The organism is Brenneria izbisi, assembly GCF_025840185.1.
Lineage (GTDB): Bacteria > Pseudomonadota > Gammaproteobacteria > Enterobacterales > Enterobacteriaceae > Brenneria > Brenneria izbisi.
In genome coordinates, this window is record NZ_JAMPJU010000002.1 from 288,357 (window position 1) to 403,699 (window position 115,343).

Below are 115,343 nucleotides of genomic sequence, written 5' to 3' on the forward strand. Positions count from 1 at the left end.
CAGTATGCCAACGGCATCGTGGATTTTCAGTCCGAGCACTGTATCGGCTGCGGCTATTGCATCGCGGGCTGTCCGTTCAATATTCCGCGTCTGAATAAAGACGATAATCGTGTTTACAAATGCACGTTGTGCGTCGATCGGGTCAGCGTCGGGCAAGAGCCCGCCTGTGTGAAAACCTGTCCGACCGGCGCGATTCATTTCGGCACCAAGGAAGAAATGAAACATCTGGCGGAACAACGCCTTGTCGATCTGAAAAAACGCGGCTACAACCATGCCGGTCTTTACGATCCGCAAGGCGTCGGCGGCACGCACGTGATGTATGTTCTGCATCATGCCGACCGGCCATCGCTGTATCACAACCTGCCTGACAATCCACAAATTTCCACGCCGGTCAACCTGTGGAAAGGCATTCTGAAACCGTTATCCGCGCTGGGGTTTGTCGCCACATTTGCCGGGTTGATGTTCCATTATGTCGGTATTGGCCCTAACACCGAAGAAATGGCGCACGAAAATGAGGGAGAAGACAAACATGAGTAAGCAGAAAATGATTGTTCGCACCAAATTCATTGACCGTATCTGTCATTGGATTGTAGTGATCAGCTTTTTCCTGGTCGCCTTGTCTGGCATCGCTCTGTTTTTCCCGACCTTGCAGTGGCTGACGCAGACCTTCGGTACGCCGCAAATGGGGCGCATTATGCACCCTTTTTTCGGCGTGTTGATTGTCATCTGCCTGATCCCGATGTTTATCCGTTTCGTCGGTCATAACATCCCGAAATTGCGCGATCTGCCGTGGTTCCTGAATATCATTGAGGTGCTGAAAGGCAATGAGCATGAAGTCGCGGACGTGGGCAAATACAACCCAGGTCAGAAGATGATGTTCTGGAGCATTATGGGGCTGACGTTGGTGCTGCTGATTACCGGCATCATCATGTGGCGGCCCTATTTCGCCCATCTGTTTCCGATTGATATCGTGCGTTACGCTATTCTGATTCATGCCGTGGCCGCTATCGTGTTGATCCACGCCATCCTGATCCACATGTATATGGCATTCTGGGTCAGGGGCTCCATCAAAGGCATGATTGAAGGCAAAGTCTCCGAACAATGGGCGCAGAAACACCATCCGCGCTGGGCACGCAGCCTGAAAGAAGGCAAAAAAACGCAGAAGTAATTCATTATCCTCTGCCATTATTTTCCACTGTGCCCACGTTGTGTAACGCGGGCATTTTCCAGCTTCACATCCCCTGCAAACCAAACGTTATAACTTAAACCCAAAAGTCATAACGCCCCCCATTCCGCCATGCGCGCTTAGCCGTTATGATGCATTGTTATTTTTGAATAGACATCCAGACATAAAGATAGCTATAAAGTCGTTAAACACTGACGGCACAGAATTCAATTTTTTCGAAATATCACCTATTTTTGAACATCATGGAGCAAACAAATGAAAAAATTTCCCCCCGCGCTGTTCGCGCTGAGCCTGGTTGCCGCCCTGCCGGTCTTCGCCAATCAGAGCGCCGCCATTGCACCGATTCCAACCGCGCTGGCGCAGCACGAGGGGCCGGTACGAATCGCGATCATTCGTAATCTGGGTTCTGACGACAACACCACACAGTTTGTCTCAGGAGTAATTGAAGAAGGCAAAAAACTGGGCTTCAAAGTCAGTACGTTTCTGAGTAATGGCGACGACGCGCGTTTTCAGGATTTCGTTAATCAGGCTATCAGTCAGAAATATGACGGCATCATTCTTTCTCAGGGGCGCGATCCCTACTCCACCGACCTGATCAAACGTATCGTTGCCAGCGGCATTGCGGTATCGGTGTTTGATACCGCCGTCAAAGGCGATATTCCCGGCGTGACGGTCACCCAGCAAGATGACGCCTCGCTAACCAATGAATCGCTCGGCCAACTGGTGAAAGATTTCAACGGTCAAGCCAATATCATCAAACTGTGGGTCGCCGGTTTCCCGCCGATGGAGCGTCGTCAGACCGCCTATCAGCAAATTCTGAAAGCCAACCCCGGCATCAGGGAGTTGGAATCCATCGGCGCGGTGTCTTCCGATGTGCAGGGCGATACCGCCAATAAAGTCGGCGCGGTGCTGGCCAAGTATCCGAAAGGAAAAATCGATGCCATCTGGAGTTCATGGGACGCATTCAGTCAGGGAGCTTATAAAGCGCTGAAAGAAAATGGTCGTACCGAGGTCAAACTCTACAGCATCGATATTTCCAATCAGGATCTGCAACTGATGAGGGAAGCCAATAGCCCGTGGAAAGTCAGCGTCGCGGTGGACCCCAAGCTGATCGGAAAAATAAACCTGCGTTTAATCGCTAACAAAATTGCCGGCGAGCCGACGCCCGCGACTTACGAGTTCCGGGCCGCCGCCATTCCGCAAGCCTTGCTAGCCAGTCAGCCTGGCCCGGTGAACGTTGCCAGCCTGAGCAAAATCATTCCTGGCTGGGGCCAGACAGATGACTTTATTGCGCCCTGGTTTGCTACACTGGCAGCGAAACAGGCTGAATAACAGGAGTTAACTTATGGCGTCAAGTCCCCTGCCAACCCCTGATTACAGCCGCAATATGCGGCTGATTGGACATAGCGATCAGGGCGGCAGACCCGATGGCGTACAGGTGATGGTTCACCGTGGCTATGCGTATATCGGGCATATGGTTTCACAAGGCGTATCGATTGTTGACGTGCGCGATCCCAAAAACCCAAAACCCGCCGGGTTTATCGCCGCACCGCCCGGAACCTGGAGCATACATTTGCAAACGCACGACGACCTGCTGTTGGTCGTTAATGCCAGAGACTTGTTTGCCGATGCCAGCTTCGCCGAAGAAAAAGTGTATTACACCCGCTCTGTCGCGGAAACGGTGAGCACCAAAGCACAGAACAGAAGCTGGAGCGCCGGGCTGCGTATTTTTGATATTTCCATACCGGACAAACCGCGTGAAATCAGTTTCCTGTCGCTGGACGGCATCGGCATTCACCGCATCTGGTATGTCGGTGGTCGCTGGGCCTATGTTTCAGCGCTACTGGACGGCTACAGCGATTATATTTTTCTGACCATTGATCTGGCTGATCCGCAACATCCGCAGGTTGCCGGACGCTATTGGCTACCCGGCATGCATACTGCCGGCGGGGAAAAAGCCAACTGGCCGGAAGGAAAACGCTACGCGCTTCACCATGCCATCATTAACGGCGATATCGCCTACGGTAGCTGGCGTGATGGCGGGCTGACGCTGTTGGATGTCAGCGATCGCAGCCAGCCCCGACTTCTCAGTCACCGTAACTGGAGCCCGCCTTTTGGCGGCGGAACCCATACCGCGTTGCCGCTCCCTGACCGGGATTTGCTGATCGTGCTCGATGAGGCTGTGTTGGATAATCAGGAAGATGGGGAAAAATTGATCTGGGTATTCGATATTCGCGAGCCGCGTAATCCGGTCAGTATTTCGACGTTCCCGCAGCCTGATGAAATCGATTATGTGCAAAAAGGCGCGCATTTCGGCCCGCACAATCTGCACGAGAACCGTCCCGGCAGCTTTATCAGTTCATCACTGATTTTCGCCACCTACCAAAACGCCGGTGTCCGGGTTTACGATATCAGCAATCCTTATCAGCCGAAAGAGACTGGCGCGCTGGTGCCTGCTGCGCCGCAAAAAATGGTGGATAAGCGCCCCGGCAGACCGCGGATTATTCAGTCCTGCGATGTTTTTGTGGATGCGCAAGGTATCATCTACAGCACCGATTACAACGCGGGCCTGTCGATCATTGAGTATCGCGGTTAAAACACATCTTCAGCCCCGCACCCGTGGCGGGGCTGACATTGAACGCTTAATCCAACGCCAAAACACTCACCCACATCGGCCCTTGTCCAACGGCATAACGCGCCAACGGTTGCAGCGCGCCTTTGGCACCATCAATACGATACACTTCGATGTGCTGTGATTTCTGTCCGGCGGCGATCAGGAACGCGCCATTATGGTCGATATTGAAGCCACGCGGTTGTGTTTCCGTGGGTTGATGGCCGGTTAAAGACAAGGTGCCGCCATCTGTGGAAAGCTGGAAAATACTCAGCAGACTGGCCGTGCGATCACAGGTATACAGAAAACGGCCATCAGGCGTGATGTGGATGTCCGCCGACCAACACGTATCGGCAAAATCGGCTGGCATCGCCCCAACGGTCTGGATTTTCTGCAATTGACCGTCCGCCGCGTCGAGTTGATAAACGTCCACTGAACTGTCCAGTTCATTAATGCAATAGGCGTAACGCTGGTTGGGATGGAATACCATATGGCGCGGCCCCGCACCCGCCGCCGTGGTTATTTCCGGCTGAGCGTGTTCGCTCAGTTCGCCGGTGGCCCCCAAATCATATAAACGAATGCGATCTTCTTTCAGGCAAGGCGCCCAGACCACCGTATTGGCCGGATCGATATTGGTTGAGTGGCAGCCTTCCAATCCATGCAACTGCTGGATCGGCTCACCGACGATGCCATCCTTGCCAATGGGACTCACGCTGACGCAAGCGCCGCTATAGGACGCGCTGAACAGGAAACGACCATCAAGATCGGTGGAAAGATGCGTCGGACTCCCCGGCAATGTTGCAACGCCAGCGTCAGTCAACAGACCTTGCTCATCAATACGGTAACTGATAACCCGAAACTCAGGACGAACCCCCACGTACAGATGGCGTTTATCCGGCGCAATGGTCATCGGCTGCACCTGTCCAGGCACATCCACAACCTGCAATAAGGTCAAATTCCCGTCCACGCCGAGTTGCCATACGTGAATTTGCTGACTTTCCGGGCTGGCGACATAAACCACTTGCTGCATCGTGCTCTCCTTAATTCATGCGAATTTTACTGCTCAGGGATACGCTAATGATAGAGAATCGTCTCTGTCAGTCACATTTTGCGCAACCTGACTTACGATGTACCATAACCAGCAATCACTTTATGCTACAGACACGTAGCGAAGCTACTATTCATTTACCACGGCAGTCTCGTCTTATCTCATCTGCCATTAACCATACTGATTCTGAGTTATGACAACACTTGAAGCGCTGTTTTTACGGCTGTCACGCTCCCGCTTCCGCCAGCGTTTTCATCTGGGCGCCAAAGAGCGCGACTACTGCTTTAATAAAGGCAAGGAATGTATTGCGTCGCACGCCGCCGACTTCGTCGCCCGCAGACTGGCCCCGGCAGAGCCCGCCAACGACGGCAAACAGACGCCCATGCGCGGCCATCCGGTCTTCATCGCTCAGCATGCGACCGCCACCTGCTGTCGGGGATGTCTGGAAAAATGGCACGACATCCACCAGCATCGTCCGCTGAACGATGACGAACAGCGTTATATCGTTAGCGTTATTCTGCATTGGATCGAAAACGATTTGCTGAATTCACGGCAATAATGGCGCTCAGCAAGCTATCCATAGGAAACGACGAAATGACAAGAGCGTCGTAAAAGAGAAAGATTTAGTGAAGCGGCGGAAGGTTCGCTATTTATCTCCATGTCATTTATCGTAATGGTAATTGATAATGGCCTTTATTATTTGCGAGACGACTATGACCTACCGTGTAATTGCGCTTGACCTTGATGGAACGCTGCTGACCCAACAAAAAAAAATCCTGCCTGAATCGCTTACCGCGCTGGCGCTGGCGCGTCAGCAAGGCATAAAAGTAGTGATAGTGACCGGACGTCACCACTCCGCCATCCATCCGTTTTATCAGGCGTTGCAACTGGATACCCCGGCAATCTGCTGTAACGGCACCTATGTTTACGATTATCTGACCGGGAAAACCTCTCACGCCAATCCGTTATCTGTCGATCAGGCTAAAAGTGTGCTCAACATGCTGCAAACATTTGATATCCACGGTCTGATGTACGCCGATGACGCCATGTATTACCAATATCCCACCGGGCATGTGATACGTACTCAAGCCTGGGCGTCAACTTTGCCCGCGTTGCAGCGTCCCTCATTCCAACAGGTCGCCGATTTGATGCGACAAACCGATGAATCCGTCGCGATCTGGAAATTCGCCACATCCCATGCCGATATTCCTACCCTGAACGATTTCGCCGGCGCGGTAGAAACGCAACTCGGCCTCGCCTGCGAGTGGTCGTGGCAGGATCAGGTCGATATCGCTCAAACAGGCAACAGCAAAGGGAAATTACTGCAACAGTGGTTGTCGGAACAAGGCATCAGCATGAAAGAGGTGGTCGCCTTTGGCGATAACTTCAACGACATCAGCATGCTTGAAGGCGCCGGATTAGGCGTTGCGATGGGCAACAGCGCAGATGAGATCAAAGCCCGCGCCGATCTGGTTATCGGCGACAATGAAGGGCCTGGCATCGCCGAGGTGATTCGTACCCGCGTGCTGGCATAGCCGCGAATCGTTCAGTCAGCAAACGCCCGGCGCTTGCTGACTGACTCGCGGACAACGTACCGCCCCCGGCAAGTCTTAAAGCGTTTTTCCCAGCGATTGCCTGAGATACGCGCCCGCGCCCAACAGTCCCGGTTGCTCGTGGGTGATCAGATACACCGGGATCTCCCGCACATAATCCTTGAATCGCCCTTTGTCCTCGAATGCCGCGCGAAAACCTGACGCTTTGAAAAATTCCAGGAAACGCGGCACCATGCCTCCGGCGATATACACACCGCCAAAGGTGCCTAGCGTGAGCGCCAGATTGCCGCCGAAACGACCTAACATCACACAGAACAGCGACAATGCCCGCCGGCAATCCACATCGCTGTTTTCCAATGCGCGCCGGGTGACATCTTTCGGCTCCAGCGCTGCCGGGGTTCTTTCATCAGACAAGACTATCGCACGATAAATATTCACCAGACCTTGCCCTGAAAGCAGGCGCTCCGCTGAAACATGTCCCCACGCCTTGCGCATGATGGACAGAATCGTCTCTTCTTCATCGCTGTTTGGCGCGAAATCCACATGCCCGCCCTCACCCGATAAACTTATCCAGCGCTCAGCCGCATAAACCAGATGGGCGACCCCCAGCCCGGTGCCTGCGCCATAGACCGCGATCGGCTTACCCGGCACGGGGTCACCCCCACCGAGTTGCAGCAAATGCGCGTTATCCATCACCGGCACCGCCATGGATACCGCGGTAAAATCATTAATCACTTCAAAATGCCGCAGACCAAGACTGGTCCTCATTTCCTCAATGGAAAAAGCCCAACTGTGGTTGGTCATGGCAACCCAATCGCCAGTGATCGGGCAGGCGATGGCGATACAGGCATCCTGAACCGATACCGCCAGTTTGCCGAGATAATCACGGATAGCCGCCTCCAGCGAAGGGAAATTCAACCCAGAATAGGTTGTCGTTTGCGATAATTCGCCCGTTGTCCTATCACACAACGCCAGACGAGTATTGGTGCCGCCAACATCGCCAACTAACACATAATGCGCCATGACTTTCTCCAGATTAAAATCAGATTTTCAGATCATCGCTGTAAAATACCACCTACCGCCACCCCCAAATAACTTTCTAGTGATGAGGATCTCATTTATTACTAAAAGCAGCGGTTAAGCCAAAAGTAATCGATTACATTTATAAAGCACAGATTGTAATCGATTACTTTTAAAAGGGATACCTTATGGTTTCTTCATCTGAAAATACCTCATCCAAATCGTTACAGCCCACATTCGTCGTACCCAGACTATCGCTCATGATGTTTTTGGAATTCTTTATCTGGGGTTCATGGTCGGTAACGCTAGGTCTGGTTATGACGCAACATAACCTGGCATCCATGATTGGCGACGCCTTCTCCGCCGCGCCGATCGCCTCAATCCTTTCGCCTTTCGTACTGGGTATGGTAGTTGACCGCTTCTTTCCCTCGCAAAAAGTCATGGCGCTATTGCATTTGGTGGGCGCGGTGATCCTGTGGTTCGTACCCGGCGCGTTGACCAGCGAGAACGGATCGCAACTGCTGATACTGCTCTTCGCCTATACGTTGTGCTTTATGCCCACGCTGGCGTTAACCAACAATATTGCGTTCCATAATCTGACCAATAGCGAAAAGAGTTTTCCTGTGGTGCGCGTATTCGGTACGATTGGCTGGATTATTGCCGGGGTTTGCATCGGCATGGCGGGGATCTCGGCGAGCGTCTCCATCTTCTATGTTGCCGCCGTTTTCTCTGCGATCCTTGCCGTTTATAGCCTGACGCTGCCGCATACTCCCGCCCCGGCCAAAGGCCAACCGCTGGCGGTGCGCGATCTGTTTTGCGCCGACGCTTTCGCCCTGCTCAAACAGAGCCATTTTCTGGTGTTCGCCATCTGCGCGATGCTGATTTCCATTCCGCTGGGGACTTACTATGCCTACACCGCATCGTTTCTGAACGACGTCGGTATCAATAACGTCAGCACAGCCATGTCATTCGGCCAGATGTCTGAAATTTTCTTTATGTTGATCATCCCGCTGTTGTTCAAAAGGCTGGGTGTGAAGTACATGCTGTTTATCGGTATGTTGGCCTGGTTTGTACGCTATGCCCTTTTCGCGCTAGGCGTGAACGAGGAAGCGCGCTGGCTGCTCTATATCGGTATTCTGCTGCACGGCGTTTGTTACGATTTCTTCTTTGTTATCGGTTTTATCTACACCGATCGTATCGCCGGAGAGAAAATCAAAGGCCAAGCGCAAAGTATGGTCGTGCTGTTCACCTATGGCGTCGGTATGCTGCTGGGCTCTCAGGTTTCGGGCGTGATCTATAACCGTCTGTTCGACAACGGCACGCTCAATGCGCCGGCAATATGGGCGACGTTCTGGTGGATCCCGGCGATTGCGGCCGCAATTATTGCTGTCATCTTCTTATTCTCTTTTAAATATAAAGAGCGGGCATAACTGCCGATATTTTGCCACAGGAGGTATGAATGAAAACGTTAAAAGGGCCGGGCATTTTTCTCGCCCAATATATTGGCGAACAGGCTCCCTTTAACACGCTGGAAAATCTGGCGGGCTGGGCGGCGGGATTAGGGTTTAAGGCGCTGCAAATACCGTGCAATCACCCGCATATCTTTGATTTGGCGACGGCGGCAACCAGTCAAACCTATTGCGATGAGGTCACAGGGGTGTTGGCGCAACACGGGCTGGCCATCAGCGAATTGTCTACCCATCTGGAAGGACAGTTGGTTGCGGTACACCCGGCGTATCACGATGCGTTTGATGATTTTGCGCCGCCGCCCTATCGTTGTAATCCGCAGGCGCGGCAACAATGGGCCATCGCTTCTATCAAGCAGGCGGCGGCGGCCTCTTCCCGGCTGGGGCTGAACGCCCACGCCACCTTTTCCGGGGCGCTGGCCTGGCCCTACTTTTATCCCTGGCCGCCACGTAAAGAGAGTCTGATTCAGGAAGCCTTTCAGGAACTGGGCCGACTCTGGACGCCGATTCTCGATAGCTTTGACGAATACGGCGTAGATGTTTGTTACGAGCTTCACCCCGGAGAAGATTTACATGATGGCGCCAGTTTCGAGCGTTTTCTCGATGCCGTAAATCATCATCCGCGTGCCAATATCCTCTATGATCCCAGCCATATGCTGTTGCAGCAGATGGATTACCTCGACTTTATCGATCTCTATCACCAACGGATTAAGGCATTCCATGTAAAAGATGCCGAATTCAGGTCATCCGGGAAAAGCGGCGTTTATGGCGGCTATCAAACCTGGTCGGAACGGGCCGGACGATTTCGCTCGCCGGGTGACGGACAAATCGATTTCGGCGCCATCTTCAGCAAACTCGCCCAATACGATTACGGCGGCTGGGCGGTGCTCGAATGGGAATGTTGTCTGAAGGATAGCGAATATGGCGCCAAAGAGGGCGCCGAGTTTATCAACCGATATATCATTCCCGTTTCGCAGCGCGCCTTTGATGATTTCGCCGCCACCAACGATGACAGAGGTCTGGTGAGAAAAATGCTCGGACTGCCAGAGGAGAAAGTAGAATGATCCGTGTAGGAATTATTGGTTCCGGTTTTATCGGGCCGGCGCATATTGAAGCGATTCGGCGGCTGGGCTTTGTGGAAGTGGTCGCGCTGGCGGAAAACTCACTGGAGCTCGCCCAACAGAAAGCTCGCCTGCTCAACATTCCGCACGCCTATGGCAACATTGACGATCTGCTGAATCACCCTGATATCGCGGTGATCCATAACTGCACGCCTAATCATCTGCATGCCGCCATCAACAAGCAGATTATTCAGGCGGGCAAACACGTGTTTTCCGAAAAGCCGCTGTGCATGACCAGCGATGAAGCCCGCGAACTGGTGTCATTGGCGCAAGCGCAGCGTGTCATTCATGGCGTCAGCTTCGTCTATCGACAATTCGGCATGGTGCAACAGGTCGCCAGCATGATCAGACAGCAGGAAATTGGCCGCATTTTCGCTGTCCACGGTGGCTATCTGCAAGACTGGATGCTGTATGAAACCGATTATAACTGGCGCGTTGAACCAGAATATGGCGGTGTATCGCGTGCGGTGGCGGATATCGGTTCACACTGGTGCGATACGGTGCAGTTCATCACCGGACGGAAAATCGCCGCGGTGTTCGCCGACCTGGTGATCGTTCACCCCACGCGCAAATCAAGCCGTCAGGGAAGCGCGACCTTCTCATCGTCGAATGCCGTGACAGAGTACGACGACAAACCCGTCAGTACGGAAGATTACGCTACCGTTCTGTTACGGTTCGATGACGGCAGCCGGGGATCGTTTACCGTTTCGCAAGTCAGCGCGGGCAGAAAGAATCGTCTGACGTTTGAAGTCAACGGTAGTGAGAAATCGCTCGCCTGGGATCAGGAAACGCCGCAGAAGCTGTGGATTGGCAACCGTGATAAACCCAATCAACTGCTTTGCGATGATCCCACCCTGATGAATCCCGACGCCGCCGCGTCCGTTCATTTCCCGGGCGGACATATCGAAGGCTGGCCGGATGCTTTTAAAAACATGATGGAGAAATTTTATCGCTATCTGCGCGACGGCAAACAGCCGGGCGTCGATCCGGTTGATTTTGCGACATTCCACGATGGCGCCGACATCATGTTTATTCTCGATGCCATCCTACAGAGCCATCAACAGCAAAAATGGGTTAACGTCGATTATAAGTAATTCTCTCCGTCTCTGGCAGCCGCTGTCAGAGGCGCTTTCTTTTCAGCACCTTGGTATCATGTACGATAATTCAGCCCCCGCCAGGTTTATGATAATCTGCCTGACCAAATATAAGTAAGCGCGAGCGCCTTCTGAATATATGTCGATTCAAAAAATAGCACGCATCGCCGGTGTATCGGTGGCAACCGTTTCACGAGTGCTGAATAACGTCAACACCGTTAAACCCCAAAATCGGGAACGCGTATTAAACGCAATAAAAACCAGCAACTACCAGCCCAACCTGTTAGCTCGCCAGTTGCGCACCGCGCGTAGCAATATGTTGCTGGTCATGGTTTCCAATATCGCCAACCCCTTCTGCGCCGATGTGGTCAAAGGCATTGAAGCGGAGGCGGAAGAGAACGGTTATCGTATTCTTCTGTGCAATTCGGGGTCCGATACCATCCGTGCGCAATCCAGCCTGCAACTGCTGTCAGGCAAGATGGTCGATGGCGTGATCACCATGGATGCGATCTCCACGTTGTCGGAACTTCAAGCCATTATCGGCAACGCGCCCTGGGTGCAGTGCGCCGAGCATGATGATAACTCCTCCATTTCGTCCGTCGGTATTGATGACGTTGAAGCCTCGCGTTTCGTGATTAATAATTTTCTTGGCAAAGGCCGCCGCCGTATCGCGATGATTAACCACGATATGAATTATCTCTATGCGCAACTGCGGGAGAAAGGCTACCGCGAGGTCATCACTGAAAATCAACTCGGCTATTGTATGGTCGAATACGCCAATACATTGAGCTATGAGGGAGGAAAAACCGCTATGTCGGCGCTGCTTAATCAAGAGGCGCAACCTGATGCGATATTCGCGGTATCCGATACCCTGGCCGCTGGCGCGCTCTCCGCCATAAATGACGCCGGATTACGGGTGCCGGAGGATATCGCGGTGATCGGCTTTGACGGCACGGAGCTTGGCTATATTACCTCTCCTCAACTCAGTACCGTGCAACAACCTTCGGCCAATATTGGCCGACAGGCGGTAAAACTGTTATTGACGCAGATTGACCAACCCGGTAGCAAAACAGAAAAGCGCGTGCTTGAATGGAAATTTATTGAGCGGACTTCCGGCTAACGCAACTATCAACCATATCAAGGCGACTCGCTTGTTCATTCACTTGCGGGCATCCGCCCGCAAGCAAGATTTCGGGTAAATCGGAGATACTTAAGCGCCCGACTTACCTTTGACTACGCTCAGTTTTTCAGACAGAAACCGATAGGCTGCGGAAATAACCGCTTGCGGATCTTTCGGCAGATCGTGTTCGACGACAAACCATTTCGCACCAGATTTCACGGCTGCCGGAATAATCTCATCCCATGCCAATAATCCTTCGCCTGGCGGCGCAAAATTCCGTTCGTCATCGCCAATACCAACTGGCGTATTATCTTTGGCATGAATGGAAAATATCCGTCCGTGGTACTTGGTCAATAATCTCGCCGGATTTTGTCCGCCACGGGAAGCCCAGGCGACATCAAGCTCCATAACCAGATTCTCTGGCTTCGCGGCATCAAACAAAAGTTCCAGCCCGGTTTTGCCGCGATACGTTTTCATTTCATAGTTATGATTGTGATAACCAAGCTGCATACCGCGCTTTTTCAGATCAGCGCCGATATCATTTAGTTGCTTGCCGAGTTGTTGCCAGGTCGCCGGCGTGTTGGGCAGCCTCGTTACATCCAGCGACGGTACGATAATGACACGGTTGCCTATCGCTTTGTTAAACGCGATCACCTCTTCTGGATTGCTTTTTAATTCAGCCAGTTGCACATGCGCGGCGATAGCTTTTAACTTATGTTTCACCAGCAACGCCTTCATCTCTGGTGCGCTAACGCCTTGTGTTCCAACTAATTCAACCGCTTTATAGCCCGCTTTGCGCGCCAGCGTGAATTGCTCATCAAGCGTCCCCATATTACGTAAGGTGTACATCTGCAAGGCGATCTGCTGGTTACCCGTTGGTTTTTCCGCAACAGCAAAACCGGATGAGAGCATAAATACGAAAGGAATCACGAAACGGCGTAATAACGTCATACAGCGCATAGTTTTCTCCTGTCTTTATCATCGAAGTATTCGCATAACCTTAAAAAGTAATCGATTACTTTTTACAGCAAACAAAAAAGCGCTAACACGTAAAACAAGCTATATGACTTTATTAATCAGGCATAGGAAAAAGATATTAAAAATCAATCGCAATACTGCTTTTGTAATGCTGTTCACATTAATGATAAAAAGAAAACAAACAGGAAATGGAAAGGCAAAGCCGGATCATTCCCCTATGATCTATGGCCGCATTTTTTATGCCGTGAGCGATACGCTTTTTATCTGAGCATACAGCGTTTGTCCGGGATGTAGCGCCAGATCGTCGCGCGCCCAGGGGGTAATTCTGGCCCACAAAATCTGGTTATCAATCACCAGCTTCACTTCTACCTGCTCATCGACATCAATAAACTCAACCACCGTGGCAGACAGAATGTTACGGATGCTGCTCACCGCTGGCGGCTGCGGCACCAGCGAAACATCGACGGCATTGATGCGAAGACGCAAAGCGGAATCTATCGGCGCCTCCACCTTTCCTACCCACAGTTGTTGTTCCCCTAACGATAACGCCGTCATCGCATAGCGCTCATGATGCGCCAGTAATCTGACATTCAGAATGCTGCTCTGTTCATCACGCGGCAACCAGGGGCGTAATGCGCTGCTGGCCCAAACGTCCTCCAGCATTCCCTGTGCTTTGACCTTGCCTTTATCCAACACCAGCACGTTATCCGCCAGCCGGACAATTTCTTCCATACTGTGGGTGACATACAGAATGGGGACATGCACTTCTTTCGCCAGTTGCTCCAGATAGGGCAACAGTTCACGTTTTCTGGGTAAATCCAGCGAGGCCAGCGGCTCATCCATCAACAACAGTTCCGGCGCCGTGAGTAACGCCCGCCCAATCGCCACACGCTGTTTCTCACCGCCGGACAACGTCATCGGATAGCGATTCAACAACGGCCCAATTCCGAGCAGCTCCACCAGATCATCAAACTGGGATTTCATTACAGCCGATATGCCATAACATAAATTACCGCGCACGCGATAATGGGGAAACAGACGCGCATCCTGAAAAACATAGCCGATGTGTCGTTTTTCCGGCGGCAAAAAAATAGATTTATCGGTATCGACCAGTACGCGATCATTCAACACAATGCGTCCAGCATCAGGCCGCGTCAGGCCAACCACAGCATTAATCAGCGATGTTTTGCCCGCGCCGGATACGCCAAAGATCGCGGTAATGCCATGAGCGGGTAAATCGGCTTTAACGCTGAGGGAAAGCTCGCCAAGCTGCTGGTTAAAATCAAGTTGTAGCATTATCCCCCCAACCGCTTACGACTCCATGTCGTCAGCCATTCCGATATCAGCAGCGATACCAGCGACAAAACAATCGCGATAATGCACAACCGCGCCGCAGCGGTTTCCGCTCCCGGCGTTTCGATCAGCGTATACATCGCCAGCGGTATCGTCCGGGTTTCACCAGGAATGTTGGAGACAAAGGTAATCGTCGCCCCGAACTCCCCTAAAGAGCGAGCAAACGCCAGCACCGTGCCAACCACAATGCCGGGAAAGGAAAGCGGCAATGTGATAGTAAAAAAGACCCGCCAGGGCGTGGCGCCCAGCGTTCTTGCGGCCTGTTCAAGCTGCCTGTCCACCGCATCAAGCGATAAACGGATGGCCCGCACCATCAAGGGGAATGCGACAATGGCGGACGCCAGCGCCGCGCCGCGCCAGCTAAAGCTGAAACTGAACCCGAACCATTCATAAAGCCATGCGCCGATGACCCCACGTCGGCCCATGCCGATCAACAGCAGATAACCAATCACCACTGGCGGCAACACCAGCGGCAAATGGATAATGCTATCAAGCAGCGATTTGCCGGGAAACCGGCAACGCACCAGGATCCAGGCCGTCAGTATTCCAAAAGGCAGGCTGCACACCACCGCCACCATGGAAACTTTAAGGCTCAGTTCAATCGCCAGCCATTCATAGTCGCTGAGCATCATTACCGGGGAGTAAATCCGTAGCGTTTAAAGACCACGGCAGCCTCCGGCGTTTTCAGATAATCATAGAAACCGCGGACAACCGCATTTTTATGATCTTTTACGATCGCCATCGGATACTCTACCGGCTTATGGCTGTTTTCCGGGAAAAGGCCGATAACCTTGACTTTATCGCTGGCCACCGCATCCGAACCATAGACGATACCCAACGGCGCTTCCTCACGCTCAACCAGCGCCATCGCCGCCCGCACGTTATTGGCGCGCGCCATGATCGGCGAAAGTTCATCCCAGGCTTGCAGATTTTGCAGCGCTTCCTTGGCATAGATCCCCACCGGCACGTGATCGGGATCGCCAACGGCCAGATGTCCGCCTTTCAGCAGGCTTTTCCAATCCGTTTTCTCATCAATAACGATCTCTTTCTGCGCACTGGATTTCGGCGCGATCACCACCAGTTCGTTGCCCAACAGCGTATATCGGCTGTCATTCTCCATCAGCTTTTTATCTTGCGCGTAGTCCATCCATTGCTGATCAGCCGAAATAAACATGTCGGCGGGCGCTCCCTGCTCAATCTGGCGTGCCAGCGTCGAAGATGATGCAAACGAAGCCACAATCTCGACCTGTTTTTCTTTCTGATACTGGGCCGCGATTTCCTGTAAGGCATTGGTCAGAGAAGCCGCGGCAAATACCGTTACCTTCTCTTGCGCGGCCATCGCCGGCAACACCATCCCCGCGCTGATTGCCAGCGCTGCAAACCATTTCAACCATTGCTGTGTCATTCTTATCTCCCGCCCTTTATCATCGTTATGTAAAACATACTATAACGATGAATCGCGCAATGTCATACAGTTTATCAGTGACATAAGGAAATACTGGGAAGGTATGTCCGGCGCCGCGCCGGACATCAAAACAAGCGGGGAAGAAGACTCGCTTAATGCGATTTTTTCGCCGTCCGCTCGTCGGCGTGACCAATTTTGGAAAGGATGTTAAATACTTCTCCCAGGCCATAAATAGCGCCCAGAATGATAGCCATCATTACCGGCACCATGGCTATTGCAAACAACAGGCTCTTTAATAACTCCAACATGCTTACCTCACTTATCGCAACCGTTACCGCGACCTCTGTCGCTCAGCTAACGTACAGTTTCACCGTAAGCTAGCATAGTCATTCGCACATCCCAATAGTTTACCGTAACGAAAGAAAATTATACGGCCATTTGTGCGATTTGCGCCTGATGAAAAAAATGGCGACAATACAAATCATTAAACTCTTCACCCTGGGATTTCCCTATGCAGGCTGAAATTCTCCTTACCTTAAAACTCCAACAACGTCTATTTGCCGATCCGCGACGTATCGAACTATTAAAACAGATTCGCCACACCGGTTCTATCAGCCAGGGCGCTAAACTGGCCAGAATCAGCTATAAAAGCGCGTGGGATGCCATTAATGAGATGAACCAACTGGCTGAACAAACGGTAGTAGAACGTATGACCGGCGGCAAAGGAGGCGGCGGCGCGCAGATCACCCGTTATGGCGAACGCTTGCTCCAGCTTTACGATCTGCTGGCGCAGATTCAGCAGAAAGCCTTCGATGTGCTCAAGCAAGAAGATTTGCCGCTGGATAGCCTGCTGGCGGCCATCGCGCGTTTCTCACTGCAAACCAGCGCCCGCAATCAGTTTTTTGGCACCGTACTCGCATGCGGCGATCAAGCCGTTCAACAACAGCTGGATATTTTGCTCGCCGATGGTAAAACGACAGTCAGCGCCCTGATTACCCGTCAAAGCGCCGACCGTTTACGTCTGCAAACAGACAAAGAGGTATTGGTGCTGATTAAAGCGCCCTGGGTGGATGTTTACGCCGCCGATGCGTCGATGCCCCCCGCCGATAACATCCTTAGCGGACAGATAAGCAGCCTGGAAACAGGGCCTGAAAGCAGCGAGGTGTTGATTGCGCTGGCGGGAAGTGAAACGCTGTGCGCAACTGTGCCGAATGACATTGTCGCAGTGCGACAGTTACAGCCGGGTATTGAGGTCAGCGCATCGTTTAATGCCGACCAGGTGATCGTGGCGACGCTCTGCTAAATGATCGAATGCGTGACATAAGGATAAAACATGCCGCTGTTGAAAATATCGCAAGGGTTATTCCGCTTAAATGACACTCGCATGCTACGGCTGCATGATCTGGTGCTTGAACAGGATCAATGCTGGGCGTTTGTGGGTGCGAACGGTAGCGGAAAATCTTCGCTGGCTCGCGCATTATCGGGCGAACTCCCCATACTGAGCGGCGAACGATTATGCGATTTTCAACGTATTATCCGGTTGTCATTCGAGCAATTGCAAAAGCTGGTTTGCGAAGAGTGGCAACGCAATAACACCGACATGCTGAGCGCCGATGAGGACGACACCGGGCGCACCACGGCCGATATCATTCAGGATAACGTCAGGGATCGAAATCGCTGTCAGCGGCTTGCTGAACAATTTGGTATCGTCTCCCTTCTGGATCGCCGATTCAAATATCTTTCCACCGGCGAAACGCGCAAGACAATGTTATGTCAGGCGCTGATGCCGCAGCCAGATCTGCTGATCCTCGACGAACCGTTTGACGGATTAGATGTTGCCTCACGCCGACAACTTGCCGAACAACTGGCGCAACTCGCCAGCCACGGCTGTACGCTGGTACTGATCCTGAACCGGTTTGATGATATCCCGCCGTTTATCAATCATGTAGGCATTGTCGCCGACTGCACCTTAACCCGCGTTGGTGAGCGTAAAGACGTCCTCGCGGAAACGTTGATTGCCCAATTAGCCTACAGCGAAAAGTTAGCGGCAAGTACGATCCCCGAACCGGAAGATCCGCACAAACATCCCCGGCTGCCAGCCGATCTTCCCCGCATTACGCTGCGTAATGGCATCGTCAGCTATCATGACCGTCCGGTCCTGCATGGATTGGACTGGCAAGTGCTGCCCGGCCAGCATTGGCAGATTGTCGGCCCGAATGGGGCGGGTAAATCTACACTGCTGAGCTTGATTACCGGCGATCATCCGCAAGGCTACAGCAACGATCTCACGCTGTTTGGCCGTCGGCGCGGCAGTGGAGAAACCATTTGGGACATCAAGCGGCACATCGGCTATGTCAGCGGCAGCCTGCATCTGGATTACCGGGTCAGCGTCAGCATACGCAACGTCATTTTATCGGGATTCTTAGATTCCATCGGCATCTATCAGGCGGTTTCCGACCGCCAGCGTCAACTCACCGACCAGTGGCTGGCTTTGCTGGGTCTTGATGGCGCTATCGCGGAGAGCCGCTTCCAATCGTTATCCTGGGGCCAACAGCGTCTGGTGTTAGTCGCCAGAGCATTGGTAAAACATCCGGCTCTGCTAATTCTGGATGAACCCCTGCAAGGTCTCGATCCCCTTAACCGCCAATTGGTTCGCCGCTGGCTGGATATTCTAATCAGTGAAGGCGATACGCAACTGTTATTTGTTTCTCACCACGCCGAGGATGCGCCGCAATGCATTACACACCGGCTTACCTTTGTCGCTGAAAGCGATAGCTATCGCTATCAGATTGAGGACATTATGGAAGATAAGAGCATCAAACGTGACGGATAACGCGACCAAATAATAGCTTCAGCCGCGGCAAACGGCAGGCGTTTGAACATGTTTTACGCATCGTCACGAAACTAACTTGTTAAAAAAATTGTCAATAGCAGAAATTATTTTCTGCTGAGGGTCACCTTCTTCAGTATCAGAACCTGTTATTTTTCGCTTAATCGTCACAATAGAGGTCAACATGAATGTTTTGGTCACCGGTGGAAGCGGTTACATAGGAAGCCATACCTGTGTGCAATTACTGGCAGCAGGACACCAGCCCGTCATTCTCGATAACTTATGCAACAGCAAAGCCAGCGTGGTTAAAACCATTGCGCAATTAACCGGTAAAACGCCTGATTTTTATCAAGGTGATATCCGTGACGCCTCGCTGTTGAACGACATTTTCTCCCGCCATGCGATTGATGCCGTTATTCATTTTGCTGGCTTAAAAGCGGTCGGCGAATCAGTCCGCGAGCCAGTCAGCTATTATGATAATAACGTCTACGGCACGCTGACGCTGGTTGAGGCCATGAAAAAAGCGCATGTAAAGAACCTGATTTTCAGTTCCTCCGCCACCGTTTATGGCGATCAACCTCAAATCCCTTATCAGGAAAATTTTCCCACCGGTCATCCGGCCAGTCCTTATGGCCGCAGTAAGTTGATGGTTGAGCAAATCCTCCAGGATTTGCAGCATGCGGAACCGGACTGGAGCATCACGCTGCTGCGCTACTTCAACCCGGTTGGCGCGCATCCATCAGGGGAGATGGGGGAAGATCCGCAAGGCATTCCCAATAACCTGATGCCTTATATCGCGCAGGTGGCGGTTGGCCGCCGGGAATCGCTGGCTGTTTTCGGGAACGATTACCCAACAGAAGACGGAACAGGCGTGCGCGATTACATCCACGTCGTCGATCTGGCCGACGGGCATATCGCGGCCATGAACGCCCTGCAAAATCGACCGGGCGTGCATATCTACAATCTGGGCGCCGGCGTGGGCTATAGCGTATTGCAAGTGGTTGAGGCGTTCAGCAAAGCCTGCGGCAAGCCGTTGGCCTATCACTTCGCGCCGCGTCGTCAGGGTGATCTGGCGGCTTATTGGGCCGACGCTGAAAAAGCGGCGCGGGATCTCCATTGGCGGGTCAGTCGTTCACTGGAAGAGATGGCGCAGGATACCTGGCGTTGGCAATCCGCGCACCCTGAAGGTTACCCAGACTAAAACACGTTCCGGCGGCAAGCCGGTTTTGCCGGACATCCACAGGAGAAGATCATGCTGCATGAAAAAACCGTTGCGCTGGCGCCTGATGGTCAACCGTTTCAGTTAACTACCTTACAAAACCTGGCCGGCATGCGTGTTTGTCTGATGGACTGGGGCGCAACCTGGCTTTCCTGCGAGCTGCCCCTGTCGCAAGGCGAAATCCGGCAAGTGCTGTTGGGCTGCGCGTCGCCGGAGCAATATCCCAGGCAAAGCGCCTATCTCGGCGCGTCCATTGGCCGCTACGCCAACCGTATCGCCAATGCCAGGTTGCGCCATGGCGATGAAACATACCATTTGCTCGCCAATCAGAGCGCTCATCAGCTACATGGCGGCCCGCACGGGTTTCACGCCCGGCGCTGGACGATCCTCAGCCGGGATGCCTCGCAAGTGACCTATCAACTGTACTCACCGGATGGCGATCAGGGCTATCCGGGCCAACTCAATGTTCAGGTCCGCTACCGTCTGAGTGAACACCATTCGCTGGAAATAATCTATCAGGCGGTCGCGGAGAAAGCCTGTCCGGTGTGCCTGACCAATCATGCCTATTTCAATCTTGACGGCAGCCCGACAGATGTACGCCAACACCGGTTGCAACTATTTGCCGATTATTATTTACCGGTAAACAGCGAGGGTATTCCCCACTCGCATCTTAAGCAGGTTAACGAGACAGGAATGGATTTCCGCCAGCCAAAAACGCTGGCGCAGGATTTCCTGCGGGACGACGATCAGGTTACCGTCTGCGGTTACGATCACGCTTATCTGTTGCACAGCACCTGTGGTTCAGGTGAAAGCCCCGCGGCCAATTTATGGTCATCAGACGAACGGGTGATGATGAGCGTCTTTACCAGCGCACCGGCGCTGCAACTCTACAGCGGCAATTTTCTATCTGGCACGCCATCAAGAGAAGGCGGTTACTATGAAAACCACGCCGGCGTCGCGCTGGAAAGCGAATTTATGCCAGACAGTCCCAACCATCCCGACTGGCCGCAACCAGACTGTTGGTTAAAACCGGGCAAGAGGTATCGCTCGGAAACGACGTATCAGTTTTTTACGCAGTAATCATTGATATCCGCCATTTGTCTGTCGCCGTTTTTCGCTTTATCTCCCGCAGAGCAGATTAAAATTTTCTGCCTAATATTAACTCATTGATAACAGGGCCGGACATCGCCGCGCTTATTTACAAATCTCTTCAATTCCCTGCTTGCCCATGTCAGATCTCGGCGTTTACACTGCCATTACTCTTTGTAAGGATACGTTATGTCAGCATCGTACTTATCGCCATCCATCATTCATCATCTGCGTACCAAAGGCAGATGGGGATGGTTATTGGCGTTATGCTGGCTATTACTGAATGCGCAACTGGCGATTGCCGCTCACCAATGTGATCTGACGCTCAACCCGACGTCGACATTCATGCAGCATCAGTCTCATCTGCAACCTGACCCATCTCATGAGATGCAGAATGCTGGCGCCATGCCGTCGCAAATGGCTGAACAGCAGACGCCGCTGTGCGAAAAACATTGTGTTCCCGACACCATCAAACAGGATAATGCCAACCTGACCCTGCTGGCTATTCCGCCCAGCAGTGAACTGGCTCTCGCCAGTCAGCCTCCTTCCGTCGATTGCGCCAGCGATGTCTGGTTTTCCCCACCGGCATCAGGCCCGCCAACCGAAATCCGCTTCTGCCGCTTCAGGGAATAGCCCGAACGATTAATGACTTTCGCAACGCCTAACCGGGCGTATTCACTGTTATTTATCGTTTTTATGGAGCTATGACTATGCGCGCTATTTATGTCGCCCTGACGAGCGTTTTACTGTTCTCTTCTTCTCCCCTGTGGGCCAATGAACACCAACATCACGCGATGATGCCTCCCGATATGGCTTCCACCGTCACAACCACTGTGCATCAGGCCACCGGAACGGTGAAGCAATGGAACGCAGACAGCGTCACCATCGCCCACAATCCAGTTGCCACTTTGCGTTGGCCAGCCATGACCATGGCGTTCAAATTGCCCTCAGGAAGCACGTTTATCGCGCTGGCGGCAAATACGCCGGTTGCATTCAGTTTTGAACAGCAGAACAGCGGCTACGTACTGACCAGCATTACGCCACAGCAAAAATAAACGAGGATAGAACCATGCACCTGTCCAAGCATCGCGCCTCAGGCGTGTGTCTGGCGATGTTGCTGTGGCTACCTGCCGCATCCTTTGCGGCGGATCTGGATCTTGATCAGGCGTTACTGGCAGCGGAACGTTATTCCGCCGAACTGTCCGCCAATCAACATCAGATTAACGCGCTGCAAAACATGGCCGACTCAGCAACACAGCTTCCCGATCCACAGCTTCGGTTCGGCATTGAGAATCTGCCTTTGGGCGGAAGTAACGGCAGTCGACTGACGCGTGAAGAGATGACCATGCAACGTATCGGGGTTATGCAAACCTATGTCAGCAGCAGCAAACGCGAAAGCAAGGCGCAAACTTTCCGGGTGGAAGCCGCCAGCCTGCGCAGCAACAGTGAAAGCCTGCGCGCCCGCCTGCAACGGGAGACCGCGCAAGCCTGGCTTGAACTGGCTTTGTCACAAAAATCCCTGCAAGAGTTGAAATTGCTGGTTGCCGAAAGCCAACGGCAAATCGTCTTGCAGAAAGCGAGCGTCGCCGCTGGCAGTGAAGCCAGCAGCGTGCTGGATGCCCGATTGACGCTGACCGCCATGCAGGATCGTCTGGCCGATGCCGAACGGGATGTGCGGATTGCCCGCGCCCGCATCACACGGCTTACCGGCCTGTCTGATGTCAACGTGCGGGGCGAGCTCCCGCGTTTCGAGCGGCTGCCAGCCTCACAGGAAGAACTGAAAAACAACCTGCATCAGCACCCGGAAATGCAGCAAGCACAGCATGAAGCTGAACTGGCCAAAGCGCGTTCAGCGCAATCCGCCGTCGCCGCCATCCCTGATGTGGGCGTGGAGGTTTACTACGCCAAGCGGGGTAACGACTATGACGACATGGCGGGCGTCATGGTGACGGTCGATCTGCCGTTGTTTAAATCCAAACGGCAAGACAAAGACTACGCCGCGGATGTGGCCCGGACGCAGGAAGCGCGGGACAACGTATTGCTGGCCGCCAGAGAACATCAGGTACAGCTTGATACCTTAATCGCGCAATATCAGGCGGCGCAATCACGCTGGCAACGGCAAAAACAGGACGTTCTGCCTCTGCAACAGCAGCGTAGCAAACTGATTCAGGCGCAATATCAATCCGGCAGCAGTGACCTGGCCGCCGTACTGGAAGCCAGACGCGCACTGCTGGAAAGCAATATTGCCGCGCAAGACGCCGCAAGGGAGATGGCGCAGATTTGGGCCGCTATTCGTTATCTGATACCACAGGGAAAACCACTGCAATGAAAAAATCCTTTGCTCTTAGCTTGACGGCGCTGGCGATCGTCAGCGCCATTGGCGCCGGTTATTTCTGGGGACGACATCAGGCGGCGCCATCCCTCGCGACGACCTCATCGGCGCAAACGGAACGTCCTGTGCTGTACTGGTACGATCCCATGATGCCTGATAAACGTTTTGATCAGCCGGGCAAATCCCCTTTTATGGATATGCCGCTGGTGCCGCGTTATGCCGATGAGGTTCAGGATGACGGCGGCGTTACCATCAGCGCCCGTCAACAACAAAATCTCGGCGTTCGCACGGCGCGCGCGGAGATCCGCACCGTGAATTCGCAGACTGCCGGCTATGGCACTGTCACAATCAACGAACGGGGATTACGCACGCTGGTCGCTCCCAGTGGCGGTATCGTCGAACAACTCTATGTCAGCGCATTGCAACAACAGGTTAAAAAAGGCGAAGCACTGGCGACGTTGTGGAATCCGGCATGGGCTGCGGCGCAGCAAGAATATCTGGCGGTGCGACAACTGGGTGATGATTCACTGACTCAGGCGGCCCGCCGCAAGCTTTCCTTGCTGTTTATGCCGGACGCGGTGATCCGTCAGGTCGAACGCAGCGGCCAGCCGCAGGCCAGAATGACGATCGCCGCGCCAGAAACCGGTTACGTCAATAAACTTGAAGTCCGGGTCGGGATGCAATTGACGCCGGCGCAACCGTTATTTGAACTGGCAAGTCTGGATCCGGTCTGGGTCGAGGTGGATTACCCGCAGGCGCAAGCGGCGCGGTTGAGTATCGGCAGTGAGATAACCGCCAGCAGCAACGCCTGGCCGGGACAAACATTTCACGGAAAAATCAGTGAATTGCTGCCGCTGATGGACAGCGACACTCGCACCTTGAAAGCCCGCGTCATACTGGAAAATCCCCAACAGCGCTTAAAACCAGGGATGTACCTGTCCGTTCAGCTTGCCAGCCCACATTCGCAACCGATGCTGATGATCCCGCAACAAGCCCTGCTGGTCAGCGGCAGTCAAAATCGCGTGTTGATCAATGAGGGCAATGGTCACTTCACGCCGCGCGTGGTGAGCGTGGGAACGACACAGGATGGTTGGGCTGAGATCGTCAGCGGTTTGCAGGCAGGCGACAACGTGGTGACATCGGGCCAATTTCTGATTGATTCCGAAGCCAGCCTGCGCAGTTCGTTGTCGCAATTTGGCGAAGCCAATCAAGGGCAAGCGCCCTCAGCAGCGGAAACAACCGCTGAAATTTATCAAACGCAAGGGACGATCACCGCCATCAACGGCAACCAACTCACCATTGCGCATGATGCGGTTCCCGCCTTGAACTGGTCGCCCATGACGATGGATTTTACCCAGCCGGAAAGCGGCCTGCCACAAGGCATCACGCTCAACAGTCAAGTCCGTTTCAGTTTCAGCATGGATGACAACGGCATGCGGATTCGGGAGATCTCCGTGCTTGACGCGTCCCAGGCAGAACATGGAGGCCACCCATGATTGCTTATATCATTCGCTGGTCATTGCAAAACCGGCTGTTGGTGCTGCTGGCGGCATTGTTGATGGCGGCCTGGGGGATCGCCTCATTGCAGAAAACCCCGCTGGATGCCCTGCCTGACCTCTCTGATGTGCAGGTGATTATTCGCGTCAGCTATCCGGGCAAAGCGCCGCAGGTTGTCGAAAATCAGGTCACCTATCCGTTGACCACCACCATGCTGTCCGTACCGGGCGCCAAAACGGTACGCGGGTTCTCCATGTTTGGCGACGCCTATGTTTATGTGCTGTTTGAGGACGGCACCGATCCTTATTGGGCGCGCTCCCGCGTGCTGGAATATCTCAGCCAGGTACAGTCCAGCTTGCCGACGGATGCCAAAACATCGCTGGGACCGGACGCCACCGGCGTCGGCTGGATCTACGAATATGCGTTGGTCGATCGCAGCGGCAGGCATAGTCTGGCCGATCTGCGCGGCATACAGGACTGGCTGCTGAAGTTCGAGTTGAAAACCATTCCCAATGTGGCGGAAGTCGCCAGCCTCGGCGGTATGGTGAAACAGTATCAGGTAGTGGTCGATCCTGAGAGGATGCGCACGCAAAACATTACCCACCAGCAGATTATTAACGCCATACAGACCGCCAATCAGGAGAGCGGCGGTTCAGTGCTGGAACTGGGTGAAGCGGAATATATGGTACGCACCGCCGGCTACCTGAAAAGCGCGCAGGACTTCAATCATGTCATTATTACCCTGCGTAACGGCATTCCGGTATTTTTGCAAGATGTCGCCACCCTGCGCGAAGGACCGGAGATGCGCCGCGGTATCGCCGAACTGAATGGCGAGGGCGAAGTCGCTGGCGGCATTATTGTGCTGCGCTCAGGCAAAAACGCGCTGGACACCCTGCATGCGGTGAAAGCCCGTTTACAGGAGATTCAAAAAAGCCTGCCCGACGGGGTGGAAATCGTCCCGACTTACGATCGCTCTCAGTTAATTGAACACGCCATCGAAACGCTCAGCTATAAATTACTGGAAGAGTTTGTCGTCGTGGCCATTATCTGCGCCCTGTTCCTGTTTCATTTTCGCTCGGCGTTGGTGGCGATCATCAGTTTGCCGCTGGGAATTCTGGGGGCTTTTATCATCATGCGCTATCAAGGCGTCAACGCCAATATCATGTCGCTGGGCGGCATCGCTATCGCGATTGGCGCAATGGTCGATGCGGCGATCGTGATGATAGAGAACATGCACAAAGTGGTTGAACAGTGGCGTCACGACAACCCTGGCAAAGAACCGCAAGAACCGGATTGGTGGCGTCTGGCGGAACGAGCCGCCGTCGAAGTGGGGCCGGCGCTGTTTTGCAGCTTGTTGATTATCACCCTCTCCTTTGTGCCGGTGTTCTCGCTGGAAGCGCAGGAAGGGCGCATGTTTTCACCGCTGGCGTTTACCAAAACCTACGCCATGGCGGTGGCCGCCGGGCTCGGTATCACGTTGGTTCCGGTGCTAATGGGATATTTCGTGCGCGGCAAAATCCCCGATGAACAGTCTAATCCTCTCAATCGCTGGCTGATCAACGCCTATCATCCCATCCTGCAACGCGTGCTCAGTTACCCTAAAACCACACTGCTGATTTCGGGCCTGCTGCTGCTCCTTACCTTGTTCCCGCTTGGGCGTCTTGGCAGCGAATTCATGCCGCCGCTGGATGAAGGCGATCTGCTGTACATGCCTTCGACGTTACCTGGTATTTCCGCCCGAGAAGCCGCCCGTCTGTTGCAACAAACCGATCGGCTGATCAAAACCGTGCCGGAAGTCGAGTCCGTTTTCGGCAAGGCTGGTCGGGCTGAAACCGCCACCGATCCGGCGCCGCTGACTATGCTGGAAAGTACTATCCGGCTGAAACCTCGTGATCAGTGGCGTCCGGGCATGACCATGGACAAACTGGTCGCCGAGTTGGATCAAACCGTCAACCTGCCTGGCATCGCCAACGTGTGGGTGCCGCCGATCCGTAATCGTCTGGATATGCTGGCGACCGGCATTAAAAGCCCGATCGGTATCAAGGTGAACGGCAATAATTTACCGGATATCGAGCGCATTGCCGCCCAGATCGAACAGGTAGTAAAGAATATTCCCGGCGTAACGTCGGCGCTGGCTGAGCGGTTGGCGGGCGGGCGCTATATCGACATTGATATCGATCGCCAACGGGCCGCTCGCTATGGCGTTTCCGTCGATGAATTACAGTCGATGGTGTCAACCTTGATCGGCGGACAGAATATCGGAGAAACCATAGAAGGCCGCCAGCGCTACCCCATCAATCTTCGCTACCCACGCGAGTTGCGGGACTCGCTGGAAAAACTGCGTGAATTGCCGGTTATTACGGAGAGCGGCGCGCGCGTCACGCTGTCGGATCTGGCGGATATTAACGTCAGCGAAGGACCGCCAATGCTGAAAAGCGAAAACGGTCGCCTGTCTGACTGGATCTATGTGGATCTACGTGGTCGCGATCTGAAATCCGCCGTCGAAGAGATGCAACAAGCCGTGGCGCAGCAGGTCACACTGCCGGAAGGGGTATCGCTCAGTTGGTCCGGGCAGTTTGAATATCTCGAACGCGCGACGGAGAAAATGAAAATCGTGGTGCCTTTCACGCTGCTGATTATTTTCGTGCTGCTGTACGTGACGTTCAAACGAGTGAAAGATGCGCTGCTGATTATGGCCACCCTGCCCTTTGCCCTGATCGGCGGCGTCTGGTTATTGTACCTGCTTGGCTATAATCTTTCGGTGGCGGGCGCGGTCGGTTTTATCGCGCTGGCGGGCGTCTCAGCCGAATTTGGCGTCATTATGTTGTTGTATCTCAATCATGCGGTGGAAAAACACCGCATCGACGGACAGCCGTTGTCCCGCCAGCAATTGATGGAGGCCATTCACGAAGGCGCGGTGCTGCGTGTTCGCCCCAAAATGATGACCGTCGCCACCATCATGGCAGGCTTGCTGCCCATCATGTGGGGCGGCGGCAGCGGCTCGGAGATTATGCAACGGATCGCCGCGCCGATGATCGGCGGTATGGTCAGCGCGCCGTTGCTCTCCATGCTGGTCATTCCGGCGGTTTATTTGTTATTGCACCGGGATGATTCAAATAAGCTGAAACGATAAAGCCAGAGCGTGATTTTGAGCAAGTATCGTGCGGATAAATCACGCGGCCCCTCGACTATCGATTGCCGATAACCGTTCTCCGCCCCTATAATGAGACGAGTTATCACAGAAATCTTAGGATATGAAGGAGTTTAGCTATGGCTGTAACTAAGCTGGTACTGGTAAGACACGGTGAAAGCCAGTGGAACAACGAAAATCGCTTCACAGGCTGGTACGATGTTGATCTGTCCGATAAAGGTCGCACAGAAGCCAAAGCCGCCGGTAAGTTGCTTAAAGAAGAAGGTTTTGCCTTTGACTTTGCTTATACCTCTGTGCTGAAACGCGCCATTCATACACTGTGGAATATACTGGACGAACTGGATCAAGCCTGGCTGCCGGTAGAAAAATGCTGGAAACTGAATGAGCGTCACTATGGCGCCTTGCAAGGTCTGAACAAAGCCGAAACCGCTGAAAAATACGGTGATGATCAAGTAAAACAATGGCGTCGTGGTTTCGCGGTTACGCCGCCGGAACTGACGCGTGATGATGAGCGTTTCCCAGGACACGACCCACGTTACGCTTCATTGCGCGATGATGAACTGCCGTTGACCGAAAGCCTGGCGCTGACCATTGAACGTGTCGTGCCTTACTGGAATGAAACCATTCTGCCCCGCATCAAAAGCGGTGAGCGCGTGATCATCGCCGCTCACGGCAACTCGCTGCGCGCCCTGGTTAAATACCTGGACAACATGGGCGAAGATGAAATTCTCGAACTGAACATCCCGACGGGCGTGCCGTTGGTTTATGAATTCGATGAAAATTTCAAACCGATCAAACACTACTATCTGGGCAACGCGGATGAAATCGCAGCTAAAGCCGCAGCGGTAGCGAATCAGGGTAAAGCCAAGTAATCCGGCTGTGCTGATGCAGATAACTAATAAGTAAAACCGGCTGATTAGCCGGTTTTTTATGGATGCAACCCAGTGCTTACTGACTACGGCGCTCACGCACCGCCGCAGCCAACTGATGTAACAACGCGTCGGTATCTTCCCAACCGATGCAGGCATCGGTTACGCTCTGACCGTATGCCAGAGGTTGACCGCTTTCCAGACTCTGATTGCCCTCTACCAGATGGCTTTCCACCATCACTCCGATAATCGCTTTTTCGCCTTGGGCAATCTGAGCGCTCACGTTCTGACAGACTTCCATCTGCTTTTTGAATTGCTTGCTGCTGTTGGCGTGGCTGAAATCGATCATCACCTGCGGCGCCAGGCCCGCTTTTTCCAGACCGATCTTCACGCCGCTGACATGCTCAGCGCTATAGTTCGGTGCTTTACCACCGCGCAAAATAATATGGCAATCCTGATTGCCGCTAGTGTTAACAATCGCGGAGTGACCCCATTTGGTGACAGAAAGGAAGCAATGCGGCGCGCGGGCGGCATTGATGGCATCGATAGCCACCTTGATCGTACCATCAGTGCCGTTCTTGAAGCCAACCGGACAAGACAGACCTGACGCCAATTCGCGGTGTACCTGAGACTCGGTGGTACGCGCGCCAATCGCGCCCCAACTCATCAGATCCGCCAGATACTGTGGCGTGATCATATCCAGAAATTCACCGGCGGCGGGCAGCCCGATATCATTGATTTCCAGCAGCAGTTGACGCGCAATACGCAGGCCGTCGTTAATCTGGTAGCTGTTATCCATGTGCGGATCGTTAATTAATCCTTTCCAGCCTACCGTGGTGCGCGGTTTTTCAAAATAAACTCGCATGACCACTTCCAGATCATCGCTCAACGCCTGACGCAACTTAAGCAAACGCGCAGCATACTCTTTCGCGGCTTTCGGATCGTGAATAGAGCAAGGCCCGATGACAACCAGCAAACGATCATCATTACCGTTAAGAATTTTATGAATGGCTGTGCGCGCGAATGATACCGTTTCTGCGGCCTTATCCGTGGCGGGAAATTTTTCCAGCAGCGCTACTGGTGGCAAAAGCTCCTTAATATCTTTGATCCTTAAATCATCATTTTGGTAGTTCATAATAATTCCATCGATTTTCGAACGGTATGGTTAATTCACACCCAATGCACGCCATCCATCATGCAAGATAGCTGATAGCCTGAGAAGCAGGGTTGTTCATATTGTTGATGGACTATTATATGTCAATCAGGCGCTGAATTCGTTCGTATTTATTCATGCAAACGCTTTCAGCGGTGAAATATCCCGGTTTGTCGTCTCACAGAAGGATATTTTTTCCCGGCGGGTTACAGTAGAGTGAAAGCAACGTCTGATAAATCAGCAACACAGGATAAACGATGGCACACGACCACAATCATACGGACGCCGGCAACAGTAAACGTTTACTGGCGGCATTCATCATAACGGCGACCTTTATGGTGGCGGAAGTCGTTGGCGGATTGCTTTCAGGCTCGCTGGCGCTACTCGCGGATGCCGGTCATATGCTGACTGATGCGGCGGCGTTGTTCGTTGCATTGATGGCCGTCAGCTTTGCTCGGAAGAAGCCGAATGCCCGCCATACTTTTGGTTATTTGCGTTTCACCACGCTTGCCGCGTTTGTCAATGCGCTGACGCTGTTAGTCATTACCGCATTCATTGTCTGGGAGGCGATCCGCCGCTTCTACGAACCTCAACCGGTGGCGGGCGTTCCTATGCTAGCGGTTGCTATCGGCGGCCTGCTGGCGAATATTGTCGCCTTTTGGCTGCTACATCGCGGCAGTGAAGAGAAAAACATCAATGTGCGGGCCGCCGCTTTGCATGTGCTGGGGGATTTACTCGGTTCAGTCGGTGCGATCATCGCGGCGTTAATCATTCTGTTCACCAACTGGACGCCGATCGATCCCATTTTGTCGATTTTAGTCTCCTGTCTGGTGTTGCGCAGCGCCTGGTCACTGATGAAAGAGAGTATTCATGAACTGCTGGAAGGCACGCCAAGTAAGATAAGCATTGAGGCGCTGAAAAAAGATCTGACGGTGAACATCCCCGAAGTGAGAAATATCCATCATGTACACATCTGGCAGATAGGCGAAAAACCCATGATCACGCTGCACGCACAGATCATTCCGCCTTATGACCATGATGCGTTACTGAAACAGATTCAGGCCTATTTGCTGAAAAATTATCAGATTGATCACGCCACAATCCAGATGGAGTACCAAAATTGTGATGATGACCACTGCGATTTCCCTGCGCCAGAAGGCCATCATCACTCTCATTAATGTAACAATTAAGCTTGCCGCGCCAGTGGAACGGAATGATTCACCCGCGCGCTTTTCATCCACAACCAGGAACCGTTCAGGGCGATCAACGTCAGAATAGCGTATTCCACCGCCATGGCGTAAACGCCCTGATAGGCGAAAATCACAACGCTGATAATGTCGATAACCACCCACAACAGCCAGTTTTCCACATATTTACGCGTCATCAGCAACATCGCCACGATGGATAACACCATCATGGTTGAATCCCAGAACGGGAAAGCGTCGGGTTGCAAATCCGGCATCTGTACATCGCTCCCGAACATTTGCATTCCCGCTACCGCCACGCGCGTCAGCACCGCAAAAACCGGATCGATATAGACCGTCATCAACCCGATAGCCACCACACTCGCGGCAGTCCAGCCCATCAGTTTCGGCAAGGGCAACCAGCGCACCTTGAGCGCCACATCATCCGCCGCTGTCTTGCGTGTCCAGGCATACCAGCCGTAAATATTGGCGGCGAAAAAGAAAATCTGCAACAGCAGACTGGCATAAAGTTGAATCTGGAAAAAAATCACCGCGAACAAAGTGACGTTAATCAAACCAAACAAATAGTTAATGGTTTTCTCCAGACTCGCCAGCCAGATGCATAACAGACCGAACAATGTACCCACCGCTTCTATCCAGGACAGATCATAACCACCGGCCCCTAAAGGAATATGAATTAATAGGTTACTGGTACTGAAAAAATCCATCTCGCCCATCCTGTCTTAATGTTTAACTGCAAATTTATAATCTTTTTCAGTAGCGGCTCATAAAGAGCGATACAACTATCAGGCATTCCCGCGCACGCGGAGTTTCAATGTCGCCGCAAAATCGAGCATCCGATTCAACGGAAGTAGCGCTCCGGCACGTAACGCCGCATCAACATGGATTTCATGAATCCCGCCCCCGTGCTCCAGACCGTTGGCAATCGCTTCAAGACCATTCATCGCCATCCAGGGACAGTGTGCGCAACTACGGCAGGTTGCGCCCGCCCCCGCGGTAGGCGCTTCCAACAAGATCTTATCCGGGCACGCCTGCTGCATTTTGTAAAAAATACCGCGATCGGTTGCCACAATCAGTTCACGCTGCGGCAAGGTTTTCGCCGCCTGAATCAACTGGCTGGTTGACCCCACGGCATCAGCCATCTCAACCACACTCTGCGGGGATTCCGGGTGCACCAGAATCGCCGCGTTGGGGTAAAGCGCCTTCATTCGCTTCAATGCCTGAGTTTTAAACTCATCATGCACGATACAAGCGCCTTGCCAACACAATACATCAGCCCCGGTCTGCTTTTGTACGTAACTCCCCAGATGACGATCGGGAGCCCAGATGATTTTTTCCCCCAGACTATCGAGATGCTCAATCAATTCGACCGCGATACTGGATGTGACGACCCAATCGGCACGCGCTTTGACGGCGGCTGACGTGTTGGCATACACCACCACGGTACGTTCGGGATGACTATCGCAAAACTGACTGAATGTTTCGACAGGACAGCCGAGATCAAGCGAGCATTCCGCTTCCAGCGTCGGCATCAGCACGGTTTTTTCCGGGTTAAGTATTTTTGCCGTTTCGCCCATGAAACGAACGCCCGCCACCAACAGCGTCGAGGCGGCATGTGTGCTGCCGAAACGCGCCATTTCCAGCGAATCCGCCACACAGCCGCCGGTTTCTTCCGCCAGCGCCTGAATTTCCGGGTCGGTATAGTAATGAGCGACAATGACCGCATTTTTCTGCCGCAGTAATGTTTTTATTCTGCTACGGTAATGCTGCTTTTCGTCGCCAGACAATAGCCGGGGCTTCGGCGGGAAGGGATAGATCGTTTCATTGCTATCAAAAAGGATGCTCATGATGGATTTCCATGATCACAACGTTAGGAACTGAGCGAGTTGTCGTTCAGGTTCTGGTGTTTTTTATCCTAAACAAAATACCGAAAAAACCGCCTGACGTCGCGCTGTTTTTTCGGGAAAACGGGTATATTGTTTAATCTACGTAAAACATCAACCAAAGATTTTGTGCCAATAAAGAGATATCGGGATAATCAGCACCAACGCCGGCAGGAAATTGACGACCGCAAAAAGTTTAATCTGGGCAATCCGCAATCCGACAGCAACCATAATGATGCCGCCACAGGCGGAAAAATCCCCCATGGTGATCGCCGTCATGAACGGCATGATCAGCTTGGCGGAGAAAAACAATAATGTCTGGATAATCAACTGCGGGATAGCAATCGACATTACCGCGAAGCCCAAGGTGACAGAGAAAATGAGCGCAGTAAACACATCCAGCGCCGATTTGATAATCAGCAACTGATAGTCACCGGTCAAGCCCTCGGTTAACGCGCCAACCACCCCGGTTCCGCTGGCGCAGAACAACACGATCAACGCCGTGAAATTCTGGGTATACACATCCTGCGGTAATCGGTGTTCGGGCATTGGCAATAGGCGACTCAGCGCTTTTTGAATAAAATTTCCGGCTTGCTGAACGCCATATTCCATACGTAAAAGCTCGCCCACAGCGACGCCTATAATAATCGCCAATGCGACCGCCGGTAATTGCTGAACCTTAACGATCAGGGTTATCCCCATCGCAATAGACACCATGGCAAACGCAGGCGGTAATCCATCCTGCAAACGTTGTGGAATAAAACGCCGTAACGCAATACCCATACCGCCACCGATCAGGATAGCGGCGCCATTAATCAAAGGACCGACCATAAAAGCTCCCTAACCACAGCGCCACACGATTTTCCGTGACGACTGCTCACCCAAAACCCGGGATTTGATGGCGGGCTATCTCTGCCCCCCATATTGACCCCATTTTCATATTGAGGCTCAAATCTGCTTGTAGACGCTGAGGTATGGAACACTAAAGTGTCTTTACTACCATTCCAAACGCAGCCAGCATCATAATGAATCCAGCTGACCGAAAAAGGAATCGTTGCGCTTTCGCACTAGTGAGGAAGTGGCGTATTCTGAGCGCTGCGAGAATAAAGACTGCTCCAACAGTCAGAAGGACGAACACGGTAAGCGGCACCAGCATTCCCCCCCATATCTGTAATGATACATTATCCAGAGAGATAACAAGAGGCAGTATCGCCAGATAGAAGGCGATGGTTTTAGGATTTCCAAGTGTTATGGTCAGCCCTGAAAACCAGGCAGACGCCAGTTCACGTTTTGTCGCTTTTTGGTCAATGTTTATTGCATGAGGCTGGTGACACCAGAACTGCCATGCCAGTATGCATAAATAGAGTGAGGCAGCCCAGTTAATCAGCGTGAAGACGGATGTATAAGTATGAGCGATCACCGCCAGACCAAATACCGCCATAGATAAATAAATCAAGTCTCCGAGAATGAGTCCGGCCAGCATCGTAAAACCAGTTACTGCTCCACCACTTACGCTACGAGCAACTAATGCGGTCATTCCCGGACCTGGAATTGCGGCAGCCAAACCGAGCGCAGCAATGTAAGATATGATTTGAGCAGTTCCTAACATGATTATTCCTTTAAAAATGAAATGTGGGGAGGGTCGTGATTTAAAATTGTTGTCCATCGATGTTTAAGTCTGAGCAACGACGTTGCGGGCAAAGACAAGATCCTGAATGGCAAGCCCAACGGATTTGAATAGGGTTCTCTGTGGCTTAAGTGCTGTCGGGTGAACATCTGTCGTGATCAATTTCCCTATTTCAGTACATCTTCAAACGTATCACCTATTGAATGAAGCTCACTTGGCCCCATTCCCCCCACAATATGATTTGAACCATACTGTTCAAATATATTCCGGCAATAAATAATAAGAGGTATATTATTATGAATTAAATCAATTTCATTGCGAGGGCAAGGTGTCGATTTCCCCGTTGCACCGGTTGCTTCGTAATAAATCCAACTTTGGTTAAGTGGTGCGGATGCTAATGATGCGCCATGATTTCTCTGGTCATCTTTGATCGTAAATGGAAGATCGTTCATTCTGTTTGTTGTCAATGCTTCAATATCAGCAGAGGCCAAGCCTTTTAAAGGTTCACGATAGACTGGGGTGTTTTTAGCGGCATACTTAACGATATCCCTTATTTTATTATTCTGGTGAGTATAAAGCTGTTCTAAACCGATATTACCTGCATTAAAGTCATAGTGCTGATGATAAAATTTTTTCGCTTGCTCGATTATTCTTTCTTTAAAAATAGCATACATATTATCTTCCTCTGCCAAGAAAAGTTTCGAGTAAAATATTCATGCATTCGGAGACGCGATCAGCAATATATCCACTACTGACTTAGTGACTATTTACGGTAGATCATTTGTAGAGTGGAAGATTTCCTGTCATTTTTGTCACTTTCTTTTTAGGGCCAATGACTCCAATTGCTACTAACTCAATATTATCACTTTTTACTGAGGATATTTTTTCGCCATACTCTTCATACGTTTTGCATGACTGAGCCAGTACACTAAATGGCATAATATAAATGTCATCATCACTTTCTGTATTAATCTGTATTTCACGGAGATATTCACCTGACGCCAGCAGAATAGGAAGCGGACTGTAAATCACGCCAGGATAATTTACATCGTCAAGGCTTTGCATATCTGGACCAACGAGATTTTCAACCGTGCGTCCAAAACTAATTCCAATGACGCTTGCCGCATTCATAGCAAGACCGGCTGGAAGATCTTTATCAACAATAATCGTACAGCGATGTTGGCTTGCATCAAATTTCATCTTTAATCCTCAATTCTATAGGAATTATTTCAACGGGCATTGGGAAGGTCATTTAATACAAAGAGCAAACCACAGTTCAGTGTAAAATCACTGGGTAGCTTAATATCAACAACGTTCCAGTCTGCGATAGATTTCCCTTTTGCAATACCTTTTTGGTGGTCAGGATGGATAAGATAGGAATTAAGATCTTCACGGTTCTCAAACAGGCCAATCACCACGAAATCTGCTGCAATATCTCGCTTTGTGGTATTTCTACCGCAGTTCCATCCTTTTATTTCATTAATGCGATTTGGGTGTATACGCGTCGCTCTTTCTGCATCAATGGCTTCCAGGCATGACCAGTTCCATTTGTTCTGGAACGTAAACATGACGATATGCATTAACATATGATTCAGTTCTTCCCTCATGCTGTTTTTAATAACTCATTGAAAATGTAAATGTATTATGCAGTAGCTAAATGGAAAATTGTTACCTATATCGCTTACTTGTCACGGATTTTTAGGTGATAATTACCTGTTTGTGTTAAAAAAAAGAAAGGAGTTGTCCTTTATGGCGCTTGGTCCGACGGATATGAAAATCCTTAAACTTTTACAAGATGATGCGCGTGTAACTAACCAGATACTGGCCGAAAAAATAGGTATGTCCGCGTCTCCTTGCTGGCGCAAAGTACGCAAGCTTGAAGAAGATAAAGTGATTCAGGGCTACCGGGCTGTCCTTGACCGTAAAAAGATTGGTCTAGGGGTGATGGTTTTCATTCGTGTAGCCATTGATAGCCACAGTGAAGCTGAGGCCAAAAAATTTGAAGAAGAAGTGACCGCGTTAGAAGATGTGGTTGCCTGCTATAGCATTGGTGGGGATGCCGACTTTCTGTTGCAAGTAGTGGCATCTGATCTGGACTACTATGCTGATTTCGCAATGTCAGTTGTACGCAGGCTACCGGGAATTAAAGAAATGCAGAGTATGTTTGTTCTTAAGGAAATCAAACCACTGATTAACTACCCAATAAAAAAGCTGTTTTAACAGGCCATGGCCTACCGGATGGTCAGGAACTGCGGGATCTTCCAGGTTCATAGCTGTTTTTTCTGACATGTCACCAACAATGGAAAGTGGCCCACCCACCAGTTGAAAATGGATCCAAGAGTTAATCTGCTCCTCTTAATACAGGGACACAACGCTCGGTTATACTGGGGCAGATTTTTCTCCCGTGTGTTTTTCGTCCCTGCATTCGCTTCCGGTTAATCGTTTCCCGTATACAACTCGTCCCGCAAGGGTGAAATACACGCATGCCGCCCCCTTGCAAGCTGGAACGATGCCTGGAAAGCAAACCGTCAGACGATTCGAAGGCGAACATCACATCACGGATGGAGAAAAACCATGACGATAACCCTGCATAACCAGACTACAGCCCCTAACGTCGCAGCGGCGACTAACGTATCTCCGCAGAACCCGTCAGCCCCCTCAAAAATGAAAAGGGAGAAAGCCCGGACTGACATTTACCAGACCGTGACAGATAACATCATTGCTTCTCTGGAAGCAGGTATGAAACTACGGCCCTGCCCGCGGTAGCATGTACCGGTTATGTCCGGCCTGCCAGTCAACCATGCAACGGACGCAGCCTACAATGGAATGCTATAACAAACGCATTTTGAGTTTGCGATGGAAACTTCTGTTACATCCCTTTCACTGTGGCAGAGGCATCGCTGACTTTCTGTCCCCACCGGTCGATCATTTCAATACGCTGTGCCATATAATTGGCTCGGTTATATGCAGCGTGGGTGGGGTTAGGGTCAATATGCGCCAATGCCGCCTCAACCACATCCGGCGGGAAACCGGCTTCATTCAGCGCGGTGCTACCCAGCGCCCGGAATCCGTGGGATACCCGTTCACCACCGTACCCCATGCGCCATAACGCTTTGTTCACTGTTTCGCTGTACATCGGCTGGCTGTGTTTTACCCCTACCGGGGAATACAAACGGCGTGTGTTCACTTATAGGCTTAAGCTGTTCCAGAACAAACGCCTGCGGCGACAGCGCTACCTGATGCTCGCGTTCTATCTTCATATGCTCAGCCGGGATGCTCCAGAGACATTTCTCCATCCCTATTCACACCACATGGCTCCGGCGGCCTCAGCAGGGCGTACAAGAGTCAGAAGCCACCACAACAGCAACAGGCGCGTTGGGGGACAGATTGGTCGTATAAACCCGCTGCATCAGTTCTGGCAAACGCTCAGGGCGGATGGTCGGCATATGTCGCTTCTTCGGCTTCACAAATGTCTCATCAATGGTTGATGCCGGGGTAATATCCAGCAAGCCGATATTAATGGCGAATTTTATCACTTCGTTAATCCGCTGCGTCAGGCGATGCAAGGTTTCCAGTGCGCCACGCCGTCTTACCGACGCCAGAGCGGCGATAAGCGTATATGCTTTCAGTTCCGTCACCGGCGTGTTTCCGATAACAGGAAACACGTTAAGCGCCAGCGAACGCCAGATGTCGTCCGCATAGTCTGCTGAAATCTGGGTTTTCTTCACGGCGAACCACCGGGTCGCCACGTTGATAAACAGGCTGTCCACCGCCAGTCGCTCCCGTTCAGCTTCTTCCTGTTCCAGTTTCTTCGGGTCTATGCCTTTTACCAGTAACGAAAGGTGTTCAGCATGGATAGCCCGGGCGCTGGCGAGCGACATGGCAGGGTCGTACCCAAAGGTAATGGTAGTCCAGGCAGTCGAACCGGGGCGTTTGTGACGAAAGCGCCAGATTTTTTACCGTTGGTTCTGATGAACAGGGTCAGTCCCTGCCCGTCGAACAGTTCGTAATTGTTATTAGCGGGTTTTGCCTTCTGAATGTCAGAGGCAAACAAAGGACGGGTAAGTACAGCCATAAAATCACGCCTTATGTGTCAGTGGAAAATGACAGTGATGGAGTCATGCAATAATCTGTTTTCAGAGGTGTTTTTTAGCAAAAAACTCAAAATGGGCCAACAAGATTTTCACCGCCAGAGTCGTAGGCCCATTTGCTTCGGCTACCCCAACATACGGAAGGTCACATACAGACAAAAAAACCATATCCTGTTGACAGTGATACGGCTTTCTTACTTCCCTGGACTCTATAAGACATCCCTGGAAAATATGATGGTGGGTCGTGCAGGATTCGAACCTGCGACCAATTGATTAAAAGTCAACTGCTCTACCAACTGAGCTAACGACCCGCAATGCGGAACAACTTAGGGATATTTGAAATTGGTGGGTCGTGCAGGATTCGAACCTGCGACCAATTGATTAAAAGTCAACTGCTCTACCAACTGAGCTAACGACCCAAATTTCATGCTGCTTTAGCGTTTCGTTCTTGCCTTGGCAACGGCGGCATATATTACTAATTTAAATTTCCAGCGCAACCTATTTTCTATAAAAACGATTTGACTGCTTATTCTTAAGACATTCAGGCACAAAAATTGCGCATAACGCGCAACTTTTGTGTTGGTAGGAAACAATCACGAAGTGGATAAGCGTTTTTGAGCTTGCTTTGCACTTTCCGTATTGGGATACATTTTTACCACTTGCTGGTAAACGGCTTTAGCTTTATCCGTCTGCCCTTTATCCTGCATAATCACCCCAACTTTAAATAACGCTTCGGCGCTCTTCGGCGATTTAGGGTAATTTTTAACCACGTTGGCAAAATAGTAGGCGGCATCGTCTTTTTTGCCCTTGTTATAATTCAACTGCCCCAGCCAGTAGTTGGCATTGGGTTGATAAGTTGAATCCGGGTATTGTTTGACGAAAGCCTGAAATGCGCTGATTGCCTGATCGTACTGTTTTTTCTCCAGTACCAGCGCCACCGCCTCATTGTAATCCCGATTCACATCACCGGTGGTCGCGGCAGGCGCCGCATTGTTTGCGGCTCCAGTGTCCGCACCTGTAGCGGGCGCACTGTCTGTTGAGGCTGCGGCGGGTGACGATGAGCTCAATCCATCAATCTGCTGATAGATCTGTTTTTGACGTTCAACAACCTGATTCAGTTGATACTGACTTTCCTGAATCTGCCCGCGCAGGTTATCGATATCACGCTGCGTATCAGAAAGTTGTTGCTGAAGTTGGGTTAAAAGCTGACCGTGAGCGTTGGAAATACGCTCTAACTGAGTGACTCGATCTTCTACCGAGCCTGATCCGGCATTACTGATTGGCGCTTGGGCGGTAGCGGCCCAGGGAACCGCTACGCCAACCAGTAACGACAGACCCAACAAGCGACGTCTGAAGTTACTGTTCATGCGATACTCTTAATATACCAGAACGGCACGACGGTTTTTGGCATATGCCGCTTCGTCGTGGCCCAGAACGGCTGGTTTTTCTTTACCGTAAGATACGATAGAGATTTGATCGGAGGAAACGCCTTTACCTTGCAGATACATTTGAACTGCGTTGGCGCGACGCTCACCCAGAGCGATGTTGTACTCAGGCGTACCACGTTCGTCCGCATGACCTTCGATAGTCACTTTGTAAGACGGGTTGCTACGCAGGAATGCGGCATGAGCGTCCAGCATTTGGGCGAAATCAGAGCGAATATCGTATTTATCCAGATCGAAATATACGATGTTGTTACGCTGTAATTCTTGCATTTGCAGACGAGCCTGCTCAGAAGAAGACGCGTTGCCGCCGTCCATCATGCCGTTGCTGCCGGCACCCATGGAAGATTGGTCATTGTCCGCATTCTTATTGGAGCTACATGCGGCCACTGCCAGTACCGGCAGAGCCAACATCAGGCCTTTCAGCACTTTATTGAATTGCATCTCGTTATGTCCTTTGACTAGTTTATTGTACATTTATGCACTTATAGATACGGCGACCAGGCAGGAAATTTGACCTGTCCATCAGTTGCCGGAAGACGCGCTTTGAAACGCCCATCAGTCGAAACCAGTTGTAACACGGAACCTAAGCCTTGTTTAGAGCTATAGATAACCATGGTGCCATTCGGCGCGATACTCGGCGTTTCGTCCAGGAACGTGTCCGTTAATACTTGCACGGCGCCCGTTTCCAGATCCTGTTTGGCGATGTGCTGAACTCCGCTATTGGATGCCACCATCACCAGAGATTTACCATCGGCGCTCACTTCAGAGTCCTGATTCTGGGCGCCTTCCCAAGTCAGACGCTGCGGCGAACCACCGTTGACATTAATTTTATAAACCTGAGGACGTCCGGCCTGATCGGAAGTATAGGCCAGCGTTTGATTATCCGGGAACCAGCTTGGCTCGGTATTATTGCTGCGTCCATCGGTCACCTGACTGATCTGGCCGGAGCTCAGATTCATCACATACAGGTTCAGACTACCGCTTTTAGACAAGGCAAATGCCAGTTTGCTGCCATCGGGAGAGAAAGAGGGCGCCCCATTATGGCGAGGGAATGACGCAACCTGTCGGATCGCGCCGTTTGCCAGCGTCTGGATCACCAGCGCAGAGCGACCGCTTTCAAACGAGACATAAGCAAGCTTGCTGCCATCGGGAGACCAGGCCGGCGACATCAATGGTTCTGGCGAACGATGTACGACAAATTGGTTATAGCCATCGTAATCCGCAACCCGCAGTTCGTAAGGGAACTGACCGCCATTAGTCTGCACAACATAAGCGATACGGGTGCGGAACGCGCCTTTGATGCCGCTCAATTTCTCAAACACTTCATCACTGGCGGTATGCGCGGCATAACGTAACCATTGTTTGGTCACTTTGAACTGATTCTGCGCCAATACGCTACCTGGATTGCCGGAGGTATCAACCAGTTGGTAAGAGATAACATAGCTGCCGTCAGCGCTAGGTTGAACTTGTCCGACAACAACGGCATCAATACCCAGCGCAGTCCAGGCCGCTGGCGTGACTTCAGATGCCGTAGACGGTTGCTGAGGCATACGGTTGGCGTCAATCGGATTGAACTTGCCGCTGTTACGCAAGTCAGCGCCTACGATGCCACCGATATCCTCTGGCGCGGCCCCCGGCCCCGCCCATTTGAACGGCACGACGCCAATCGGACGAGCGGAGTCTACCCCCTGGGTAATCTCTATACGTACTTCCGCATGCACCGCTGCGGCAAACAGCATTAAAAAGCTTAATGCAACTTTCAGTACCTGCTTCATTTCATCTCCCTTATCCAGACTAAGAAGTCTGCGATAAATTAGCAGAATTTTAACAAAAACAAACCAATGTCAACAAAACACCTTAACCTGGTTTGCTTACCATAGTAATAATCTTAAATCTATATAGGTAAACAGCCTGGGTTACTGTGGTTTAAAGTCTATCGGCGCATTTTTGAAAGCCTCATAAACCTCTGCACTTGGTGGCTTGGGAATTCTCGCTTGTTTCGCGGCGGCAATCGCCGCCTGACACAAGGCAGCATCGCCCCCTTCCGCATTCACATCGATCAGCAGACCGTCAGGAGCCAGTTTGATACGTAATTTACAGGTTCGGCCTTTATACAGTTGCCAGTCATAAAACTTGCTCTGAATTGCGGTCCGAACCTGACTACCGTAACTATCGAGCGCAGCGCCTGACGCGCCGCTCTTCTTGTTGTTCCCTACCCCGGCTGGCGCGCCGCCGCCAGATTGAGGCGCGTTTTTCGATGACGCCAGGCCACCCAGCAAATCATCAACCGAACTTTCCTGCTTAGCCGCTTCCGCGGCGGCTTTCTTTTTCTCTTCCGCCGCTTTCTTGGCTGCGGCGGCCGCTTGCGCTTTCTTCGCTGCCTCAGCTTCGGCTTTTTGCTTAGCGGCTTCCGCTCTGGCCGTTTCAGCGGCTTTCTGCCTGGCGTCTTCGGCTGCCTTGGCTCTGGCTTCTTCTTCCGCCTGTTTCTTCGCCGCCGCAGCAGCGGCTTGTTTCCTGGCTTCTTCTTCCGCTTGCTTTTTGGCGTCCGCCGCCGCTTTCGCCTGTCGCTCCGCGTCTTCTTTTGCCTTCGCAGCCGCGGCTTCAGCCTGCCGTTGCTGCTCTCTGGCTTGCTGAGCGGCCTCTTCCGCCTGTTTACGCTGTTGAGCTTGTTCCTCAGCCTGCTTTTTGGCCTCTTCCTGAGCCTGCAAACGCTCTTTTTCCAGTTCCTTCAACCGCTGTTGCTCGGCAGCCTGCTTCTGCTGCAATTCCTCAGCCTGTTGCTCGGCTTGTTTTTTTCGTAATTCCTCAGAACGCTTTGCATCGGTTTGCTGTTGCTGTTGCCGGTTGTATTGCTCAACGACAGCGCTGGGATCAACCATCACAGCATCAATGGATGAACCACCGCCGCCACCGCCGCTGGCATCCATTGTTTGCGTCAACGAACTCCAGAGCAGCAAAGCAATCAGTATGATGTGCAGAACAGCCGAAATAATAACGGCGCGTTTCAGCTTATCGTTTTGTTCGGTTGCCTTTAGCACAAGCGATTCCCAAAAACAGTGTTGCCAGAAATATGCCTTACGATCATTACGGTGATGATCTCACTTAAATCGGTTGCGTCATCAAACCAACAGAATTGACCCCGGCCTGATGCAGCAGGTTTAACGCCTTGATGATCTCATCATAAGGAACATCCTTCGCACCGCCAATTAAAAAGACGGTTTTAGGATTGGCCACCAGACGTGATTGAGCTTCCGCTACCACCTGTTCAGCCGGCAACTGTTCCATTCTATTCTGCTCGACAACCAGGCTGTACTGTCCGACGCCTGACACCTCGACGATGACCGGCGGATTATCATTACTGGAAACGGTTTTCGAATCCGTCGCTTCCGGCAAATCCACTTCAACGCTCTGCGTGATAATCGGTGCGGTGGCCATAAAAATCAGCAGCAAAACCAACAATACGTCCAGCAACGGAACGATGTTGATCTCCGACTTCAGTTCACGACGTCCTCTGCGTACTCGTGCCATGCTGCCTCCTGATTATTTGCTGCTATCGCTGGAGAACGCTTGACGGTGCAGGATGGCGATGAACTCTTCCATAAAATTGTCATAGTTCTGCTCCAGCTTATTGACCCGCTGATTAAGACGGTTGTACGCCATCACAGCCGGAATAGCCGCAAACAGACCGATGGCCGTTGCAATCAAGGCTTCTGCAATACCCGGCGCCACCATTTGTAAAGTTGCCTGCTTCACCGAACCCAACGCGATAAATGCATGCATAATCCCCCAAACCGTACCAAACAGACCGATATACGGACTGATTGAACCGACCGTGCCTAAGAATGGAATATGGGTTTCCAACGCTTCCAGTTCACGGTTCATGGAAATACGCATCGCGCGCGACGCCCCTTCCACCACCGCTTCCGGCGCATGGCTGTTGGCGCGATGCAAACGTGCAAATTCTTTGAAACCTGAATAGAATATTTGTTCCGTCCCCGTCAGACTGTCGCGTCGCGTCTGACTCTCCTGATACAGACGGGATAGCTCAATACCAGACCAGAACTTATCCTCAAACGCTTCCGCATCACGCGTCGCCGCATTCAGAATACGTGTGCGCTGAATGATAATCGCCCAGGAAGCGATGGAAAAACAGATTAAAATCAGCATGATTAGTTTGACCAGAAGGCTTGCCTTCAGGAACAAATCAAGAATGTTCATGTCAGTCACTGCTTAAACTCCGCGACAATAGACTTAGGAAGCGCAATTGGCTTCATGTGATGTGGATCGATACATGCGATCAAAACTTCAGCATGGCTCAATAACGCGCCATGTGAATTGAGAATGCGCTGTGCGAAAGTCAGAGAAGCGCCGCGTATCGACACGATCTCGCATTGCACTTCCAACATATCGTCAAGGCGCGCCGGCGCAAGGTACTCCACCGTCATCCGGCGAACAGCAAAAGCAATATGCTCGCTCAGTAGCGTATGCTGGTGAAAATTGTGCTCACGCAACATCTCTGTCCTCGCCCGTTCATAAAAGGCGACATAACGTGCATGGTAGACAACCCCACCTGCATCAGTGTCTTCAAAGTAGACCCTAACAGGCCAGCGGAACAACGTATTACTCACTCTATATCCCGGTAACGCATTAGACATCGCTACTATACGCAAGAGAAATGAGGTTTGGAATGGATTGTGACAGCGGAAATAAAATAATTATGGGTTGCGCCGCAACCCATAACAAAATGGAATAGAGCGCTATTCTAACTAAAGAAGTAATACAAACCTGCGCACAGGATCACAAAGGCGAGAAGCGGCGAGAAAAACGCACGCCAGCGCAGTCGCTGTGGACGAAAACCGACGCCATGAACCACACCCGCGCACACCGCCCAAATCAGCAAAAGCCCCTGCCATACGGATAATGCGCTAGTGCGGGCGGCAAAACGCGCCGGGTCCCAAAAAACACAGCCAGCCACCACAAGGGCCATGATCAGGGAAAGAGCCCTTATCGGGCTCTTATCCATCAGGCGGTAAACTTTATCGACCAAATCACTCATTGAGTTTTATCTTCAGCCGCTTTGCTTGCCTCACTTTGCTCAAGCGCCAGGGCGGTGATAATCCCCAGAGAACAAGCAAGCAGCGTTCCGAGTATCCAGGCAAAATACCACATAAATTAAGCTCCTTACTTAGTACAGAGAGTGAGTGTTTTGCTCAATATGTTCTTTGGTGATGCGTCCGAACATTTTGTAGTAACACCAGGCGGTATAAGACAGCACAATCGGCACGAAAATGATCGCCACGACCGTCATCACTTTCAGGGTCAACAGGCTGGAAGTCGCATCCCACATGGTGAGGCTGACATCCGGCACGGTTATCGATGGCATGATGAACGGGAACATGGCAACGCCCGCCGTCAGAATCACGCAAGCGATGGTCAGCGAAGAGAACAGGAAAGCCCACGCGCCTTTTTCCATTCTGGCTGTTGCGGTAGTCAGTAACGGTAACACCACGCCCAACACCGGAATCGCCCACAGAACCGGATAATTGTTGAAGTTAATCAACCAGGCGCCGGCCTGATGCGCCACTTCTTTGTGCAGCGGGTTGGATTCCGCCGCCGTGTTAATCACGGAGGTGACGACATAGCCGTCGATACCGTAAATCACCCAGACACCGGCCAGCGCGAACGTTACCATCATTATCAGCGCGGAAATCTGCGAAACCGACTTGGCGCGTACATGCAAGTCGCCCGTCGTGCGCATCATCAGATAGGTTGCCCCCTGCGTCAGAATCATGGTCAGGCTGACAATACCCGCTAACAACCCGAACGGATTGAGAAGCTGGAAGAAATTGCCGGTGTAGTACAGACGTAAGTACTCATCCACATGGAACGGCACACCCTGCAACAGGTTGCCGAAAGCCACACCGATCACCACCGGCGGCACGAAGCTGCCGATGAAAATGCCCCAGTCCCACATATTACGCCAGCGTGGATCTTCGATTTTTGAACGATAGTCAAAACCGACCGGGCGGAAGAACAATGACGCCAGCACCAGAATCATGGCGATATAGAAGCCGGAAAAGGCCGCCGCATAGACCATCGGCCAGGCGGCGAACAACGCGCCGCCCGCGGTGATCAGCCATACCTGATTGCCGTCCCAGTGCGGAGCGATGCTGTTGATCATTATGCGGCGCTCGGTATCTCCACGCCCCATCAGACGAACCAGCATGCCGACGCCCATGTCAAAACCATCGGTGATGGCGAAACCAATCAGCAGGATGCCGATCAACAGCCACCAGATAAAACGTAAAACTTCATATTCAAACATAGTGGACTCCTGTTTACCGTGCTTCCGACGCCGCCGCTATGGGTTGTTCAAAGTGGTAACGTCCCGTTTTCAGGCTGCTTGGGCCAAGACGTGCGTATTTGAACATCAGATACATCTCTGCGATCAGGAATAGCGTATACAGACCACAAATCAGCGCCATAGAGAACAGGATATCGCCCACAGTCAGTGATGAGGTTGCCACCGCAGTCGGCAATATTTCACCGATAGCCCAGGGCTGACGACCGTATTCCGCAACAAACCAGCCCGCTTCAACTGCAATCCACGGCAACGGAATACCGTACAGCGCGGCGCGGTGCAGCCATTTTTTCTGACCAATCTTGCCGCGCAGCACCGTCCAGAAAGACAGACCGATGATCAGCAACATCAGGACGCCGCAAGCCACCATGATGCGGAAAGAGAAGTACAACGGCGCAACGCGTGGAATAGAGTCTTTGGTTGCCTGTTGAATTTGCGCTTCCGTCGCATCCGATACTTTTGGCGTATAGCGTTTCAGCAACATTCCGTAGCCCAGATCCTGTTTGGATTGGTTAAAGGCTTCTTTAACGGCGGGATCGGTGTTGCCCGCGCGCAGTTCCTCCAGCAACTGGTAAGCCTTCATGCCATTGCGGATACGAACCTGATGCTGTTCCATCAAGTCTTTCAGACCGAGCACTTCTTTATCCGTCGAGCGCGTCACAATCAGGCCCAGAAGATATGGCACCTGAATGGCATATTTGTTTTCCTGACTGTCCTGATCAGGAATACCGAACAGCGTAAAGCTTGCAGGCGCCGGCTGCGTTTCCCACTCGGCTTCAATCGCCGCCAGTTTGGTTTTCTGCACGTCGCCCATTTCATAACCGGACTCATCGCCCAGCACGATAACGGAGAGAACGGCAGCCAGACCGAAACTCGCTGCAATGGCGAAGGAACGCTTGGCGAAGGCAATATCGCGGCCTTTCAGCAGGTAGTAGGAACTGATCCCCAGAACGAACATGGCGCCGGTGGTATAGCCCGCCGCCACAGTGTGAACGAATTTCACCTGTGCAACCGGGTTCAACACCAGATCGGCGAAGCTCACCATTTCCATACGCATGGTTTCAAAATTGAAATCCGAGGCGATAGGATTCTGCATCCAGCCGTTGGCGACCAGGATCCACAACGCGGAAAAGTTTGAGCCCAGCGCGACCAGCCAGGTCACCGCCATATGTTGTACTTTTCCCAGACGGTCCCAGCCGAAGAAGAACAAACCAACAAATGTAGATTCAAGGAAGAACGCCATCAACCCTTCAATGGCCAGCGGCGCGCCAAAAATGTCCCCGACATAATGCGAGAAATATGACCAGTTGGTACCAAACTGAAACTCCATGGTCAGCCCGGTGGCGACGCCCAGAGCAAAGTTAATGGCGAATAACTTGCCCCAGAATTTGGTCATATCTTTATAGATTTGTTTGCCAGACAACACATAGACCGTTTCCATAATCGCCAGCAAAAACGCCATCCCCAGCGTCAGCGGTACGAATAGAAAGTGGTACATTGCAGTTAAGGCAAACTGTAAGCGTGACAGTTCGACTATATCAAACATCTTGACTCCTTGCCCCTCGCAGGAAGATTTTAGCTTGCACAAGCTGACAAGCCGCTAAAAACCCAGCCGTAAACACCCAAAAAGAACACAACAAAAAATTGCTTCAGCACAGGCTTAGCATACGCCAATCAAATTAATCAGCGAATCAACAGTAAGCCTAAGAAAGATCATAAATATGACAAATATTCTACCCCAGGACGGGTAGCCGTATATTACGCCTGTAATCCCATACAATAAATAGGTTTTTACGTGATGCAGATTGGGTTTTTGGTTTCAAATCAACTTCCTCACCAAAAAGCGCATCAGGCGATAATTGATCTGACGCAATTTAAGCGTATTTCAAAGAATATATCCAGAGATAGATTTTGATTTGCCTCAATTTAGCTTGTGTTTGTTAATTATAGGTTTTTATTAATTTCATGCTTGCTTTTGTTGTTAAATATATGTGATTTTTTGGGTGAAATAAAAATTAATTCGGTAATATATTTTTTACTTTTCTGATGATTATTAATTTCTGAAATGACGCACTTACCTGTTTTCAGGCTTTATCTTTTTCTTTTAGCATTGATTATATTCACGTATTTATTTTGTTGCTGCATTGTTATTTTTAATTAACAATTATGATTCAGAGAGAAACGTTTTAACCTGAACGTTTATTGCGCAAAAAAGGCCACGCAAGGTGGCCAAACATGTCGAATGTTAACAATGTAATACGGTATTGGCCCGATTAATTAGCGGTTCAACGGGAAAGCGTCGCTTTAACCGCTTCACCGATATCCGCCAGACTGCGCACCGTTTTCACCCCTGCGGCTTCCAGCGCCATAAATTTATCATCGGCAGTCCCTTTGCCCCCAGCGATAATCGCCCCCGCGTGGCCCATGCGCTTACCTTTCGGCGCCGTCACGCCAGCAATGTAGCCGACCACCGGTTTGGTTATATGATCTTTAATGTATGCCGCGGCTTCTTCTTCCGCCGTCCCGCCGATCTCGCCAATCATCACGATGGCTTCAGTTTGCGGGTCCTGCTCAAACAGTTGCAGGATATCAATAAAGTTGGAGCCGGGGATGGGATCGCCGCCAATCCCGACACAGCTTGACTGTCCCAGACCGGCGTCCGTCGTCTGTTTCACCGCCTCATAAGTCAACGTGCCGGAACGGGAGACGATACCCACTTTGCCCGGCAAGTGAATGTGGCCCGGCATGATACCGATCTTACATTCGCCCGGCGTAATCACGCCCGGACAATTCGGACCAATCATCCGAACGCCGCTTTGTTCCAGCTTAACCTTCACCGTCAGCATATCCAGCGTCGGGATGCCTTCCGTGATACAAATGATAAGCTCAATACCCGCATCAATCGCTTCCAGAATCGAATCTTTGCAGAATGGCGCGGGAACATAAATGACAGAGACGGTCGCGCCTGTGGCTTCAATCGCTTCACGCACAGTATTAAAAACCGGCAGGCCCAGATGTTCTGTACCGCCTTTGCCTGGCGTGACGCCGCCCACCATCTGCGTACCGTAAGCAAGCGCTTGCTCAGAGTGGAACGTCCCCTGACTGCCGGTAAAACCCTGGCAGATGACTTTGGTATTTTTATCGATCAGAATGGACATTATTTACCCCCTACTGCCGCTACAACCTGCTGAGCAGCGTCCGTCAGGCTGGTCGCCGCAATGATATTCAGGCCGCTCTCGGCTAATTTCCGGGCCCCCAGTTCCGCATTGTTCCCTTCCAGACGAACAACAACCGGTACGCTAACGCCCACTTCAGCGACCGCGCCGATGATGCCGTCAGCAATCAAATCGCAACGCACGATCCCGCCAAAAATATTAACCAGCACGGCCTGCACGTTGTCATCGGACAGAATGATCTTGAACGCTTCCGTCACGCGCTCTTTAGTCGCGCCGCCGCCCACATCCAGGAAGTTGGCCGGTTCACCGCCGTGCAGCTTAACGATGTCCATCGTTCCCATCGCCAGACCAGCGCCGTTGACCATGCAACCAATATTGCCGTCCAGCGCCACATAGTTCAGTTCCCACTGGGTAGCTTGCGCTTCACGGGCATCTTCCTGGCTGGGATCGCGCATTTCACGTAGTTCAGGCTGACGAAACAGCGCATTGCCGTCCGCGCCCAGTTTGCCATCCAGACAAATCAGATCGCCCGCTTTGGTGATCACCAACGGATTAATTTCCACCAGCGCCAAATCACGTTCCAGAAACATCGTCGCCAGCCCCATGAAGATTTTGGTGAACTGGGCGACTTGTTTGCCGCTTAATCCAAGTTTAAAGGCTAACTCGCGGCCCTGATACGGTTGCGGCCCCGTCAGCGGGTCCAGCGCCGCTTTATGGATCCGTTCCGGCGTTTCTTCCGCGACTTTTTCAATCTCGACGCCGCCTTCGGTTGATGCCATGAACACCACGCGACGCGAGCCGCGATCGACCACCGCCCCCAGATAAAGCTCTTTATCAATGTCGGTGGCCGCTTCAACCAGAATCTGATGAACCGGCTGTCCGTTTGCGTCAGTCTGATAAGTCACCAGATTTTTACCCAGCCAGTTTTCAGCAAACGCACGAATATCTTCTTTGTTGCCGACGACTTTAACGCCGCCCGCTTTACCACGGCCCCCCGCGTGAACCTGACATTTAACCACCCATGGGCCCGCGCCGATCTTTGATGCGGCTTCTTCCGCTTCACGCGGTGTGGCGCAGGCATAGCCGATCGGAGCCGGTAAGCCATATCGAGCAAAAAGCTGTTTTGCCTGATATTCATGTAAATTCATGATGTTCTATCCATTTAGATTTAAAGATACGTCGCCGGACTTATGCGTTATCAGTCAAGATCATTACCGGAGCGAACCCCGATGAGGATAACATTCGCCATGCCTCCCGCTGTTAAACCCAGATCATATTGATTTGACGAACATTTGTCTTCGGACTCTCTGATATTTTTGGATAAAGCCGCTGACAAAAACGGCCTACATAGCACATTTATTCAGGCGGTAACCGGTTACTGACTTACCGCCCGGTTTACTTAGACATCCAGCAACAGACGTGTAGGGTCTTCTAACATTTCTTTCACTGTTACCAGGAAGCCAACCGACTCTCGTCCATCGACCAGGCGATGATCGTAGGACAGAGCCAGATACATCATCGGCAGGATAACCACCTGACCATCCACCGCCATCGGGCGATCTTTAATCGCATGCATACCAAGAATCGCACTTTGCGGCGGGTTGATGATCGGCGTAGACATCAGAGAACCGAACACGCCGCCGTTGGTAATGGTGAAGTTACCGCCGGTCAGTTCTTCAACCGTCAATTTGCCATCACGACCTTTTACCGCCAACTCTTTGATTCTTTTTTCAATATCAGCCATACCCAAGGCATCGACATCACGCAGAACCGGGGTAACCAGGCCACGCGGCGTTGATACGGCGATGCTGATATCAAAATAGTTGTGGTAAACCACGTCTTCGCCATCAATGGAGGCGTTAACTTCTGGATAACGCTTCAGGGCTTCAAGCACGGCTTTAATGTAGAAAGACATAAAGCCCAGACGCACGTCATGACGTTTCTCGAAAGCATCGCCATACTGTTTGCGCAAATCCATGATCGGCTTCATGTTGACCTCATTGAATGTCGTCAACATTGCGGTGTTGTTCTTTGCCTCCAGCAAACGTTCGGCAACGCGTTTACGCAGACGCGTCATCGGCACACGTTTTTCGCTGCGGCCACCAAGCGCCGGCGCGGAAGGCGCGGCTGGCTTCTCTTCTTTAGAAGCCGCTTTCTGCTGCTCGGCCAGATGTTTTTCAACGTCTTCGCGGGTAATACGTCCGCCGACGCCGCTGCCTTTAATCGTCGCCGCATCGAGGTCATGCTCCGCAATCAGACGGCGGATCGCCGGACTGAGCGCATCATTGTGCTCTTCCTCCAACGCCGCGGTATGACGCTGCGCCGGGGTGGATTCCTTGACCTGTGCTTTCTCGCTGGTTTCTTTACCGGAACTGTCGCCGGCGCGAAGGCGGCCCAACACCTGACGGGACGTCACCGTGGCGCCCCCATCTTCCAGTATGGCTTCCAGAATGCCGGCTTCAGAAGCAGGTACTTCCAGAACAACTTTATCCGTCTCAATTTCCACCAGCACTTCGTCACGCTGGACGCTATCGCCTGGTTTTTTATGCCAGGTAGCAACAGTGGCGTCGGCGACCGATTCAGGTAAGTCAGGGACGAGAATATCTACGCTACTCATTATCTATCCTTTTATTTAATCAACATTCAGCGCGTCATCAACCAGAGCTTGTTGTTGTTTCTGGTGTACGGACAAATAGCCGACAGCAGGCGAAGCCGATGCCGGGCGTCCGGCGTAACGTAAAGAAGCCCCGAATGGAACTACTTCGCGGAAATGATGCTGACTGCAATACCAGGCCCCTTGATTGAGCGGTTCTTCCTGACACCACACAAAATCATGCACATGAGAGAATGGCTCAAGCGCCGTCTGAACGGCCTGATGCGGGAACGGATAAAGCTGTTCAATACGTACAATGGCCACATTTTTCTGTTCGTTCTTACGACGCTGTTCCACCAGATCATAATAAACTTTACCGGAACAAAGAACGACGCGTTTGATTGCCTTGGGATCGAGGTCATCAACTTCGCCAATCGCTGGCTGGAACTGGCCGTTCGCCAACTCATCCAGAGACGAAATTGCCAGAGGATGACGCAGCAGTGATTTTGGCGACATGACAATCAACGGGCGGCGCATACCGCGCAGCGCCTGGCGTCGCAGCATGTGATAAACCTGCGCGGGCGTTGACGGAATACAAACCTGCATGTTCTGTTCGGCGCACAATTGCAGATAGCGCTCCAGTCTGGCTGATGAGTGTTCCGGGCCCTGCCCTTCATATCCGTGCGGCAGCAACATGACCAGACCGCACATCCGCCCCCATTTCTGTTCGCCAGAGCTGATGAATTGGTCGATCACCACCTGAGCGCCATTGGCGAAATCACCGAACTGCGCCTCCCAGATGGTCAGGGTGCGAGGTTCCGCCGTGGCGTAACCGTACTCGAATGCCAGTACCGCTTCTTCGGACAACACCGAGTCCCAGACATTGAACGTGCCTTGTGAATTATGCACATGGTTTAATGGGGTATAGCTGGAGCCGTTTTTCTGATTGTGAACCACGGCATGGCGATGAAAGAACGTTCCACGCCCGGTATCCTCGCCCGACAGACGAATAGGAATGCCATCATCCACCAGTGTGGCGTAAGCCAGATTTTCAGCGCCGCCCCAGTCAAAAGGTTTGTTGCCGAGCGCCATCTCAGCGCGATCGGCATATACCTTGGCGACGCGAGGATGAATCTCGATGCCTTCCGGCACTTCGCTGATGCGTTTAGCCAGTTCCTGCAAACGTTTCATCTCGACGTTATGCGGATATGGCTCATCCCATTCGTGATTCAGATAAGGCGTCCAGGTAAAGGATTGCATATCCATCTGACGCCATTCCTCCACCACGCACTCGCCGGCATCCAATGCATCACGGTACAGGTTGACCATCTCGGTCGCGTCTTCCAGCGTAATGGCTTTCTCCTGCTCCAGACGATCGGCGTATACCTTACGCGGCGTCGGGTGTTTTTTGATCTTCTGATACATCATCGGCTGCGTGGCGCTTGGCTCATCCGCTTCGTTATGACCGTGACGGCGATAACAAATCAAATCGATAAACACATCGCGTTTGAAGGTATTACGGTAATCGAGCGCCAGATGGGTTACAAACGCCACCGCTTCAGGATCGTCGGCGTTGACATGGAAAATCGGCGCCTGAACCATCTTGCCGATATCAGTACAGTATTCCGTCGAGCGGATATCCAGCGGGTTCGAGGTGGTAAATCCAATGCGGTTGTTGATGACAATACGTACCGTGCCGCCAACTTCGTAGCCACGCACCGCCGACATATTCAGCAATTCCTGCACCACCCCCTGGCCGCTGATCGCCGCATCGCCGTGAATAGTGATTGGCAAAACACGCGGGCCGCTCTCGCTCCCCAGACGATCGAGACGCGCACGCACCGAACCGGTCACCACCGGACTGACGATCTCCAGATGCGAAGGGTTGAACGCCAACGCCAGATGAACCAGCCCGCCATCGGTTGCAATATCGGAAGAGAAGCCCTGATGATATTTCACGTCCCCCGTACCCAGATGCTCTTTGTGCTTACCGGCGAATTCATCGAACAGATCCTGCGGTTTTTTCCCGATTACGTTAACCAGAACATTCAGACGGCCACGGTGCGCCATCCCTAACACGGCTTCGCGGGTGCCGTTGTTGCCGGCATGTCGGATCAGTTCTTTCAGCATCGGCACCAGAGCATCGCCGCCTTCCAGCGAGAAACGTTTGGCGCCGGGATATTTGGCGCCCAGATAACGCTCCAGCCCTTCAGCAGCCGTTAACTCCTTTAGAAAGCGGCGTTTTTCCGCTACCGAAAATGACGGTTGTCCCATTACCGATTCGATACGCTGTTGGATCCAGCGTTTCTCTTCCGTACTGGTAATGTGCATGTATTCAGCGCCGATGGAGCCGCAATAGGTGCGTTTCAGCGCGTCGTACAGATCCGCCAGCTTCATGGTGTCTTTACCAATCGCAAAAGATCCCACGTTGAAACTTTCCTGTAGATCTTCCGGCGTCAGGTTATGGTAATCCAGATCCAGTTCCGCAACCGGTATCTGCGGGCGCAGGGAAATCGGGTCCAGGTTAGCCTGTTGGTGTCCACGGAAACGAAAAGCGTTGATCAACTGCAACACCTTGACCTGCTTGGCATCCATGTCAGGATCGGTAATCGAGGAGGCGAAGCGTGACGAATCTTTCGCCAAACGACGGAAATATTCGCGCGTTTTGGAATGGAGTTGATCGGGCTTGACCCCAGTGGTGGGCAGTTGCTGGAAGATCGAACGCCAGCTGAGATCAATAGAATCCGGATCGGTTAAAAAATCTTCATAGAGTTGTTCTATGTAGGACTGGTTTGCGCCCGCCAGATAGGAGGAATCCAGCCAGGCCTTCATTGCGCCGTTCTGCATCATGATCCCTTAAGCTAATAAGCTTCAGTTTTCGCTGTGGTTAACATTTCATGCGTGCCGTAAAAATCGGTTGCCTGTCGTACTTCAGTACGCGCATTCAGGGTATCCATTTACCCTTTTAAGGAACCTTTAAAAACCGGTTCTGGCGCGTAAGCCGGTTTTTAAAGGTTTCCTGCGGCTCCCCGGCAATACGGCGGCCAGGGAGCAACCTGTTTACTTCTTACTTCCTGTGCTGACTAACCGCCGCCATGTCTATGCGCTGCGTTGCAGCAACATCGACTTGATATGACCAATGGCCCGCGTCGGGTTAAGCCCTTTCGGACAAACGTTGACGCAGTTCATGATGCTGTGACAGCGGAAAACACTGAACGCATCGTCCAGATTGTCCAGTCTCGGCCTGGTTTCCGTATCACGGCTGTCAATCAGAAAACGGTAGGCCGCCAGCAACCCCGCAGGCCCGACAAACTTATCCGGGTTCCACCAGAACGACGGACAAGACGTTGAGCAGCAGGCACACATAATGCATTCGTATAATCCATCCAGTTTTGCACGCTGCTCTGGTGACTGAAGATGCTCGCGAGCCGGTGGATTCTTCCCATTATTCAACAGGTAAGGTTTTATTTTCTCATATTGGGCATAGAACTGTCCCATGTCCACTACCAAATCACGCACCACTGGCAATCCGGGCAACGGACGAACCACAATTTTTTGGTTGCCGCGGCGTAGCGCTGATATCGGCGTGATACAGGCCAGGCCATTTTTGCCGTTCATGTTGACGCCGTCAGAACCACATACACCTTCACGGCAGGAGCGGCGGAACGACAATGTCGGGTCCTGTTCCTTGAGCAGCATCAGCGCATCCAGCAACATCATATCGCGCCCTTCTTCCGCCTCCAGCGAGTAATCCTGCATGCGCGGCGCGTCATCAACATCCGGGTTATAGCGATAAATGGAGAATTCTAGTTTCATCGTCTGATCTCCGCTATTAATAAGTACGTACTTTCGGCGGGAAAGCCGGACGTAATGTCGGCTGCATGTTCACCTCACGGCGCGTCATGCTATCGGTGTGCGGCAGATACAACGAATGACATAACCAGTTCTCATCATCACGTTCAGGATAGTCGAAACGACTGTGCGCGCCACGGCTTTCAGTACGGAAATTGGCGGAAACAGCGGTTGCATAAGCGGTTTCCATCAGATTATCCAATTCCAGGCATTCAATACGTTGCGTATTGAATTCGGTCGAGGCGTCATCCAGACGCGCGTTTTTCAACCGCTCGCGGATTACCTTCAACTCTTCCAATCCTTTCGCCATCGCATCCCCTTCCCGGAACACCGAGAAGTTGTGTTGCATACAGGATTGCAGCGCTTTGCGAATTTCAACCGGATCTTCGCCAGATCGGGTGTTGTTCCAGCGATGAAGACGCTCAAGCGACGCCTCAATATCCGATTCGCTCGCATCACGGCTTACGCCCTGATCTTGCAGCGACGCTTGCAGGTGCATCCCCGCCGCGCGGCCAAAAACCACCAGATCAAGCAGAGAATTCCCCCCCAGACGATTGGCGCCATGCACAGAAACACAGGCGATTTCACCTACGGCAAACAGACCGGGGATCACCACATCTTCGCCTTGCTCATTGCGCGTCAAGGCCTGACCACTGACTTTGGTCGGAATACCGCCCATCATATAGTGGCAGGTTGGAATAACCGGGATCGGCTCTTTAATCGGATCGACGTGAGCGAAGGTGCGGGATAATTCGAGAATGCCCGGCAAACGGGATTCCAGCACCTCTTTACCCAGATGGTCCAGCTTCAGCTTGGCGTGAGGCCCCCACGGACCTTCGCAACCGCGCCCTTCCCGAATTTCAATCATGATGGAGCGGGCAACCACATCGCGCCCGGCTAAATCTTTGGCGTTCGGCGCGTAGCGCTCCATAAAGCGTTCACCGTGCTTATTGAGCAGATAGCCTCCTTCGCCGCGACAACCTTCGGTCACCAATACGCCAGCGCCCGCGATACCTGTCGGGTGGAACTGCCACATTTCCATATCCTGCACCGGCACGCCGGCACGCAATGCCATGCCGACGCCATCGCCGGTATTAATGTGCGCATTGGTCGTGGACTGGTAAATGCGGCCTGCCCCGCCCGTCGCCAGCACGGTGGCGCGGGCCTTAAAATAGACCACTTCACCGGTTTCGATACAGATAGCGGTACAGCCAACCACCGCGCCATCCTGATTCTTCACCAGATCCAACGCATACCATTCGGAAAAAATGGTGGTGTGGTTTTTCAGGTTTTGCTGGTACAGGGTATGCAACAGCGCATGACCGGTACGGTCAGCTGCCGCCGCCGTGCGCGCGGCCTGCTCACCGCCAAAATTTTTCGACTGCCCGCCAAACGGACGCTGGTAAATGCGGCCATCATCAAGACGCGAGAACGGCAGGCCCATATGCTCCAGTTCCAGAATGGCTTCCGGGCCGGTTTTACACATGTATTCAATGGCATCCTGATCGCCGATATAATCAGACCCTTTTACGGTGTCATACATGTGCCATTCCCAATTGTCTTCATGGGTATTACCCAAGGCCACAGTGATGCCGCCCTGCGCGGACACGGTATGGGAACGGGTTGGGAAAACTTTGGATAACAGGGCGCACGATAGACCCATTTGGGAAATTTGCAGTGCGGCGCGCATACCTGCGCCACCAGCACCGACAACTACGGCATCAAACTCTCTGACTGGCAAATTCATTACGCACCCCACACCACGATAGTTCCATAAATGACGTACACCAATAGCGTAACCACGATCGCCAGTTGTAAAGTCAGGCGCAGGGCAAGCGGTTTAATGTAGTCGGTCAGCACTTGCCACATCCCTATCCATGCATGTACCAGGATGGAAACTAACGCCAGCAGTGTGAATACTTTGGTGAGAGCCATAGCGAAAAATCCGCGCCAGACTTCATAAGCGAGTTCGTCGGCAGTGACAACAAAACCAACGACATACAGCACATACAGCACGATGACGATGGCGGAAGCGCGAATCAGCAACCAATCGTGTACGCCATTACGTCCTAACGCAGAAGCATTGCTTACCATACGAGGACTCCAGCCAGAAATGAAAGCACAACAGTAATAATAAAAGTGATTGTTGCAGAACGTTTACCCGCGGCGAGATCTTCTTCTATATAGCCGAAATCCATCATCAGGTGACGTACACCACCGGCGATATGATAGGCCAGCGCCGTGAGGATGCCCCAAACGATAAATTTAACCATGAAGCTATCCATTATTGCCGCAGCCTGTAGGAAGCCCGCCTCGGAGGAAAGGGACACACCTAACAGCCACAACAAAATACCGATAGCGACAAAGGTAATAACGCCGGAGACGCGGTGAAGAATAGATGCTATCGCAGTAACGGGAAACTGGATCGTTTGTAAATCCAGGTTGACAGGTCTTTGTTTTTTCACAGATTTGCCCACACAGCTTTATTATAGTTTCTTACTCTGGACCTGGGTAGAGTCAGACAGCATGAAATCGAAAACCATAAAACCGGCTTTATCTTACGCGCTCAAACATCGACATTCCGGTGTCTAAACGGCGCATGATCCCTTCACACTGGGTACACCTGGCAGGGTATTCCAGAGACCTGCACAAAGTATAGGGACTTCACATTCCCATTACAATTGACACACATAATGTTCGGTGACATTTCCCTGAAACAGTGAAACAGGTCACGAATTTCACAATTTACATAAAATTAATTATCTTGTTTGACAAAAATTAAACATTTAAATTACAACTAATACGCTAAATTTCTTATGATGAGTTAATGCATTGCGGTTACGCTTCCCCACTGGCATAACTTATGTAACAGTGGTGAGAATCTACGTAGAAGTTATAGGTAATGGCTACAATCTAATTCTTAGAACGGTTAATTACCTGAAGAACGATGTTTGCGTCCTGAATGTGGCTATCCGCCCTACTCTGTGTCCTATATTGATGAGCGTGTCATACAGAGTTTCACCGGTTTGTTACCAGCCCGGTGTACAGGCATGACGGTATTTCTTCGGTGAAAAAATTTTAAAATTAAAGCGCTAAGGAGAATGTAAATGGCTGATAAAAAAGCAACGCTTACACTTGATGGTAAAGATCCGATTGAATTAAATGTCCTGTCCGGCACGCTGGGATATGATGAAATTGATATCCGTCCTCTGGGTTCAAAGGGATTGTTTACCTTCGATCCGGGCTTTACCTCTACCGCATCCTGCGAATCCAAAATTACCTATATCGACGGTGAAGAAGGTATCCTGTTGCACCGTGGTTACCCGATTGCTCAACTGGCGGAAAAATCCAACTACCTGGAAGTATGTTACATACTGTTGTTCGGTGAAGCGCCGACGCCAAAGCAATACGAAACCTTTAAAACCACGGTAACCCGCCATACCATGATCCATGAGCAGATTACTCGTCTGTTCCACGGTTTTCGCCGTGACTCACACCCAATGGCGGTGTTGTGCGGCGTAACCGGCGCACTGGCTGCGTTCTACCATGATTCTCTGGATATCAGCATCGAGCGTCACCGTGAAATCGCCGCCTATCGCCTGCTATCAAAAATGCCGACCGTCGCGGCCATGTGTTACAAATACTCTCTGGGACAACCGTTTGTTTACCCAAGAAACAACCTGTCCTATGCCGGTAATTTCCTGCACATGATGTTCTCCACGCCGTGTGAAGAATATGAGGTAAACCCGGTACTGGAACGCGCGATGGATCGCATTCTGATCCTGCATGCCGATCACGAACAGAATGCCTCAACCTCTACGGTTCGCACTGCGGGTTCCTCCGGCGCCAACCCCTTCGCCTGTATCGCGGCGGGCATTGCCTCTCTTTGGGGACCAGCGCACGGCGGGGCGAACGAAGCCTGTCTGCGTATGCTGGAGGAAATCAGTTCGGTTGAACATATCCCTGCTTTTATCAAAAGAGCGAAAGACAAAAATGATTCTTTCCGTTTGATGGGCTTCGGTCATCGGGTTTATAAAAACCATGATCCGCGGGCCACCGTGATGCGCGAAACCTGTCATGAAGTACTGAAAGAGTTGGGCCGTAAAGACGACCTGCTGGAAGTGGCGATGGAGTTGGAAAATATCGCGCTTAACGATCCGTACTTCATCGAGAAGAAACTGTATCCAAACGTCGATTTCTATTCAGGCATCATCCTGAAAGCAATGGGGATCCCATCTTCCATGTTCACCGTGATCTTCGCCATGGCGCGTACTGTCGGCTGGATAGCGCACTGGAACGAAATGCACGACGACGGCATCAAGATTGCTCGCCCGCGTCAGTTGTACACCGGCTATGCCAAACGCGATTTCGAATCCAACCTGAAAAACGATTAATCGCTTCAGTGAAGTAAAACAAAGGCCGGAACCGCCGGCCTTTGTCGTTCGCATAATCCCATCTCAGTATTTGTCGCCCATTTTCAAACGCCGTAATCAGGACGTTACGCTGTTCATTCGTTCTCGCTTAACCTCTCATCGCTTCATGTCGAGAGGAAAGCATTACGCCGCCGCCACTTGTATCTGATGTTGAGAGAAACAATTACGCAACTTGCGTGCGAATGTCAGCGCGTGCAGGCCATCACCGTGTACGCATACGGTATCCGCGTGTACCTGCACCCAGGAACCATCGCTGGCCCGAACCCGCTGGCGCTGGATCATTTCCAGCGTTTGCGCCAACGCCAGATCATCGCTGTTGATCAACGCGCCCGATTGCTTGCGGGGAACCAGCGTACCGTCCGGCTGGTAACAGCGATCGGCAAACACTTCCTGACGCGTCGCCAACCCAAGACGCTGTCCGGCGCGAATCAGTTCACTCCCCGCCAACCCCACCAGACGCAGCGCCGGATTAATCAACTTTACCGCTCGTGCGATGGCATCCGCCAGGGCCGGATCACGCGCCGCCTGATTATAGAGCATGCCATGCGGCTTTACATGCGACAGCTTGCCGCCCTCCGCCACCACAATCGCATTCAACGCCCCAAGCTGGTAAAGCACCTGCGCAAAGACGGTCTCCGCAGGCAGGTTCATCTCCCGACGGCCAAAGTTTTCGCGATCAGGAAACCCTGGATGCGCACCCAACGCCACGCCATAGTCGATCCCCCAGCGCACAGACTGCCGCATGGTTTGCGCATCTCCCGCATGAAATCCACAGGCAATATTTGCCGAACTGACCAGTTTCAATAACGCTTCATCATTTTCGCCGCCTTCACCCAGATCGGCATTTAGATCAATAATCATGCAGCCTCCACGCCAATTGCTCCAGATAGCGCTGCTGTTCTTGTGCCGCCTGCTGAGCATCGCTCAGCGTACAACGGATGAAATGGATCGGTTCGCCAAGACGGATTTGCGCCAGATGATAAAGATCGGCTTCAATCACGCAGGCGATGCGTGGGTAACCGCCAGTGGTTTGCGCATCGGCCAGCAGTACGATCGGATGACCGCCATGCGGCACCTGCACAACGCCAGGCAATAAACCATGCGACGACATTTCACGCTGCGTCGTTCGTTGCAGCGCCGGCCCTTGTAGCCGATATCCCATCCTGTTGCTTTGCGGACTCAGGTGCCAGGGAGTTCGCCAGAATGTCTCCTGCGCTTCCTCGCTGAACTCCTGATATTCCGGTCCGGGCAGCGCCCGCACACGGTTTCCAAACAGCAACTGTTTAACCCCTGTTTCCCTGGTTGGCAATCGGGTGGCGGTTCCCAGCAAAAGCTCATCGCCGTCCGCCAGCAAACGTCCGGCGAAACCACCAAAACCCGCCTTTAAATCGGTACTGCGCGATCCCAATGCTTCCGGCACATCAATACCGCCGGAGAACGCCAGATAACTGCGCATACCGTGACGTGGTAAATACATTTTCAATATCTGTCCGGCTTTTACGGCAAAACGCCAGCCGGTCCATAACGGTTTGCCATCCAAATCGGCATGGCAGTCGGCCCCGGTCAGCGCCACCCAACAAGGCGACGTGAACGTGGCGACGAATTTTCCCAGCGTGATCTCCAGCGCCGCGGCATCTTCCGCATTGCCTACCAGCAGATTGGCCAGCTTCAGCGCGGGAATATCCAGCGCGCCGGATTGACTGATCCCCAGACGGCGGAAGCCCTGTCTGCCGGTATCCTGAACCGAGGTATGCAATCCGGCATGGATGATTTTCAGCATACGCCCTCCTTCTGCGGCACAAAGCGAATATTATCGCCAGGCCGCAGCAAGGTGGGAGGCATGGTTTGCGGATTGAACAACATCAACGATGTGCGACCAATTAACTGCCAACCGCCCGGTGTCGCCAACGGATAAATCCCCGTCTGCGCGCCGCCGATGCCCACCGATCCCGCTGCCACCCGCAAACGCGGCTCCGCGCGTCGCGGCATATGCAGCCGTTCATCCAGCCCGCCCAGATAAGCAAAACCCGGCTGAAAACCCAGGAAATAAACGACATATCTGGCGACGGCATGCGCCTCCACCACCTGTCGTTCGGTCAGGCGGCAATGATGAGCGACGACATTCAGATCCGGCCCGGCCTCGCCGCCGTACACCACTGGAACGTCAATATCACGCGGATCGAATACCAACGACTCGCTCTGTTCCCACCAACGTTGCAGACGTTCTATAGCATCAAGCGCCACCTGCTGCGGATGCGCCAGCAGCACGGTCAGGTTATTCATGCCGGGAATGGCTTCCAGCACTTCGGCATGATGATTCAAACGCTCAGCGAGGCCCCAGATACGTTGCTGACTTTGCAACGTCATCGGCGGTTCCAGTTCCAGAACGACTGTTTTCTCGCCCAGCAGATAACACCTTGCTCTTTGCACCTTTTCTCCTGAATGACGCTATTATTGCTTTTTCCTATTATTTGAAAAGCAATAAGGATGCCAACATGACAAATGCTGATCGCTAAAAATGAAAAGCGGCATTTCCGACAGCGGACAAAACCTGCCGGCGGAAAGCACATTACCGCGCCTTCGCCCAATACAAGCCTTGTCGCGCATGGTATGCATCAGCGGACTCACCATCAGGCCGGATTGGGGATATCAATAAATGTTACATCCAAGTGGTGATGTTGAGCCAACCATTCACCCAACGCGCGAATGCCGCCCCGCTCGGTGGCGTGGTGTCCGGCCGCAAAGAAATTCAGCCTCATTTCACGGGCGATATGAATCGTCTGTTCGGACACTTCGCCGGTGATAAACGCATCAACGCCGAACCTGGCGGCTTGTTCAATAAAGCCCTGACCGCCGCCGCTACACCATGCAATACGTTGTATCTGTTGCGGTGCATTATCCCCACAATGCAGCACAGAACGCCCCAAACGGTTTTCCAGACGGCGACAAAACGCATCGCTACTCATCGGCTGCGCGAGTTCGCCATAAGGCACCAGCGGTTCGACCATACCCAGCACATTGATATCCAACAGCGCCGCCAGTTGCGCGTTATTGCCCAACTGTGGATGCGCATCCAGAGGCAAATGATAGCCGTACAGGTTGATATCGTTGACCAGCAGCGTTTTCAAACGATGCCGCTTCATACCGCTGATCACCGGCGACTCGTTTTTCCAGAAATAACCGTGGTGGACCAGTATGGCATCCGCCTGATGGTCCACCGCCGCATCCAGCAACGCCTGCGACGCCGTTACGCCGGTAACAATACGCTGAACCTCATCGCGCCCTTCCACCTGCAAACCATTCGGCGCATAGTCCTGAAACATCTCGACACTCAGTAACTGATTGATCAGCTTCTCCAAATCTTTATTACGCATATTTGCTCTTCTCTTTCTGTTCATTATTTGCCGCACTCGCGCTTTTAGCAGCTGCAAATGCCGCCAGCGTTTGCTGTCTGGCTGTTTTATGATCGACGATAGGACGGGGATAATTTAACCCACAGCGCTGTTTATCAGCCCAGCGATGAGGTTGATGGATCGCGTTATCCGGCACCGCCGCCAACTCCGGCACAAATTGTCGGATAAACTTACCCTGCGGATCGAAGCGCACGCCCTGAGTGGTGGGATTGAAAATACGGAAGTACGGCGCGGCATCGGTGCCTGTCGAGGCCGCCCATTGCCAGCCGCCATTGTTAGCCGCCAAATCGCCGTCCAGCAGGTGCTGCATAAAATAGCGCTCACCTTCACGCCAATCGATAAGTAAATCTTTTACTAAAAAACTGGCGCAAATCATACGTAAACGATTATGCATCCACCCGGTTTGATTTAACTGTCGCATAGCGGCATCAACGATCGGATAACCGGTTTGTCCCTGTTGCCAGGCGGCCAAATCCTGCGGCGAGTGACGCCACTGAACCCCTTGCGTCCAGCGGGTAAACGGTTGGTGTTTGCATAATGCCGGCCACGCGACCAGCAAATGACGATAAAACTCACGCCAGATCAGTTCAGTCAGCCAGATAAACGCGCCGCCTTCCCGCCGCTCCAGTAGATCAGGACATTCCACACGCAGGCGATTAACGCACTGACGTGGCGAAATCACGCCCACTGCCAGATAAGGCGAGAGCTTGCTGGTGCCTGCTAACGCCGGTAGATCGCGCTGTTGATGATAATCCTGCGCCTGCTCGCGGCAAAAACGTCTAAGCCGCTGTATCGCGGCCTGTTCGCCCACCGGAAAATCGTTGTCGATAGCCTGTTGGGAATAGCTGAAGGGTTCCAGAGCGTGCGTGATATCGATCGCCCCGCCGTTTCGTACAGCAGGAGCAGGCACAGAGCCGACGTCCACCTCCAGCAGACGTTTAATAAATGCCTGACGGAATGGCGTAAACACCTTAAACATCTCGCCGTTTCCGGTCAGCACGCTTCCCGGCGGCAACAGCAGGCTGTCGTCAAAGCCGCGGCATACCACCCGATCCGCCAGCAATCGCGCTATGCGTTGATCGCGCTGACGCTCGTTAATTTCGTACTGCCGGTTATAGAATAGATGCGTCACCTGCTGTTGCTGGCAGAACGCCGCCAGCCAGTTCACCGCCTCGGCAAAATCGGGACATTCATGGTAATGAAGCGCTATCCCCTTTTCGGCCAGCGCCTGTTGCACCGCCTTGAGATTTTGCAGCAAGAATGCCGCCTGACGCGCGGACATATCGTGCTGCAGCCACTGTCGGGGCGTTGCAATAAATACCGCCAGCACCCGCGCCTGCGGATCGTCGCAGGCAGCCGCAAGCGCCAGATTATCGTTAATGCGTAAATCGTTGCGCAGCCAGACCAGGTGAGTGCTCATAAATCATCCTCAATCTATCCGTCAGTGACCATAACGTAGTCTCAGCGCTTCGGGATAAGGTTCGAAATAGCGCTGCTGCGCCAGATAAGCATCGGGATATTCCGCCATGTAATGTTTGAGCAGAGTGATTGGCGCCAGCAAGGGCTGCAATCCCTGCCGGTAGCGGTCTATCAGTTGGGCCAGTTCCTGCCGTTGCTGTGCATTAAGTTGACGCCGGAAATAGCCCTGAACATGCATCAGCACATTGGTGTGGTTACGCCGCGTCGCCGGATGCGTCAGCAATTTCATCAGCCGCAGACGATATTCCACCATAAACGCCTCCAGCGATCCCCACTTATCAATATCAGCCACAAAGCGGCCCAGTTCACGATATTCTGGTTGCGAATGCGCAAGCAACAACAGCTTATAGCGGCTGTGAAAACCAATCAGCGCACCACGGCTGAGTCCCTGCCGCCAGAGTTGATGCAATTCATGCAGCGTATAAACCCGCTCAATAAAATTTTCACGCAGCCCCGGATCATGTAAACGTCCGTCTTCCTCAACCGGCAACCAGGGCATCTGGCGCAGTAGTTCCTGCGTAAACAAGCCCACGCCGCTTTTACGCGCATTTTTCTGTGATTCGTCATAGACCTTCACCCGTTCCATACCGCAACTGGGCGATTTGGCGCAGACGATATACCCGCACAAATGCGTCAACTGGCTGACTTTCTCCGTTGAAAACGCCCGCATTTTATCCGTCACCTCCAGCGGCGAGCCGTTGCTGGCACGCAGCGTGAGCTTATCTTCGCCCGCTTTTACCAACCTTAACGCCGGACGAGGCACCGGCAACCCCACCGCCATTTCAGGACAAACCGACTCAAAACGAAAATAGGGCGCCAATTGCTCAACGGCAAATGCCAGACGCTTATGTCCCCCGTCAAACCGCACCGGGTTACCCAGCAGACAAGCGCTGATACCCACCGGAATATGTTCGCACGTCATTCTTCGCCCTTACAGAAAGTTTCTCTCTGTTCAGCATAGCGGATTTTGCGCTTTTTCTGTGTAGACGACGGCGAAAATAAGGTAATAAATCATGATATTGACGGAGATTACGGACGAAAAAAAACCCCGCCGGAGCGAGGTTTAGACAACGATGCGCGATTAATCGGGACAAGCCGATACCACACAGCGGCATCATGTTGTATCAGTAAAAATCACATGCCGCGGCTTCGGATTGCGCCATCCATACCGGTTTATCGCTGGTTTTTACCCATACTCGATGCAGATAGCTGTAAAAACGCGCCCGATCACGACGGAACAGCATCACGGGCAAAGCCACAATGCCGATGAATACGACAGCAATGCGACGCAGGAGAATACGGTGTAAAGGATAAGCAGCATAGAGTGACATAACGATCCTCCTTCAGTGGACGCCTCACATGAACCATAAAATTGAAGCTGGTGTATTGGTTAAAATTTTATCGCTTTTAACGAAACTTTACTACTCATCCGACCAGAAAAAGATTAAATAATCACCCTCTTTTTCGTAATTTTGTCATTGGGTTACAGAATAGTTAAAAACAAACGTACCACTGGTTAAATTACGGCGCAATGATTGGATTCATACCGCTTTATGCTCAACCTTTACCCCTCATTCTGGTGATTGACAGCCACTCGGCGTAGCATTGCCATTCTGTTTTTCATACCTGTTTTCGGGGAGATATCGTCATGAGCAGTGGGTTAATCTACGCGTTGCTTTCCGCGCTATGCGCCGCGCTGGTTGCACTGTTTGGAAAAATTGGTCTGCAAAATCTTGATGCCAACACCGCAACGGCGATCCGTGCCGTTATCATGGCGCTCTTTCTGGTCGGGGTCGTGGTCGCTCAGGGAAAAATCATGCTGGCGGGTGATATCCTCGCCAATAAAAAAGCGCTGCTGTTCATTGTGCTGAGCGGCGTGGCAGGCGCGCTGTCATGGCTGTTCTATTTTGTCGCGCTGAAAAACGGCAATGTCGCTCAGGTAGCGCCTATCGATAAGCTGAGTGTGGTGTTTGCCGTGGTGCTGGCGGTGCTGCTGCTGGGGGAAAAGATTTCGCTGGTGGCTGGCATGGGCGTGGCGCTGATTTCAGCAGGCGCATTAATGGTGGCGTTGGGATAAGGCGCTGCAAGCAGCGCCTGAGTACAATTTAATAGGCAATTTAACCGGCATTCGCCAGCACTGCGCTGACAATTTCCACCGCTTCTTTTTCAATACGTTCCCGGTGCTCGACGCCGAGGAAACTCTCGCAGTAGATCTTGTAAGCTTCTTCCGTACCGGAAGGCCGCGCGGCAAACCAGCCGTTATCGGTCATCACTTTCAACCCGCCGATAGCCGCGCCATTGCCCGGCGCCGTCGTCAGGCGGGCAGTGATAGTATCGCCCGCCAGCGTGCTCGCTGAAACCTGTTCTGGCGATAGCCTGGACAACGCCGCTTTCTGCGCGTGGGTGGCCGACGCCTGAATACGGTTATAGCTCGGCGCGCCAAAACGCTGCGCCAGATCGTCATAGTGCTGTTGCGGGTTTTTCCCCGTTACGGCGGTAATTTCCGCCGCCAACAGACACATAATGATCCCGTCTTTATCCGTCGACCACGGCGTGCCATCGAAACGCAAAAACGACGCGCCCGCGCTTTCTTCGCCGCCGAAGCCAAAGCTGCCGTCGAACAGACCATCAACAAACCATTTAAAACCGACCGGCACTTCCACCAACTTGCGGCCCAGATCGGCGACGACCCGATCGATCATGGCGCTGGAAACCAGAGTCTTACCGACCGCGACGGATTCTCCCCACTGCGGGCGATGCTGGAACAGGTAATTGATGGATACCGCCAGATAGTGATTCGGGTTCATCAGACCGGCTGGCGTCACGATGCCATGACGGTCATAGTCGGGATCGTTGGCAAATGCCAGATCAAACTTGTCACGCAGCGCCAGCAATCCAGCCATTGCCGATACTGACGAGCAGTCCATGCGGATGACGCCATCGTGATCCAGCGTCATAAAGCGGAATGTTTGATCGACGGCATCATTCACCAGCGTCAGATCCAGCTTGTAGTGCTCGGCAATGCGTTGCCAGTAAGCGATACCGGAACCGCCCAGCGGATCAACGCCCAGTTTCAGGCCGGCGCGTTGAATGGCCGACATATCCACTACGCTGGTCAAGCCTTCCACATACGGTTGCACCAGGTCCTGTTCGTGCAGATAGCCGCTTTTCCACGCCTGATCCAACGTAATACGTTTCACGTCCCGCAATTCATCCGCCAGCAGCGCATTGGCGCGCTTTTCAATCACACTGGTAAGATTGGTGTCCGCCGGCCCGCCGTTTGGCGGGTTATATTTGATGCCGCCGTCTTCCGGCGGATTGTGCGACGGGGTAATCACAATGCCGTCAGCCTGCGCGCCGCCTTGACGGTTATGCGCCAGAATCGCATTGGAAACCGCCGGCGTCGGCGTAAACCCATTATCCTGCTGAACAATCACATCCACACCGTTGGCGGCCAGCACTTCCAGTACCGAAATGAAAGCCGGTTCAGACAACGCATGCGTGTCTTTGCCAACGTAACACGGGCCGCTGACGCCCTGTTTTTTACGTTCTTCCGCAATCGCCTGTGCAATCGCCAGAATATGCGTTTCATTAAAACTGTGACGACCTGAGCTACCGCGGTGGCCGGAAGTACCAAACTTCACCGCATGGGCAGCATTTCCGACGTCCGGGCGCAAAACATAATATTGTGACGTTAACTGCGCCACATTGATTAAATCGCTTTGCCGGGTCGGTTGCCCTGCTCTTGGGTGATTAGCCATCGACATTTCTCCCTGACGCTATTGTCAAATAAAGAGTTAGATAGTTCCGCAAACTTTCTCCGCCAGTTCCGCCGGGAACTGCATTGTCAGCATGATGTGCTCAATCATGCCGCGTTTACGACCAGTATTCGTGTTGGTAATAACCCAGTATGGCGTCCCCGGAATATGTTTGGGTTTGGTGTGCGTGCCATTCTGAAGTAAGGTTTGCTGATCGCCCGCAAAATACACTCGCGTGCGGCCATGAAGTGATTCCGTCGCTTGCGCAAATTCCTGCGGCGACAAGGTGTACAATGTGGACAGTACCAGCATAAAGCGATTGATCGCCTTAGTCTGTTCAGCGTATTCATCCGACAACAGCAACTCACGCATCATGCGGACCCGATCACGCGCTCCCGGCGCCGATACCGGCTGCGGCTGAGCCATGTCTGCCGGTTCCCGCGCTTGCGGCGCGATAACCTGACCGGCGGTGAATTTCAGCATACGCCGTAAAATATCCGATGCACTCTCGCCAATATGCTGTGTGTGGCTGGCGATATAACGATAAAGCTCTTCGTCGACCTCAATAGTTTTCATCTTTATCCAGTACTGTTTTATTACCCAAATCAATCGTCACGGAGTATATACACTAAATAATTCGAGTTGCAGGAAGGCGGCAAGTGAAGAAATCCCGATGAGCTTACCCAAGTAAGTGATTCGGGTGACTGAATGCGGCCAACGCACATGCAACTCGAAGAATGACGAGTATACAAGCGATCAAACACTCTCGAACAGCAACATAGCGCAGACAAGGCCAAAAGTCAGATTATGCCCCAATGTTGCCGCCTCTCCTCAAGTGGTAATACCTGTTCCTTTGACGACAGCATAACGTTGTAAAGTCATGATACCCTAAGCGCCTGTCTCTCTGAATGAACTTCACCATGAAATTGAATTATCGTCGGCATTATGCGCATCAGCCACAGGGCAAGCTACCGGTCATCCTTATTCACGGTCTGTTTGGCAATCTGGATAATCTTGGTGTACTGGGCCGGGATCTGCAAAATCAACACGACATTCTACAAATTGATTTACGCAATCACGGATTATCCCCCCGCTCACCGCAGATGACCTATCCGGCTATGGCGCAGGATGTGCTGACGTTAATGGATGAATTAAGCATTGATCGCGCTATCGTCATTGGTCACTCGATGGGCGGAAAAGTCGCTATGTCGCTTACCGCGCTGATCCCAGCGCGCCTGGAAAAGCTGGTGGCTATTGATATTGCGCCGGTGGATTACAAGATCCGTCGACATGATACTATTTTTACCGCGCTCAGGGCCGTCACTGAGGCTGGCGTGAGCGCGCGTTCGGATGCTGCCGGGGTGATGCGGCAGTTTATTAAAGAAGAAGGCGTGATTCAGTTTCTGCTAAAATCCTTCCAGCAAGGCGGATGGCGTTTTAATGTACCGGTATTGTGGGAACAGTACGAAAACATCGTCGGTTGGCAGGTTGTTCCGTCCTGGCAAAAGCCGACCCTGTTTATTCGCGGTGAAAAATCGCCCTATCTGGATGACATTCATCGTGACGCCCTGCTAAGTCAATTCCCCGCCGCCCGCGCCTATGTGATCAGCGGTGCGGGTCATTGGGTACATTCTGAAAAACCGGAAGCGGTTTTACGTGCCATTCATCGTTTTCTGGATGCGGGTTAATCAGCCAGGCCTTCGCAAACGGTCACAGTTAACCATTGTCGCCGTCAGTGCCGCTGGGGTATGATGGCGCCCGCAGTAGAGGGACGGCTGATTCAGCCACAAGCATTGTAACCACATCATCAAAATGCATGCGTCATATACCGCCCGGCTTTCATGCAACAGGCAGGTCAGACTACTGGTTGTATAAAAGATAAAGGAGATAAGGTTGTGTGCATTTTGGTCAAAATACCTTGCAGTATCATTACCTTATGGCAAAAGAACAAACGGATCGCACCACGCTTGATCTGTTCGCAGATGAGCGTCGCCCAGGCCGCCCGAAGACCAATCCGCTTTCACGTGATGAACAGCTAAGAATCAATAAGCGTAACCAACTGCGACGCGATAAAGTGCGCGGGTTGCGCCGTATTGAATTAAAAATCAACAGTGACGCGGTGGAGATACTGAATAGTCTGGCAGAACAACGGAACATCAGCCGTAGCGAACTGATTGAGCAAATACTGTTGGCTCAACTGGCTGAAAAAACAGCCTGAAATAGCGATTTGCGGGGGATTGGTGCGGTGTCATCCCTGACACCGAAAAATCAGACTCAGAATTTTTCCCAATTATCCTGACTGGGTGGCAGTGCTTTTCTGGCAGACGTAGCGGTTACCGCTTTCGACGCCGGCGCTGATTTCGCCACAGTTTGCGATTGTGAACGCTGCTCGGACAGTTGGAATAGCGATACCGTCTGGTTCAGCAACGCGGCCTGCTCTTCCAGCGACAGTGCGGCGGCGGAAGCCTGTTCCACCAACGAGGCGTTTTGTTGCGTCACGCTATCCATTTCCGCGATAGCCTGGCCGACCTGTGCAATCCCTTTGCTCTGTTCTTCCGAAGCGGAGGCGATCTCGCCCATGATGTCGGTCACGTTGGTTACCGCCCGCACAATCTCATGCATGGTGTCGCCGGCATCGGCAACCAGAGTCGATCCACTATCCACACATCTAACTGACTCGGCAATCAGCCCTTCAATCTCTTTCGCCGCCTGAGCGCTGCGCTGCGCCAGACTACGAACCTCTCCGGCAACCACGGCAAAACCACGCCCTTGCTCACCGGCTCGTGCGGCTTCCACCGCGGCGTTAAGCGCAAGAATATTCGTCTGGAAAGCAATGCCGTTAATCACGGTGGTGATCTCAGCGATCTTGCGTGAACTGCCGGAAATTTCCGACATGGTTTTCACTACGTTTTCAACGATATCTCCGCCTTTCTTGGCGGTGGTAGACGCTTGCAACGCTAACTGGCTGGCATGACTAGCGTTTTCCGCATTCTGCTTCACCGTCGCCGTCAATTGTTCCATGCTGGCCGCCGTTTCTTCCAATGCGGAAGCTTGCTGCTCGGTGCGTGATGACAAATCGTTATTACCCGCCGCAATTTCTGACGCGCCTTGATAAATAGAATCGGTGCTGCCGCGGATGGTGCTGACCGTATTTGCCAGGCTTGCTTGCATTTCGCGCAGTAACGGAAACAATTTACCCACACAGTTGCGGCCAAAATCAATAATTGGCTTACCTAACTGACCGGAAGCAATGACGCTGAAATGATCACGCAGGATATCCAATGGACGAACCAGATAGATCAGCAGATAGCGGTCAGTCAAAAACAACATCACCAGACCGATAATCAAACCAGCCAGCAAAATGTTTTGACCAATTGAGGTAATTTGTTCAAATCTTACTCCCGCGGCAGCAAACTTTTCTGAAGCAGCTTTATTAAACGCGGATAAAGACAAGCCAAACTGACGACTTAACGGAGGAACCACACTTTTGGCCTGATCCTGATAATCGTCCAAGGCATCGGCGGCTGCCTTTTGATAAAGCGGCTCTACGCCCTCTACAATCAGCTTATTCCAGTCACGGCTGACCGCCTGCACCAACGCATCATCCAGACCGGCATGGTCGATGGTATTGAAGGTGGCTAAATCAGTTTTTAAGTTATTTAGCGCGCTCAAAGCGGATGCCTGTTCCTCATCCGCCGAAGCGTTATCGCCGCTGCGACGATAATCAACCGCCCGCGCCAAACGTGTGACCATACGAAAATACTGATCGTTACCCTGATTCACAAAATTCATGTTCTGCACCAGCAGGCTGCTGGTCTTGGATGTCGTCGTCATCTCTTTAAAAGAGAACATGGTATAGATTGAGACACCGCCCCATAACACACAAAAGATGCCCAACACCCACAGCATGGCCGTTCTAATGGCAATGTTCTTCAAAAATCTCATAGCTCACTCCAGACCTAGGCAGAAAATAATAAGAATGGTTTTTGATCGTTAATCAAAAGACAGTTTGCTTTTCATTAAATATTCCATCTCTTCCTGGTGTTCCGTTTCATGGTATTGACAACAAAAGGATCACGCTGACTAATCGACAAAAATCAGAAAATATTTAGAGTTGAACTTCTCTTTCTTCATCTATTTTTATATTCCGTGAACAATTTCATATATATGAATATTAACGGGCTTAAATATCAATCGCCTGAAGAATGTTGGCGGCACTTACGCAAACCTTACATAACATATGGGAAGCCTCTTTATCAGGTCTGGCAGGATGCTGTATAAAGCGACGAATGAACACTTTCAATTTCATACTAAAAAAGATCGGGATTATAATTTAGGTGCATAACCAATCAGTCTGAAAAACATCAAATTAAAATGGCATTTCATTATGTCTTAAGTACAAAATAGAAAATATAACGCCATGTTTTATAAGCATACCATTCTAATATTTTATTCGTTGGTTAATACTCCGGTAAAAAGAATAAAGTGAATGTTAAAAATTGCACTCTGATATATCGACGCGACTCATCTGACTGTCCCACCTGCCACTATCGCCTTGAATATAGGTGGATTCAGCGATAACACGCCGAGGCGGAAAAAATCCCGCCCAATTTACGTCTCCTTACCGATACGAGTTTCTCATGCTGTTTGTGTCTGCTATCATGAGCCGATTAAGTGGGTGAGATACCGCACCATACCATTAAGAATCAAGAGGTTATTCAATTCATGGCACTGATAGGTATTTTCTTTGGCAGTGATACTGGCAATACTGAGAACATTGCCAAGACGATCCAACAGCAACTGGGCGCCGACGTTGCTGAAGTTCATGACATCGCCAAAAGCAGTAAAGAAGATCTCGAAGCTTTCGATATTCTGCTGTTGGGCATTCCGACCTGGTATTATGGTGAAGCCCAATGTGACTGGGATGACTTTTTCCCAACACTGGAAGAGATCGATTTCACCGGCAAACTGGTCGCTTTGTTTGGCTGTGGCGATCAGGAAGATTATGCGGAATATTTCTGTGATGCCATGGGCACCATCCGTGACATCATTGAGCCACGCGGCGCGACCATCGTCGGTCACTGGCCGACAGAAGGCTACTATTTCGAAGCCTCCAAAGGTCTGGCGGATGACAACCATTTCATTGGTCTGGCCATTGACGAAGATCGTCAGCCAGAACTGACCAACGAGCGCGTATCCACCTGGGTGAAACAGATCAGCGAAGAGTTGAGTCTGAAAGATCTGGTCGGTTAAGGTTGTTTTTTGGCCTTGATGACAAGATCAGGGCCAAATCAATAGGAAAAACCTTTCATTATAATTGATACATTTTTTTAACTTCCCTTCATAAACCTGTACAATAATCCCATCGGTTTTGTACGTGCATCGAGTTTCCCCATTTACCAACAACAGATTGCGTCGTATACCTGTACTCGGTGTGGGAACAACTTTGTTAACATTCCATTGTTTTCATTTTGAATGCACGGTTCTATAATTGGGACGCTATTACATTTTTTGAGCCGACCGATGTCATAGGCTAGATAGCCTCCATTGAATAAGTAAGCAACAGGACTAAATCCGCATGACTGACAACAATACCGCATTAAAGAAGGCCGGCCTGAAAGTCACTCTTCCAAGACTGAAGATCCTGGAAGTACTGCAGGCCCCAGAGTGCCATCACGTCAGTGCGGAAGATTTATATAAAAAACTGATCGATATGGGTGAAGAGATTGGTCTGGCAACCGTCTATCGCGTGCTCAATCAGTTTGATGATGCTGGCATCGTAACTCGCCATAATTTCGAAGGTGGTAAATCAGTTTTTGAACTGACTCAGCAACATCATCATGACCATCTGATTTGCCTGGATTGTGGCAAAGTCATTGAATTTCGCGATGAATATATCGAAGCGCGCCAGCGTGAAATCGCAGAAAGACATAATATCAAACTGACAAACCACAGTTTGTATCTGTATGGTCAGTGTAGTGAAGGGGATTGCCGTGAAGACGACACCCTACACGACGCAAAAAGATAAATCGACCGCTTAAAAAATAAAACCGCCGCGGCGGTTTTATTTTTTCTTCAGCAAAAGACTTAGCCTACCCAGGTATCACGCAAGCCGACCGTGCGATTAAACACCAGATGCGCCTGACTTGAATAAACCCGATCGGCACAGAAATATCCTTCCCGTTCAAACTGATAGGCTTTTTCTGCTTCAGCCTGCGCCAAACTGCTTTCGACAAATCCGTGAACAACCTGTAGTGAGTTCGGGTTGATGGTGGACAGAAAATCATCCGCGGCCGCCGGGTTCGCCACGCTAAACAAACGATCGTACAGGCGGAATTCCGCGGGCAGCGCATGCGCCACCGACACCCAGTGAATAACGCCTTTCACTTTGCGTCCATCAGCCGGATCTTTACTCAGCGTATCAGGATCATAACGACAATAAATAGCGGTGATCGTCCCCTGCTCGTCTTTTTCGATACGGTCGGCTCTGACCACGTAAGCATTACGCAGACGAACTTCCTTGCCCAGCACCAGACGTTTGTACTGCTTATTGGCTTCTTCACGGAAATCAGCGCGATCAATATAAATCTCACGGCTGAACGCCACCTGACGAGTCCCCATCTCCGGCTTGTTCGGATGGTTTGGCATCACCACCCACTCTTCATGGTCTGAAGGCAGATCTTCAATGATCAGCTTCACCGGATCCAGTACGGCCATGGCGCGCGGCGCATTTTCGTTCAGATCGTCGCGAATACAGGATTCCAGCGCCGCCATTTCGACGTTATTGTCCTGTTTGGTGACGCCGATACGCACACAGAACTCACGGATGGAGGCTGCGCTATAACCACGACGACGCAAACCGGAAATGGTCGGCATACGCGGGTCGTCCCAGCCCTCGACGATCTTTTCCTCGACCAACAGGTTCAGCTTACGCTTGGACATGATGGCGTATTCAAGATTCAGGCGTGAAAACTCATACTGACGCGGATGACAAGGGATCGTAATGTTATCCAGCACCCAGTCATACAAACGGCGGTTATCCTGAAATTCCAGCGTACACAGAGAATGCGTCACGCCTTCCAGCGCATCGGAAATGCAGTGAGTGAAATCATACATCGGGTAGATGCACCACTTGTTGCCGGTCTGATGATGTTCGGCAAACTTGATACGATAGAGAACCGGATCGCGCATCACGATAAATGACGATGCCATATCAATCTTGGCGCGCAGACAGGCGGTGCCTTCGGCAAAACCACCGTTACGCATTTTTTCAAACAACGCGAGGTTTTCCTGTACGCTGCGATTACGATAAGGACTTTCCTTCCCCGGCGATGTCAGCGTGCCGCGGTATTCACGGATCTGTTCTGGCGTCAGTTCATCCACATAAGCCAGTCCTTTACTGATCAACTCCACCGCATACTGGTGCAGTTGATCGAAATAATCGGAAGAATAACGAACGTTGCCGCTCCATGAGAAACCCAACCATTTCACGTCCCGTTTGATTGACTCAACGTATTCAATATCTTCTTTAACCGGGTTGGTATCGTCAAAACGCAGGTTGCACTGCCCCTGATAATCGCGGGCAATACCAAAGTTCAGGCAGATAGCCTTCGCATGACCGATATGCAGATAGCCGTTAGGCTCCGGTGGAAAACGCGTCTGGATATGGTCATGCTTACCGGATGCCAAATCTTCATCAATAATCTGACGAATAAAGTTAGTTGGGCGGGCTTCGGCCTCACTCATGTTTGATTCCTCAATGCGAAAACGACATATAACCGCTAATGATCCAATAAGCTACGTCGGGAAACAACCGTTAGTTTCATTAAATTATCCATGATGAAAAAAAACGGGATGAGACGCTGATCTCACCCCGTAAACTTAACCTGCGTCCGTCACCTTTATCGTGCTGACGGACGTCGCGCAAACACCATTTGTACTGGCGCTGGCTACTGTTTGACGTTCTTCAATGCGGCGGCAATGGATTCCGCCCGCGTCCCCACGACAATCTGCACACTTTGCTTATTCAGACGGATAACGCCCGCCGCGCCAAGCCGTTTTGCCTCGGCATCATCAACCAGAGCAGAATCAACGACACTCAGACGCAAACGCGTAATACAGGCATCAATCCCGACCAGATTGTCTTTACCGCCCAGCGCTTGCAGATAGCCGCGCGCCAGTTGCTCGGTATCCAGAGCGGCGGATGTCGCCGGCATCGTACTGACGTTATATCCATCCGCCTCGCTGCCGCTGACAGAGAGTTCGCGTCCCGGCGTCAGCAAATTGAAGCGGGTGATGGTAAAACGGAACACCAGATAGTAAACCACAAAGAACGCCAGCCCTTGCGGTATCAGCATATACCACTGCGTTGCCAGCGGGTTACGCGACGACAACACCATATCCACCAGACCGGCGCTGAAACCAAAACCGGCCATCCAGTGCATGCTGGCCGCAATGAAGACGGAAATCCCGGTAAGCAGCGCATGCAGAAAATACAGCACGGGCGCGACAAACATAAATGAGAACTCAAGCGGTTCGGTGATCCCAGTGAAAAAGGAAGCAAAGGCCGCCGCCAGCATAATCCCGGCAACTTTATTTTTATTCTCAGGACGCGCGCAGTGATAAATCGCCAGCGCCGCCCCCGGCAGGCCAAACATCATAATCGGGAAGAACCCGGCCTGATAACGCCCGGTGATCCCCGCAACCGCTTTACCCGCATCAATAGACTGCTGTCCGGCAAGGAAATTCGGGATGTCGTTAATACCGGCGACATCAAACCAAAATACCGAGTTCAGCGCATGGTGCAAACCAACGGGGATCAGCAGCCGGTTAAAGAACGCATAAATTCCGGCGCCCGCCGAACCTAATTGCTGGATATGCTCCCCAAAAATCACCAGCGCATTATAAATAGTCGGCCACACATACATTAAAATGAAGGCAACCAGAATCATCAGGAAGGAGGTCAAAATGGGAACCAGGCGGCGTCCACTAAAGAATGACAGCGCTTTCGGTAATTCCACCTGACTAAAGCGGTTATATAATTCCGCTGAAATAATACCCACCAGAATACCGATAAACTGGTTCTCAATTTTCCCGAAAGCCGCAGGCACCTGGTCGAGCGGGATCTGTTGAATCATCGAAACCGCCGCTGGCGAGCAGAGCGTTGTCAGCACCAGATAACCGACAAAACCGGTCAACGCGGCGGCGCCATCTTTATCTTTCGACATGCCATACGCGATACCCACGGCAAACAGCACCGCCATATGCTCAATAATGGCCGCCCCTGATTTGATAAACAGGGCCGCCAACGCATTTTCACCGCCCCAGCCCACCGGATCAATCCAGTAGCCGATGCCCATCAGGATGGCGGCAGCGGGTAGCGTCGCGACTGGCACCATCAACGCCCGCCCAACTTTTTGTAAATAGCTAACAATACTCACCTTTCCCTCTCTTCCCCCAAGGGGCAAATAAAACTGCCGGTTAGACTTGCTCACTGCCGGATCAAACCACAGAGCATGGCTTTGGCATCGAGTGTAAGAATAATATTTCGCTACGCAAATTAAACTCCGATATTATGTGATAATAATCACTAAAAAACCGCATACAAAAAGTTTATATCTGAATATAACGTCAACTTATTTCAAGATTAAAAAAAACAAGGTAGACTGATTTTAGCTCACAACTAAACCGCGCCGCTCGCGCGATTTACGCTATAACGTGTTTAACCTCGCAGGAAAATCAGGAGATCGCTGATGAGACTCATCCCACTGACCACCGCGGCGGATGTCGGCAAATGGGCCGCCCGCTATATCGTAGGGAAAATCAATGCCTTCAATCCCAGTGCGGATCGGCCTTTCGTGCTGGGGTTGCCGACCGGCAGTTCACCGCTGGCAGCCTATAAATCCCTGGTGGAAATGCATCAAGCCGGACAGGTGAGCTTTAAGCATGTCGTCACCTTCAATATGGATGAATATGTCGGTCTGCCAGCCGATCACCCGGAAAGCTACCATACCTTTATGTATCAGAATTTTTTCAATCACGTTGATATTCCGCGCGAAAACATTAACCTGTTGAACGGTAACGCTGAAGACATCACAGCAGAATGTCACCGCTATGAAGAGAAAATTCAGTCCTATGGCAAAATTCATCTCTTTATGGGCGGTGTGGGCAATGACGGACATATCGCTTTCAATGAACCCGCGTCTTCTCTCGCTTCCCGTACCCGGATCAAAACGCTGACGGAAGAAACCCGTATCGCCAATTCCCGCTTCTTTGGCGGCAATGTCGATCTGGTGCCAAAATTCGCGCTGACAGTGGGCGTCGGCACCTTGCTGGATGCCGAAGAAGTGATGATTCTGGTCACCGGGCGCAACAAGGCGCAGGCGTTGCAGGCGGCAGTGGAAGGAAACGTCAACCATATGTGGACCATCAGTTGTCTGCAGCTTCACGCCAAAGCGCTGATGGTTTGCGATGAACCTTCCACAATGGAGCTAAAAGTTAAAACTGTTAAATATTTCCGTGAGTTAGAAGCGGAAAACATGAAAAATCTTTAATCTGTAGCCGGGAGTTGATGATGTTCGCTTTAACAAATGGCCGGATTTTTACCGGTCACCAGGTTCTGGATAATCACGCCGTCGTGATTGCCAACGGGTTGATCGAGGATGTTCTCCCGACTGCCGACCTTCCCGCCGGACTGCCGCAACGCGATGTTGGCGGCGCATTTATCGCCCCCGGATTTATTGATCTCCAGTTGAACGGCTGCGGCGGCGTCCAGTTCAACGATTCACTGGATGCGATTTCCGTGCAAACGCTGAAAATCATGCAGCAAACCAATCAGAAATCGGGCTGCACCAGTTTTTTGCCGACGCTTATCACCTCCAGCGATACGTTCATAAAACAGGCCGTGGACGTGATGCGTGCCTATCTGACGCAACACCGTCATCAGGCGTTGGGTTTACACCTCGAAGGCCCCTGGTTGAACATGATTAAAAAAGGCACGCATGATGCCGCGCTTATTCGCCAGCCAGCGCAAGAACTGGTTGATTTCCTGTGTCAACATGCTGATGTCATTAAAAAAATCACGCTGGCGCCGGAAAAAGTCAAACCATCGGTCATTCATCAACTCACCGCTGCGGGCATCGTGGTTTCAGCAGGACATTCCAACGCGACCTGGGCGCAGGCCAAACAAGGTTTTGCCGCAGGCATCCGCTTCGCCACCCACCTGTTCAACGCCATGCCTTATCTGACAGGACGTGAACCCGGTCTGGTCGGCGCGGTCTACGATGCGCCGGAAGTCTATTGCGGGATTATCGCCGATGGTTTGCACGTTGACTGGGCGAACATCCGCAACAGTAAACGGATCAAAGGCGACAAACTGGTGCTGGTGACCGACGCAACCGCACCGGCAGGCGCGGATATTGAGCAGTTCATTTTTGCCGGTAAAACCATATACTACCGCAACGGACTCTGTGTGGATGACAACGGCACCTTGAGCGGCTCCGCCCTTACGATGATTGGAGCAGTGCGCAACAGCGTGGAACATGCCGGTATTCCTCTGGATGAAGCGGTCCGCATGGCAACGCTCTACCCTGCTCGCGCCATCGGTATAGACAAACAGTTAGGCAGCATCGAAAGCGGTAAGGCCGCCAATCTGGTGGTTTTCAATCGCGATTACCATATTCTCAACACCCTGGTGAACGGCGACGAGGTGTTGACGCCAATAAAACATTGATTACTAGCGAGTAACTTTTTCATGACCATAGGCGGACAAGCGCAGATAGGGAACATTGATCTGGTTAAGCAATTGAACAGCGCGGTCGTGTACCGCCTGATTGACCAGCATGGTCCCATTTCACGGATACAGATTGCCGAACAGAGCCAGCTTGCCCCTGCCAGCGTCACGAAAATTACCCGTCAGCTTCTGGAGCGCGGGCTGATTAAAGAAGTCGATCAACAGGCATCCACCGGCGGCAGACGCGCTATCTCCATTGTTACCGAAACCCGTCCTTTTCATGCCGTTGCCGTTCGGCTTGGTCGCCTTGATGCCACCATTGCATTGTACGATCTACAGGGGAAATCGCTGGCGGAGGAACATTATGATCTGCCGGAAAAAACGCAGGAAACATTGGAAACCGCGTTGTTCAAGGCAATCAATCACTTTATCGATAGCCACCAGCGCCGTATCCGCGAACTTATCGCCATCTCCGTAGTTCTGCCGGGATTGGTTGATCCCAATGCGGGCATTATCCGTTACATGCCGCATATCAATGTCAACAACTGGCCGCTGGCCGAAAACCTGCAACGCCGTTTCCACGTCACCAGCTTTGTCGGGCACGATATTCGCAGTCTGGCGTTGGCGGAACACTATTTCGGCGTCACGCATGACTCCCTGGATTCCATTCTGGTGCGCGTCCATCGCGGAACCGGCGCCGGTATTCTGGTCAACGGACAGATCTTTCTCGGCAATAGCCGCAACGTTGGAGAGATCGGTCATATCCAGATTGATCCACTGGGAGAACGCTGTCATTGCGGTAATTTTGGCTGTCTGGAAACCGTGGTCGCCAACGCCGCTATTGAACAGCGGGTACTACACTTATTACAGCAGGGCTACCCCAGCAAAATTTCCCCCGACAACTGCACCATTACGGCCATCTGCAAGGCCGCTAACCGGGGCGATACGCTGGCCAGGGAAGTCATTGAACACGCAGGACAATATCTGGGCAAAGCAGTTTCCATCGCCATCAACCTGTTCAATCCACAGAAAGTGGTGATTGCCGGCGAAATCACGCAAGCCGACAAGATCCTGCTGCCCGCCATACAGCGCTGCATCAATACCCAGGTCTTGAAAGATTTCCGCATCAATCTGCCCATAGAAGTCGCCAGCCTGAGTCATCTTTCCGCGATCGGCGCTTTTGCACTGGTAAAGCGTGCTATGTTGAATGGCGTTTTGCTGCAACATTTGCTGGAAAATCACTGATTATCGAATTTTCCCTCTCATAGTGGATTATGTGATCCCTAAAAATCCGGCGCTTATATTGCATTAATTTATGGATTACTCATCAAATTGCGAAATAAATTATCGAAATCGCAGCAAGATAGCTTTTTTTATTAGATGATATTGAATTATGGTGGCGTTTTGATGCTAAATCATTGGCAATGTCACAGCATCTGTAATCAGGATGCGGAAACACGGAATGCCCGGTTTGCTCCGTGAATCACATCTGGCTAATTTGAAACCTGACTAAATCTGAAATAAAGCTGCGCTTGGCGATACAGGCGAAATGAGGGAGTAACTTATGTGTTCTATTTTCGGTGTGCTTGATCTCAAGACCGATCCGGTTGAATTGCGTAAAAAAGCGCTGGAATCATCACGTTTAATGCGTCACCGCGGACCTGACTGGTCTGGCGTTTATGCCGGCGACAAAGCGATTCTGGCGCATGAACGTCTGTCTATCGTTGACGTGAACACCGGTGCTCAACCGCTGTACAACGCTGCGCACACCCACGTTCTGGCCGTTAACGGTGAGATTTATAACCATCAGGCATTGCGCCAGCAATACGGTGACCGTTACGCATTCCAGACCGGTTCCGACTGTGAAGTGATCCTGGCGCTGTATCAGGAAAAAGGACCGGCGTTTCTCGATGATCTGCGCGGCATGTTCGCCTTCGCTCTCTATGACATCGAAAAAGACGCCTATCTGATTGGCCGTGACCACCTGGGCATCATCCCGCTTTACATGGGCTATGACGAACACGGCAACTTCTATGTCGCTTCTGAAATGAAAGCGCTGGTTCCGGTATGCCGCACGATTAAAGAATTCCCGGCGGGGAGCTATCTGTGGAGCAAAGACGGAGAAATCCGCGAATACTATCGTCGTGACTGGTTCGATTACGAAAACGTAAAAGATAACGAAACTGACGCCGATGCGCTGCGTGAGGCGCTGGAAGAATCCGTGAAAAGCCACCTGATGTCTGATGTCCCTTACGGCGTACTGTTGTCTGGCGGGCTGGACTCTTCCGTTATCTCCGCCATTACGAAAAAATACGCCGCCCGCCGCGTTGAGGACGATGAACGCAGCGAAGCCTGGTGGCCGCAGTTACACTCCTTTGCCGTTGGTCTGGAAGGTTCCCCGGACTTGAAAGCCGCGCAGGAAGTGGCCGATCATCTGGGTACGGTTCATCACGAAATCCACTTCACCGTACAAGAAGGTCTGGATGCCATTCGCGACGTGATTTATCACATCGAAACCTATGATGTGACCACCATTCGCGCCTCAACGCCAATGTACCTGATGTCTCGCAAGATCAAAGCGATGGGCATCAAAATGGTCTTATCCGGTGAAGGTGCGGATGAAGTATTCGGCGGCTACCTGTATTTCCACAAAGCGCCGAACGCCAAAGAGTTCCACGAGGAAACTGTGCGTAAATTGCTGGCGCTGCACCAGTACGATTGCGCCCGCGCCAACAAAGCGATGTCCGCCTGGGGCGTGGAAGCGCGCGTACCGTTCCTGGATAAAAAATTCCTGGATGTGGCCATGCGTATCAACCCGCGCGACAAGATGTGCGGCAATGGTAAAATGGAAAAACACATTATACGCGAGTGCTTTGAATCATACCTGCCGCACAGCGTTGCATGGCGCCAGAAAGAGCAGTTCTCTGACGGCGTGGGCTACAGCTGGATTGATACACTGAAAGAAGTCGCAGCCCAGCAGGTGACCGATCAGCAGATGGAAACCGCACACTTCCGCTTCCCGTACAACACGCCGACCTCCAAAGAAGGCTATCTGTACCGTGAAGTGTTTGAAGAGTTATTCCCGGTGCCTAGCGCGGCTGAATGTGTTCCCGGCGGCCCGTCTGTCGCATGTTCTTCCGCCAAAGCGATTGAGTGGGATGAGTCCTTCAAAAAGATGGATGATCCGTCAGGCCGCGCCGTTGGCGTACACCAGTCCGCCTACCAATAACCGAATTTATTCGTACAACGAAGCGGGCCGTCAACGGCCCGTTTTTCTAGTTTATTTTTCATTGCGGCCCGCTTTTTGACGCTTTTCTCACCATACTGTTCACAACCCAAACAAACGGCCCTGAGTAAGCGCTTTTCGGGAAAAAATTTGTTGACGCAATTAGGCCAACTACGCATAATGCGCCCCGCAACGCCGATGAAGGTGACGCGGAAAAGATGGCTACGTAGCTCAGCTGGTTAGAGCACAGCACTCATAATGCTGGGGTCACAGGTTCGATTCCCGTCGTAGCCACCATCTTTTTTGCGGGAGTGGCGAAATTGGTAGACGCACCAGATTTAGGTTCTGGCGCCGCAAGGTGTGCGAGTTCAAGTCTCGCCTCCCGCACCATTACTTTCACGGTTTGACATCGCTTTTCGAAGCTTGATAGTGTTTTGTTATTGATTGGGGTATCGCCAAGCGGTAAGGCACCGGTTTTTGATACCGGCATTCCCTGGTTCGAATCCAGGTACCCCAGCCATCTTCACCACATCTGCTGAAAAATTCGCTGTCCTGTTGGGGTATCGCCAAGCGGTAAGGCACTGGTTTTTGATACCAGCATTCCCTGGTTCGAATCCAGGTACCCCAGCCATCTAATTGATGTTAAAGATTTTTATTGAAGCGCCATTAGATTAGCAGTAAAATCTGGCTACGTAGCTCAGCTGGTTAGAGCACAGCACTCATAATGCTGGGGTCACAGGTTCGATTCCCGTCGTAGCCACCACATTTTTGGGGTATCGCCAAGCGGTAAGGCACCGGATTCTGATTCCGGCATTCCGAGGTTCGAATCCTCGTACCCCAGCCAAACAAAGCTGGTAAAACAGCAAGTTACGGGGCGACAGTCGCAAGACGTCGCCCCGTTTTGTTATGTGCGCGGCAACATAATAAGTAACTAAAGCTCCCTTCACCTTGAGGTCACGGATTTAATGACATCAGCATGCTAAACATTGTTGACTTCATGACATTCATCCAACTCGTACCCCGTACAACTTTTCATTGTTCATCGTACCAAGTACGAGTATGATTATTTTCAAGGAAGGGAAATGGAATACTTCGAATTTATAGAGACCCGGTTTTCAATAAGCAGCGGTCTGAATTGCTTGATGATGATAATTATCAAAAGTTTCAGGCATTTTTACTCAAGAGTCATGAAGATGGTGACACCATCAGCAAGACAGGAGGATGCAGGAAAATCCGCTGGGGTCTGGAAGAAAAGGGAAAGCGTGGTGGTATACGAGTTATTTACTACTCTCTCACCGCACAAGGGAAAATTTATTTACTTCTGGTTTACTCTAAAAATCGAAAAGACGACCTGACAGAGCCAGAGAAAAAAATACTCAACCAGATTTCACAACAGTTAAACAGGCCGCAGTAGCGGCCTCAACCAACGAGGCAAGACGATGGAAAAAGAGCTCTTTGACCAACTTGTAGAAAGTATGGAACAAATGGTGGCCATCGAAAAAGGCAAAATAGCTCCAGCAGCGGTTCACCGCCACCATTTACCGGATGTTAAAACCATACGGGCGATCAGCGGATTAACGCAAGGGGAGTTTTCCGATGCAGTCGGCGTTAGCCCTTCGCTTGTACAAAGCTGGGAACAAAACCGCCGCGTTCCGTCTGGTTCGTCGCTTAAGCTATTATTGATGCTTGAGCGCAACCCGGCTTTACTGAAAGAATTGTGCGCAATCTGAACTGAAACACTTTTCAGTTTCTGAAATTAGTCAATCTCCGCCGAAACCCGCACCAGTTCAGGCTTTGCGGGTTTTTTATTTATCGCTGATATCCTGCATTTTAATCCTCTCCAACGGAGGTAAAATTAAATTTATACTTATTTTTCATGTTATTAAACTCTTCACCAGATCCTTTTTAGATCCTAAAAACTGAAAAATTCCATGATCCAAAAACCGCAGGTAAGTATGGTAAGCAACCCATTGATTTATATGTGAACGATTGATTTTACACTACCCATTTATAAATTCTGATTCCGGCATTCCGAGGTTCGAATCCTCGTACCCCAGCCAAACAAAGCTGGCAAAACAGCAAGTTACGGGGCGACAGTCGCAAGACGTCGCCCCGTTTTGTTATCTGCGGCGGCAAAGTGGCGATAAAAGTTTGCCTTTGCGTAAGCATTTTTCCCGCCACCTAAACGACCAACGGAGAATCTTAAAATGGCGCCTTCACACTGTCTTATCAGCAGCCCAGCGCGACGCGTTAAACAAGCGATACGTTAAACGCCTATCGCATACTTCAACGCTTGCTGTTTCAACTTACCCGCTCGCTGGGCGACCATCAAAGCCAGATTACGCGCCAAACCCAACGGCGGCAGCGCGTTGCTGAACGCGTTGTAGAACACGTCCATACCGCTTTGCATCAGCAGGTTGTCTGGCTTGCGACGATGCTGATAACGGCGCAGCACCGGTTCGGAATACCATTCTTCTCCGGCGTCGCGAGCGCTGATCAACACATCCAGTAAGGTTTCCACATCGCGATAGCCCAGATTCACCCCTTGTCCCGCCAGGGGATTGATGGTGTGCGCGGCATCGCCCAACAGCGCCAGTCCGGGCTGAACATAGGTCTGCGCATGACGACGTATCAGCGGAAACGCCCCCGCAGCATGAGACGTGACCGCCCCCAGACGCTCAGGAAACGCAGCCGCAATTTCTTTATCCAACTGCGTCAACGGCATTGCCTGAAGCTGGCGAATCCGCTGCGGGCTGTCATACCAGACCAGCGATCCCCAACGGTCAAACAGCGGCAGAAACGCGCGCGGCCCCGCGGGAGTAAATTGCTGCCAGGTGACATCCTGTTGCGGATAGCACATTTCGACGCTGATTAACATGCAGGCTTGTCGATACTGCCAGCCGCTGATGCCAATGCCAGCCCACTGACGCACTCTGGAATTGGCGCCATCCGCCCCCAACACCAGAGACGTCGTCAGCATCTGCCCATCATCAAGTTGCAGTCGCCAGCCCTGCCCGGTTTGTTGCAGGCTTGCCGGCGTTGCGGGGCAATAGCGCCGACAATTAGCCTCTTCACACAAACTTTCCCACAGCGCCAGTTGCAAGACCCGGTTTTCCACCATGAATCCCAACTCTGGTAAATGGATGTCCGCCGCATCAAACACCACGCGGGCATTCTCCCATTCCCAGGTTTCGAGACGTCGATACGGCGCACTGCGCATGCGTTCGACCCGCTGCCAGGCGCCAAGCTGTTTCAGCAATGCAACAGAGGCATAGCCTACCGCAGAAACGCGCAGATCGGGCGCGCTGTCGATATCGAAAAAGGCAGGCGCTTCCTGCTCAATAACCGCAATCTGAAAACCATTCCGGGCCAGACCCAGCGCAGCGGCGGCGCCGACCATTCCGCCCCCGACAATAATCGCATCATAATGCATACCGGTTCATCCCTCTCTGGCTATCATCGTTAACACCCGTGAAAATACATAAAAACAGTGTACTGGATTTCGGATTAACTTTTCCGAAAAGCGGTGAGTTTATAAAAGTGAAGACGTTAAAAATTTGACCGTTTTCAGGCTCTGGTCACAACGTCAGCGAACGATTACAATACCCGCCCCGTATCAAGGGAATCTTTCCTACCCGTACTGAGTAATGGCAAGTCGATGACAAAAAAACTGCATATTAAAACCTGGGGCTGTCAGATGAACGAATACGATTCATCGAAGATGGCTGATTTACTGGGAAGTACGCACGGTTATGAACTAACCGAGGTCGCGGAAGAGGCCGATGTTCTGCTGCTCAACACCTGTTCAATCCGTGAGAAGGCGCAGGAAAAGGTCTTTCATCAACTTGGCCGCTGGAAGGCGCTGAAAGATCTCAACCCCAATCTGATTATTGGCGTTGGCGGTTGCGTGGCCTCGCAGGAAGGCGCGCATATCCGCGAACGCGCGCACTATGTCGATGTGATTTTTGGCCCGCAAACACTGCACCGCCTGCCGGAAATGATTAACCACGTTCAGGGAACCCATAGCCCGATTGTGGATATCAGCTTCCCTGAAATCGAGAAATTTGACCGTCTGCCGGAACCGAAAGCGGAAGGACCGACGGCATTCGTTTCGATTATGGAAGGTTGCAATAAATATTGTACTTTCTGCGTCGTCCCTTATACGCGCGGCGAAGAGGTCAGTCGCCCATGTGATGACGTACTGTTTGAAATTGCGCAGTTGGCTGAACAAGGCGTGCGTGAAGTCAACCTGCTTGGGCAGAACGTTAACGCCTACCGTGGCGCTACCTACAACGGCGATATCTGCTCTTTTGCCGAACTGTTGCGTCTGGTCGCCGCCATTGACGGTATCGACCGCATTCGTTTTACCACCAGCCATCCGATAGAGTTTACCGACGATATTATCAGCGTGTATGAAGACACGCCCGAACTGGTAAGCTTCCTTCATCTGCCGGTGCAAAGCGGTTCTGACCGCGTGCTGACAATGATGAAACGCCGCCATACCGCGCTCGAATACAAAGCGATTATCCGTAAACTGCATCGCGCGCGCCCCGGCATTCAGATCAGTTCCGATTTTATCGTCGGCTTCCCTGGCGAAACACAGGCTGATTTCGAGCAGACCATGAAACTGATCGCCGACGTCAACTTCGATATGAGTTTCAGTTTTATCTACTCCGCCCGTCCGGGAACGCCTGCCGCGGATATGGTCGACGATGTGCCGGAAGAAGAGAAAAAGCAGCGCCTGTATATTTTGCAAGAACGCATCAGCCAACAGGCGATGCAATACAGCCGCCGTATGCAAGGCACCATTCAGCGAATTCTGGTTGAAGGCACGTCGCGCAAAAGCGTGATGGAACTGTCTGGACGCACCGAAAACAACCGCGTCGTCAATTTTGAAGGCACGCCGGACATGATTGGCAAATTCGTCGATGTGGAAATCGTGGACGTTTATCCGAACTCGCTACGCGGTATCGTGGTTCGTACGGAAGATCAGATGGATCTGCGCGTGTATGAGTCGCCATCCGCGGTCATTGCCCGCACACGCAAGGAAAACGAAATCGGCGTCGGCATCTACCAGCCATAAACCGTATAGCGTTTTCACCCTCTTTTCTCTGGGTGGCATTGCCACCCTTTTTCATCCTGTTTGCATTTGGTTTTGCGAAACCGCATCCCAATATAATGATTGTGACTTGCACCGTCGGGTATTCACGATAAATAATCCTCTGAGAGGACGTATCCCGAACGGTGCGATCTGATGATATCAGCCCTGAGCCGACAGAAGGCCGGTTCAATAATCTTCCAAGAGGAATAATTTGAACGTAACGACAAAAGAGATTGCCCTTGAACCCGCAGATAACCAACGTTTGCTCAGTCTTTGCGGCCCTTTTGACGACAACATCAAGCAGCTTGAACGTCGTTTGGGTATCGAAATCAATCGTCGGGACAATACATTCAAACTGGTAGGCAGATCGCTGTGTATTGAGGCTGCCGCCGACATTCTTCAACGTCTGTATGTTGATACGGCGCCGGTTCGCGGCGCCATCGGCGATATCGACCCAGAGCAAATTCATCTGGCTATCAAGGAATCACGCGTGCTGGAACAATCAGCCGAAAGCATCCCTGATTATGGCAAAGCCATCAATATTCGGACCAAACGCGGCGTGATCAAACCACGCACGCCGAATCAGGCCCAGTACATTGCCAACGTGCTCGATCACGACATCACCTTTGGCATCGGGCCGGCGGGAACCGGGAAAACCTATCTGGCCGTCGCCGCCGCCGTTGATGCGTTGGAGCGCCAGGAAATCCGTCGCATTTTACTGACGCGTCCCGCGGTTGAAGCGGGTGAAAAGCTCGGTTTCCTGCCTGGCGATCTGAGCCAGAAAGTCGATCCTTATCTGCGGCCATTGTACGACGCGCTGTTTGAAATGCTGGGTTTCGAGAAAGTCGAAAAGCTGATTGAGCGTAACGTCATTGAAGTGGCGCCGCTGGCTTACATGCGTGGCCGCACTCTGAATGATGCCTTTATCATTCTTGATGAAGGCCAGAATACCAGCATCGAGCAGATGAAAATGTTCCTGACGCGCATCGGCTTTAACTCCAAAGCGGTGATCACCGGCGACGTGACGCAAATTGACTTGCCGCGTAACCAGAAATCCGGTTTACGTCATGCTATTGACGTACTGTCTGATGTCGAAGAGATCAGTTTCAACTTTTTCCACAGCGAAGACGTGGTGCGACATCCGGTTGTCGCCCGTATTGTTAATGCTTATGAAGCCTGGGAAACCGCGGAACAGAAACGCAAAGATGAACTGGCGGAACAGCGTAAACGTGAAGCACTGGCCGCCTCCGCGCAGGAGCACAAATGAGTCAGGTCATTCTTGATTTGCAAATCGCCAGCGAGCAAACTCAGGGATTACCTGAGGAAAAGGATTTTCAACGTTGGCTGGAAGGCGTGTTGCCCCAGTTTCAGGCAGTATCGGAAGTGACTATCCGTATCGTTGATGAAGCGGAAAGCCACAATCTGAATTACACCTACCGGGGTAAAGATAAACCAACCAATGTGCTTTCCTTCCCCTTCGAGGCGCCGCCTGAAATCGAACTGCCCTTGCTGGGCGATTTGATCATCTGCCGTCAGGTTGTCGAACGCGAAGCCCTCGAACAGCGGAAAACGCTGGAAGCGCACTGGGCACATATGGTTGTCCACGGTAGCCTGCATCTGCTAGGGTATGATCATATCGAAGACAGCGAGGCCGAAGAAATGGAAGCGCTGGAAACGGAGATTATGCAGAATATGGGTTATGCTGATCCGTATCTTGCAGAAAAAACAGCCTGACCGAATAAACCCGATAATTTATATTTTGGTTTTTAACTTTGTACGTCAGAAGGCTTCGCCAAGATGCTCACGCCTTCTGATTATTATCCCTTAACATGAGTGATTTTAATTAAAACGCCATGAGCGACGACCATTCTCAAAACAGCGATAGCCCCAGTCCCAAAAAGGGTTTCTTTTCCCTTATTCTTAATCAGCTTTTTCACGGCGAGCCAAAAGATCGTAATGATCTGCTGACGCTGATCCGTGATTCAGAACAAAATGATCTGATCGATCCTGCAACCCGCGATATGCTCGAAGGGGTGATGGATATCGCTGAACAGCGCGTTCGCGACATCATGATCCCTCGATCTCAGATGATTACGCTAAAGCGCGATCAGTCTCTGGAAGAGTGCCTGGATGTCATTATCGAATCCGCTCATTCCCGTTTTCCGGTAATCAGCGAAGATAAAGACCATATTGAAGGTATTTTGATGGCCAAGGATTTGCTGCCGTTTATGCGCAGCGAGTCCGAACCTTTCAGCATGGAGAAGGTGCTGCGTCCAGCCGTGGTGGTGCCGGAGAGCAAACGCGTTGACCGGATGTTGAACGAGTTTCGCTCCCTGCGTTATCACATGGCCATCGTTATTGATGAATTTGGCGGCGTTTCCGGCCTTGTCACCATTGAAGATATTCTGGAGCTTATCGTCGGTGAAATTGAGGATGAATATGACGATGAGGAAGATCGTGATATTCGCCAACTCAACCGCCACACCTATACGGTGCGTGCGTTGACCGATATTGAAGATTTCAACGAAGCCTTTGGCACCCAGTTCAGTGACGAGGAGGTCGATACCATCGGCGGCCTTATCATGCAGTCTTTCGGACACTTGCCCGCCCGCGGTGAAACCATCGACATAGAAGGTTACCTGTTTAAAGTTGCGATGGCAGATAGCCGACGTATTATTCAGGTTCACGTCAGAATCCCTGATAACGCACCTCAACCGCAATTGGAAGACTAAATAAGCAATGGCTTTCGCTTCTTTACTGCAACGCCAGCAGGTTCGTATCCTGCTGGCGCTTTTATCCGGTGCCGCCGGTACGTTGGCATTTTCTCCTTTTAATTTCTGGCCTGCGGCGCTGATTTCATTAACAGGGCTGCAAGCCTTGACGCTGAACCGCACGGTTCGTCAGTCCGCCGGGATTGGGTTCGCCTGGGGATTTGGTCTGTTTGGCAGCGGCATTAACTGGGTATATGTCAGCATAGCCCAGTTTGGCGGCATGCCGGGACCAGTCAATATTGCCCTTGTCGTGCTGCTCGCAGCTTATCTGTCGCTCTATCCTCTGCTATTTTCCGTGTTGATTGCGCGGCTGTGGCCGAAAACAACCTGGTGGCGGCTTGTCATTGCCGCGCCGGTATTGTGGCAGTTGACCGAGTTTCTGCGCGGCTGGGTGCTCACCGGGTTCCCCTGGCTACAGTTTGGCTATAGCCAAATTAATGGCCCATTGAAAGGAATCGCGCCAATTCTGGGCGTGGATGCCATCACTTTTATGCTGATGAGCATCAGCGGCCTTGTCGTGGTCGCGCTACACCAGCGGAAAATCGCTCCCGCCGTTCTCGCGTTGGCGCTGTTGACCTTGCCATGGCCGTTGCGTTATATCCAGTGGTTTAATCTGTTGCCCGAACGAGCAGTCAATGTCGCTCTGGTTCAAGGGAATATTCCTCAGTCCCTCAAATGGGACCCGAATGAACTGCTCAATACGCTGAATATTTATCTGGATAACAGTCAGCCTTATATGAATACCGCGCCGATTATCATCTGGCCGGAATCGGCGATCCCCGATGTCGAAAGCCGTCAGGATGACTATCTGACGCAGGTTGATAGCCTGCTTCGCAGCCATAACAGCAGTCTGATTACCGGCATCGTCGATATGCGACGCAACGGCGCTGAGTTTGATTATTACAACAGTATTATCGTACTGGGCGACAAACAGCCCTATCGCTATCCCACCAGCAATCGTTATAACAAGAACCATCTGGTGCCGTTTGGTGAATTCGTTCCACTGGAAACGTTATTACGCCCGCTGGCTCCCCTTTTCGATTTACCGATGTCTTCATTCAGTCGTGGCAACTACATCCAGCCGCAGTTGAACGTGAATGGTTTTAAGCTTAACGCGGCCATCTGTTATGAAATCATTCTGGGTCAGCAACTCCGTGATAATTTCCGCGCAGATACCGACATGCTGTTAACCATCTCGAACGACGCCTGGTTCGGCAAATCCATCGGGCCGTGGCAGCATTTCCAGATGGCGCGGATGCGAGCGCTGGAATTGGGACGTCCTCTGCTGCGCAGCACCAATAATGGCGTTACGGCGGTTATTGCCCCGGATGGCGAAATCAGCGCCAGTCTGCCGCAATTTACGCGCGCCGTATTGAATACGCAGGTGATACCTGCTAGCGGACTAACGCCTTATGCCCGCTTCGGCGGCTGGCCGCTGTGGGTTATCACCCTGCTTGGCGGTTTTGCGGCAGTGGTTTTCAGTCTGCGCCGTCGCTGATTTCATTCTTTTTGTTCGTTATGAAGGCATGTAAGCGCATGCCTTCACCTTCCTGACGTTACCCTTCCCCGCATAGATGGCACGCCAATTGCTTATTACTACCTTGTAAATGGTTGTTTCAATGTTTTTTAGCGGGCTGACTGCGGGGAAAGCACGCATTTGGGGCGGTAAGTGCACCAGACCAGTGCTTTTCGGGTTTTCTGCCACCATTTGGTGCGGTTTAACTCGCAAAAAACAAACATTTCCATTTCAATCTATTTACAATAGGCTATTTTTTAACAGTATACGTGGTTACTTCGCTCTTTAGCGGTGCATGATTTCCGTACCGCGCAAGTACCAGAACGTCATACATGATTTAGCGACACAACTTTAGATCTACCACTACAGCGCCATAACTTAGCGCCATAACTACAGCAAAGGAGTTAGAACATGCAAATGCGTAAACTGGCACTATCACTGCTTCTGCTCGGCACGACAGCCAGCCTTGCTCAAGCGGAGGAGCTGGCTGGCACTCTGAAAAAAGTTAAAGACAATGGCGTTATCGTCATCGGCCACCGCGAATCGTCAGTTCCTTTTTCTTACTACGATAATCAGCAGAAAGTTGTCGGTTACTCTCAGGCCTACTCTGACAAGATTGTAGACGCTGTTAAGAAAGAACTAAATGCGCCAGATCTACAGGTGAAGCTGCTGCCGATCACGGCTCAAAACCGTATTCCGCTGCTTCAGAACGGCACTTACGATCTGGAATGTGGTTCGACGACCAACAATCTGGAACGTCAGAAACAAGTTGCGTTTTCCAATACCATTTTTGTTATCGGTACGCGTTTGTTAACCAAGAAAGACTCTGGCATCAAAGACTTTACCGACCTGACGGGTAAAACCGTGGTGGTCACTTCAGGTACTACATCTGAAATTCTTCTGAATAAGATGAATGAAGAAAAACAACTTAAATTGCGTATCATCAGCGCTAAAGACCACGGTGATTCTTTCCGTACTCTGGAAAGCGGTCGTGCGGTCGCCTTCATGATGGATGACGCGTTGCTGGCCGGTGAGCGTGCAAAAGCGAAAAATGCCGCTCAGTGGGATATTGTCGGTACCGCGCAATCCAGAGAGGCATACGGCTGTATGCTGCGTAAAGATGATCCGCAATTCCAGAAACTGGTTAATGACACCATTGCGGAAGTACAAACCTCTGGCGAAGCAGAAAAGTGGTTTGACCGCTGGTTCAAACAACCGATCCCGCCAAGAGATCTCAATTTGAATTTCGAGTTGTCTGACGAAATGAAAGCCCTGTTCAAAGCACCAAACGATACGGCGTTAGACTAATTAATAATGAAAATAAAGGCAGAGACACCTGCCTTATGATTGCTGATTCGCAGCAGGACAGACAGGCATAAGATGGTCGTTCCCCATCGTATGTTAATTGCTGCTCATCAATCTTCAGGGTAGCCTCGCTACCCTTTTTTTACCGGAGTTAGTTATGTCAATAGATTGGAACTGGGGCATATTCCTGCAAGCGGCCCCATTCGGTAATACCACCTATCTGGGGTGGTTATTGTCCGGCCTGCAAGTCACGGTCACGTTATCTATCTGTGCCTGGATCATCGCGTTTTTACTTGGTTCCTTGTTTGGAATTTTACGTACCGTCCCCAATCGTTTTATTGCGGGAATTGGTACATGCTATGTCGAGTTATTCCGTAACGTACCGTTGATCGTGCAGTTCTTTACCTGGTATCTGGTGGTCCCGGAGCTATTGCCGACCGATATCGGCATGTGGTTTAAGGCTGAACTCGATCCCAATATCCAGTTTTTCCTGTCATCCATGATCTGTCTGGGTCTGTTTACCGCGGCGCGCGTATGCGAGCAGGTGCGAGCGGGCATCCAATCGTTGCCGCGCGGTCAACAAGCGGCGGGACTGGCAATGGGGCTGACGTTGCCGCAGACCTACCGATACGTCTTGTTGCCCAATGCCTATCGCGTTATCGTTCCGCCGTTAACCTCGGAGATGCTTAATCTGGTCAAAAACTCCGCTATCGCCTCAACAATCGGGCTGGTGGAAATGGCGGCGCAAGCTGGGAAACTGCTGGATTACTCGGCCCACGCCTATGAATCCTTCACCGCTATTACGCTGCTTTATATCGCTATCAACGCGATCATTATGATGATCATGCAGTTTGTAGAGCAGAAAACCCGTTTGCCGGGCAATATGGGGAGCAAATAATCCATGTATGAATTTGACTGGAGCTCAATCGGGCCAAGCATGCCGTATCTGCTACAGGGAATGGTGGTCACACTCAAAATCACGTTTACCGCAGTGGTGTTCGGTATTATCTGGGGCACAATACTGGCGGTAATGCGGCTGTCTTCAATAAAACCCATCAGTTGGTTCGCCAAAATATATGTGAACCTGTTCCGTTCCGTGCCATTGGTGATGGTGCTGCTGTGGTTTTATCTGGTGGTGCCTAGCTTGTTGCAAAATGTGCTTGGTCTTTCGCCGAAGACCGATATTCGGTTAATTTCAGCAATGGTCGCCTTTTCGTTATTTGAAGCGGCTTATTATTCTGAAATTATCCGCGCGGGTATTCTCAGCGTGTCACGCGGGCAATCCTCCGCGGCGCTGGCGCTCGGCATGACGCACTGGCAATCCATGAAGCTAGTTATTCTTCCGCAGGCGTTCCGCGCGATGGTGCCATTGTTGTTGACGCAAGGTATTGTACTGTTCCAGGATACCTCGCTGGTTTATGTACTCAGCCTCGCTGATTTCTTCCGTACCGCCTCCACCATTGGTGAGCGTGACGGTACACAAGTTGAAATGATCCTGTTTGCCGGGCTCATTTATTTTATTTTCAGCATTTCCGCATCAATGCTGGTCAGTTACCTGAAAAAAAGGACGGTTTGATGATTTTCCTGAAAAATATTTCTAAATGGTATGGTCAATTTCAGGTGCTAACCGACTGCTCCACAGAAGTTAAAAAAGGTGAGGTAGTGGTCGTTTGCGGACCTTCAGGCTCCGGTAAGTCAACCTTGATCAAAACCGTTAACGGTCTGGAACCTATCCAGCAAGGTGAAATTGAAGTCAACGGCATCATCGTTAACGACAAGCAAACCAATCTGGCGCAGTTACGTTCCAAAGTGGGTATGGTATTCCAACACTTTGAACTGTTTCCTCACCTCTCCATTATCGATAACCTGACGTTGGCGCAGGTAAAAGTGTTGAAGCGCAACCGCGACGAGTCAAAAGCCAAAGCACAAAAACTGCTGGAACGCGTTGGTCTGGCCGCCCATGCCAATAAGTATCCGGGACAACTTTCCGGTGGTCAGCAGCAGCGTGTCGCTATTGCACGCGCGTTGTGCATGGATCCGATTGCCATGCTGTTTGACGAACCGACTTCCGCGCTCGACCCGGAAATGATTAATGAAGTGCTGGATGTTATGGTTGAACTGGCTCAGGAAGGGATGACCATGATGGTAGTGACACACGAAATGGGCTTCGCCCGTAAAGTGGCGCATCGGGTCATCTTCATGGATGAAGGAAAAATCATTGAAGACACGCCAAAAAACGATTTCTTCAATAATCCGCAGTCCGATCGTGCGAAAGACTTCCTGGCGAAGATCCTGCACTGATTTCCCGCAAGCGTGCCTGTCGGCACGCTTTGCTTATTTTCGCCAGGCTTATCAGTTAGATTACGGCTGAAATGGTTGCCGGTGGAACTGATCATGTGAACATTTTGGGCAGCGCGGCAAAATTTCCGGCGTATAAAACGCCATATGATGCAGGCATTTTTCGCAAACCAGATCCCCCAACCCCACCACTTCGCCGCTGTGGTAAATGCCGTGATTGTTAACATCGTTGAAAATTTGATGCCACTCCAACTGGGTTTTATCCGTAATGTCCGCCAGTTCTTGCCACAAACTTTCTTTGATAACCCTCATAAACACGCTATCGGACAACGCTTCCTGACTTTCACTGTAGCTGCGCGCGAACTCGCCCAGATCCCGCCGGATCGCCTGAATAACCTGTTCGATTTCTTTTTGCGTCAGATCAGCGCTTTCCTGCAATGTCTCGCGGGCGCTTTGCACCAGTTCATCAATATCCCGTTCCCCGTTATTCAGCCGTGCCGTCACTGAAGCCATTAACTCGCGATAATAGCGGGCTACTTTATTCATGCTTCCTCCTGATTCGTCTGATTGAAACGCGATAAATCGTGGCCGCTCAGCGCCTGAGCCGCGTCACATCCACTCTATCTGTTTCTATTTTAGACTATTTTTTCTGCAAAACCGGTGATGCGACGCATATTTGCGCAATTTCGGCAGAAAGCGCGAAAATCTTTCCTGGTCGGATACAGGGTGTTGTTGCCCCAGTCGCTTATCAGCTATGCTATGCGGATCTTTTGTTATGAATCAAAGCACGCTACTGGCGTAGCTATTCTTCACTAAATAGGACCCCTGGCAGCCATGCAAGAGCAATACCGCCCAGAAGAGATAGAAGCGCACGTCCAGCTTCACTGGCAAGAGAAGCAGACATTCAACGTGACCGAAGAACCTGGCAAGGAAAAGTACTACTGCCTTTCCATGCTGCCCTACCCTTCTGGCCGTCTACACATGGGACACGTTCGTAATTACACGATTGGCGACGTGATATCCCGTTATCAGCGTATGCTGGGTAAAAACGTCCTGCAACCGATTGGCTGGGATGCGTTTGGCCTGCCCGCGGAAGGCGCCGCCGTTAAAAATAACACCGCCCCTGCGCCATGGACCTACGCCAACATTGAATACATGAAAAGTCAGCTAAAATTGCTGGGTTTTGGCTACGACTGGAGCCGTGAAGTCGCCACCTGTAAGCCGGACTACTATCGTTGGGAACAATGGTTCTTCACTAAACTGTATGAAAAAGGTCTGGTTTACAAAAAGACCTCCGCCGTGAACTGGTGTCCGAATGACCAGACCGTACTGGCGAACGAACAGGTGATTGAGGGATGCTGCTGGCGTTGCGACACCAAAGTCGAACGTAAAGAAATCCCGCAATGGTTTATCAAAATCACCGACTATGCCGATCAACTGCTGAACGATCTGGATACGCTGGAAAGCTGGCCTGAGCAGGTCAAAACCATGCAGCGTAACTGGATTGGCCGGTCTGAAGGGGTGGAGATCACCTTTAACATCGCGGACAGCGAAGAGAAGCTCAGCGTCTATACCACCCGTCCCGACACCTTCCTGGGCGTGACCTATGTCGCCGTCGCCGCCGGTCACCCGTTGGCGCTGCAAGCAGCGGCGACCAATCCCGCATTGGCTAACTTCATTGCCGAATGCCGCAACACCAAAGTCGCCGAAGCGGATATGGCGACAATGGAGAAAAAAGGCATGGCCACCGGCCTGTACGCCATTCATCCGCTTAGCGGAGAGAAAGTCGCGATCTGGGCGGCAAATTTTGTACTGATGGATTACGGCACCGGCGCGGTGATGGCGGTTCCAGGCCATGACCAGCGTGACTGGGAGTTCGCCAACAAATATAGTCTGCCGATTAAACCGGTTATTCTGAACAGCGATGGCAGCGAACCGGATCTGTCCGCCCAGGCGATGACCGAAAAAGGTCGTTTGTTCAACTCTGGCGAATTTGACGGCCTGGATTTTGACGCCGCCTTTAACGCAATCGCCGACAAGCTTGTTTCATTGGAGATTGGCGAGCGTAAGGTTAACTATCGTCTGCGTGACTGGGGCGTTTCCCGTCAGCGCTACTGGGGCGCGCCCATTCCGATGGTGACGCTGGAAGACGGCACCGTGGTTCCCACGCCGGAAGATCAACTGCCGGTGGCGCTGCCAGAAGATGTGGTCATGGACGGGATCACCAGCCCGCTGAAATCCAATCCAGAGTGGGCCAAAACAACGGTCAACGGTCAGCCAGCCTTGCGTGAAACCGATACTTTCGACACCTTTATGGAGTCTTCCTGGTACTACGCGCGTTATACCTGTCCGCAGTACGATCAGGGCATGTTGGACCCGGCGGCGGCGAACTACTGGCTGCCTGTCGATCAATATGTTGGCGGCATTGAACATGCCATCATGCACCTGATGTATTTCCGCTTCTTCCACAAGTTGCTGCGCGATGCCGGTCTGGTGACGTCTGACGAACCAGCCAAACGCCTGTTGTGTCAGGGCATGGTACTGGCGGATGCATTTTACTACCTGGGCAATAACGGCGAACGCATCTGGGTTTCTCCCATTGATGTCACCGTTGAGCGTGATGAAAAAGGCCGGATCGTTAAAGCGACCGACAACGAAGGCCGTGACGTGGTCTACGCCGGCATGAGCAAAATGTCGAAGTCCAAAAACAACGGCATCGACCCGCAGGTCATGGTGGAAAAATATGGTGCGGATACCGTTCGTCTGTTTATGATGTTCGCCTCGCCCGCCGAAATGACGCTGGAATGGCAAGAGTCAGGAGTTGAGGGCGCTAACCGCTTCCTGAAACGTGTCTGGAAACAGGCGTTCGATCACACGGCGAGAGGAGCGACCCAAGCGCTGGACATCGCGACCCTGACGGAAGATCAGAAATCACTGCGCCGCGATCTGCACAAAACCATCGCCAAGGTAACCGATGATATCGGTCGTCGTCAGACCTTTAATACCGCGATTGCCGCCATCATGGAATTGATGAACAAACTTGCCAAAGCGCCGCAGGAGAGCGATCAGGATCGCGCTCTGACGCAGGAAGTCTTGCTGGCGGTCGTGCGTATGCTGTATCCGTTCACACCACATGTCTGTTTTGTCTTGTGGCAGGCGTTGCAGGGTGAAGGCGACATTGATACGGCGCCGTGGCCGGCGGCGGACGAAGCGGCGATGGTGGAAGATTCCAAACTGGTCGTCGTGCAGGTGAACGGCAAGGTTCGTGGTAAAATCACCGTTGCGGCGGACGCCAATGAAGATCAGGTTCGTGAACGCGCTGCTCAGGAACCTCTGGTAGCGAAATACCTGGACGGCGTCGCTGTACGTAAAGTGATTTATGTCCCTGGCAAACTGCTTAACCTGGTTGTGGGTTAAGGCAAGGAGGAACTGTGCGACATCGTCTATTCACGTTGTTGCTGGGGCTGGCGGTGTTAATCACCGCTGGCTGCGGTTATCACCTGCGCGGTACGACGCAAGTCCCCGCGCAGCTACAAACACTGGTGCTGGACAGCACTGACCCCTATGGCCCGATGACGCGTGAGGTGCGTGAACAGCTACGCCTCAGCGACGTGAAAATTGTCGATGATGCGACACGGCAGGATATTCCTTCCCTGCGCATCATACACGCATCCGAATCGAAGGATACCGTGTCGATTTTTCAGGACGGCAAAACAGCGGAATACCAGATGGTGTTGACGCTGCGGGCACAGGTACTGATGCCGGGTGATGATATTTATCCGCTCAGCGTAACGGTGTACCGCACCTTCTTTGACAACCCGCTGACCGCGCTGGCCAAAGATGCCGAGCAGGATATTATACGTCAGGAAATGCGAACTCAGGCGGCCCAGCAACTGGTACGTAAATTACTGACCGTCGAAGGCAGGCAGCCGCAGACGGCTTCAGCCCCCGCTTCCGATCGTTCATGATTCGGCTCTACCCGGAACAACTCGCCGCGCAACTCCATGAGGGGTTGCGCGCCTGTTATCTGATCTTCGGTACGGAACCGCTTCTTCTGCAAGAAAGTCTGGATAGTATCCGACGTGCCGCGCAGCAACAGGCATTCAGCGAACATTTCAGCTTTTCTCTCGATAACCACACCGACTGGGACGCCATTTTCAGCACCTGTCAGGCGCTCAGCCTGTTCGCATCCCGTCAGACACTGCTATTGATCCTGCCGGAGAACGGGCCGAATGCGGTTATAGCTGAAAACCTGATCAAGCTGTCTGCATTATTGCACCCGGATATTTTACTGATGCTGCGTGGTCACAAGCTGACCAAAGCACAGGAGAATAGCGCCTGGTTCAAAGCGTTAGCGAAAGACAGCGTATACGTTAACTGTCTGACGCCGGAACAGGCGCACCTTCCCCGTTGGGTGGCGCAGCGCGCCAAATCCATGAAGCTGACGTTGGATGACGCGGCAAGTCAGTTGATTTGTTACTGCTATGAAGGCAATCTGCTTGCCTTATCGCAAGCGCTGGAACGCCTGGCCTTACTTTATCCCGATGGTAAGCTCACCCTGCCGCGCGTGGAAGATGCAGTCAGCGATGCCGCTCATTTTACCCCTTTCCACTGGCTGGATGCGTTGCTGGCGGGTAAAGGCAAACGCGCCCTGCACATCTTGCAGCAACTCCGTCAGGAAGACTGCGAGCCGGTCATACTGTTACGGACCTTGCAGCGTGAACTGCTCTTGTTGTTGACGCTGAAACGGCAAATGGCGAAAACGCCGTTGCGCGGCTTATTCGACCAGCATAAAGTTTGGCAGAATCGTCGTGATTTGTTGACGCAGGCGCTTCAGCGATTGACGCCGTTACAATTACAGCAGGCTATTCATTTGCTGGCGCAACTGGAAATAACGTTGAAGCAGAATTATGGTCAGTCCGTGTGGGCGGAGTTGGAAACGCTGGCCATGATATTATGCGGCAAAACCTTGCCGGAAAGTCTGATGTGATGAAACAAGCCGCGCCCGCTCCGCTGACCGCATTTTTTGGCGGCACCTTCGATCCGATCCACTACGGACACCTGAAACCCGTCACCGCGCTGGCGAAAATCGCCGGATTAAACCAGATCGTGTTGCTTCCCAACAATGTTCCGCCTCATCGTCCGCAGCCTGAAGCCAGCCCGCGGCAACGGCTGCGTATGGTTCAGTTGGCGGCGGAAAACGATACGTTGTTTTCCGTTGATGACCGCGAATTACAGCGCCAGAAACCGTCCTATACCATCGATACGCTGGAAACGCTGCGTCGTGAGAAAGGGGCTGATACCCCGCTGGCGTTTATTATTGGGCAGGATTCCCTGCTGACATTGCATCAATGGCACCGCTGGCAAGATCTGCTCAGCGTTTGTCATCTGCTGGTCTGCGCCCGTCCCGGCTATCGCTCGACGTTGTCCACGCCCGAACTTCAACAATGGCTGACATCCCATCGCACCCAAGATGCGCAATCACTGCATCAGCAAACGCACGGACAGATCTTTTTGGCCGATACGCCATTGGTTACTATTTCAGCTACGTCAATACGTCAACGGCGTCAAGCCGGTCTTGATTGCCGCGACTGGCTACCGCCCGCGGTACTGAATTATATCAATGAGCACGGGCTGTACCGGTAAACGACGCAGGCGCCGCCATTCCGTTTCTCTCTCGGCGCTTTATACCACTCGCAGGCGGCGCGTGGTATACTCCGCCGCTGGTTTCAATCACAGGGAAAAACCGATAATCCTCTGCGATTCGGCAGCCCAAACGGGCTTTCCATACTATTTCAGCGCCATAAGCCATCCATCGCTATCGGATGCCGGCAACCAGGGGGAACCTTTGCAAGGTCAAGCACTCCAAGAATTCGTCATTGACAAGATAGATGATTTAAAAGGTCAGGATATCGTGACCTTGAATGTACAGGGTAAGTCCAGCATCACCGACTATATGGTTATCTGCACCGGCACCTCCACCCGCCACGTCGCCTCCATTGCCGATCACGTGGTTCAGTCTTCGCGGGCCGCCGGATTGATTCCATTTGGCGTGGAAGGCGAGAATATTTCCGACTGGGTCGTTGTCGATCTGGGCGATGTGATTGTACATGTGATGCAAGAGGAAAGCCGCCAGTTGTACGAACTGGAAAAATTGTGGGGCTAGCATGAGACTGCAACTGGTTGCCGTCGGCACCAAAATGCCTGACTGGATACAAACTGGTTTTATGGATTATCTGCGCCGCTTTCCCAAGGATATGCCGTTCGAGCTCGTTGAGATCCCAGCCGGTAAACGGGGCAAAAATGCCGATATCAAGCGCATTCTTGAGCGGGAAGGCGAGCAAATGCTGGCGGCGGTGGGTAAAGGTAATCGTATAGTGACGCTGGATATTCCCGGCACGCCGTGGGAAACCCCGCAGTTGGCGCAGCAACTGGAACGCTGGAAACAGGATGGACGTGACGTCAGCCTGCTGATCGGCGGCCCGGAAGGACTGGCGCCGGAATGTAAAGCCGCCGCCGATCAAAGCTGGTCGCTTTCGCCGTTGACGCTGCCTCATCCACTGGTGCGTGTGCTGGTCGCTGAAAGCCTGTATCGGGCCTGGAGTATTACCACTAACCATCCTTACCATCGGGAGTAAGGCGATACGATGAAACACGTGAAATAAACCGCTGGATGAAAATAGAACGTAAACCCTTTCGTGATTATACGGCTGAGTCGGCCCTGTTCGTGCGGCGCGCTTTAGTGGCGTTTCTGGGCATTTTGCTGCTCAGCAGTGTGTTGATCGCCAATCTTTATCATCTACAGGTTTTACGTGTCGATGACTATCGTACTCGCTCCAATGAAAACCGCATTAAGCTGGTTCCCATCGCGCCCAGCCGCGGCATTATTTATGATCGCAACGGCATTCCGCTAGCGCTGAACCGGACCATCTACCAGTTGGAACTGGTGCCGGAAAAGGTGGAAAACCTGCAAGCCACGCTGGATGCGCTGAAACCCATTATCGATTTGACCGACGATGATCTGGAAAGCTTCAAAAAAGAGCGTAAGCGTTCCCGCCGCTTCACTTCCATTCCGGTCAAAACCGCATTAAGCGATTTGCAGGTCGCCCGCTTCGCCGTCAACCAATACCGTTTCCCCGGCGTTGAAGTCAAAGGCTACCAGCGTCGCTATTATCCCTATGGTTCCGCACTCACCCACGTCATCGGCTATGTTTCCAAAATCAACGACAAAGATATTGAACGGCTGGGCAAAGAGGAAAAACTTGCGGATTACGCGGCGACGCATGATATCGGCAAGCTGGGTATCGAGCGTCATTACGAGGATTTACTGCACGGAAAACCCGGTTATGAAGAAGTCGAAGTCAACAACCGTGGACGGGTTATCCGTCAATTGCACGAACAGCCGCCGCAAGCCGGAAAAGATATCTACCTAACGCTGGATCTCAGCCTGCAAATATACATTGAGAAACTGCTGGCAGGCAGCCGTGCCGCCGTTATCGTCACCGATCCGCGCGACGGGGGGATTCTGGCGATGGTTTCCACGCCCAGCTATGATCCCAATCTGTTTGTCGAGGGGATCTCAAGCAAAGACTATAATCAGTTACGCACTGATCCCAATCGTCCACTGATCAATCGGGCGACACAGGGCGTTTATCCACCCGCTTCAACGGTGAAACCCTATATTGCGGTTTCCGCGCTGACCGCCGGGGTGATCACCACCAACACCACGCTGTTCGATCCCGGCTGGTGGCAGTTGCCGGGTTCGGAAAAACGCTTTCGCGACTGGAAAAAATGGGGACATGGTCGCCTTAACCTGACCAAGTCGCTGGAAGAATCCGCGGATACGTTTTTCTATCAGGTTGCTTATGATATGGGGATCGATCGTCTGGCGGAGTGGATGCAAAGATTTGGCTATGGCGCCAGAACCGGCATCGACATTTCTGAAGAAAGCGCGGGCAATATGCCGACGCGGGAATGGAAACAGCGCCGTTTCAAAAAACCCTGGTATCAGGGGGATACGATCCCGGTGGGGATCGGCCAGGGATATTGGACGGCAACGCCGATACAGATGAATAAAGCGCTGACCACACTGATTAATGACGGACAGATCAAAACGCCCCATCTGCTCTACAGCACCAGAGAGAATGGCGTAATTGTGCCGTTCCGTCAGGCAGAGCATCAACAGATTGGCGATATTCACTCTGGTTACTGGGAAGTCGCGAAAGACGGTATGTACGGTGTCGCCAATCGTCCCAATGGCACCGCGCGTAAAAGTTTTGAAGACGCGCCTTATAAAATCGCCGCCAAATCAGGTACGGCGCAGGTTTTCGGCCTGAAAGAGAACGAAACCTATAATGCGCAAAAAATTGCGGAACACCTGCGCGACCACAAACTGATGGTCGCCTTCGCCCCCTATAGCGATCCGAAGGTCGCGGTATCGATTATTCTGGAAAACGGCGGCGCAGGCCCCACGGTGGGTACGATTACCCGACAGATCCTGGATCACATTCTGTTAGGTGACAACACGACTGACTTACCGAGCGAGCCTCCCGCGCCGCCGGGTATTGAGAGCGAGTAACAGACATTCATGACCGATAGCCCACAAAAAGGCTCGATCTGGAGCAAAATCCACATCGATTTCCCCTTCCTGATCTGCATCCTGGCGTTGCTGGGCTACAGCCTGTTCGTCATGTGGAGCGCCAGCGGACAAGATGTGGGCATGATGGAACGCAAGATCGTGCAGATTGTGCTGGGGCTGGTTGTCATGATCGTCATGGCGCAAATTCCACCGCGGGTGTATGAAGGTTGGGCGCCTTATCTTTATGTGTTTTGCGTCCTGCTGCTGCTGATGGTCGATATCTTCGGGCAAATCAGTAAAGGCGCGCAACGCTGGCTGGATCTGGGTTTTGTCCGTTTTCAACCGTCGGAGATCGCAAAAATCGCCGTGCCGTTGATGGTGGCGCGGTTTATCAACCGCGATATGTGTCCGCCTTCTCTCAAAAATACCGGTATCGCGCTGGTGCTGATTTTCACGCCCACCTTGTTGGTGGCCGCCCAGCCGGATCTTGGCACCTCGATCCTGATCGCCGCGTCCGGGCTGTTCGTGCTGTTTCTGGCTGGCATGAGTTGGCGTCTGATTGGTATCGCCGTGCTGTTGCTGGCGGCTTTTATCCCCATACTGTGGTTCTTCCTGATGCATGATTACCAGCGATCTCGCGTTATGATGCTGCTCGATCCCGAAAGCGATCCGCTCGGCGCCGGTTATCATATTATTCAGTCGAAGATTGCCATTGGCTCTGGCGGTCTATCTGGCAAAGGCTGGCTACAGGGCACGCAATCTCAGCTAGAATTCTTACCGGAACGTCATACCGATTTTATCTTTGCGGTACTGGCGGAAGAACTGGGATTGATTGGCGTGTTGATTTTGCTCGCCATGTACCTGTTCGTCATTATGCGTGGACTGGTTATCGCCGCTAACGCGCAGACCTCATTCGGACGGGTGATGGTTGGCGGCCTGATGCTGATTTTATTCGTCTACGTTTTCGTCAATATCGGGATGGTCAGTGGTATCCTGCCGGTCGTTGGCGTGCCTCTGCCGCTGGTCAGTTACGGCGGTTCGGCGCTTATCGTTCTCATGGCGGGATTTGGTATCGTGATGTCGATACATACTCACCGCAAGATGCTATCCAAAAACTTATAACTCCGAGGTGAGCAATGCGTAAGGATTGGCTTTGGATTGGCGCCATGAGTCTGGCGCTTTCCGCGTGTAGCGTCACGGAACAACAATCGGCCCCGCCGGTTAGCTCCGTTTACAGCGGTCCGGTGGAAGAGATTGGCGGCGTGGAACCGCGTTATGAACCCTATAATCAGGGTACCTTGCAGGACTACAGGCTCAAAGGCAAGACGTATAAGATTATCCAGAATCCGCAAAACTTCAGTGAAACCGGACTCGCGACCTGGTATGGCGAAGAAGCCAGCGGCAACCGGACCGCGATTGGCGAAGTGTTTGATCCAAACGCGTTGACCGCGGCACATCCAACGCTGCCGCTCCCCAGTTATGTCCGTGTCACCAACCTGAGCAATGGCCGCCGTCTGGTGGTCAGGGTGAATGATCGCGGCCCTTTTACGCCGGGCAGAATCATCGATCTGTCCAAAGCGGCGGGCGATCGGTTGAATATCTCCAACAACACCAAGGTCAAAATCGATTTTATCCATGTTGCGCCTGACGGCACGCTGTCCGGCCCCGGCGCCATTGGAACCAGCGTCGCCAAACAAAGCTTTGCGCTCCCTGACCGCCCCAACTTTGGTTCCAGCGGACTCGGCACGCCAATGACAGAAAGCCAGCCCGCGACACAGACGACGCAACCGGTCGGCAATAACACGCCGGCAACTCCGGCAAACACGACGCCAGACAATCCCTCATCGCCTTCCGGCGGCTTCCTGGGCGCGCCATCCGCACTGCCCGCCGGTATTATCGAAACCACGCCGCCGACGCTATCGTCTGCAGCGGCCCCGGCGAGCACGCCATCAGACACGCGTGGCGGCTATGTTGTTCAGGTAGGCGCGCTAAGCGATGAGCAACGAGCGCAGACCTGGTTGCGTAGTCTGAGCGAACGTTTCAAGGTAACAGGGAAAGTGAGCGCCAACGGCGGGCTTTATCGCATTCAATTGGGGCCATTCCAAAATCGCCAGCAAGCGACTGAACTTCAACAACGTTTATCAGTCGAAGCTCAGCAGCAATCCTTTATCACTGCCGCACCCGATACACTTTAGCAAGCGCCTGAACCGTATGCCAAACCAGGCGGCAAGGCTCGTCGCCACCGATATTCACGCGCGGGAGCGGGTTGAGAATATCCCGCGCCTTTCGCAAAATCGCGTAACGTAATGTCTGGTGCCTGCCTATTTCTCATCTGCTATAGTGTGACTCGTTTTTAACTTATACCCACGGATGTTGTTGTTCCAATCATGAATACTGTAAACACGTCTCGTTTTACTAAACGTTCTGCGCTTGGCATTCTGCTCGCCATCAGTGCATCTTCTTTTGCTTATGCCGATGATTTCAATCTGAAAACGATGATCCCCGGCGTGCCGCAAATTGATGCGGAATCCTATATCCTGATTGATTACAACTCCGGGAAAGTGCTGGCGGAAATGAATGCCGACGCGCGTCGCGATCCGGCCAGTCTGACCAAAATGATGACCAGTTATGTTATCGGCCAGGCGATAAAGTCAGGGAAGATCACTCCGAACGATATCGTTACCATCGGTAAAGATGCCTGGGCCACCGGTAACCCGATTTTTCAGGGTTCATCACTGATGTTTTTGAAACCGGGCGATCGCGTGCCCGTTTCCCAACTGAACCGCGGCATTATCCTGCAATCCGGTAATGACGCCTGCGTTGCCATGGCCGACTATGTCGCCGGCAGTCAGGACGCATTCGTTAATCTGATGAATGGTTACGTGAAAGCGCTTGGTCTGAAAAACACCAATTTCGAAACTGTACATGGTCTTGATGCGCAAGGTCAGTTCAGTTCAGCCCGTGATATGGCGCTGATCGGTCAGGCGCTCATCCGCGATGTGCCGGATGAATACGCCACCTATAAAGAGAAAGAATTCACCTTTAATAATATCCGGCAGACTAACCGCAACGGTTTGCTGTGGGATAGCAGTCTGAACGTGGACGGCATCAAAACCGGTCATACCGCGGCCGCAGGCTACAACCTGGTGGCTTCCGCGACGGAAGGCCAGATGCGTCTGATCTCAACGGTGATGGGTGGACGTACCTTCAAAGGCCGTGAAGCGGAAAGCAAGAAATTGTTGACCTGGGGCTTCCGTTTCTTTGAAACCGTCGCGCCGCTAAAAACCGGTAAAGAGTTCGCCGCCGAACCAGTCTGGTTCGGCGACAATGACCGGGTGGCGCTGGGCGTTGAAAAAGACGTTTATCTGACCATTCCACGCGGACGGATGAAAGATCTGAAAGCCAGCTATGTGCTGGATAATACGGAACTACATGCGCCGCTGGCCAAAAATCAGGTCGTAGGTTCAATCAACTTCCAACTGGATGGTAAAACCATCGACCAGCGTCCGTTGGTTGTCATGAACGAAGTGAAAGAGGGCGGTCTTTTCAGCCGCATGATCGACTACATCAAACTGAAATTCCATCACTGGTTCGGTTAACCCCTCTTGCAAGGGGACAAATTATCCCCATATAAATGTTGTCGCATACTCCCGCCCTTAGCGGGAGTTATAATTTATACACTCGCAACACACTCTGGAGCGCAGATGAAAACCAAATTAAACGAACTGCTTGAATTCCCCTGCCCTTTTACTTACAAAGTGATGGGATTGGCGAAACCAGAGTTGGTCGATCAGGTCGTTGAAGTGGTGCAACGTCATGCGCCCGGCGACTACACGCCACAAGTCAAACCCAGCAGCAAAGGGAACTACCATTCGGTTTCCATCACCATCACGGCAACACATATTGAGCAGGTGGAAACGCTGTACGAAGAACTGGGCAACATCGAAATTGTGCGAATGGTGCTGTAACGCTTCCATGCGTAACTCACCTCTTCGTCTGCGGGCATAATGCTGCGGGAAAACGTGCTTAGTGCGTTTCCCGCCGTTATAATCCTCTCCATCCTTTCCTTAACCTGAAGATGACGCATTTGCTACAGGATAAGATCGTCATACGCCAATTCGACGTACAACCTTACGAACCCGTTTCGCTGGCGATGCATAAGTTCACCGACCTGCGCGACGCGCAAACACTGGACGAAATCTGGCTGGTGCAACACCCACCGGTATTCACACAGGGTCAGGCGGGTAAAGCGGAACATGTTCTCACCCCCGGCGACATCCCTGTCATTCAGAGCGACAGAGGCGGACAGGTCACCTACCACGGTCCCGGCCAGCAGGTGATGTATGTTCTGATTGATTTGAAACGGCGCAAATTGGGTGTTCGCCAACTGGTGACATCAATAGAAAATACAGTCGTGGCTACGCTGGCGCATTTTCACATTGATGCCCACGCGCGTGCCGATGCGCCGGGCGTATATGTTGGTGAACGCAAAATCTGCTCGCTGGGGCTGCGGATCCGCAAGGGATGCGCTTTTCATGGGCTGGCGCTGAATATTGCGATGGATCTGTCGCCGTTTCTGCGCATTAATCCCTGCGGCTATGCCGGTATGCAGATGGCCCAGCTTAGCGAGTTGGCGCCCAGTGTTACGCTCGAAGATACCGCGCCGGTTTTGGTGAGTACATTCATGCAACTGTTGAACTACCGTGAGCAAGTACTTATTCACTGGGATATAACGACACAAGGTGAACCGCTCCCGATAAGCCATTGAAAAGGGCGCGGGTTCGGCGCTGGCGGTTTTGAATAAGCCGTGGAATAGACGATTAATCACATTTTATTTACATAATTTCTTCATTTTGATTGCTCAAAAGCTGATTGTCGTCAGGCAAAATGATATAATTTTTAGAGTTTTTTAAAAAAAATTTTAATGAAACATATAATCCTTTGAATTTATACAATAAATTCAGAGAAACGATTCAGAACTGGAACTTACGCAAACATGAGTAAACCGATTCAGATCGAGCGCGGCGTAAAATACCGCGATGCCGATAAAATGGCGCTAATCCCAGTGCGTACTGTGGTAACCGAGCGACAGGAAATTCTGCGCAAGCCTGAATGGATGAAGATTAAACTTCCGTCTGACTCAAGCCGTATTCAGGGTATCAAAGCCGCGATGCGTAAAAATGGGCTGCACTCGGTTTGCGAAGAAGCCTCCTGCCCCAACCTGGCGGAATGTTTTAATCACGGCACGGCAACATTCATGATCCTGGGGGCGATTTGTACGCGCCGCTGCCCTTTCTGCGACGTTGCTCATGGCCGCCCTATCGCCCCCGATGCCAACGAGCCGGAAAAGCTGGCGCAAACCATTCATGATATGGGGCTGCGCTATGTGGTGATCACCTCGGTTGATCGTGATGATCTGCGCGACGGCGGCGCCCAACACTTTGCCGATTGCATCAGTGCGATCCGTCGTAAGACCCCCAATATTCGTATCGAAACGCTGGTGCCGGATTTCCGTGGTCGTATGGATCGCGCTCTGGATATTCTGACTGTCACGCCACCGGATGTATTTAACCACAACCTGGAAAACGTGCCGCGTCTTTACCGTCAGGTTCGCCCTGGCGCCAACTACGACTGGTCTTTGAAACTTCTGGAGAATTTCAAGAACGCTCACCCGGATATTCCAACCAAATCCGGTTTGATGGTCGGACTGGGCGAAACCAATGCGGAAATTGTCGATGTCATGCGCGATCTGCGCCGCCACGGTGTCACTATGCTGACGCTGGGACAATATCTGCAACCCAGCCGTCACCACTTGCCTGTGCAGCGTTATGTCAGCCCGGAAGAATTCGATGAGATGAAAGGCGAAGCGATGGCGATGGGATTTACCCATGCCGCCTGCGGCCCGTTTGTTCGCTCTTCTTACCATGCCGATTTACAGGCAAAAGGGATTGAAGTGAAATAACGCGTTTATACTTAGTTACACATATTGTGTGGATAATCAAACGGACGGCTCTGCCGTCCGTTTGATTTTGTTGCAATCGGTTAAGGCTTTTTACGGGACGTTTCGCTCAACGCCTCCGCATCGCTTTTTACCGCCTGATCGTCGCTCATGGCTTTCTTGAACCCTTTAATCGCCGCTCCCAGATCGCCCCCCAGACTGCGCAGTTTATTTGTGCCGAACAGCAGAACGATCAATGCAACAATGACCAATAGTTTGGCAATACTGATACCTTCCATATCTACCTACCTGATGACAAATGCCGGAGAAACCCGGCGAACGGATAACCGTCCTCTTATGTAAAAACCTTCCGCTATGCAACACAATCGCCATCTGTAACAAATTAAGACGCCTCAGCGGTTCCTTTTAATTCGGTTTATAACTTTTGTAATCAGTGGAACTACAGAAATAACGCGGTAGAGCGTAGACTTCTTCCATAACCGCCTTCGGCTAACAATGATGTCTGCGCATACCCAGAAGAGGGATGTAACTTCTCGCACGGCATTCTTCAAACCTGCTTAAGCTTTGAAAAAATAATAGGTATCTATGTTTAGTACTATATTTGCTGTATTTCTGGGGGGCGGACTAGGAAGCGTCGCTCGCTGGCAGTTAGGGGTGAGGTTTAACGGCGCGCACCCGGCATTGCCATTTGGTACGCTGTTCGCCAACCTGATTGGCGCTTTTATCATCGGCGGCGCGCTGGCCTATTTTGCGCGACACCCCAGCCTCGAACAGCATTGGAAAATGCTTATTACAAGTGGGCTATGTGGCGGATTAACCACTTTCTCAACCTTTTCAGCGGAAGTAGTAATGTTTCTGCAAAACGGTCATTTGGCCGCAGCGGGTTTACATGTGTTATTGAATCTGGCGGGATCGTTTTTGATGACCGCTCTGGCCTTTGCTTTAGTTACCTGGATGGCAGCCCCCTAAAATGCTACGGTAACGTAAGAGACTGGAATACCGCCATAAAAAAACCCGCCTTAAGGCGGGTTTTCAAGAAATCGGTATAATTAAATAGCGATAACGTTAGCAGCAGATGGACCTTTCGCGCCGCTGGTGATTTCAAACTCTACACGCTGACCTTCAGCCAGAGTTTTAAAACCATTGCTTTGGATGGCGGAGAAATGCACGAATACGTCTTTGCTGCCATCTTCTGGAGTAATGAAACCGAACCCTTTGGATTCATTAAACCACTTAACGCTACCTTTAATCTTAGACATCAAACTTACCTTTAACATGGATGAAAGACACAAAATCTGTGTCACGTACAGTACAGCAATAGATGGCTCATTTGTCCAGTTGAAGATAGATAAAATTTGATAAAAATAGCGCGTGAACTAAAAGGCAGATAACTTTTTATATTATGCCTGACTCAGACGGGTCGTTTCCGAGCTATTGACCACCTTTTATGATATCGATTTTCAACTTGAAAACACCAAGCACGCTCGACGAAATGCATTTAAAAGCCGCCTGCTTTATTTATCGAAAAATTAAAACGCGCATCTTTTCCAGATAGTTTACAGGCGCAATTGAAAATAAGAGTGATTATCATATATAGTTTTAATCGCCTTGCGAAATGTCACGCTCATTGACTCTTACTCCGTCAGCAAGCCCTTCAATTCTGGAGAATATAACAACATGCCAACCCTACATTCCTCATCACTTAGCCGCAAGCTACGCCTGCTGGCTGTGGCATCATCACTGTTCGCCGCATACTCCCTCCCGGCTTCCGCCGCGGAGTCACTGACGCTCTATACCACACGGGAGCCGGGTTTAATCCAGCCGTTGCTTGATGCATTTACTAAAGACAGCGGCGTGAAAGTGAATACTGTTTTCATTAAGGACGGTATGCTTGAAAGGGTAAAAGCAGAAGGTGAAAACTCCCCCGCCGACCTCCTGATGACGGTTGATGCAGGCAATCTTATCGATCTGGTGGAAGCGGGCGTCACCCAGCCCGTACAATCCGCCACATTGAATGATGAGATCCCTGCTAACCTCAGAGATAAAGATAACCAGTGGTTCAGCCTTTCTATGCGGGCCAGAGTCCTTTACGCAGAAAAAGCATTGCCTCTGACCAATATCACTTATGAAGACCTGGCCGACCCGAAATGGAAAGGCAAAGTGTGCGTGCGCGCAGGGCAACATCCCTACAACACCGCCCTTATCGCAGCCATGATTGCTCATCATGGTGAAGCGCAAACCGAAACCTGGTTGCGCGGTCTCAAAGCAAACTTGGCCAGAAAAGCAACCGGCGGCGATCGTGATGTCGCCCGCGATATCCTTGGCGGAATCTGTGATATTGGACTGGCAAACTCCTATTATGTCGGTCATATGAAAACCGCGAAAGAAGGCAGCGATGCACGCAAATGGGGTGATGCGATTAAAGTCATCAAGCCTGAATTTAGTGAAGGCGGAACACACGTCAATATCAGCGGAGCATCTGTGGCACGTTATGCCCCGAATAAAGAACAGGCCGTGAAGCTATTGGAGTATCTCGTTTCCGCCCCAGCACAACAGTTGTATGCACAGGCTAATTATGAATATCCTGTGCGCAAAGGCGTCATGCTTGATCCCGTCATCGGCAGCACCATTGGTGAACTGAATGTCGACAAGATCCCACTGACGGAAATAGTTAAATACCGTAATCAGGCCAGCAAACTGGTAGATAAAGTTGGCTTCGATCAATAAAACGGAGTCTTCACAGACGCGCGGCTTCTGCAACAGACCGCGCGTTCTGTTTTCCCCCCTCAGAATAGCGGCGATTGTGATTGCCCTGGGCGTCATCACGCCAGTGGCTTCACTACTTTGGTTAGCCGCGGGCGCGGGATTGGGTCATTGGGAACACCTGATGAGCTACGTTCTTCCCGATGCCACCCTCAATACCCTGATTCTGCTTATTGGCGTTGCGGCAATGGTGATTGTCATCGGCGCCGGTTGCGCCTGGCTAGTCACCGCCTTTCACTTTCCTGGCAGACAGTTGCTCAGTTGGGCCTTACTGCTGCCGCTGGCGATGCCTACTTACATCGTGGCATTTGCCTGGCTCGATCTGCTTCATCCGATCGGTCCTATTCAAGAAGTCATCCGCTATATACTCGGTTACGCCAGCCCGCGTGAATTCCGGCTGCCTGATTTGCGTTCAATGGGAGGAGCGATACTGCTGCTGGGTTTGGTGCTTTATCCTTACGTTTACCTGACCATGCGCGCTATGTTCATCAGCCAGCCCGCTCATTTACTCGAAGCAGCACGCACGCTGGGGATGAGCGCGACAGGCACGTTCTTTCACGTTGTGCTTCCCATGGCAAGACCGGCTCTCGCCGTAGGCGTCAGTCTGGCGCTGCTGGAAACACTCAATGATATCGGCGCGTCTGAGTTTCTCGGTGTGAATACGCTGACAGTTACCGTTTACAC

General features: G+C 51.8%; 109 protein-coding genes, 8 tRNA genes and 2 pseudogenes (2 of these 119 cut by a window edge). 66 read left to right on the plus strand and 53 right to left on the minus strand.

Annotation, left to right across the window (positions count from 1 at the left end):
- The 4 genes from fdxH to NC856_RS04000 all read left to right on the plus strand — a co-directional run.
- Nucleotides 1-537, plus strand: partial view of a formate dehydrogenase subunit beta gene (fdxH, locus tag NC856_RS03985; RefSeq protein ID WP_264089142.1) — the 3' portion only. The gene continues 357 nt to the left of window position 1, outside the view; the window shows 537 of its 894 coding nt (coding positions 358-894); its start codon lies off the left edge, out of view; its stop codon occupies nucleotides 535-537.
- Nucleotides 530-1,168: a formate dehydrogenase-N subunit gamma gene (gene fdnI / locus NC856_RS03990; RefSeq protein ID WP_264089143.1), complete on the plus strand. Its 639-nt coding sequence runs from the start codon at nucleotides 530-532 to the stop codon at nucleotides 1,166-1,168. Before fdxH ends, fdnI begins: the two co-directional genes overlap by 8 nt.
- A gap of 273 nt (nucleotides 1,169-1,441) precedes the next feature.
- The gene (locus NC856_RS03995; protein WP_264089144.1) at nucleotides 1,442-2,518 is read left to right on the plus strand and encodes a sugar ABC transporter substrate-binding protein; all 1,077 of its coding nucleotides are present in this window, start codon (nucleotides 1,442-1,444) and stop codon (nucleotides 2,516-2,518) included.
- Between the two features lie 13 nt (nucleotides 2,519-2,531).
- On the plus strand, nucleotides 2,532-3,782 hold the full coding sequence (locus tag NC856_RS04000) for an LVIVD repeat-containing protein (protein WP_264089145.1): 1,251 nt from the start codon (nucleotides 2,532-2,534) through the stop codon (nucleotides 3,780-3,782).
- 46 nt (nucleotides 3,783-3,828) lie between these two features.
- Here the strand turns inward: NC856_RS04000 and pgl are convergent, their stop codons facing one another.
- Nucleotides 3,829-4,827 (minus strand): 6-phosphogluconolactonase, encoded by a 999-nt coding sequence (gene pgl, locus NC856_RS04005; protein ID WP_264089146.1) that lies wholly within the window; start codon nucleotides 4,825-4,827, stop codon nucleotides 3,829-3,831.
- A gap of 211 nt (nucleotides 4,828-5,038) precedes the next feature.
- On the opposite strand from pgl, the gene NC856_RS04010 reads away from it, so the two are divergent.
- Together NC856_RS04010 and NC856_RS04015 are read left to right on the plus strand one after the other, a co-directional pair.
- Nucleotides 5,039-5,404, plus strand: a complete 366-nt coding sequence (locus tag NC856_RS04010; RefSeq protein ID WP_264089147.1) for a DUF4186 domain-containing protein — start codon at nucleotides 5,039-5,041, stop codon at nucleotides 5,402-5,404.
- A 154-nt stretch (nucleotides 5,405-5,558) separates the two neighbouring features.
- A complete protein-coding gene (locus NC856_RS04015) occupies nucleotides 5,559-6,380 on the plus strand; it encodes a pyridoxal phosphatase (protein ID WP_264089148.1) in 822 nt (273 codons plus the stop codon).
- A gap of 75 nt (nucleotides 6,381-6,455) precedes the next feature.
- Here NC856_RS04015 and glk read toward each other — a convergent pair whose 3' ends face one another.
- On the minus strand, nucleotides 6,456-7,421 hold the full coding sequence (glk, locus tag NC856_RS04020) for a glucokinase (protein WP_264089149.1): 966 nt from the start codon (nucleotides 7,419-7,421) through the stop codon (nucleotides 6,456-6,458).
- 185 nt (nucleotides 7,422-7,606) lie between these two features.
- On the opposite strand from glk, the gene NC856_RS04025 reads away from it, so the two are divergent.
- The 4 genes from NC856_RS04025 to NC856_RS04040 all read left to right on the plus strand — a co-directional run bounded on the left by NC856_RS04025 (nucleotide 7,607) and on the right by NC856_RS04040 (nucleotide 12,219).
- Nucleotides 7,607-8,848, plus strand: coding sequence for an MFS transporter (locus NC856_RS04025; protein WP_264089150.1), 1,242 nt, complete (start codon nucleotides 7,607-7,609; stop codon nucleotides 8,846-8,848).
- 29 nt (nucleotides 8,849-8,877) lie between these two features.
- Nucleotides 8,878-9,948: a sugar phosphate isomerase/epimerase family protein gene (locus NC856_RS04030; protein WP_264089151.1), complete on the plus strand. Its 1,071-nt coding sequence runs from the start codon at nucleotides 8,878-8,880 to the stop codon at nucleotides 9,946-9,948.
- Entirely contained in the window at nucleotides 9,945-11,099 is a 1,155-nt protein-coding gene (locus NC856_RS04035; protein WP_264089152.1) for a Gfo/Idh/MocA family protein, read from the plus strand. Before NC856_RS04030 ends, NC856_RS04035 begins: the two co-directional genes overlap by 4 nt.
- Before the next feature lie 139 nt (nucleotides 11,100-11,238).
- A complete protein-coding gene (locus tag NC856_RS04040) occupies nucleotides 11,239-12,219 on the plus strand; it encodes a LacI family DNA-binding transcriptional regulator (protein WP_264089153.1) in 981 nt (326 codons plus the stop codon).
- 90 nt (nucleotides 12,220-12,309) lie between these two features.
- Here NC856_RS04040 and NC856_RS04045 read toward each other — a convergent pair whose 3' ends face one another.
- The 5 genes from NC856_RS04045 to NC856_RS04065 all read right to left on the minus strand — a co-directional run bounded on the left by NC856_RS04045 (nucleotide 12,310) and on the right by NC856_RS04065 (nucleotide 16,263).
- The gene (locus tag NC856_RS04045) at nucleotides 12,310-13,179 is read right to left on the minus strand and encodes a sugar phosphate isomerase/epimerase family protein (protein ID WP_264089154.1); all 870 of its coding nucleotides are present in this window, start codon (nucleotides 13,177-13,179) and stop codon (nucleotides 12,310-12,312) included.
- 255 nt (nucleotides 13,180-13,434) lie between these two features.
- Nucleotides 13,435-14,493 (minus strand): molybdenum ABC transporter ATP-binding protein ModC, encoded by a 1,059-nt coding sequence (gene modC / locus NC856_RS04050; RefSeq protein WP_264089155.1) that lies wholly within the window; start codon nucleotides 14,491-14,493, stop codon nucleotides 13,435-13,437.
- Nucleotides 14,493-15,182, minus strand: coding sequence for a molybdate ABC transporter permease subunit (gene modB, locus NC856_RS04055; protein WP_264089156.1), 690 nt, complete (start codon nucleotides 15,180-15,182; stop codon nucleotides 14,493-14,495). The genes modC and modB overlap by 1 nt, the downstream gene beginning before the upstream one ends.
- Nucleotides 15,182-15,955: a molybdate ABC transporter substrate-binding protein gene (gene modA, locus NC856_RS04060; protein ID WP_264089157.1), complete on the minus strand. Its 774-nt coding sequence runs from the start codon at nucleotides 15,953-15,955 to the stop codon at nucleotides 15,182-15,184. The genes modB and modA overlap by 1 nt, the downstream gene beginning before the upstream one ends.
- Nucleotides 15,956-16,107: 152 nt before the next feature.
- Nucleotides 16,108-16,263: an AcrZ family multidrug efflux pump-associated protein gene (locus NC856_RS04065; RefSeq protein WP_264089158.1), complete on the minus strand. Its 156-nt coding sequence runs from the start codon at nucleotides 16,261-16,263 to the stop codon at nucleotides 16,108-16,110.
- A gap of 203 nt (nucleotides 16,264-16,466) precedes the next feature.
- Here NC856_RS04065 and modE point away from each other — a divergent pair, with 203 nt between their 5' ends.
- From modE to gpmA, 10 genes are all read left to right on the plus strand, one after another.
- The gene (gene modE, locus NC856_RS04070; protein WP_264089159.1) at nucleotides 16,467-17,258 is read left to right on the plus strand and encodes a molybdenum-dependent transcriptional regulator; all 792 of its coding nucleotides are present in this window, start codon (nucleotides 16,467-16,469) and stop codon (nucleotides 17,256-17,258) included.
- 30 nt (nucleotides 17,259-17,288) lie between these two features.
- Nucleotides 17,289-18,788: a molybdate ABC transporter ATP-binding protein ModF gene (modF, locus tag NC856_RS04075; RefSeq protein ID WP_264089160.1), complete on the plus strand. Its 1,500-nt coding sequence runs from the start codon at nucleotides 17,289-17,291 to the stop codon at nucleotides 18,786-18,788.
- A gap of 181 nt (nucleotides 18,789-18,969) precedes the next feature.
- Nucleotides 18,970-19,986 (plus strand): UDP-glucose 4-epimerase GalE, encoded by a 1,017-nt coding sequence (galE, locus tag NC856_RS04080; RefSeq protein ID WP_264089161.1) that lies wholly within the window; start codon nucleotides 18,970-18,972, stop codon nucleotides 19,984-19,986.
- Between the two features lie 51 nt (nucleotides 19,987-20,037).
- Complete coding sequence (gene galM, locus NC856_RS04085; RefSeq protein ID WP_264089162.1) at nucleotides 20,038-21,084, plus strand: galactose-1-epimerase; 1,047 nt, start codon at nucleotides 20,038-20,040, stop codon at nucleotides 21,082-21,084.
- 198 nt (nucleotides 21,085-21,282) lie between these two features.
- The gene (locus NC856_RS04090; protein WP_264089163.1) at nucleotides 21,283-21,726 is read left to right on the plus strand and encodes a hypothetical protein; all 444 of its coding nucleotides are present in this window, start codon (nucleotides 21,283-21,285) and stop codon (nucleotides 21,724-21,726) included.
- A 77-nt stretch (nucleotides 21,727-21,803) separates the two neighbouring features.
- Nucleotides 21,804-22,148 carry a copper-binding protein gene (locus NC856_RS04095; RefSeq protein WP_264089164.1) on the plus strand — a complete coding sequence of 115 codons (345 nt, stop codon included), beginning with the start codon at nucleotides 21,804-21,806 and terminating at the stop codon, nucleotides 22,146-22,148.
- A 14-nt stretch (nucleotides 22,149-22,162) separates the two neighbouring features.
- On the plus strand, nucleotides 22,163-23,422 hold the full coding sequence (locus NC856_RS04100) for a TolC family protein (RefSeq protein ID WP_264089165.1): 1,260 nt from the start codon (nucleotides 22,163-22,165) through the stop codon (nucleotides 23,420-23,422).
- Entirely contained in the window at nucleotides 23,419-24,921 is a 1,503-nt protein-coding gene (locus tag NC856_RS04105; protein WP_264089166.1) for an efflux RND transporter periplasmic adaptor subunit, read from the plus strand. The genes NC856_RS04100 and NC856_RS04105 overlap by 4 nt, the downstream gene beginning before the upstream one ends.
- A complete protein-coding gene (locus NC856_RS04110) occupies nucleotides 24,918-28,055 on the plus strand; it encodes an efflux RND transporter permease subunit (RefSeq protein ID WP_264089167.1) in 3,138 nt (1,045 codons plus the stop codon). The genes NC856_RS04105 and NC856_RS04110 overlap by 4 nt, the downstream gene beginning before the upstream one ends.
- Nucleotides 28,056-28,192: 137 nt before the next feature.
- Nucleotides 28,193-28,945 carry a 2,3-diphosphoglycerate-dependent phosphoglycerate mutase gene (gpmA, locus tag NC856_RS04115; RefSeq protein WP_264089168.1) on the plus strand — a complete coding sequence of 251 codons (753 nt, stop codon included), beginning with the start codon at nucleotides 28,193-28,195 and terminating at the stop codon, nucleotides 28,943-28,945.
- A 76-nt stretch (nucleotides 28,946-29,021) separates the two neighbouring features.
- Here gpmA and aroG read toward each other — a convergent pair whose 3' ends face one another.
- The gene (gene aroG / locus NC856_RS04120; protein ID WP_264089169.1) at nucleotides 29,022-30,077 is read right to left on the minus strand and encodes a 3-deoxy-7-phosphoheptulonate synthase AroG; all 1,056 of its coding nucleotides are present in this window, start codon (nucleotides 30,075-30,077) and stop codon (nucleotides 29,022-29,024) included.
- Between the two features lie 275 nt (nucleotides 30,078-30,352).
- On the opposite strand from aroG, the gene zitB reads away from it, so the two are divergent.
- Entirely contained in the window at nucleotides 30,353-31,273 is a 921-nt protein-coding gene (gene zitB / locus NC856_RS04125; protein WP_264089170.1) for a CDF family zinc transporter ZitB, read from the plus strand.
- A gap of 8 nt (nucleotides 31,274-31,281) precedes the next feature.
- Here zitB and pnuC read toward each other — a convergent pair whose 3' ends face one another.
- From pnuC to NC856_RS04160, 7 genes are all read right to left on the minus strand, one after another.
- Nucleotides 31,282-32,007 (minus strand): nicotinamide riboside transporter PnuC, encoded by a 726-nt coding sequence (gene pnuC, locus NC856_RS04130; RefSeq protein ID WP_264089171.1) that lies wholly within the window; start codon nucleotides 32,005-32,007, stop codon nucleotides 31,282-31,284.
- A gap of 78 nt (nucleotides 32,008-32,085) precedes the next feature.
- Nucleotides 32,086-33,147 carry a quinolinate synthase NadA gene (nadA, locus tag NC856_RS04135; RefSeq protein ID WP_264089172.1) on the minus strand — a complete coding sequence of 354 codons (1,062 nt, stop codon included), beginning with the start codon at nucleotides 33,145-33,147 and terminating at the stop codon, nucleotides 32,086-32,088.
- 150 nt (nucleotides 33,148-33,297) lie between these two features.
- Entirely contained in the window at nucleotides 33,298-34,014 is a 717-nt protein-coding gene (locus NC856_RS04140) for a DUF554 domain-containing protein (protein WP_264089173.1), read from the minus strand.
- Between the two features lie 151 nt (nucleotides 34,015-34,165).
- The gene (locus tag NC856_RS04145; protein ID WP_264089174.1) at nucleotides 34,166-34,792 is read right to left on the minus strand and encodes a LysE family translocator; all 627 of its coding nucleotides are present in this window, start codon (nucleotides 34,790-34,792) and stop codon (nucleotides 34,166-34,168) included.
- A gap of 185 nt (nucleotides 34,793-34,977) precedes the next feature.
- A complete protein-coding gene (locus NC856_RS04150) occupies nucleotides 34,978-35,484 on the minus strand; it encodes a phenylacetate--CoA ligase family protein (RefSeq protein ID WP_264089175.1) in 507 nt (168 codons plus the stop codon).
- A 103-nt stretch (nucleotides 35,485-35,587) separates the two neighbouring features.
- The gene (locus tag NC856_RS04155; protein WP_264089176.1) at nucleotides 35,588-36,010 is read right to left on the minus strand and encodes a DUF2000 domain-containing protein; all 423 of its coding nucleotides are present in this window, start codon (nucleotides 36,008-36,010) and stop codon (nucleotides 35,588-35,590) included.
- Between the two features lie 29 nt (nucleotides 36,011-36,039).
- The gene (locus NC856_RS04160; protein WP_264089365.1) at nucleotides 36,040-36,396 is read right to left on the minus strand and encodes a Dabb family protein; all 357 of its coding nucleotides are present in this window, start codon (nucleotides 36,394-36,396) and stop codon (nucleotides 36,040-36,042) included.
- A gap of 163 nt (nucleotides 36,397-36,559) precedes the next feature.
- On the opposite strand from NC856_RS04160, the gene NC856_RS04165 reads away from it, so the two are divergent.
- Nucleotides 36,560-37,030 (plus strand): Lrp/AsnC family transcriptional regulator, encoded by a 471-nt coding sequence (locus NC856_RS04165; RefSeq protein ID WP_264089177.1) that lies wholly within the window; start codon nucleotides 36,560-36,562, stop codon nucleotides 37,028-37,030.
- Nucleotides 37,031-37,384: 354 nt separating this feature from the next.
- A pseudogene (locus tag NC856_RS04170) lies at nucleotides 37,385-37,639 on the plus strand (DNA primase); the annotation flags it as partial.
- Nucleotides 37,640-37,679: 40 nt separating this feature from the next.
- Here the strand turns inward: NC856_RS04170 and NC856_RS04175 are convergent.
- The 22 genes and pseudogenes from NC856_RS04175 to sdhC all read right to left on the minus strand — a co-directional run bounded on the left by NC856_RS04175 (nucleotide 37,680) and on the right by sdhC (nucleotide 58,805).
- Nucleotides 37,680-38,885 (minus strand): annotated as a pseudogene (locus tag NC856_RS04175) (integrase domain-containing protein).
- A 251-nt stretch (nucleotides 38,886-39,136) separates the two neighbouring features.
- Nucleotides 39,137-39,212 (minus strand) — tRNA-Lys (locus NC856_RS04180).
- Nucleotides 39,213-39,244: 32 nt separating this feature from the next.
- Nucleotides 39,245-39,320 (minus strand) — tRNA-Lys (locus NC856_RS04185).
- 174 nt (nucleotides 39,321-39,494) lie between these two features.
- The gene (gene cpoB / locus NC856_RS04190) at nucleotides 39,495-40,268 is read right to left on the minus strand and encodes a cell division protein CpoB (RefSeq protein WP_264089178.1); all 774 of its coding nucleotides are present in this window, start codon (nucleotides 40,266-40,268) and stop codon (nucleotides 39,495-39,497) included.
- Nucleotides 40,269-40,277: 9 nt separating this feature from the next.
- Nucleotides 40,278-40,787: a peptidoglycan-associated lipoprotein Pal gene (gene pal / locus NC856_RS04195; protein ID WP_264089179.1), complete on the minus strand. Its 510-nt coding sequence runs from the start codon at nucleotides 40,785-40,787 to the stop codon at nucleotides 40,278-40,280.
- A gap of 41 nt (nucleotides 40,788-40,828) precedes the next feature.
- On the minus strand, nucleotides 40,829-42,121 hold the full coding sequence (tolB, locus tag NC856_RS04200; protein ID WP_264089180.1) for a Tol-Pal system beta propeller repeat protein TolB: 1,293 nt from the start codon (nucleotides 42,119-42,121) through the stop codon (nucleotides 40,829-40,831).
- Nucleotides 42,122-42,262: 141 nt separating this feature from the next.
- Entirely contained in the window at nucleotides 42,263-43,384 is a 1,122-nt protein-coding gene (gene tolA / locus NC856_RS04205; RefSeq protein ID WP_264089181.1) for a cell envelope integrity protein TolA, read from the minus strand.
- A 64-nt stretch (nucleotides 43,385-43,448) separates the two neighbouring features.
- Nucleotides 43,449-43,874: a colicin uptake protein TolR gene (tolR, locus tag NC856_RS04210; RefSeq protein ID WP_264089182.1), complete on the minus strand. Its 426-nt coding sequence runs from the start codon at nucleotides 43,872-43,874 to the stop codon at nucleotides 43,449-43,451.
- Between the two features lie 12 nt (nucleotides 43,875-43,886).
- Nucleotides 43,887-44,573: a Tol-Pal system protein TolQ gene (gene tolQ / locus NC856_RS04215; RefSeq protein WP_264089183.1), complete on the minus strand. Its 687-nt coding sequence runs from the start codon at nucleotides 44,571-44,573 to the stop codon at nucleotides 43,887-43,889.
- The gene (ybgC, locus tag NC856_RS04220) at nucleotides 44,570-44,974 is read right to left on the minus strand and encodes a tol-pal system-associated acyl-CoA thioesterase (RefSeq protein ID WP_264089184.1); all 405 of its coding nucleotides are present in this window, start codon (nucleotides 44,972-44,974) and stop codon (nucleotides 44,570-44,572) included. Before ybgC ends, tolQ begins: the two co-directional genes overlap by 4 nt.
- 134 nt (nucleotides 44,975-45,108) lie before the next feature.
- Nucleotides 45,109-45,402, minus strand: coding sequence for a cyd operon protein YbgE (gene ybgE, locus NC856_RS04225; protein ID WP_264089185.1), 294 nt, complete (start codon nucleotides 45,400-45,402; stop codon nucleotides 45,109-45,111).
- A complete protein-coding gene (gene cydX, locus NC856_RS04230; protein WP_264089186.1) occupies nucleotides 45,399-45,515 on the minus strand; it encodes a cytochrome bd-I oxidase subunit CydX in 117 nt (38 codons plus the stop codon). The genes ybgE and cydX overlap by 4 nt, the downstream gene beginning before the upstream one ends.
- 16 nt (nucleotides 45,516-45,531) lie before the next feature.
- Nucleotides 45,532-46,671 carry a cytochrome d ubiquinol oxidase subunit II gene (gene cydB, locus NC856_RS04235; RefSeq protein ID WP_264089187.1) on the minus strand — a complete coding sequence of 380 codons (1,140 nt, stop codon included), beginning with the start codon at nucleotides 46,669-46,671 and terminating at the stop codon, nucleotides 45,532-45,534.
- Nucleotides 46,672-46,684: 13 nt separating this feature from the next.
- Complete coding sequence (cydA, locus tag NC856_RS04240) at nucleotides 46,685-48,253, minus strand: cytochrome ubiquinol oxidase subunit I (protein WP_264089188.1); 1,569 nt, start codon at nucleotides 48,251-48,253, stop codon at nucleotides 46,685-46,687.
- A gap of 739 nt (nucleotides 48,254-48,992) precedes the next feature.
- Nucleotides 48,993-49,865, minus strand: coding sequence for a succinate--CoA ligase subunit alpha (gene sucD, locus NC856_RS04245; protein ID WP_264089189.1), 873 nt, complete (start codon nucleotides 49,863-49,865; stop codon nucleotides 48,993-48,995).
- On the minus strand, nucleotides 49,865-51,031 hold the full coding sequence (gene sucC / locus NC856_RS04250; RefSeq protein ID WP_264089190.1) for an ADP-forming succinate--CoA ligase subunit beta: 1,167 nt from the start codon (nucleotides 51,029-51,031) through the stop codon (nucleotides 49,865-49,867). Before sucC ends, sucD begins: the two co-directional genes overlap by 1 nt.
- Before the next feature lie 251 nt (nucleotides 51,032-51,282).
- The gene (odhB, locus tag NC856_RS04255) at nucleotides 51,283-52,500 is read right to left on the minus strand and encodes a 2-oxoglutarate dehydrogenase complex dihydrolipoyllysine-residue succinyltransferase (protein WP_264089191.1); all 1,218 of its coding nucleotides are present in this window, start codon (nucleotides 52,498-52,500) and stop codon (nucleotides 51,283-51,285) included.
- A gap of 15 nt (nucleotides 52,501-52,515) precedes the next feature.
- Nucleotides 52,516-55,323 (minus strand): 2-oxoglutarate dehydrogenase E1 component, encoded by a 2,808-nt coding sequence (gene sucA / locus NC856_RS04260; RefSeq protein ID WP_264089192.1) that lies wholly within the window; start codon nucleotides 55,321-55,323, stop codon nucleotides 52,516-52,518.
- Nucleotides 55,324-55,575: 252 nt separating this feature from the next.
- Complete coding sequence (locus NC856_RS04265; RefSeq protein WP_264089193.1) at nucleotides 55,576-56,292, minus strand: succinate dehydrogenase iron-sulfur subunit; 717 nt, start codon at nucleotides 56,290-56,292, stop codon at nucleotides 55,576-55,578.
- Between the two features lie 16 nt (nucleotides 56,293-56,308).
- Nucleotides 56,309-58,075, minus strand: a complete 1,767-nt coding sequence (gene sdhA / locus NC856_RS04270; RefSeq protein WP_264089194.1) for a succinate dehydrogenase flavoprotein subunit — start codon at nucleotides 58,073-58,075, stop codon at nucleotides 56,309-56,311.
- Nucleotides 58,075-58,422: a succinate dehydrogenase membrane anchor subunit gene (gene sdhD / locus NC856_RS04275; RefSeq protein WP_264089195.1), complete on the minus strand. Its 348-nt coding sequence runs from the start codon at nucleotides 58,420-58,422 to the stop codon at nucleotides 58,075-58,077. Before sdhD ends, sdhA begins: the two co-directional genes overlap by 1 nt.
- Nucleotides 58,416-58,805, minus strand: coding sequence for a succinate dehydrogenase cytochrome b556 subunit (gene sdhC / locus NC856_RS04280; protein WP_264089196.1), 390 nt, complete (start codon nucleotides 58,803-58,805; stop codon nucleotides 58,416-58,418). Before sdhC ends, sdhD begins: the two co-directional genes overlap by 7 nt.
- A 630-nt stretch (nucleotides 58,806-59,435) precedes the next feature.
- Here sdhC and NC856_RS04285 point away from each other — a divergent pair.
- On the plus strand, nucleotides 59,436-60,722 hold the full coding sequence (locus NC856_RS04285; RefSeq protein ID WP_264089197.1) for a citrate synthase: 1,287 nt from the start codon (nucleotides 59,436-59,438) through the stop codon (nucleotides 60,720-60,722).
- A 162-nt stretch (nucleotides 60,723-60,884) separates the two neighbouring features.
- Here NC856_RS04285 and pxpA read toward each other — a convergent pair whose 3' ends face one another.
- The 7 genes from pxpA to NC856_RS04320 form a co-directional block, all read right to left on the minus strand.
- On the minus strand, nucleotides 60,885-61,622 hold the full coding sequence (gene pxpA / locus NC856_RS04290; RefSeq protein WP_264089198.1) for a 5-oxoprolinase subunit PxpA: 738 nt from the start codon (nucleotides 61,620-61,622) through the stop codon (nucleotides 60,885-60,887).
- Nucleotides 61,612-62,541 (minus strand): 5-oxoprolinase subunit PxpC, encoded by a 930-nt coding sequence (pxpC, locus tag NC856_RS04295; protein ID WP_264089199.1) that lies wholly within the window; start codon nucleotides 62,539-62,541, stop codon nucleotides 61,612-61,614. The genes pxpA and pxpC overlap by 11 nt, the downstream gene beginning before the upstream one ends.
- Entirely contained in the window at nucleotides 62,535-63,191 is a 657-nt protein-coding gene (gene pxpB, locus NC856_RS04300; RefSeq protein ID WP_264089200.1) for a 5-oxoprolinase subunit PxpB, read from the minus strand. The genes pxpC and pxpB overlap by 7 nt, the downstream gene beginning before the upstream one ends.
- 200 nt (nucleotides 63,192-63,391) lie before the next feature.
- Nucleotides 63,392-64,135 (minus strand): type 2 GTP cyclohydrolase I, encoded by a 744-nt coding sequence (locus tag NC856_RS04305; protein WP_264089201.1) that lies wholly within the window; start codon nucleotides 64,133-64,135, stop codon nucleotides 63,392-63,394.
- Complete coding sequence (gene phrB, locus NC856_RS04310; protein WP_264089202.1) at nucleotides 64,128-65,594, minus strand: deoxyribodipyrimidine photo-lyase; 1,467 nt, start codon at nucleotides 65,592-65,594, stop codon at nucleotides 64,128-64,130. Before phrB ends, NC856_RS04305 begins: the two co-directional genes overlap by 8 nt.
- A gap of 21 nt (nucleotides 65,595-65,615) precedes the next feature.
- A complete protein-coding gene (locus NC856_RS04315) occupies nucleotides 65,616-66,575 on the minus strand; it encodes a YbgA family protein (RefSeq protein ID WP_264089203.1) in 960 nt (319 codons plus the stop codon).
- A gap of 202 nt (nucleotides 66,576-66,777) precedes the next feature.
- Complete coding sequence (locus NC856_RS04320; protein ID WP_264089204.1) at nucleotides 66,778-66,984, minus strand: YbfA family protein; 207 nt, start codon at nucleotides 66,982-66,984, stop codon at nucleotides 66,778-66,780.
- 317 nt (nucleotides 66,985-67,301) lie between these two features.
- Here NC856_RS04320 and NC856_RS04325 point away from each other — a divergent pair, with 317 nt between their 5' ends.
- Nucleotides 67,302-67,730: an EamA family transporter gene (locus tag NC856_RS04325; protein WP_264089205.1), complete on the plus strand. Its 429-nt coding sequence runs from the start codon at nucleotides 67,302-67,304 to the stop codon at nucleotides 67,728-67,730.
- Between the two features lie 40 nt (nucleotides 67,731-67,770).
- On the opposite strand, the gene pgm is transcribed toward NC856_RS04325, so the two are convergent.
- Nucleotides 67,771-69,414: a phosphoglucomutase (alpha-D-glucose-1,6-bisphosphate-dependent) gene (gene pgm / locus NC856_RS04330; protein ID WP_264089206.1), complete on the minus strand. Its 1,644-nt coding sequence runs from the start codon at nucleotides 69,412-69,414 to the stop codon at nucleotides 67,771-67,773.
- 36 nt (nucleotides 69,415-69,450) lie between these two features.
- Nucleotides 69,451-69,987, minus strand: a complete 537-nt coding sequence (gene seqA, locus NC856_RS04335; RefSeq protein ID WP_264089207.1) for a replication initiation negative regulator SeqA — start codon at nucleotides 69,985-69,987, stop codon at nucleotides 69,451-69,453.
- 344 nt (nucleotides 69,988-70,331) lie between these two features.
- Here seqA and ybfF point away from each other — a divergent pair, with 344 nt between their 5' ends.
- A complete protein-coding gene (gene ybfF, locus NC856_RS04340; RefSeq protein WP_264089208.1) occupies nucleotides 70,332-71,099 on the plus strand; it encodes an esterase in 768 nt (255 codons plus the stop codon).
- A gap of 248 nt (nucleotides 71,100-71,347) precedes the next feature.
- Nucleotides 71,348-71,629, plus strand: a complete 282-nt coding sequence (ybfE, locus tag NC856_RS04345; protein WP_264089366.1) for a LexA regulated protein — start codon at nucleotides 71,348-71,350, stop codon at nucleotides 71,627-71,629.
- Between the two features lie 56 nt (nucleotides 71,630-71,685).
- Here the strand turns inward: ybfE and NC856_RS04350 are convergent, their stop codons facing one another.
- Entirely contained in the window at nucleotides 71,686-73,356 is a 1,671-nt protein-coding gene (locus NC856_RS04350; protein ID WP_264089209.1) for a methyl-accepting chemotaxis protein, read from the minus strand.
- Between the two features lie 780 nt (nucleotides 73,357-74,136).
- Here NC856_RS04350 and fldA point away from each other — a divergent pair.
- Nucleotides 74,137-74,664: a flavodoxin FldA gene (fldA, locus tag NC856_RS04355; protein ID WP_264089210.1), complete on the plus strand. Its 528-nt coding sequence runs from the start codon at nucleotides 74,137-74,139 to the stop codon at nucleotides 74,662-74,664.
- Between the two features lie 325 nt (nucleotides 74,665-74,989).
- Nucleotides 74,990-75,439: a ferric iron uptake transcriptional regulator gene (gene fur, locus NC856_RS04360; RefSeq protein ID WP_264089211.1), complete on the plus strand. Its 450-nt coding sequence runs from the start codon at nucleotides 74,990-74,992 to the stop codon at nucleotides 75,437-75,439.
- A 59-nt stretch (nucleotides 75,440-75,498) separates the two neighbouring features.
- On the opposite strand, the gene glnS is transcribed toward fur, so the two are convergent.
- Both glnS and nagE read right to left on the minus strand, forming a co-directional pair.
- Nucleotides 75,499-77,157 carry a glutamine--tRNA ligase gene (gene glnS, locus NC856_RS04365; protein WP_264089212.1) on the minus strand — a complete coding sequence of 553 codons (1,659 nt, stop codon included), beginning with the start codon at nucleotides 77,155-77,157 and terminating at the stop codon, nucleotides 75,499-75,501.
- 203 nt (nucleotides 77,158-77,360) lie between these two features.
- Nucleotides 77,361-78,851 (minus strand): N-acetylglucosamine-specific PTS transporter subunit IIBC, encoded by a 1,491-nt coding sequence (nagE, locus tag NC856_RS04370; protein ID WP_264089213.1) that lies wholly within the window; start codon nucleotides 78,849-78,851, stop codon nucleotides 77,361-77,363.
- A gap of 312 nt (nucleotides 78,852-79,163) precedes the next feature.
- Here nagE and nagB point away from each other — a divergent pair, with 312 nt between their 5' ends.
- The 12 genes from nagB (at nucleotide 79,164) to nadS (ending at nucleotide 86,098) form a co-directional block, all read left to right on the plus strand.
- Nucleotides 79,164-79,964 (plus strand): glucosamine-6-phosphate deaminase, encoded by an 801-nt coding sequence (gene nagB, locus NC856_RS04375; protein ID WP_264089214.1) that lies wholly within the window; start codon nucleotides 79,164-79,166, stop codon nucleotides 79,962-79,964.
- Nucleotides 79,965-79,984: 20 nt separating this feature from the next.
- Nucleotides 79,985-81,142, plus strand: a complete 1,158-nt coding sequence (nagA, locus tag NC856_RS04380) for an N-acetylglucosamine-6-phosphate deacetylase (protein ID WP_264089215.1) — start codon at nucleotides 79,985-79,987, stop codon at nucleotides 81,140-81,142.
- Nucleotides 81,143-81,163: 21 nt separating this feature from the next.
- Nucleotides 81,164-82,387, plus strand: coding sequence for a DNA-binding transcriptional regulator NagC (gene nagC, locus NC856_RS04385; RefSeq protein ID WP_264089216.1), 1,224 nt, complete (start codon nucleotides 81,164-81,166; stop codon nucleotides 82,385-82,387).
- A 319-nt stretch (nucleotides 82,388-82,706) separates the two neighbouring features.
- The gene (asnB, locus tag NC856_RS04390; RefSeq protein ID WP_264089217.1) at nucleotides 82,707-84,371 is read left to right on the plus strand and encodes an asparagine synthase B; all 1,665 of its coding nucleotides are present in this window, start codon (nucleotides 82,707-82,709) and stop codon (nucleotides 84,369-84,371) included.
- Between the two features lie 217 nt (nucleotides 84,372-84,588).
- Nucleotides 84,589-84,665: transfer RNA gene (locus NC856_RS04395), tRNA-Met, on the plus strand.
- Nucleotides 84,666-84,673: 8 nt separating this feature from the next.
- A tRNA-Leu gene (locus NC856_RS04400) sits at nucleotides 84,674-84,758 on the plus strand.
- 55 nt (nucleotides 84,759-84,813) lie between these two features.
- Nucleotides 84,814-84,888, plus strand: a tRNA-Gln gene (locus NC856_RS04405).
- Between the two features lie 36 nt (nucleotides 84,889-84,924).
- A tRNA-Gln gene (locus tag NC856_RS04410) sits at nucleotides 84,925-84,999 on the plus strand.
- Between the two features lie 55 nt (nucleotides 85,000-85,054).
- Nucleotides 85,055-85,131, plus strand: a tRNA-Met gene (locus NC856_RS04415).
- A gap of 6 nt (nucleotides 85,132-85,137) precedes the next feature.
- Nucleotides 85,138-85,212 (plus strand) — tRNA-Gln (locus NC856_RS04420).
- 291 nt (nucleotides 85,213-85,503) lie between these two features.
- On the plus strand, nucleotides 85,504-85,782 hold the full coding sequence (locus NC856_RS04425) for a type II toxin-antitoxin system RelE/ParE family toxin (protein ID WP_318841715.1): 279 nt from the start codon (nucleotides 85,504-85,506) through the stop codon (nucleotides 85,780-85,782).
- A gap of 25 nt (nucleotides 85,783-85,807) precedes the next feature.
- Nucleotides 85,808-86,098 (plus strand): NadS family protein, encoded by a 291-nt coding sequence (nadS, locus tag NC856_RS04430; protein ID WP_264089218.1) that lies wholly within the window; start codon nucleotides 85,808-85,810, stop codon nucleotides 86,096-86,098.
- A gap of 536 nt (nucleotides 86,099-86,634) precedes the next feature.
- Here nadS and ubiF read toward each other — a convergent pair.
- On the minus strand, nucleotides 86,635-87,801 hold the full coding sequence (gene ubiF / locus NC856_RS04435; protein ID WP_264089219.1) for a 3-demethoxyubiquinol 3-hydroxylase: 1,167 nt from the start codon (nucleotides 87,799-87,801) through the stop codon (nucleotides 86,635-86,637).
- A gap of 225 nt (nucleotides 87,802-88,026) precedes the next feature.
- Here ubiF and miaB point away from each other — a divergent pair, with 225 nt between their 5' ends.
- From miaB to NC856_RS04480, 9 genes are all read left to right on the plus strand, one after another.
- Nucleotides 88,027-89,451, plus strand: coding sequence for a tRNA (N6-isopentenyl adenosine(37)-C2)-methylthiotransferase MiaB (gene miaB, locus NC856_RS04440; protein ID WP_264089220.1), 1,425 nt, complete (start codon nucleotides 88,027-88,029; stop codon nucleotides 89,449-89,451).
- A 229-nt stretch (nucleotides 89,452-89,680) separates the two neighbouring features.
- Nucleotides 89,681-90,736, plus strand: a complete 1,056-nt coding sequence (locus NC856_RS04445) for a PhoH family protein (RefSeq protein ID WP_264089221.1) — start codon at nucleotides 89,681-89,683, stop codon at nucleotides 90,734-90,736.
- On the plus strand, nucleotides 90,733-91,203 hold the full coding sequence (gene ybeY / locus NC856_RS04450) for an rRNA maturation RNase YbeY (RefSeq protein ID WP_264089222.1): 471 nt from the start codon (nucleotides 90,733-90,735) through the stop codon (nucleotides 91,201-91,203). Before NC856_RS04445 ends, ybeY begins: the two co-directional genes overlap by 4 nt.
- 119 nt (nucleotides 91,204-91,322) lie before the next feature.
- Nucleotides 91,323-92,201 (plus strand): CNNM family magnesium/cobalt transport protein CorC, encoded by an 879-nt coding sequence (gene corC / locus NC856_RS04455; protein ID WP_264089223.1) that lies wholly within the window; start codon nucleotides 91,323-91,325, stop codon nucleotides 92,199-92,201.
- A 7-nt stretch (nucleotides 92,202-92,208) separates the two neighbouring features.
- Nucleotides 92,209-93,738, plus strand: a complete 1,530-nt coding sequence (gene lnt, locus NC856_RS04460; protein WP_264089224.1) for an apolipoprotein N-acyltransferase — start codon at nucleotides 92,209-92,211, stop codon at nucleotides 93,736-93,738.
- Between the two features lie 429 nt (nucleotides 93,739-94,167).
- Complete coding sequence (locus NC856_RS04465; protein ID WP_264089225.1) at nucleotides 94,168-95,064, plus strand: glutamate/aspartate ABC transporter substrate-binding protein; 897 nt, start codon at nucleotides 94,168-94,170, stop codon at nucleotides 95,062-95,064.
- 154 nt (nucleotides 95,065-95,218) lie between these two features.
- Nucleotides 95,219-95,959 carry an amino acid ABC transporter permease gene (locus tag NC856_RS04470; protein ID WP_264089226.1) on the plus strand — a complete coding sequence of 247 codons (741 nt, stop codon included), beginning with the start codon at nucleotides 95,219-95,221 and terminating at the stop codon, nucleotides 95,957-95,959.
- Nucleotides 95,960-95,962: 3 nt separating this feature from the next.
- Nucleotides 95,963-96,637 (plus strand): glutamate/aspartate ABC transporter permease GltK, encoded by a 675-nt coding sequence (gene gltK, locus NC856_RS04475; RefSeq protein ID WP_264089227.1) that lies wholly within the window; start codon nucleotides 95,963-95,965, stop codon nucleotides 96,635-96,637.
- Nucleotides 96,634-97,362 carry an amino acid ABC transporter ATP-binding protein gene (locus NC856_RS04480; protein ID WP_264089228.1) on the plus strand — a complete coding sequence of 243 codons (729 nt, stop codon included), beginning with the start codon at nucleotides 96,634-96,636 and terminating at the stop codon, nucleotides 97,360-97,362. The genes gltK and NC856_RS04480 overlap by 4 nt, the downstream gene beginning before the upstream one ends.
- A gap of 60 nt (nucleotides 97,363-97,422) precedes the next feature.
- On the opposite strand, the gene NC856_RS04485 is transcribed toward NC856_RS04480, so the two are convergent.
- The gene (locus NC856_RS04485) at nucleotides 97,423-97,905 is read right to left on the minus strand and encodes a zinc ribbon-containing protein (protein WP_264089229.1); all 483 of its coding nucleotides are present in this window, start codon (nucleotides 97,903-97,905) and stop codon (nucleotides 97,423-97,425) included.
- Nucleotides 97,906-98,193: 288 nt separating this feature from the next.
- On the opposite strand from NC856_RS04485, the gene leuS reads away from it, so the two are divergent.
- The 13 genes from leuS to lipA all read left to right on the plus strand — a co-directional run bounded on the left by leuS (nucleotide 98,194) and on the right by lipA (nucleotide 111,899).
- The gene (leuS, locus tag NC856_RS04490; protein ID WP_264089230.1) at nucleotides 98,194-100,776 is read left to right on the plus strand and encodes a leucine--tRNA ligase; all 2,583 of its coding nucleotides are present in this window, start codon (nucleotides 98,194-98,196) and stop codon (nucleotides 100,774-100,776) included.
- A gap of 14 nt (nucleotides 100,777-100,790) precedes the next feature.
- Nucleotides 100,791-101,327, plus strand: coding sequence for an LPS assembly lipoprotein LptE (gene lptE, locus NC856_RS04495; RefSeq protein WP_264089231.1), 537 nt, complete (start codon nucleotides 100,791-100,793; stop codon nucleotides 101,325-101,327).
- Complete coding sequence (gene holA / locus NC856_RS04500; protein WP_264089232.1) at nucleotides 101,324-102,349, plus strand: DNA polymerase III subunit delta; 1,026 nt, start codon at nucleotides 101,324-101,326, stop codon at nucleotides 102,347-102,349. Before lptE ends, holA begins: the two co-directional genes overlap by 4 nt.
- The gene (gene nadD / locus NC856_RS04505; RefSeq protein WP_264089233.1) at nucleotides 102,316-103,005 is read left to right on the plus strand and encodes a nicotinate-nucleotide adenylyltransferase; all 690 of its coding nucleotides are present in this window, start codon (nucleotides 102,316-102,318) and stop codon (nucleotides 103,003-103,005) included. Before holA ends, nadD begins: the two co-directional genes overlap by 34 nt.
- A 202-nt stretch (nucleotides 103,006-103,207) precedes the next feature.
- The gene (gene rsfS / locus NC856_RS04510) at nucleotides 103,208-103,525 is read left to right on the plus strand and encodes a ribosome silencing factor (protein WP_113864675.1); all 318 of its coding nucleotides are present in this window, start codon (nucleotides 103,208-103,210) and stop codon (nucleotides 103,523-103,525) included.
- A gap of 1 nt (nucleotide 103,526) precedes the next feature.
- Nucleotides 103,527-103,997, plus strand: coding sequence for a 23S rRNA (pseudouridine(1915)-N(3))-methyltransferase RlmH (gene rlmH, locus NC856_RS04515; RefSeq protein WP_264089234.1), 471 nt, complete (start codon nucleotides 103,527-103,529; stop codon nucleotides 103,995-103,997).
- Nucleotides 103,998-104,032: 35 nt separating this feature from the next.
- On the plus strand, nucleotides 104,033-105,937 hold the full coding sequence (gene mrdA / locus NC856_RS04520) for a peptidoglycan DD-transpeptidase MrdA (protein WP_264089235.1): 1,905 nt from the start codon (nucleotides 104,033-104,035) through the stop codon (nucleotides 105,935-105,937).
- A gap of 9 nt (nucleotides 105,938-105,946) precedes the next feature.
- The gene (gene mrdB, locus NC856_RS04525; RefSeq protein WP_264089236.1) at nucleotides 105,947-107,059 is read left to right on the plus strand and encodes a peptidoglycan glycosyltransferase MrdB; all 1,113 of its coding nucleotides are present in this window, start codon (nucleotides 105,947-105,949) and stop codon (nucleotides 107,057-107,059) included.
- Nucleotides 107,060-107,073: 14 nt separating this feature from the next.
- Nucleotides 107,074-108,132 (plus strand): endolytic peptidoglycan transglycosylase RlpA, encoded by a 1,059-nt coding sequence (gene rlpA, locus NC856_RS04530; RefSeq protein WP_264089237.1) that lies wholly within the window; start codon nucleotides 107,074-107,076, stop codon nucleotides 108,130-108,132.
- A gap of 192 nt (nucleotides 108,133-108,324) precedes the next feature.
- Nucleotides 108,325-109,536, plus strand: a complete 1,212-nt coding sequence (gene dacA, locus NC856_RS04535) for a D-alanyl-D-alanine carboxypeptidase DacA (RefSeq protein WP_264089238.1) — start codon at nucleotides 108,325-108,327, stop codon at nucleotides 109,534-109,536.
- Nucleotides 109,537-109,641: 105 nt separating this feature from the next.
- Complete coding sequence (gene ybeD / locus NC856_RS04540) at nucleotides 109,642-109,905, plus strand: DUF493 family protein YbeD (protein ID WP_264089239.1); 264 nt, start codon at nucleotides 109,642-109,644, stop codon at nucleotides 109,903-109,905.
- A gap of 110 nt (nucleotides 109,906-110,015) precedes the next feature.
- Nucleotides 110,016-110,705: a lipoyl(octanoyl) transferase LipB gene (lipB, locus tag NC856_RS04545; RefSeq protein ID WP_264089240.1), complete on the plus strand. Its 690-nt coding sequence runs from the start codon at nucleotides 110,016-110,018 to the stop codon at nucleotides 110,703-110,705.
- Between the two features lie 228 nt (nucleotides 110,706-110,933).
- Nucleotides 110,934-111,899, plus strand: coding sequence for a lipoyl synthase (gene lipA, locus NC856_RS04550; protein WP_264089241.1), 966 nt, complete (start codon nucleotides 110,934-110,936; stop codon nucleotides 111,897-111,899).
- Between the two features lie 80 nt (nucleotides 111,900-111,979).
- Here the strand turns inward: lipA and tatA are convergent, their stop codons facing one another.
- Entirely contained in the window at nucleotides 111,980-112,174 is a 195-nt protein-coding gene (gene tatA / locus NC856_RS04555; protein WP_264089242.1) for a Sec-independent protein translocase subunit TatA, read from the minus strand.
- A gap of 307 nt (nucleotides 112,175-112,481) precedes the next feature.
- On the opposite strand from tatA, the gene crcB reads away from it, so the two are divergent.
- Nucleotides 112,482-112,865 (plus strand): fluoride efflux transporter CrcB, encoded by a 384-nt coding sequence (gene crcB, locus NC856_RS04560; RefSeq protein WP_264089243.1) that lies wholly within the window; start codon nucleotides 112,482-112,484, stop codon nucleotides 112,863-112,865.
- Between the two features lie 80 nt (nucleotides 112,866-112,945).
- Here crcB and cspE read toward each other — a convergent pair whose 3' ends face one another.
- Nucleotides 112,946-113,155 (minus strand): transcription antiterminator/RNA stability regulator CspE, encoded by a 210-nt coding sequence (gene cspE, locus NC856_RS04565; protein WP_009113827.1) that lies wholly within the window; start codon nucleotides 113,153-113,155, stop codon nucleotides 112,946-112,948.
- Nucleotides 113,156-113,573: 418 nt separating this feature from the next.
- On the opposite strand from cspE, the gene NC856_RS04570 reads away from it, so the two are divergent.
- Nucleotides 113,574-114,623 (plus strand): Fe(3+) ABC transporter substrate-binding protein, encoded by a 1,050-nt coding sequence (locus NC856_RS04570; RefSeq protein ID WP_264089244.1) that lies wholly within the window; start codon nucleotides 113,574-113,576, stop codon nucleotides 114,621-114,623.
- Nucleotides 114,607-115,343: the 5' portion of an ABC transporter permease gene (locus NC856_RS04575; RefSeq protein ID WP_264089245.1), read on the plus strand. Its footprint extends 952 nt past the window's final position; the window shows 737 of its 1,689 coding nt (coding positions 1-737); it begins with the start codon at nucleotides 114,607-114,609; the stop codon falls past the right edge of the window. The genes NC856_RS04570 and NC856_RS04575 overlap by 17 nt, the downstream gene beginning before the upstream one ends.

Excerpts from the sequence above, each read along its gene's own strand:
- fdnI (WP_264089143.1), top strand. The coding sequence starts at position 530 with ATGAGTAAGCAGAAAATGATTGTTCGCACCAAATTCATTGACCGTATC.
- NC856_RS03995 (WP_264089144.1), top strand. The coding sequence starts at position 1,442 with ATGAAAAAATTTCCCCCCGCGCTGTTCGCGCTGAGCCTGGTTGCCGCC.
- NC856_RS04000 (WP_264089145.1), top strand. The coding sequence starts at position 2,532 with ATGGCGTCAAGTCCCCTGCCAACCCCTGATTACAGCCGCAATATGCGG.
- pgl (WP_264089146.1), bottom strand. The coding sequence starts at position 4,827 with ATGCAGCAAGTGGTTTATGTCGCCAGCCCGGAAAGTCAGCAAATTCAC.
- NC856_RS04010 (WP_264089147.1), top strand. The coding sequence starts at position 5,039 with ATGACAACACTTGAAGCGCTGTTTTTACGGCTGTCACGCTCCCGCTTC.
- NC856_RS04015 (WP_264089148.1), top strand. The coding sequence starts at position 5,559 with ATGACCTACCGTGTAATTGCGCTTGACCTTGATGGAACGCTGCTGACC.
- glk (WP_264089149.1), bottom strand. The coding sequence starts at position 7,421 with ATGGCGCATTATGTGTTAGTTGGCGATGTTGGCGGCACCAATACTCGT.
- NC856_RS04025 (WP_264089150.1), top strand. The coding sequence starts at position 7,607 with ATGGTTTCTTCATCTGAAAATACCTCATCCAAATCGTTACAGCCCACA.
- NC856_RS04030 (WP_264089151.1), top strand. The coding sequence starts at position 8,878 with ATGAAAACGTTAAAAGGGCCGGGCATTTTTCTCGCCCAATATATTGGC.
- NC856_RS04035 (WP_264089152.1), top strand. The coding sequence starts at position 9,945 with ATGATCCGTGTAGGAATTATTGGTTCCGGTTTTATCGGGCCGGCGCAT.
- NC856_RS04040 (WP_264089153.1), top strand. The coding sequence starts at position 11,239 with ATGTCGATTCAAAAAATAGCACGCATCGCCGGTGTATCGGTGGCAACC.
- NC856_RS04045 (WP_264089154.1), bottom strand. The coding sequence starts at position 13,179 with ATGCGCTGTATGACGTTATTACGCCGTTTCGTGATTCCTTTCGTATTT.
- modC (WP_264089155.1), bottom strand. The coding sequence starts at position 14,493 with ATGCTACAACTTGATTTTAACCAGCAGCTTGGCGAGCTTTCCCTCAGC.
- modB (WP_264089156.1), bottom strand. The coding sequence starts at position 15,182 with ATGATGCTCAGCGACTATGAATGGCTGGCGATTGAACTGAGCCTTAAA.
- modA (WP_264089157.1), bottom strand. The coding sequence starts at position 15,955 with ATGACACAGCAATGGTTGAAATGGTTTGCAGCGCTGGCAATCAGCGCG.
- NC856_RS04065 (WP_264089158.1), bottom strand. The coding sequence starts at position 16,263 with ATGTTGGAGTTATTAAAGAGCCTGTTGTTTGCAATAGCCATGGTGCCG.
- modE (WP_264089159.1), top strand. The coding sequence starts at position 16,467 with ATGCAGGCTGAAATTCTCCTTACCTTAAAACTCCAACAACGTCTATTT.
- modF (WP_264089160.1), top strand. The coding sequence starts at position 17,289 with ATGCCGCTGTTGAAAATATCGCAAGGGTTATTCCGCTTAAATGACACT.
- galE (WP_264089161.1), top strand. The coding sequence starts at position 18,970 with ATGAATGTTTTGGTCACCGGTGGAAGCGGTTACATAGGAAGCCATACC.
- galM (WP_264089162.1), top strand. The coding sequence starts at position 20,038 with ATGCTGCATGAAAAAACCGTTGCGCTGGCGCCTGATGGTCAACCGTTT.
- NC856_RS04090 (WP_264089163.1), top strand. The coding sequence starts at position 21,283 with ATGTCAGCATCGTACTTATCGCCATCCATCATTCATCATCTGCGTACC.
- NC856_RS04095 (WP_264089164.1), top strand. The coding sequence starts at position 21,804 with ATGCGCGCTATTTATGTCGCCCTGACGAGCGTTTTACTGTTCTCTTCT.
- NC856_RS04100 (WP_264089165.1), top strand. The coding sequence starts at position 22,163 with ATGCACCTGTCCAAGCATCGCGCCTCAGGCGTGTGTCTGGCGATGTTG.
- NC856_RS04105 (WP_264089166.1), top strand. The coding sequence starts at position 23,419 with ATGAAAAAATCCTTTGCTCTTAGCTTGACGGCGCTGGCGATCGTCAGC.
- NC856_RS04110 (WP_264089167.1), top strand. The coding sequence starts at position 24,918 with ATGATTGCTTATATCATTCGCTGGTCATTGCAAAACCGGCTGTTGGTG.
- gpmA (WP_264089168.1), top strand. The coding sequence starts at position 28,193 with ATGGCTGTAACTAAGCTGGTACTGGTAAGACACGGTGAAAGCCAGTGG.
- aroG (WP_264089169.1), bottom strand. The coding sequence starts at position 30,077 with ATGAACTACCAAAATGATGATTTAAGGATCAAAGATATTAAGGAGCTT.
- zitB (WP_264089170.1), top strand. The coding sequence starts at position 30,353 with ATGGCACACGACCACAATCATACGGACGCCGGCAACAGTAAACGTTTA.
- pnuC (WP_264089171.1), bottom strand. The coding sequence starts at position 32,007 with ATGGATTTTTTCAGTACCAGTAACCTATTAATTCATATTCCTTTAGGG.
- nadA (WP_264089172.1), bottom strand. The coding sequence starts at position 33,147 with ATGAGCATCCTTTTTGATAGCAATGAAACGATCTATCCCTTCCCGCCG.
- NC856_RS04140 (WP_264089173.1), bottom strand. The coding sequence starts at position 34,014 with ATGGTCGGTCCTTTGATTAATGGCGCCGCTATCCTGATCGGTGGCGGT.
- NC856_RS04145 (WP_264089174.1), bottom strand. The coding sequence starts at position 34,792 with ATGTTAGGAACTGCTCAAATCATATCTTACATTGCTGCGCTCGGTTTG.
- NC856_RS04150 (WP_264089175.1), bottom strand. The coding sequence starts at position 35,484 with ATGTATGCTATTTTTAAAGAAAGAATAATCGAGCAAGCGAAAAAATTT.
- NC856_RS04155 (WP_264089176.1), bottom strand. The coding sequence starts at position 36,010 with ATGAAATTTGATGCAAGCCAACATCGCTGTACGATTATTGTTGATAAA.
- NC856_RS04160 (WP_264089365.1), bottom strand. The coding sequence starts at position 36,396 with ATGTTAATGCATATCGTCATGTTTACGTTCCAGAACAAATGGAACTGG.
- NC856_RS04165 (WP_264089177.1), top strand. The coding sequence starts at position 36,560 with ATGGCGCTTGGTCCGACGGATATGAAAATCCTTAAACTTTTACAAGAT.
- cpoB (WP_264089178.1), bottom strand. The coding sequence starts at position 40,268 with ATGAACAGTAACTTCAGACGTCGCTTGTTGGGTCTGTCGTTACTGGTT.
- pal (WP_264089179.1), bottom strand. The coding sequence starts at position 40,787 with ATGCAATTCAATAAAGTGCTGAAAGGCCTGATGTTGGCTCTGCCGGTA.
- tolB (WP_264089180.1), bottom strand. The coding sequence starts at position 42,121 with ATGAAGCAGGTACTGAAAGTTGCATTAAGCTTTTTAATGCTGTTTGCC.
- tolR (WP_264089182.1), bottom strand. The coding sequence starts at position 43,874 with ATGGCACGAGTACGCAGAGGACGTCGTGAACTGAAGTCGGAGATCAAC.
- ybgE (WP_264089185.1), bottom strand. The coding sequence starts at position 45,402 with ATGAGTGATTTGGTCGATAAAGTTTACCGCCTGATGGATAAGAGCCCG.
- cydX (WP_264089186.1), bottom strand. The coding sequence starts at position 45,515 with ATGTGGTATTTTGCCTGGATACTCGGAACGCTGCTTGCTTGTTCTCTG.
- cydB (WP_264089187.1), bottom strand. The coding sequence starts at position 46,671 with ATGTTTGAATATGAAGTTTTACGTTTTATCTGGTGGCTGTTGATCGGC.
- cydA (WP_264089188.1), bottom strand. The coding sequence starts at position 48,253 with ATGTTTGATATAGTCGAACTGTCACGCTTACAGTTTGCCTTAACTGCA.
- sucD (WP_264089189.1), bottom strand. The coding sequence starts at position 49,865 with ATGTCCATTCTGATCGATAAAAATACCAAAGTCATCTGCCAGGGTTTT.
- sucC (WP_264089190.1), bottom strand. The coding sequence starts at position 51,031 with ATGAATTTACATGAATATCAGGCAAAACAGCTTTTTGCTCGATATGGC.
- odhB (WP_264089191.1), bottom strand. The coding sequence starts at position 52,500 with ATGAGTAGCGTAGATATTCTCGTCCCTGACTTACCTGAATCGGTCGCC.
- sucA (WP_264089192.1), bottom strand. The coding sequence starts at position 55,323 with ATGCAGAACGGCGCAATGAAGGCCTGGCTGGATTCCTCCTATCTGGCG.
- NC856_RS04265 (WP_264089193.1), bottom strand. The coding sequence starts at position 56,292 with ATGAAACTAGAATTCTCCATTTATCGCTATAACCCGGATGTTGATGAC.
- sdhA (WP_264089194.1), bottom strand. The coding sequence starts at position 58,075 with ATGAATTTGCCAGTCAGAGAGTTTGATGCCGTAGTTGTCGGTGCTGGT.
- sdhD (WP_264089195.1), bottom strand. The coding sequence starts at position 58,422 with ATGGTAAGCAATGCTTCTGCGTTAGGACGTAATGGCGTACACGATTGG.
- NC856_RS04285 (WP_264089197.1), top strand. The coding sequence starts at position 59,436 with ATGGCTGATAAAAAAGCAACGCTTACACTTGATGGTAAAGATCCGATT.
- pxpA (WP_264089198.1), bottom strand. The coding sequence starts at position 61,622 with ATGATTATTGATCTAAATGCCGATCTGGGTGAAGGCGGCGAAAATGAT.
- pxpC (WP_264089199.1), bottom strand. The coding sequence starts at position 62,541 with ATGCTGAAAATCATCCATGCCGGATTGCATACCTCGGTTCAGGATACC.
- NC856_RS04305 (WP_264089201.1), bottom strand. The coding sequence starts at position 64,135 with ATGCGTAATAAAGATTTGGAGAAGCTGATCAATCAGTTACTGAGTGTC.
- phrB (WP_264089202.1), bottom strand. The coding sequence starts at position 65,594 with ATGAGCACTCACCTGGTCTGGCTGCGCAACGATTTACGCATTAACGAT.
- NC856_RS04315 (WP_264089203.1), bottom strand. The coding sequence starts at position 66,575 with ATGACGTGCGAACATATTCCGGTGGGTATCAGCGCTTGTCTGCTGGGT.
- NC856_RS04320 (WP_264089204.1), bottom strand. The coding sequence starts at position 66,984 with ATGTCACTCTATGCTGCTTATCCTTTACACCGTATTCTCCTGCGTCGC.
- NC856_RS04325 (WP_264089205.1), top strand. The coding sequence starts at position 67,302 with ATGAGCAGTGGGTTAATCTACGCGTTGCTTTCCGCGCTATGCGCCGCG.
- pgm (WP_264089206.1), bottom strand. The coding sequence starts at position 69,414 with ATGGCTAATCACCCAAGAGCAGGGCAACCGACCCGGCAAAGCGATTTA.
- seqA (WP_264089207.1), bottom strand. The coding sequence starts at position 69,987 with ATGAAAACTATTGAGGTCGACGAAGAGCTTTATCGTTATATCGCCAGC.
- ybfF (WP_264089208.1), top strand. The coding sequence starts at position 70,332 with ATGAAATTGAATTATCGTCGGCATTATGCGCATCAGCCACAGGGCAAG.
- ybfE (WP_264089366.1), top strand. The coding sequence starts at position 71,348 with ATGGCAAAAGAACAAACGGATCGCACCACGCTTGATCTGTTCGCAGAT.
- NC856_RS04350 (WP_264089209.1), bottom strand. The coding sequence starts at position 73,356 with ATGAGATTTTTGAAGAACATTGCCATTAGAACGGCCATGCTGTGGGTG.
- fldA (WP_264089210.1), top strand. The coding sequence starts at position 74,137 with ATGGCACTGATAGGTATTTTCTTTGGCAGTGATACTGGCAATACTGAG.
- fur (WP_264089211.1), top strand. The coding sequence starts at position 74,990 with ATGACTGACAACAATACCGCATTAAAGAAGGCCGGCCTGAAAGTCACT.
- glnS (WP_264089212.1), bottom strand. The coding sequence starts at position 77,157 with ATGAGTGAGGCCGAAGCCCGCCCAACTAACTTTATTCGTCAGATTATT.
- nagB (WP_264089214.1), top strand. The coding sequence starts at position 79,164 with ATGAGACTCATCCCACTGACCACCGCGGCGGATGTCGGCAAATGGGCC.
- nagA (WP_264089215.1), top strand. The coding sequence starts at position 79,985 with ATGTTCGCTTTAACAAATGGCCGGATTTTTACCGGTCACCAGGTTCTG.
- nagC (WP_264089216.1), top strand. The coding sequence starts at position 81,164 with ATGACCATAGGCGGACAAGCGCAGATAGGGAACATTGATCTGGTTAAG.
- asnB (WP_264089217.1), top strand. The coding sequence starts at position 82,707 with ATGTGTTCTATTTTCGGTGTGCTTGATCTCAAGACCGATCCGGTTGAA.
- nadS (WP_264089218.1), top strand. The coding sequence starts at position 85,808 with ATGGAAAAAGAGCTCTTTGACCAACTTGTAGAAAGTATGGAACAAATG.
- ubiF (WP_264089219.1), bottom strand. The coding sequence starts at position 87,801 with ATGCATTATGATGCGATTATTGTCGGGGGCGGAATGGTCGGCGCCGCC.
- miaB (WP_264089220.1), top strand. The coding sequence starts at position 88,027 with ATGACAAAAAAACTGCATATTAAAACCTGGGGCTGTCAGATGAACGAA.
- ybeY (WP_264089222.1), top strand. The coding sequence starts at position 90,733 with ATGAGTCAGGTCATTCTTGATTTGCAAATCGCCAGCGAGCAAACTCAG.
- corC (WP_264089223.1), top strand. The coding sequence starts at position 91,323 with ATGAGCGACGACCATTCTCAAAACAGCGATAGCCCCAGTCCCAAAAAG.
- lnt (WP_264089224.1), top strand. The coding sequence starts at position 92,209 with ATGGCTTTCGCTTCTTTACTGCAACGCCAGCAGGTTCGTATCCTGCTG.
- NC856_RS04465 (WP_264089225.1), top strand. The coding sequence starts at position 94,168 with ATGCAAATGCGTAAACTGGCACTATCACTGCTTCTGCTCGGCACGACA.
- NC856_RS04470 (WP_264089226.1), top strand. The coding sequence starts at position 95,219 with ATGTCAATAGATTGGAACTGGGGCATATTCCTGCAAGCGGCCCCATTC.
- gltK (WP_264089227.1), top strand. The coding sequence starts at position 95,963 with ATGTATGAATTTGACTGGAGCTCAATCGGGCCAAGCATGCCGTATCTG.
- NC856_RS04485 (WP_264089229.1), bottom strand. The coding sequence starts at position 97,905 with ATGAATAAAGTAGCCCGCTATTATCGCGAGTTAATGGCTTCAGTGACG.
- leuS (WP_264089230.1), top strand. The coding sequence starts at position 98,194 with ATGCAAGAGCAATACCGCCCAGAAGAGATAGAAGCGCACGTCCAGCTT.
- holA (WP_264089232.1), top strand. The coding sequence starts at position 101,324 with ATGATTCGGCTCTACCCGGAACAACTCGCCGCGCAACTCCATGAGGGG.
- nadD (WP_264089233.1), top strand. The coding sequence starts at position 102,316 with ATGCGGCAAAACCTTGCCGGAAAGTCTGATGTGATGAAACAAGCCGCG.
- rlmH (WP_264089234.1), top strand. The coding sequence starts at position 103,527 with ATGAGACTGCAACTGGTTGCCGTCGGCACCAAAATGCCTGACTGGATA.
- mrdA (WP_264089235.1), top strand. The coding sequence starts at position 104,033 with ATGAAAATAGAACGTAAACCCTTTCGTGATTATACGGCTGAGTCGGCC.
- mrdB (WP_264089236.1), top strand. The coding sequence starts at position 105,947 with ATGACCGATAGCCCACAAAAAGGCTCGATCTGGAGCAAAATCCACATC.
- rlpA (WP_264089237.1), top strand. The coding sequence starts at position 107,074 with ATGCGTAAGGATTGGCTTTGGATTGGCGCCATGAGTCTGGCGCTTTCC.
- dacA (WP_264089238.1), top strand. The coding sequence starts at position 108,325 with ATGAATACTGTAAACACGTCTCGTTTTACTAAACGTTCTGCGCTTGGC.
- ybeD (WP_264089239.1), top strand. The coding sequence starts at position 109,642 with ATGAAAACCAAATTAAACGAACTGCTTGAATTCCCCTGCCCTTTTACT.
- lipB (WP_264089240.1), top strand. The coding sequence starts at position 110,016 with ATGACGCATTTGCTACAGGATAAGATCGTCATACGCCAATTCGACGTA.
- lipA (WP_264089241.1), top strand. The coding sequence starts at position 110,934 with ATGAGTAAACCGATTCAGATCGAGCGCGGCGTAAAATACCGCGATGCC.
- tatA (WP_264089242.1), bottom strand. The coding sequence starts at position 112,174 with ATGGAAGGTATCAGTATTGCCAAACTATTGGTCATTGTTGCATTGATC.
- crcB (WP_264089243.1), top strand. The coding sequence starts at position 112,482 with ATGTTTAGTACTATATTTGCTGTATTTCTGGGGGGCGGACTAGGAAGC.
- cspE (WP_009113827.1), bottom strand. The coding sequence starts at position 113,155 with ATGTCTAAGATTAAAGGTAGCGTTAAGTGGTTTAATGAATCCAAAGGG.
- NC856_RS04570 (WP_264089244.1), top strand. The coding sequence starts at position 113,574 with ATGCCAACCCTACATTCCTCATCACTTAGCCGCAAGCTACGCCTGCTG.